At 63.7% G+C, this 109,284-nt stretch carries 118 protein-coding genes and 3 pseudogenes (2 of these 121 only partly in view); 62 read left to right on the top strand and 59 right to left on the bottom strand.

Going from position 1 to position 109,284, the window contains the following annotated elements; translation table 11 throughout:
* From RPS27_RS23130 to RPS27_RS23110, 5 genes and pseudogenes are all read right to left on the bottom strand, one after another.
* A protein-coding gene (locus tag RPS27_RS23130) for an acyl-CoA dehydrogenase family protein (protein ID WP_409517559.1) crosses the window boundary here: on the bottom strand, positions 1–173 show its start. Its footprint begins 1,033 nt before the window's first position; the window shows 173 of its 1,206 coding nt (coding positions 1–173); its start codon is at positions 171–173; its stop codon lies off the left edge, out of view.
* A gap of 141 nt (positions 174–314) precedes the next feature.
* Positions 315–1,580, bottom strand: a complete 1,266-nt coding sequence (locus tag RPS27_RS23125; RefSeq protein WP_313754500.1) for a CoA transferase — start codon at positions 1,578–1,580, stop codon at positions 315–317.
* A 244-nt stretch (positions 1,581–1,824) separates the two neighbouring features.
* A complete protein-coding gene (locus tag RPS27_RS23120) occupies positions 1,825–2,253 on the bottom strand; it encodes a GNAT family N-acetyltransferase (protein WP_313754499.1) in 429 nt (142 codons plus the stop codon).
* 64 nt (positions 2,254–2,317) lie between these two features.
* On the bottom strand, positions 2,318–2,617 hold the full coding sequence (locus RPS27_RS23115) for a hypothetical protein (RefSeq protein ID WP_259214771.1): 300 nt from the start codon (positions 2,615–2,617) through the stop codon (positions 2,318–2,320).
* Positions 2,614–2,808, bottom strand: a pseudogene (locus RPS27_RS23110) (hypothetical protein); the annotation flags it as partial. The pseudogene RPS27_RS23110 and the gene RPS27_RS23115, both read right to left, overlap by 4 nt.
* A gap of 362 nt (positions 2,809–3,170) precedes the next feature.
* On the opposite strand from RPS27_RS23110, the gene RPS27_RS23105 reads away from it, so the two are divergent.
* From RPS27_RS23105 to RPS27_RS23095, 3 genes are all read left to right on the top strand, one after another.
* Complete coding sequence (locus tag RPS27_RS23105; RefSeq protein ID WP_409517565.1) at positions 3,171–3,497, top strand: hypothetical protein; 327 nt, start codon at positions 3,171–3,173, stop codon at positions 3,495–3,497.
* A gap of 63 nt (positions 3,498–3,560) precedes the next feature.
* Positions 3,561–3,905 (top strand): response regulator, encoded by a 345-nt coding sequence (locus RPS27_RS23100; protein ID WP_313754497.1) that lies wholly within the window; start codon positions 3,561–3,563, stop codon positions 3,903–3,905.
* A gap of 225 nt (positions 3,906–4,130) precedes the next feature.
* Positions 4,131–5,672: an FAD-dependent monooxygenase gene (locus RPS27_RS23095; protein ID WP_313754496.1), complete on the top strand. Its 1,542-nt coding sequence runs from the start codon at positions 4,131–4,133 to the stop codon at positions 5,670–5,672.
* Positions 5,673–5,827: 155 nt separating this feature from the next.
* Here the strand turns inward: RPS27_RS23095 and RPS27_RS23090 are convergent, their stop codons facing one another.
* Positions 5,828–6,787, bottom strand: a complete 960-nt coding sequence (locus RPS27_RS23090) for an MBL fold metallo-hydrolase (protein ID WP_212067432.1) — start codon at positions 6,785–6,787, stop codon at positions 5,828–5,830.
* Between the two features lie 329 nt (positions 6,788–7,116).
* Between RPS27_RS23090 and RPS27_RS23085 the strand changes: the two genes are divergently transcribed.
* The 3 genes and pseudogenes from RPS27_RS23085 to RPS27_RS23075 form a co-directional block, all read left to right on the top strand.
* Positions 7,117–8,907 (top strand): adenylate/guanylate cyclase domain-containing protein, encoded by a 1,791-nt coding sequence (locus RPS27_RS23085; RefSeq protein ID WP_313754495.1) that lies wholly within the window; start codon positions 7,117–7,119, stop codon positions 8,905–8,907.
* 84 nt (positions 8,908–8,991) lie between these two features.
* A pseudogene (locus RPS27_RS23080) lies at positions 8,992–10,037 on the top strand (IS110 family transposase).
* An 804-nt stretch (positions 10,038–10,841) separates the two neighbouring features.
* Positions 10,842–11,306: pseudogene (locus RPS27_RS23075) on the top strand (hypothetical protein); the annotation flags it as partial.
* Positions 11,307–11,449: 143 nt separating this feature from the next.
* Here RPS27_RS23075 and RPS27_RS23070 read toward each other — a convergent pair.
* The 3 genes from RPS27_RS23070 to RPS27_RS23060 form a co-directional block, all read right to left on the bottom strand.
* Positions 11,450–13,096, bottom strand: a complete 1,647-nt coding sequence (locus RPS27_RS23070) for a hypothetical protein (RefSeq protein ID WP_313754494.1) — start codon at positions 13,094–13,096, stop codon at positions 11,450–11,452.
* A gap of 386 nt (positions 13,097–13,482) precedes the next feature.
* On the bottom strand, positions 13,483–14,103 hold the full coding sequence (locus RPS27_RS23065; RefSeq protein ID WP_313754493.1) for an imm11 family protein: 621 nt from the start codon (positions 14,101–14,103) through the stop codon (positions 13,483–13,485).
* A 61-nt stretch (positions 14,104–14,164) separates the two neighbouring features.
* The gene (locus RPS27_RS23060) at positions 14,165–14,884 is read right to left on the bottom strand and encodes a DUF4261 domain-containing protein (protein ID WP_313754492.1); all 720 of its coding nucleotides are present in this window, start codon (positions 14,882–14,884) and stop codon (positions 14,165–14,167) included.
* 496 nt (positions 14,885–15,380) lie between these two features.
* Between RPS27_RS23060 and RPS27_RS23055 the strand changes: the two genes are divergently transcribed.
* Positions 15,381–15,626: a hypothetical protein gene (locus tag RPS27_RS23055; RefSeq protein WP_194403488.1), complete on the top strand. Its 246-nt coding sequence runs from the start codon at positions 15,381–15,383 to the stop codon at positions 15,624–15,626.
* Positions 15,627–15,740: 114 nt separating this feature from the next.
* Here the strand turns inward: RPS27_RS23055 and RPS27_RS23050 are convergent, their stop codons facing one another.
* A complete protein-coding gene (locus RPS27_RS23050; RefSeq protein WP_211419919.1) occupies positions 15,741–15,989 on the bottom strand; it encodes a hypothetical protein in 249 nt (82 codons plus the stop codon).
* Positions 15,990–16,399: 410 nt separating this feature from the next.
* Here RPS27_RS23050 and RPS27_RS23045 point away from each other — a divergent pair, with 410 nt between their 5' ends.
* A complete protein-coding gene (locus RPS27_RS23045; protein WP_194403490.1) occupies positions 16,400–16,600 on the top strand; it encodes a hypothetical protein in 201 nt (66 codons plus the stop codon).
* The gene (locus tag RPS27_RS23040) at positions 16,597–16,824 is read left to right on the top strand and encodes a hypothetical protein (RefSeq protein ID WP_194403491.1); all 228 of its coding nucleotides are present in this window, start codon (positions 16,597–16,599) and stop codon (positions 16,822–16,824) included. Before RPS27_RS23045 ends, RPS27_RS23040 begins: the two co-directional genes overlap by 4 nt.
* Here the strand turns inward: RPS27_RS23040 and RPS27_RS23035 are convergent.
* A complete protein-coding gene (locus RPS27_RS23035) occupies positions 16,818–17,087 on the bottom strand; it encodes a DUF6894 family protein (RefSeq protein ID WP_194403492.1) in 270 nt (89 codons plus the stop codon). The two genes, RPS27_RS23040 and RPS27_RS23035, sit on opposite strands and share 7 nt — an antisense overlap.
* A 113-nt stretch (positions 17,088–17,200) precedes the next feature.
* Positions 17,201–17,449 (bottom strand): hypothetical protein, encoded by a 249-nt coding sequence (locus tag RPS27_RS23030; RefSeq protein WP_063202881.1) that lies wholly within the window; start codon positions 17,447–17,449, stop codon positions 17,201–17,203.
* Between the two features lie 357 nt (positions 17,450–17,806).
* Here RPS27_RS23030 and RPS27_RS23025 point away from each other — a divergent pair, with 357 nt between their 5' ends.
* Positions 17,807–18,577, top strand: a complete 771-nt coding sequence (locus tag RPS27_RS23025) for an EAL domain-containing protein (protein ID WP_211419920.1) — start codon at positions 17,807–17,809, stop codon at positions 18,575–18,577.
* Positions 18,578–18,779: 202 nt separating this feature from the next.
* On the opposite strand, the gene RPS27_RS23020 is transcribed toward RPS27_RS23025, so the two are convergent.
* The gene (locus RPS27_RS23020; RefSeq protein WP_211419921.1) at positions 18,780–19,007 is read right to left on the bottom strand and encodes a hypothetical protein; all 228 of its coding nucleotides are present in this window, start codon (positions 19,005–19,007) and stop codon (positions 18,780–18,782) included.
* A gap of 130 nt (positions 19,008–19,137) precedes the next feature.
* Between RPS27_RS23020 and RPS27_RS23015 the strand changes: the two genes are divergently transcribed.
* Positions 19,138–19,329: a hypothetical protein gene (locus RPS27_RS23015; RefSeq protein WP_211419922.1), complete on the top strand. Its 192-nt coding sequence runs from the start codon at positions 19,138–19,140 to the stop codon at positions 19,327–19,329.
* Positions 19,330–19,341: 12 nt separating this feature from the next.
* Here RPS27_RS23015 and RPS27_RS23010 read toward each other — a convergent pair whose 3' ends face one another.
* Positions 19,342–19,470 (bottom strand): hypothetical protein, encoded by a 129-nt coding sequence (locus RPS27_RS23010; RefSeq protein ID WP_283818379.1) that lies wholly within the window; start codon positions 19,468–19,470, stop codon positions 19,342–19,344.
* A gap of 324 nt (positions 19,471–19,794) precedes the next feature.
* Here RPS27_RS23010 and RPS27_RS23005 point away from each other — a divergent pair, with 324 nt between their 5' ends.
* The 3 genes from RPS27_RS23005 to RPS27_RS22995 all read left to right on the top strand — a co-directional run bounded on the left by RPS27_RS23005 (position 19,795) and on the right by RPS27_RS22995 (position 21,178).
* Positions 19,795–20,115 (top strand): hypothetical protein, encoded by a 321-nt coding sequence (locus RPS27_RS23005; protein ID WP_313754491.1) that lies wholly within the window; start codon positions 19,795–19,797, stop codon positions 20,113–20,115.
* 26 nt (positions 20,116–20,141) lie between these two features.
* Entirely contained in the window at positions 20,142–20,768 is a 627-nt protein-coding gene (locus tag RPS27_RS23000) for a hypothetical protein (protein ID WP_313754490.1), read from the top strand.
* A 224-nt stretch (positions 20,769–20,992) separates the two neighbouring features.
* On the top strand, positions 20,993–21,178 hold the full coding sequence (locus tag RPS27_RS22995) for a hypothetical protein (protein WP_211419924.1): 186 nt from the start codon (positions 20,993–20,995) through the stop codon (positions 21,176–21,178).
* A gap of 133 nt (positions 21,179–21,311) precedes the next feature.
* On the opposite strand, the gene RPS27_RS22990 is transcribed toward RPS27_RS22995, so the two are convergent.
* Positions 21,312–22,766: an HWE histidine kinase domain-containing protein gene (locus RPS27_RS22990; RefSeq protein ID WP_313754489.1), complete on the bottom strand. Its 1,455-nt coding sequence runs from the start codon at positions 22,764–22,766 to the stop codon at positions 21,312–21,314.
* 245 nt (positions 22,767–23,011) lie between these two features.
* On the opposite strand from RPS27_RS22990, the gene RPS27_RS22985 reads away from it, so the two are divergent.
* Both RPS27_RS22985 and RPS27_RS22980 read left to right on the top strand, forming a co-directional pair.
* The gene (locus tag RPS27_RS22985) at positions 23,012–24,298 is read left to right on the top strand and encodes a divalent metal cation transporter (protein ID WP_313754488.1); all 1,287 of its coding nucleotides are present in this window, start codon (positions 23,012–23,014) and stop codon (positions 24,296–24,298) included.
* A gap of 462 nt (positions 24,299–24,760) precedes the next feature.
* Positions 24,761–25,972, top strand: a complete 1,212-nt coding sequence (locus RPS27_RS22980; protein ID WP_313754487.1) for a mandelate racemase/muconate lactonizing enzyme family protein — start codon at positions 24,761–24,763, stop codon at positions 25,970–25,972.
* A gap of 28 nt (positions 25,973–26,000) precedes the next feature.
* Here RPS27_RS22980 and RPS27_RS22975 read toward each other — a convergent pair whose 3' ends face one another.
* Together RPS27_RS22975 and RPS27_RS22970 are read right to left on the bottom strand one after the other, a co-directional pair.
* Positions 26,001–26,285 (bottom strand): hypothetical protein, encoded by a 285-nt coding sequence (locus RPS27_RS22975; RefSeq protein WP_313754486.1) that lies wholly within the window; start codon positions 26,283–26,285, stop codon positions 26,001–26,003.
* A 140-nt stretch (positions 26,286–26,425) separates the two neighbouring features.
* Positions 26,426–29,767 (bottom strand): LuxR C-terminal-related transcriptional regulator, encoded by a 3,342-nt coding sequence (locus RPS27_RS22970; protein ID WP_313754485.1) that lies wholly within the window; start codon positions 29,765–29,767, stop codon positions 26,426–26,428.
* Positions 29,768–29,832: 65 nt separating this feature from the next.
* Here RPS27_RS22970 and RPS27_RS22965 point away from each other — a divergent pair, with 65 nt between their 5' ends.
* Positions 29,833–30,177 carry a nuclear transport factor 2 family protein gene (locus RPS27_RS22965; RefSeq protein WP_249157526.1) on the top strand — a complete coding sequence of 115 codons (345 nt, stop codon included), beginning with the start codon at positions 29,833–29,835 and terminating at the stop codon, positions 30,175–30,177.
* 39 nt (positions 30,178–30,216) lie between these two features.
* Here the strand turns inward: RPS27_RS22965 and RPS27_RS22960 are convergent, their stop codons facing one another.
* The 6 genes from RPS27_RS22960 to rocF form a co-directional block, all read right to left on the bottom strand.
* Positions 30,217–30,339 carry a hypothetical protein gene (locus tag RPS27_RS22960; protein WP_259217439.1) on the bottom strand — a complete coding sequence of 41 codons (123 nt, stop codon included), beginning with the start codon at positions 30,337–30,339 and terminating at the stop codon, positions 30,217–30,219.
* Positions 30,340–30,344: 5 nt separating this feature from the next.
* Positions 30,345–30,551, bottom strand: coding sequence for a hypothetical protein (locus tag RPS27_RS22955; RefSeq protein WP_313754484.1), 207 nt, complete (start codon positions 30,549–30,551; stop codon positions 30,345–30,347).
* Between the two features lie 180 nt (positions 30,552–30,731).
* On the bottom strand, positions 30,732–31,070 hold the full coding sequence (locus RPS27_RS22950) for a hypothetical protein (protein WP_313754483.1): 339 nt from the start codon (positions 31,068–31,070) through the stop codon (positions 30,732–30,734).
* A 255-nt stretch (positions 31,071–31,325) separates the two neighbouring features.
* Positions 31,326–31,643, bottom strand: coding sequence for a PilZ domain-containing protein (locus RPS27_RS22945; RefSeq protein WP_194403505.1), 318 nt, complete (start codon positions 31,641–31,643; stop codon positions 31,326–31,328).
* A 179-nt stretch (positions 31,644–31,822) separates the two neighbouring features.
* Positions 31,823–32,215, bottom strand: a complete 393-nt coding sequence (locus RPS27_RS22940) for a response regulator (protein ID WP_313754482.1) — start codon at positions 32,213–32,215, stop codon at positions 31,823–31,825.
* 429 nt (positions 32,216–32,644) lie between these two features.
* The gene (gene rocF, locus RPS27_RS22935; RefSeq protein ID WP_313754481.1) at positions 32,645–33,622 is read right to left on the bottom strand and encodes an arginase; all 978 of its coding nucleotides are present in this window, start codon (positions 33,620–33,622) and stop codon (positions 32,645–32,647) included.
* 252 nt (positions 33,623–33,874) lie between these two features.
* Here rocF and RPS27_RS22930 point away from each other — a divergent pair, with 252 nt between their 5' ends.
* Positions 33,875–34,135 (top strand): hypothetical protein, encoded by a 261-nt coding sequence (locus tag RPS27_RS22930; protein WP_194403508.1) that lies wholly within the window; start codon positions 33,875–33,877, stop codon positions 34,133–34,135.
* Between the two features lie 16 nt (positions 34,136–34,151).
* On the opposite strand, the gene RPS27_RS22925 is transcribed toward RPS27_RS22930, so the two are convergent.
* Positions 34,152–36,893, bottom strand: a complete 2,742-nt coding sequence (locus tag RPS27_RS22925; RefSeq protein ID WP_313754480.1) for an EAL domain-containing protein — start codon at positions 36,891–36,893, stop codon at positions 34,152–34,154.
* Positions 36,894–36,951: 58 nt separating this feature from the next.
* The gene (locus tag RPS27_RS22920) at positions 36,952–38,178 is read right to left on the bottom strand and encodes a FecR family protein (protein WP_313754479.1); all 1,227 of its coding nucleotides are present in this window, start codon (positions 38,176–38,178) and stop codon (positions 36,952–36,954) included.
* A gap of 130 nt (positions 38,179–38,308) precedes the next feature.
* Here RPS27_RS22920 and RPS27_RS22915 point away from each other — a divergent pair, with 130 nt between their 5' ends.
* From RPS27_RS22915 to RPS27_RS22905, 3 genes are all read left to right on the top strand, one after another.
* On the top strand, positions 38,309–40,105 hold the full coding sequence (locus RPS27_RS22915; protein ID WP_313754478.1) for a POTRA domain-containing protein: 1,797 nt from the start codon (positions 38,309–38,311) through the stop codon (positions 40,103–40,105).
* Between the two features lie 153 nt (positions 40,106–40,258).
* Positions 40,259–41,089 (top strand): alpha/beta fold hydrolase, encoded by an 831-nt coding sequence (locus RPS27_RS22910; RefSeq protein ID WP_313754477.1) that lies wholly within the window; start codon positions 40,259–40,261, stop codon positions 41,087–41,089.
* 290 nt (positions 41,090–41,379) lie between these two features.
* On the top strand, positions 41,380–41,697 hold the full coding sequence (locus RPS27_RS22905) for a c-type cytochrome (protein ID WP_194403522.1): 318 nt from the start codon (positions 41,380–41,382) through the stop codon (positions 41,695–41,697).
* 176 nt (positions 41,698–41,873) lie between these two features.
* Here RPS27_RS22905 and RPS27_RS22900 read toward each other — a convergent pair whose 3' ends face one another.
* Positions 41,874–42,215, bottom strand: a complete 342-nt coding sequence (locus RPS27_RS22900; protein ID WP_094972645.1) for a phasin — start codon at positions 42,213–42,215, stop codon at positions 41,874–41,876.
* Positions 42,216–42,356: 141 nt separating this feature from the next.
* Positions 42,357–42,542, bottom strand: coding sequence for a hypothetical protein (locus RPS27_RS22895; protein ID WP_194403523.1), 186 nt, complete (start codon positions 42,540–42,542; stop codon positions 42,357–42,359).
* A 634-nt stretch (positions 42,543–43,176) separates the two neighbouring features.
* Here RPS27_RS22895 and RPS27_RS22890 point away from each other — a divergent pair.
* Positions 43,177–43,533 (top strand): hypothetical protein, encoded by a 357-nt coding sequence (locus tag RPS27_RS22890; protein ID WP_259217428.1) that lies wholly within the window; start codon positions 43,177–43,179, stop codon positions 43,531–43,533.
* A gap of 46 nt (positions 43,534–43,579) precedes the next feature.
* Here the strand turns inward: RPS27_RS22890 and RPS27_RS22885 are convergent, their stop codons facing one another.
* Together RPS27_RS22885 and RPS27_RS22880 are read right to left on the bottom strand one after the other, a co-directional pair.
* On the bottom strand, positions 43,580–44,155 hold the full coding sequence (locus RPS27_RS22885; RefSeq protein WP_313754476.1) for a hypothetical protein: 576 nt from the start codon (positions 44,153–44,155) through the stop codon (positions 43,580–43,582).
* Positions 44,156–44,203: 48 nt separating this feature from the next.
* A complete protein-coding gene (locus RPS27_RS22880) occupies positions 44,204–44,734 on the bottom strand; it encodes a GcrA family cell cycle regulator (protein ID WP_313754475.1) in 531 nt (176 codons plus the stop codon).
* Between the two features lie 166 nt (positions 44,735–44,900).
* Between RPS27_RS22880 and RPS27_RS22875 the strand changes: the two genes are divergently transcribed.
* Entirely contained in the window at positions 44,901–45,509 is a 609-nt protein-coding gene (locus tag RPS27_RS22875) for a helix-turn-helix transcriptional regulator (RefSeq protein WP_028156659.1), read from the top strand.
* A gap of 99 nt (positions 45,510–45,608) precedes the next feature.
* Positions 45,609–45,884 carry a hypothetical protein gene (locus RPS27_RS22870; protein ID WP_194403528.1) on the top strand — a complete coding sequence of 92 codons (276 nt, stop codon included), beginning with the start codon at positions 45,609–45,611 and terminating at the stop codon, positions 45,882–45,884.
* A 38-nt stretch (positions 45,885–45,922) separates the two neighbouring features.
* Here RPS27_RS22870 and RPS27_RS22865 read toward each other — a convergent pair whose 3' ends face one another.
* Complete coding sequence (locus tag RPS27_RS22865; RefSeq protein WP_313754474.1) at positions 45,923–46,897, bottom strand: quinone oxidoreductase; 975 nt, start codon at positions 46,895–46,897, stop codon at positions 45,923–45,925.
* Between the two features lie 225 nt (positions 46,898–47,122).
* Between RPS27_RS22865 and RPS27_RS22860 the strand changes: the two genes are divergently transcribed.
* The 3 genes from RPS27_RS22860 (at position 47,123) to RPS27_RS22850 (ending at position 49,798) form a co-directional block, all read left to right on the top strand.
* Positions 47,123–47,323 (top strand): hypothetical protein, encoded by a 201-nt coding sequence (locus RPS27_RS22860; RefSeq protein WP_194403530.1) that lies wholly within the window; start codon positions 47,123–47,125, stop codon positions 47,321–47,323.
* A gap of 145 nt (positions 47,324–47,468) precedes the next feature.
* Entirely contained in the window at positions 47,469–48,416 is a 948-nt protein-coding gene (locus tag RPS27_RS22855) for an AAA family ATPase (protein ID WP_027562443.1), read from the top strand.
* Positions 48,417–48,421: 5 nt separating this feature from the next.
* Entirely contained in the window at positions 48,422–49,798 is a 1,377-nt protein-coding gene (locus RPS27_RS22850) for a vWA domain-containing protein (protein WP_259217425.1), read from the top strand.
* A gap of 19 nt (positions 49,799–49,817) precedes the next feature.
* Here RPS27_RS22850 and RPS27_RS22845 read toward each other — a convergent pair whose 3' ends face one another.
* Positions 49,818–50,000, bottom strand: a complete 183-nt coding sequence (locus RPS27_RS22845) for a hypothetical protein (RefSeq protein ID WP_194403532.1) — start codon at positions 49,998–50,000, stop codon at positions 49,818–49,820.
* A 348-nt stretch (positions 50,001–50,348) separates the two neighbouring features.
* Between RPS27_RS22845 and RPS27_RS22840 the strand changes: the two genes are divergently transcribed.
* The gene (locus RPS27_RS22840) at positions 50,349–50,570 is read left to right on the top strand and encodes a hypothetical protein (protein ID WP_313754473.1); all 222 of its coding nucleotides are present in this window, start codon (positions 50,349–50,351) and stop codon (positions 50,568–50,570) included.
* A gap of 53 nt (positions 50,571–50,623) precedes the next feature.
* Here RPS27_RS22840 and RPS27_RS22835 read toward each other — a convergent pair whose 3' ends face one another.
* A complete protein-coding gene (locus RPS27_RS22835) occupies positions 50,624–51,862 on the bottom strand; it encodes a hypothetical protein (RefSeq protein WP_313754472.1) in 1,239 nt (412 codons plus the stop codon).
* Between the two features lie 311 nt (positions 51,863–52,173).
* Between RPS27_RS22835 and RPS27_RS22830 the strand changes: the two genes are divergently transcribed.
* Positions 52,174–52,656, top strand: coding sequence for a nucleoside deaminase (locus tag RPS27_RS22830; RefSeq protein WP_313754471.1), 483 nt, complete (start codon positions 52,174–52,176; stop codon positions 52,654–52,656).
* A 156-nt stretch (positions 52,657–52,812) separates the two neighbouring features.
* Here RPS27_RS22830 and RPS27_RS22825 read toward each other — a convergent pair whose 3' ends face one another.
* Entirely contained in the window at positions 52,813–53,916 is a 1,104-nt protein-coding gene (locus tag RPS27_RS22825; RefSeq protein WP_313754470.1) for a hypothetical protein, read from the bottom strand.
* Between the two features lie 527 nt (positions 53,917–54,443).
* Between RPS27_RS22825 and RPS27_RS22820 the strand changes: the two genes are divergently transcribed.
* The 4 genes from RPS27_RS22820 (at position 54,444) to RPS27_RS22805 (ending at position 59,167) form a co-directional block, all read left to right on the top strand.
* On the top strand, positions 54,444–56,033 hold the full coding sequence (locus RPS27_RS22820; RefSeq protein WP_409517558.1) for an ABC transporter ATP-binding protein: 1,590 nt from the start codon (positions 54,444–54,446) through the stop codon (positions 56,031–56,033).
* Positions 56,017–57,108 (top strand): ABC transporter permease, encoded by a 1,092-nt coding sequence (locus tag RPS27_RS22815; RefSeq protein WP_313754468.1) that lies wholly within the window; start codon positions 56,017–56,019, stop codon positions 57,106–57,108. The genes RPS27_RS22820 and RPS27_RS22815 overlap by 17 nt, the downstream gene beginning before the upstream one ends.
* On the top strand, positions 57,095–58,012 hold the full coding sequence (locus tag RPS27_RS22810; protein ID WP_313754467.1) for an ABC transporter permease: 918 nt from the start codon (positions 57,095–57,097) through the stop codon (positions 58,010–58,012). Before RPS27_RS22815 ends, RPS27_RS22810 begins: the two co-directional genes overlap by 14 nt.
* Before the next feature lie 78 nt (positions 58,013–58,090).
* Entirely contained in the window at positions 58,091–59,167 is a 1,077-nt protein-coding gene (locus RPS27_RS22805; protein WP_212067739.1) for a BMP family ABC transporter substrate-binding protein, read from the top strand.
* 102 nt (positions 59,168–59,269) lie between these two features.
* Here RPS27_RS22805 and RPS27_RS22800 read toward each other — a convergent pair whose 3' ends face one another.
* A complete protein-coding gene (locus RPS27_RS22800) occupies positions 59,270–60,619 on the bottom strand; it encodes an 8-oxoguanine deaminase (RefSeq protein ID WP_313754466.1) in 1,350 nt (449 codons plus the stop codon).
* 165 nt (positions 60,620–60,784) lie between these two features.
* Between RPS27_RS22800 and RPS27_RS22795 the strand changes: the two genes are divergently transcribed.
* From RPS27_RS22795 to RPS27_RS22785, 3 genes are read left to right on the top strand one after another with little or no spacing between them, the layout of a single operon-like run.
* Positions 60,785–61,609: an FAD binding domain-containing protein gene (locus RPS27_RS22795; protein ID WP_313754575.1), complete on the top strand. Its 825-nt coding sequence runs from the start codon at positions 60,785–60,787 to the stop codon at positions 61,607–61,609.
* Positions 61,606–64,329 carry a molybdopterin cofactor-binding domain-containing protein gene (locus tag RPS27_RS22790; protein ID WP_313754465.1) on the top strand — a complete coding sequence of 908 codons (2,724 nt, stop codon included), beginning with the start codon at positions 61,606–61,608 and terminating at the stop codon, positions 64,327–64,329. Before RPS27_RS22795 ends, RPS27_RS22790 begins: the two co-directional genes overlap by 4 nt.
* A gap of 22 nt (positions 64,330–64,351) precedes the next feature.
* Positions 64,352–65,749: a nucleobase:cation symporter-2 family protein gene (locus tag RPS27_RS22785; RefSeq protein ID WP_313754464.1), complete on the top strand. Its 1,398-nt coding sequence runs from the start codon at positions 64,352–64,354 to the stop codon at positions 65,747–65,749.
* Here the strand turns inward: RPS27_RS22785 and uraD are convergent.
* From uraD to RPS27_RS22760, 5 genes are all read right to left on the bottom strand, one after another.
* Entirely contained in the window at positions 65,746–66,633 is an 888-nt protein-coding gene (uraD, locus tag RPS27_RS22780; protein ID WP_313754463.1) for a 2-oxo-4-hydroxy-4-carboxy-5-ureidoimidazoline decarboxylase, read from the bottom strand. The two genes, RPS27_RS22785 and uraD, sit on opposite strands and share 4 nt — an antisense overlap.
* Positions 66,634–66,635: 2 nt before the next feature.
* On the bottom strand, positions 66,636–67,571 hold the full coding sequence (puuE, locus tag RPS27_RS22775) for an allantoinase PuuE (protein ID WP_313754462.1): 936 nt from the start codon (positions 67,569–67,571) through the stop codon (positions 66,636–66,638).
* 1 nt (position 67,572) lies between these two features.
* The gene (locus RPS27_RS22770; RefSeq protein WP_313754461.1) at positions 67,573–67,986 is read right to left on the bottom strand and encodes a DUF3830 family protein; all 414 of its coding nucleotides are present in this window, start codon (positions 67,984–67,986) and stop codon (positions 67,573–67,575) included.
* 87 nt (positions 67,987–68,073) lie between these two features.
* Positions 68,074–68,349: a hypothetical protein gene (locus RPS27_RS22765; protein ID WP_285807421.1), complete on the bottom strand. Its 276-nt coding sequence runs from the start codon at positions 68,347–68,349 to the stop codon at positions 68,074–68,076.
* A gap of 1,265 nt (positions 68,350–69,614) precedes the next feature.
* The gene (locus RPS27_RS22760) at positions 69,615–70,022 is read right to left on the bottom strand and encodes a hypothetical protein (protein WP_194403545.1); all 408 of its coding nucleotides are present in this window, start codon (positions 70,020–70,022) and stop codon (positions 69,615–69,617) included.
* Positions 70,023–70,313: 291 nt separating this feature from the next.
* On the opposite strand from RPS27_RS22760, the gene RPS27_RS22755 reads away from it, so the two are divergent.
* On the top strand, positions 70,314–70,571 hold the full coding sequence (locus RPS27_RS22755) for a DUF2798 domain-containing protein (protein WP_313754460.1): 258 nt from the start codon (positions 70,314–70,316) through the stop codon (positions 70,569–70,571).
* 54 nt (positions 70,572–70,625) lie between these two features.
* On the opposite strand, the gene RPS27_RS22750 is transcribed toward RPS27_RS22755, so the two are convergent.
* The 3 genes from RPS27_RS22750 to RPS27_RS22740 form a co-directional block, all read right to left on the bottom strand.
* Positions 70,626–72,413, bottom strand: a complete 1,788-nt coding sequence (locus RPS27_RS22750) for a chloride channel protein (RefSeq protein WP_313754459.1) — start codon at positions 72,411–72,413, stop codon at positions 70,626–70,628.
* A gap of 12 nt (positions 72,414–72,425) precedes the next feature.
* Positions 72,426–73,079: an L-fuculose-phosphate aldolase gene (locus tag RPS27_RS22745; RefSeq protein WP_313754458.1), complete on the bottom strand. Its 654-nt coding sequence runs from the start codon at positions 73,077–73,079 to the stop codon at positions 72,426–72,428.
* A gap of 156 nt (positions 73,080–73,235) precedes the next feature.
* Positions 73,236–73,862 carry a MarC family protein gene (locus RPS27_RS22740; RefSeq protein ID WP_313754457.1) on the bottom strand — a complete coding sequence of 209 codons (627 nt, stop codon included), beginning with the start codon at positions 73,860–73,862 and terminating at the stop codon, positions 73,236–73,238.
* Between the two features lie 87 nt (positions 73,863–73,949).
* On the opposite strand from RPS27_RS22740, the gene RPS27_RS22735 reads away from it, so the two are divergent.
* From RPS27_RS22735 to RPS27_RS22715, 5 genes are all read left to right on the top strand, one after another.
* Positions 73,950–74,156: a hypothetical protein gene (locus RPS27_RS22735; protein ID WP_018320686.1), complete on the top strand. Its 207-nt coding sequence runs from the start codon at positions 73,950–73,952 to the stop codon at positions 74,154–74,156.
* A gap of 112 nt (positions 74,157–74,268) precedes the next feature.
* Positions 74,269–74,832, top strand: a complete 564-nt coding sequence (locus RPS27_RS22730; RefSeq protein WP_194403550.1) for a ferritin-like domain-containing protein — start codon at positions 74,269–74,271, stop codon at positions 74,830–74,832.
* Between the two features lie 178 nt (positions 74,833–75,010).
* Positions 75,011–75,394 carry an Hsp20/alpha crystallin family protein gene (locus tag RPS27_RS22725; RefSeq protein ID WP_135161854.1) on the top strand — a complete coding sequence of 128 codons (384 nt, stop codon included), beginning with the start codon at positions 75,011–75,013 and terminating at the stop codon, positions 75,392–75,394.
* A gap of 5 nt (positions 75,395–75,399) precedes the next feature.
* The gene (gene lon, locus RPS27_RS22720; RefSeq protein WP_409517564.1) at positions 75,400–77,781 is read left to right on the top strand and encodes an endopeptidase La; all 2,382 of its coding nucleotides are present in this window, start codon (positions 75,400–75,402) and stop codon (positions 77,779–77,781) included.
* 5 nt (positions 77,782–77,786) lie between these two features.
* A complete protein-coding gene (locus RPS27_RS22715) occupies positions 77,787–77,942 on the top strand; it encodes a hypothetical protein (RefSeq protein WP_194403553.1) in 156 nt (51 codons plus the stop codon).
* Between the two features lie 71 nt (positions 77,943–78,013).
* Here RPS27_RS22715 and RPS27_RS22710 read toward each other — a convergent pair whose 3' ends face one another.
* The 4 genes from RPS27_RS22710 to RPS27_RS22695 all read right to left on the bottom strand — a co-directional run bounded on the left by RPS27_RS22710 (position 78,014) and on the right by RPS27_RS22695 (position 82,640).
* The gene (locus tag RPS27_RS22710) at positions 78,014–78,316 is read right to left on the bottom strand and encodes an HU family DNA-binding protein (RefSeq protein ID WP_094891268.1); all 303 of its coding nucleotides are present in this window, start codon (positions 78,314–78,316) and stop codon (positions 78,014–78,016) included.
* A gap of 280 nt (positions 78,317–78,596) precedes the next feature.
* Complete coding sequence (locus RPS27_RS22705; protein ID WP_313754455.1) at positions 78,597–79,829, bottom strand: acetyl-CoA C-acetyltransferase; 1,233 nt, start codon at positions 79,827–79,829, stop codon at positions 78,597–78,599.
* A gap of 244 nt (positions 79,830–80,073) precedes the next feature.
* Positions 80,074–81,531 carry a GH1 family beta-glucosidase gene (locus RPS27_RS22700; RefSeq protein ID WP_313754454.1) on the bottom strand — a complete coding sequence of 486 codons (1,458 nt, stop codon included), beginning with the start codon at positions 81,529–81,531 and terminating at the stop codon, positions 80,074–80,076.
* A 155-nt stretch (positions 81,532–81,686) separates the two neighbouring features.
* A complete protein-coding gene (locus RPS27_RS22695) occupies positions 81,687–82,640 on the bottom strand; it encodes a LysR family transcriptional regulator (protein WP_313754453.1) in 954 nt (317 codons plus the stop codon).
* A gap of 77 nt (positions 82,641–82,717) precedes the next feature.
* On the opposite strand from RPS27_RS22695, the gene RPS27_RS22690 reads away from it, so the two are divergent.
* Positions 82,718–83,290 (top strand): DUF4440 domain-containing protein, encoded by a 573-nt coding sequence (locus tag RPS27_RS22690; RefSeq protein WP_313754452.1) that lies wholly within the window; start codon positions 82,718–82,720, stop codon positions 83,288–83,290.
* A 67-nt stretch (positions 83,291–83,357) separates the two neighbouring features.
* Here the strand turns inward: RPS27_RS22690 and RPS27_RS22685 are convergent, their stop codons facing one another.
* Complete coding sequence (locus RPS27_RS22685; RefSeq protein ID WP_313754451.1) at positions 83,358–83,768, bottom strand: hypothetical protein; 411 nt, start codon at positions 83,766–83,768, stop codon at positions 83,358–83,360.
* Between the two features lie 39 nt (positions 83,769–83,807).
* Here RPS27_RS22685 and RPS27_RS22680 point away from each other — a divergent pair, with 39 nt between their 5' ends.
* Complete coding sequence (locus RPS27_RS22680; protein ID WP_313754579.1) at positions 83,808–84,020, top strand: hypothetical protein; 213 nt, start codon at positions 83,808–83,810, stop codon at positions 84,018–84,020.
* A gap of 125 nt (positions 84,021–84,145) precedes the next feature.
* Here RPS27_RS22680 and RPS27_RS22675 read toward each other — a convergent pair whose 3' ends face one another.
* From RPS27_RS22675 to RPS27_RS22665, 3 genes are all read right to left on the bottom strand, one after another.
* Positions 84,146–84,532: a hypothetical protein gene (locus tag RPS27_RS22675; protein WP_313754450.1), complete on the bottom strand. Its 387-nt coding sequence runs from the start codon at positions 84,530–84,532 to the stop codon at positions 84,146–84,148.
* A 45-nt stretch (positions 84,533–84,577) separates the two neighbouring features.
* Positions 84,578–87,040 carry a TonB-dependent receptor gene (locus RPS27_RS22670; protein ID WP_212069184.1) on the bottom strand — a complete coding sequence of 821 codons (2,463 nt, stop codon included), beginning with the start codon at positions 87,038–87,040 and terminating at the stop codon, positions 84,578–84,580.
* Positions 87,041–87,203: 163 nt separating this feature from the next.
* The gene (locus tag RPS27_RS22665) at positions 87,204–88,562 is read right to left on the bottom strand and encodes a histidine kinase (protein WP_212069186.1); all 1,359 of its coding nucleotides are present in this window, start codon (positions 88,560–88,562) and stop codon (positions 87,204–87,206) included.
* A 216-nt stretch (positions 88,563–88,778) separates the two neighbouring features.
* On the opposite strand from RPS27_RS22665, the gene RPS27_RS22660 reads away from it, so the two are divergent.
* Positions 88,779–89,399: a response regulator transcription factor gene (locus tag RPS27_RS22660; RefSeq protein WP_018320706.1), complete on the top strand. Its 621-nt coding sequence runs from the start codon at positions 88,779–88,781 to the stop codon at positions 89,397–89,399.
* 68 nt (positions 89,400–89,467) lie between these two features.
* On the top strand, positions 89,468–90,313 hold the full coding sequence (gene fghA / locus RPS27_RS22655; RefSeq protein ID WP_313754449.1) for an S-formylglutathione hydrolase: 846 nt from the start codon (positions 89,468–89,470) through the stop codon (positions 90,311–90,313).
* Positions 90,314–90,503: 190 nt separating this feature from the next.
* On the opposite strand, the gene RPS27_RS22650 is transcribed toward fghA, so the two are convergent.
* Positions 90,504–91,007: a DUF3280 domain-containing protein gene (locus tag RPS27_RS22650; protein WP_249132492.1), complete on the bottom strand. Its 504-nt coding sequence runs from the start codon at positions 91,005–91,007 to the stop codon at positions 90,504–90,506.
* 129 nt (positions 91,008–91,136) lie between these two features.
* On the opposite strand from RPS27_RS22650, the gene RPS27_RS22645 reads away from it, so the two are divergent.
* The 6 genes from RPS27_RS22645 to RPS27_RS22620 all read left to right on the top strand — a co-directional run bounded on the left by RPS27_RS22645 (position 91,137) and on the right by RPS27_RS22620 (position 95,978).
* Positions 91,137–92,318: an ABC transporter substrate-binding protein gene (locus RPS27_RS22645; RefSeq protein WP_313754448.1), complete on the top strand. Its 1,182-nt coding sequence runs from the start codon at positions 91,137–91,139 to the stop codon at positions 92,316–92,318.
* 8 nt (positions 92,319–92,326) lie between these two features.
* Positions 92,327–93,295, top strand: a complete 969-nt coding sequence (locus tag RPS27_RS22640; protein WP_313754574.1) for a YVTN family beta-propeller repeat protein — start codon at positions 92,327–92,329, stop codon at positions 93,293–93,295.
* The gene (locus tag RPS27_RS22635) at positions 93,292–94,098 is read left to right on the top strand and encodes an ABC transporter ATP-binding protein (protein ID WP_313754447.1); all 807 of its coding nucleotides are present in this window, start codon (positions 93,292–93,294) and stop codon (positions 94,096–94,098) included. The genes RPS27_RS22640 and RPS27_RS22635 overlap by 4 nt, the downstream gene beginning before the upstream one ends.
* Positions 94,095–94,943, top strand: a complete 849-nt coding sequence (locus RPS27_RS22630; RefSeq protein ID WP_211416536.1) for an ABC transporter permease — start codon at positions 94,095–94,097, stop codon at positions 94,941–94,943. Before RPS27_RS22635 ends, RPS27_RS22630 begins: the two co-directional genes overlap by 4 nt.
* A complete protein-coding gene (locus RPS27_RS22625) occupies positions 94,940–95,548 on the top strand; it encodes a hypothetical protein (RefSeq protein ID WP_313754446.1) in 609 nt (202 codons plus the stop codon). Before RPS27_RS22630 ends, RPS27_RS22625 begins: the two co-directional genes overlap by 4 nt.
* 130 nt (positions 95,549–95,678) lie before the next feature.
* Positions 95,679–95,978, top strand: a complete 300-nt coding sequence (locus tag RPS27_RS22620) for a copper-binding protein (RefSeq protein ID WP_194403565.1) — start codon at positions 95,679–95,681, stop codon at positions 95,976–95,978.
* A gap of 213 nt (positions 95,979–96,191) precedes the next feature.
* On the opposite strand, the gene RPS27_RS22615 is transcribed toward RPS27_RS22620, so the two are convergent.
* Together RPS27_RS22615 and RPS27_RS22610 are read right to left on the bottom strand one after the other, a co-directional pair.
* The gene (locus tag RPS27_RS22615) at positions 96,192–96,749 is read right to left on the bottom strand and encodes a PQQ-dependent catabolism-associated CXXCW motif protein (protein ID WP_313754445.1); all 558 of its coding nucleotides are present in this window, start codon (positions 96,747–96,749) and stop codon (positions 96,192–96,194) included.
* Entirely contained in the window at positions 96,746–97,627 is an 882-nt protein-coding gene (locus RPS27_RS22610) for a substrate-binding domain-containing protein (RefSeq protein ID WP_313754444.1), read from the bottom strand. The genes RPS27_RS22615 and RPS27_RS22610 overlap by 4 nt, the downstream gene beginning before the upstream one ends.
* 141 nt (positions 97,628–97,768) lie before the next feature.
* On the opposite strand from RPS27_RS22610, the gene RPS27_RS22605 reads away from it, so the two are divergent.
* Positions 97,769–98,695: a quinoprotein relay system zinc metallohydrolase 2 gene (locus tag RPS27_RS22605; protein WP_313754443.1), complete on the top strand. Its 927-nt coding sequence runs from the start codon at positions 97,769–97,771 to the stop codon at positions 98,693–98,695.
* A 97-nt stretch (positions 98,696–98,792) separates the two neighbouring features.
* Entirely contained in the window at positions 98,793–99,611 is an 819-nt protein-coding gene (locus RPS27_RS22600; protein WP_313754442.1) for a quinoprotein dehydrogenase-associated SoxYZ-like carrier, read from the top strand.
* 164 nt (positions 99,612–99,775) lie between these two features.
* On the opposite strand, the gene RPS27_RS22595 is transcribed toward RPS27_RS22600, so the two are convergent.
* Entirely contained in the window at positions 99,776–100,135 is a 360-nt protein-coding gene (locus RPS27_RS22595; RefSeq protein WP_211416530.1) for a hypothetical protein, read from the bottom strand.
* Between the two features lie 87 nt (positions 100,136–100,222).
* Here RPS27_RS22595 and RPS27_RS22590 point away from each other — a divergent pair, with 87 nt between their 5' ends.
* From RPS27_RS22590 to RPS27_RS22575, 4 genes are read left to right on the top strand one after another with little or no spacing between them, the layout of a single operon-like run.
* Positions 100,223–101,218: an ABC transporter substrate-binding protein gene (locus RPS27_RS22590; protein ID WP_313754441.1), complete on the top strand. Its 996-nt coding sequence runs from the start codon at positions 100,223–100,225 to the stop codon at positions 101,216–101,218.
* Between the two features lies 1 nt (position 101,219).
* Positions 101,220–101,957 carry an ABC transporter permease gene (locus tag RPS27_RS22585; RefSeq protein WP_194403572.1) on the top strand — a complete coding sequence of 246 codons (738 nt, stop codon included), beginning with the start codon at positions 101,220–101,222 and terminating at the stop codon, positions 101,955–101,957.
* Positions 101,947–102,657, top strand: a complete 711-nt coding sequence (locus tag RPS27_RS22580) for an ABC transporter ATP-binding protein (RefSeq protein WP_313754440.1) — start codon at positions 101,947–101,949, stop codon at positions 102,655–102,657. Before RPS27_RS22585 ends, RPS27_RS22580 begins: the two co-directional genes overlap by 11 nt.
* Positions 102,658–102,702: 45 nt before the next feature.
* Complete coding sequence (locus tag RPS27_RS22575; RefSeq protein WP_313754439.1) at positions 102,703–103,056, top strand: hypothetical protein; 354 nt, start codon at positions 102,703–102,705, stop codon at positions 103,054–103,056.
* A gap of 7 nt (positions 103,057–103,063) precedes the next feature.
* Here RPS27_RS22575 and RPS27_RS22570 read toward each other — a convergent pair whose 3' ends face one another.
* From RPS27_RS22570 to RPS27_RS22550, 5 genes are all read right to left on the bottom strand, one after another.
* The gene (locus RPS27_RS22570; RefSeq protein ID WP_194403575.1) at positions 103,064–103,273 is read right to left on the bottom strand and encodes a hypothetical protein; all 210 of its coding nucleotides are present in this window, start codon (positions 103,271–103,273) and stop codon (positions 103,064–103,066) included.
* A gap of 148 nt (positions 103,274–103,421) precedes the next feature.
* Positions 103,422–104,327, bottom strand: coding sequence for a hypothetical protein (locus RPS27_RS22565; RefSeq protein ID WP_313754438.1), 906 nt, complete (start codon positions 104,325–104,327; stop codon positions 103,422–103,424).
* A gap of 24 nt (positions 104,328–104,351) precedes the next feature.
* Positions 104,352–104,432, bottom strand: coding sequence for a pyrroloquinoline quinone precursor peptide PqqA (gene pqqA / locus RPS27_RS22560; protein WP_313754573.1), 81 nt, complete (start codon positions 104,430–104,432; stop codon positions 104,352–104,354).
* Positions 104,433–104,658: 226 nt separating this feature from the next.
* Positions 104,659–104,997: a hypothetical protein gene (locus tag RPS27_RS22555; RefSeq protein ID WP_313754437.1), complete on the bottom strand. Its 339-nt coding sequence runs from the start codon at positions 104,995–104,997 to the stop codon at positions 104,659–104,661.
* Between the two features lie 140 nt (positions 104,998–105,137).
* Positions 105,138–105,530, bottom strand: a complete 393-nt coding sequence (locus RPS27_RS22550) for a calcium-binding protein (protein WP_313754436.1) — start codon at positions 105,528–105,530, stop codon at positions 105,138–105,140.
* A gap of 344 nt (positions 105,531–105,874) precedes the next feature.
* Between RPS27_RS22550 and RPS27_RS22545 the strand changes: the two genes are divergently transcribed.
* The 4 genes from RPS27_RS22545 to RPS27_RS22530 form a co-directional block, all read left to right on the top strand.
* Entirely contained in the window at positions 105,875–107,539 is a 1,665-nt protein-coding gene (locus tag RPS27_RS22545; RefSeq protein ID WP_194403579.1) for a methanol/ethanol family PQQ-dependent dehydrogenase, read from the top strand.
* An 11-nt stretch (positions 107,540–107,550) separates the two neighbouring features.
* Entirely contained in the window at positions 107,551–107,907 is a 357-nt protein-coding gene (locus tag RPS27_RS22540; protein WP_313754572.1) for a cytochrome c, read from the top strand.
* A complete protein-coding gene (locus RPS27_RS22535) occupies positions 107,904–108,836 on the top strand; it encodes a transporter substrate-binding domain-containing protein (protein ID WP_313754435.1) in 933 nt (310 codons plus the stop codon). The genes RPS27_RS22540 and RPS27_RS22535 overlap by 4 nt, the downstream gene beginning before the upstream one ends.
* 190 nt (positions 108,837–109,026) lie before the next feature.
* Positions 109,027–109,284 carry the start of a tripartite tricarboxylate transporter substrate binding protein gene (locus RPS27_RS22530; RefSeq protein WP_313754434.1) on the top strand. 732 nt of this gene lie beyond the right edge of the window, so 258 of the gene's 990 nt are visible here — the first part of the coding sequence; it begins with the start codon at positions 109,027–109,029; its stop codon lies off the right edge, out of view.

The following is a 109,284-nucleotide window of genomic DNA, read 5'->3' as shown; positions in this document are numbered from 1 at the left end:
AGCATTCGAAACAATCCGGCATCGTGGAGATCCCGTTCGGTCTCTGGCGGGAGGTGCCGCAGCTCCTCCGTCCGCGCAGCCCGCTCGCGTAGTCGCGGAACGAGAGCCCAAGCCTTCGCAATCATGTCCGCATGGGCGCGTTCGCCGGCTTCCGCCCCGGTGGGCTGACCCATGCTCGGCTTTCGACCAGGCGCCATTCGTGTCCCTCACTTTACGTATTTATGCGGCCACCCCTTCGTCAAATCAAGCCAATGCGGCCAGGCATCGGTCCGCAAGCCGCGGAGCTTCGTGCTATGGGGACTGACCGCGCGGGCCTAGCCCGTCGAAGGTTTGCTCGCGCCAAAGACTGCCTTCCGGGTGAATTCCGTGATCCGACGCTGGTCATAACCGAGAATATTACGCAAGACGTCCTCGGTATGCTCGCCCAGCAGCGGGGCCGCGACGGGATCGACTGCGCCGGTCAGGCTCATGGTGATCGGCGACTCGATGTTGGGCACCCATTCCGCCGTCGGATGCGCAATCCGGTTCAAGCGCTGGCGCTCGCGAGCCTCGGGGGCGTTGAACCCCTCTTCGACCGTCCGGAGATAGCCGACCGGAATATTGGCCTGCTTCATCTTCGCCATCCAGTTCTCGAGAGTATCGCTGGCAAAGACCTCCGCGATGGCCGCGCGCAACAGCTCCTTGTTCTCGGACCGGGCCTTGCGCGTTGCAAACTGCGGCTCGGAGATGAGATCTGGACGGTTGAACACCTCGACCACGAGCCGGCGATAGAGCCTGTCGTTGGCGCAAGCCATGTAGAGTGGCCCGTCAGAGGCTTCGTAAACGCCGACGGTCGGAGACCCACTCGGCGAATTGCCGAACCGGCCGGGGTTTTCGCCGTTGATGAGATAGGCCATACCGTAGAAGCCGGTCATCCCCATTGCGATGTCGAACAGAGCGACTTCGACATGTTGCCCGCGGCCGAGCCGGTCCCGCGCGAACAGCGCCAATAGGATGGCGTTACAGGCAGACATTCCCGTCGCCATGTCCACGATGGGCGGGCCGGTTCGAACCGCCGGGCCGTCGGCAAATCCGTTGAGCGACATGAAGCCGCTCTCCGCCTGCGTGATGGGATCGAATCCGGGGCGCGAGGCAAACGGTCCAGAGCGCCCGTAGGCGGAGATCGAGCAATAGACCAGCCTTGGATTGAGTGATGCGACGGCCTCATAGTCGAGCCCGAACTTCTTCATGACCCCGCTTGAGAAATTCTCCACGACCACGTCCGCCTTGCGGATCAGATCCAATGCGATCTCGCGGGCTTCCGGCACGGAAAGGTCGAGCGCTATGCCGCGCTTGTTGCGGTTCAGGCTGAGATAGGCGGCGCTCTCTCCGCCGATCTCGGCGTGCTCATAGGCGCGCGTGTCGTCGCCGCCGTCGGGATTCTCGATCTTGATGACATGCGCGCCAAAATCGGCGAGCGTCTGCGTGCAGGCCGGCCCGGCAACGACACGGGTGAAATCGATGACCAGAAGACCATCGAGCGCAGTCGGCCCTCCCGTCCCTCGCGAGGAACGTTCCGGCAATTGAGGCTTGGTGGGCATCGATGGCGCTCCTTACATCGGCTTATGGCCGCCGAATTTCCTGCAACAGCAAACTTAAAGCCCGGCGCCGCCGACTTCGCAAGTGTCTCGCTCCCTTCATCCGAAACGCAAAAAAACGGCCCGGCAGCGATCAAGCTGCCGGGCCGTTGGACATTTTCGGGCGTACGAAGGCTGCGCGCTGTCTCGCAGCCATTCGGGTTCGAGAGAGCCACGTTCCGCATGACGGGAAACCCGCTCCAATCGTTCAGCGCAGCCACTTTCGCCAATAAAGCGTATGCGACCACGCCCAGGGCGCCTCGGGCTCGTAAAGCCGATACCCTGCGTGGATGAAATTGTTGGCAGACACCGGATTGTCCGTCGTATCGGAGACGACACTGTCCCATCCGAGACGTCGCGCTCGCACTTCGATAGCCCGCATCAGCCTGAGTTGAAGTCCCCGCCCCCAGTGCCGCTGCAAGACTCCGACTCGGCAGAAATACCCGCTATTCCGCGCATGCGTGGACGGTACGACGCCAGCGAAGGCGACTGCATCATCATCGTGGTAGGCGATCCACCACGCCCCCGAGTCGAACTGCGGCACGACCGCCCCATCGAAGAATGTCAGCCGGTGCAAATCGCCGAGGGTTTCGGCAGTCTCGTCATCGTCCGCGTCGACGATCCGAATTCTGTACATGGGGATAGCCTATTGGCAGGGGCCATCGCGAGTGCGCGACCTGCGACTCCATGGCGATCAAGGCTCACTTGCCCAGCACGACCTTGACGCCGAGCCAGACAGCCCCCATCAAACCGGTGGCGATGACCGTGATCACAGCCTTGAAAGTATAGCTTTGCGCCTGTTCAACGCTCTTTCGCCAGCGCCGCAGGTGCTGAAAATCGGCTCTGAGTTCTTTCCGGTCATCGTCTTCGATACCGAAGGAGGCCAGGACTGATGCCACCGCTTTCAATACGATCGCGTCGACGCTCTCCTGCTGAACCCTTTGCTGCTCGGCCAGTGTCTGCGCGACAATCGCCCGAATCTCTTCGTCCAGAATCTTCACCGCTTGATGATCCTCGCAACATTCTCGAAGCCGCGCTTGGCGAAGTAGAAGGAGACGACCAGATTGGCCGTGATCGCCGCAAATCCCGCCAGCGCGTCCGTGGAGCCCAAACCGAGGACCTTGTCCCAGACCAGCAGCTTTGCGAAATACAGCGTCACGCAATAGCCCATCAGTTTGTCCGGCTCGTAAGCGCAAGCGAGATCAGATAGGCAGTCATCATCCCTCCATGCGCAGAAAATGCGCGGCAGATCGCGCCAGGCGAGGCGCGATCGTTTCGGGCGCGAACCCTATCTCCGTGTCTTCCGGAGACCGCAGCGGCGCGGGCCATCGGCCCCAGCGCCGCGGGCCGGCACGTTCGCGCGTGCACGGCCAGCAATGGTTCGGACGGCGGCGCGCCGATCGGCGCTCCATGAACGTGACGTCGAGTGCGTGGCCGGATGCGCGGCCACCGTCCGATTCTGAAATCGAGACGAAAAAACCCGCAGCGGATGATGTCCGCGCGGGTCAAACAAACTCGTCTCGATGATGTCATCATGCCGGTGTTTTGCCCGACGTGTCAAACGAACTTACCGGCGCGGCCAAAGTTAGCCGTCAGGAGGATCAGCCGATGACATCCAAGGCGACATCACAGCAAACCTCGCGCAACATGGCAGGTGCCGGCCCGCGCAGCGATGGCAAGCCGCGCAGCGATAAGAAGCCGCGCAGCGATAACAGGCCGCGCAGCGATAACAAGCCGCGCCTCGACGAGGCGCGCGATCTGCAGGAGGCGATCATCGAAGACGCCGGTGAGCCTGCGGACAGCGGCCGCGACCTCGTGCACGGCGACGGCGGCACCATCGAGCTTCCCACCAAGCCCGGCGATTTGTCGAAGGACGACTAGGCCATCAGGAACTTCCCCTGCGACAGACGCGTTGTTCCCCCGTCAGAAGGAACGCCTTGTGCGATGACCCACACCGTCCTGGTTGTAGACGACGATCCCGCCGTGCTCGACGTGGTCGTCGACATGCTGGAAGAGCTCGGCTGCGAGGTGATCAGCGCCCCCAGCGGCGCGGACGCGCTCGACCGTCTCAGGCAAAACCAGAAAATCTCCATTCTCATTACCGACATCAACATGCCCGGCATGGACGGTCATGAGCTGGCCGAGCTCGCGCGGCGGCGCAAGCCGGAGTTGAAGATCCTGCAGCTCTCAGGCCGCGAGCCGCGGCGCGGCGGCCTGCCGATGATCAGAAAACCGTTCTCGTTCGAGGAACTCGCCGACGTCATGCAGCGAACCACCGGCATCTGCTGAAGCTCGGCCGGCAAAACAAAACCCGCCGCGGATCGCTCCGCGCGGGCTGAACCAAACTCTTCGATGATGCCAATATGCCGGTGTTTTGCCCGACGTGTCAACGAAGGCATCGCGGAAGAGAAAGCCCCTCCTCCCAACTCAATATGTGGTGCGCAACGGGCTTGCTTCAAGCCCCCGTCCCTGCCGTAGAACCCGCGACCCAACACCAGGTCGAGGGGTCACGACATGCCTTCACATCTTCCCATCTCCCGTTCGCGCGGCGGCACGCAACCGAGCCGCATCGGGAACCCGGCAACGCTCGAGCACGAAATCGTCATCGCGGGCGGCGGCCCGACCGGGCTGATGCTGGCCGCCGAGCTCGCGCTTGCCGGTGTCGATGTCGCCATCGTCGAGCGGCGCCCCGATCAGGCGATCGTCGAGACGCGCGCCGGCGGCTTGCACGCCCGCACCATCGAGATCCTCGATCAGCGCGGCATCGCGGACCGCTTCCTGCGCGAAGGCGAGATCCTCCAGCTCGCCGGCTTTGCCTGGACCCGGCTCGACATCGGCGATCTCCCGACGCGGCACCCTTACGGGCTCAAGCTGCGGCAGGCCCGCATCGAGCGCATCCTGGCCGATTGGGCCGAAGAGCTCGCCGTCCGCTTCTATCGTGAGCGCGAGGTCACGGGCTTCGCGGAAGATGAGGCCGGAATCGACGTGACGCTGTCCGGCGGCGCGCGCTTGCGCGCAAAATATCTGGTCGGCTGCGACGGCGGCCGCAGCCTGGTGCGCAAGGCGGCCGGCATCGACTTCCCCGGCTTCGATCCGACGCTCAGCAACCTCATGGCCGAGGTCGAGATGCGGCAGCCACCGGCGTTCGGCCTGCGTCACGACGCGCTCGGCTTTCACGGCCTCAGCACGGCCGAGAGCGGCCGCGTGCTGGTCGTCGTCACCGAAGCGACGCTCGATCGCACCGGCCAGCCCAGCTTGCGCGATCTCAGCGAGGCGCTCATTGCCGTCTACGGCACCGACTTCGGTGTGCACAATGCGGCGTGGATCTCGCGCTTCACCGACGCGGCGCGGCAGGCCGCGTGCTATCGCAAGGGCCGCGTGCTGCTCGCCGGCGATGCCGCGCATATCCATCACTCCGTCGGCGGACAGGGCCTCAACCTCGGTGTGCAGGACGCCGTCAATCTCGGCTGGAAGCTGGCGCAGATGGTCAAGGGCGTCGCGCACGCCGGCCTGCTCGACAGCTACCATGCCGAGCGCCATCCGGTGGCCGCGCGCGTGCTGAAGAACACCATGGCGCAGATCACCCTGCTCCGCCGCGGCGACGACGGCCGCAAGGCCGCGCGCGAGGCGATCGGTGAGCTGCTCGCCATGGACGAGCCGCGCCGGCGCTTTGGCGCGATGATGAGCGGGCTCGACATCGCCTACGATCTCGGCGAAGGCCACAAGCTGCTCGGCCGGCGCATGCCCGATCTCGATCTCGTGGTCGAAGGACGCAAGCGAAGACTGTTCACGCTGCTGCACGGCGCGCGCGGCGTGCTGCTCAATTTCGGCAAGTGCGGCGGCGTCGACGCGGCGCCGTGGCGGGATCGCGTCGATGTCGTCGATGCGACTTACGACGGGATGTGGGAGCTTCCGGTTATCGGGCAGGTGGCAGCGCCTGGCGCCGTGCTGGTGCGGCCCGACGGGCACGTGGCCTGGGTGGGAGACGAGAGCCAACACGGGCTCGAGGAGGCGTTAACGAGCTGGTTCGGGCCAGCGGCGGCTTCGGCCGCTTAATCCTGAATGAAGCGAAAGCCTGGCGGAAGCCTGGGTCAAAAGCTGACCTTCATAACCTGAGCGAGAAGGTCAGCTTAGGGCCAAATCCAGACTCGTGTGGCTCAGCAAAATTGGTCCGGGCTACCGATCAAGTCCGCCGATGGATTCAACCTGGATTAAGGCTTGGCGGGTCTTCGGACCTCAACCTTCTCACCCACCTCGATTACCATGAGATCTTCACCGAGTTCCAATGGACCTGAGTAAGTCTTCCGCGTCGGTGGAATCACATCTTGCTCGGTTGCATTTGGCATCACGAGGTGTGAATAGACCGCGAGTTTCGGCTTTGTCCGCCCGAATACCTCGCCCGCCTGTTCTGGAGTCGTGTGATGGGCGATTATGCTCGCGGTTCGTTCTGGCGGGACTCCGATCCGCTGAAATGTTTCGAGCGAAGCAACTTCATGAATCAACAGGTCAACATTTTGGGCATGTCGGATGAGGTTCTCAGACAGACGGGTGTCTCCGGAGAGGACAACCGAGCGACCGGAATAATCGATGCGATAGCCAAACGCCGGCTTCACGGGCGTGTGGTCTACCTCGAAGGCGGTGATCTTTACGCCATTATTTTCATAGACAAGTCCCTCGCTGATGTCCTTGGCGAGAATGACCACTCCGTCTGGCGCCGCTCGGTCGTCGTATAGTCGAATCCGGATGTCATATTCGAACGCCTGCTCGAGAAACGACATCATGCGCACCGTCCCCCTTGGTCCCCACACCTCCAATGGCCGATCCCGCCCAGGCCGTCCAAAAAGCCAGCCGGTCAGCCACAGATCTGGAAAGCCAACCACGTGATCCGAGTGCAAGTGGGTAAGAAACACGCCGTTGATATCATGCCAAAACACGTTGACCTGAGTGAGCCGCTGAAGAGCACCGCGGCCGGCGTCGAAAATGAACTTCTGCCCACCCGCTTCGACGAGGATGCTCGGGCCGAACCGGTTCATAACAGGTGGAGGGCATCCTGTGCCTAAGAGCGTAACTTTGATCTCTTGCGCTTGGGCGGACACAGGGACAATAGCGAGCAAGCTTGCGAAAAGTGTGATGCAGGAAAGGCAGAAAGCCGACCTCTTGGAAGTCGCCATGACTGACTCCACGAACCGCTGAATAAAAACGGCATTCGCGCCAGGCAAATTTCGCATTTCAACCAGTAGTGTTGCAAACGATCGGGCGCGCGTCAATCATCGCGCCGCGAGGTCGGCTTCGGGTCAAAAGCCGCTGTCGGCGAACGCCGCCGCGCAGGTCAGCTACAGGCCATTCGTCACATCGGTGCGCCTCTTCGAAAGCCGAAGCACACAATCCGTCAGCACGGCTGACGTTCCAACTATGCGGCATCAGCTTCTCGGTGGCGATCGCGTGTTTGGCACCGCCGTGTCATTCGTCGTACAACTTCGCTTGGTTGGAGTTTCGGGTCATGGTGCAAGAGCGGCTAGTCCGGGTCGAGCGCAGGTTGTCGGCGATATTGGCCGCCGACGTCGCTGGCTATTCGCGGCTGATGCACAACGACGAAGAGGCTACGCATACCAAACTGACCGCATTCCTCACCGAAGCCGTCAACCCGGCAATCGCCGAGCACGGCGGCCGCATCGTGAAGAACACCGGCGACGGTTTCTTGGCGGAATTTCCAAGTGCGGTCGAGGCGGTTCGAGCCGCTCTGCAGTTCCAGACCCGCATCAATGACCTTACAATCGCTGATGCCGAAGACAGGCGCATTGCTTTTCGCGTGGGCGTCAATATCGGTGACGTAATCGTCGAGGCCCACGATATCTTTGGCGACGGCGTTAATATCGCTGCACGACTTGAGGGCGTTGCTGCGCCGGGTGGTATTTGCATCTCCTCGTCTGTTTACGATCATGTACGAGGAAAGGTTGCGATCGCGTTCGCCGATCTGGGTGAGCAGAGTCTCAAAAACATCGCACTCCCAGTTCGAGCCTATGCTCTGGTCCGGGAAGGATCGGGTCCGACGACAAAGGCGGAGCGCGCAAAGCTGGGCTTGCTTTCGCCGCCTCGTCTTTCCATGGTAGTGCTGCCCTTCGCCAACCTCAGCGGTGATCCACAGCAAGACTACTTTGTCGATGGTGTAACTGAGAGCTTGACCATTGACCTGTCGCGCATCAACGGTTCGTTCGTCATCGCCCGCAATAGCGCCTTTTCGTACAGGGGAAAGCCCATAGACGTCCGGCAGGTCGGGCATGAGTTGAACGTTCGCTACGTACTCGAAGGCTCCGTGCAGCGTGGCGGCAACCGGCTTCGGATCAATGTGCAACTGATCGATGCCGAAAGTGGTAAACATCTTTGGGCCGAGCGCTTCGAGAAGCCCATTGCCGATCTTTTCGATATGCAGGACGAGATCGTATCGAGGCTCGCCAACGCGTTAGACGCCCAGCTCATTGTAGCTGAGGCACGACGAGCGGAACATTCGCCGAATCACGATGCGACTGATCTGTATTTCCAGGGCATGGCCTCGATATTTAAGGGCCTAGTCCCCGAGCACCTGACCGAAGGGCGCAACTTTTTCAAACGTGCCTTGGCAATCGATCCCCGATGTATCGGAGCGCTGGTCGGCATGGCGATGGTCGATTTGACAATGGCCGGCGGCCTGTTAGCTGACGACCGGGCCGGGCTCTTTTCGGCAGCCGAGACAAACGCAATCAAAGCACTTTCACTAGCTCCCCACAACGCGATGGCCCACTTGGTCTTGGGTGACGTCTATATTTTTACAAACCGTGCGTCTCAAGGGATCGCTGAATGCGAGCAGGCCCTGGCGCTTAATCGAAATTTGGCCGACGCTCACAGCTATATTGGTTTTGCGAAATATTGTATGGGTCGCGCTGCTGAAACCGAAGGCCATATCCGTGAGGCTCTCCGCCTCTCGCCTCGAGATGTCTTTCACCATCGGTGGCTGCATGCCGTCGGCCAGGCCAAAATACATCTCGGCGCGGATGCCGAAGCCGTCGGTTGGCTGCGACGGAGCATCGAGGCCGACCGCAATTATCCGCTCGCCTACTTTACACTCGCTGCGGCTTTGGGCTTGCTCGGCGCTCTGGACGAGGCGCGAAAGACCGCGAGGGCGGGACTTGCACTCAATCCCGACTTCACTATCCGCCGCTTACGCGCCGCCCAAGCAAGCGACAATCAGAGCTACCTGACCGGTCGTGATCGAATCTGTACAGGAATGCGCTTAGCCGAAGTGCCGGAGGGCTAATGTCCGCTAATGGGATGGACCGGCTGCTTCCCCCGCGGGGATAGTCTGCAAAGACTACCCTGCAGCCATCCGGAGAAGCAGCCCATGACCACCACACTTTTGGCCTCGATCGGCATCGACATCGGCAAGGAAGTCTTTCACGTCGTCGGTTTCGGCACTGACGGCAAGATCGCTTTCCGCCGGAAGATCAAGAGACTGGCACTCCTGGAGACCTTCAAACGACTGCCTCCCAGCATCGTCGGCATGGAGGCTTGTCTCAGCGCGCACTTTGTCAGCCGCGCCCTGCGCCAACTTGGCCATCAGCCAAGGATCATCCCTGCGATCTATGTGAAGCCGTTCGTGAAGGGACAGAAGAACGACTACAACGACGCCGAAGCTATTGCAGAGGCCGCCCTACGGCCGAACCTGCGCGTCGTGCGCGAGAAGACACAGGACCAGCTCGACCTCCAGGCTCTGCATCGGGTTCGCTCCCGCCTGGTCTCGCGGCGAACGGCGACCATCAACCAGATCCGTGCCTTTCTGATCGAGCAAGGCATTGCGGTCAGGACTGGGGCGACGGCTCTGCGGAACTCGCTCCTGGCGATCTTGGAGAACCGGCAGGACGAGATATCGCCGCGAATGCGCGATCTAATCGTAGGTCTCTATGAAGACTGGATACATCTCGATGAGCGGATGAGACCCTCGCCGGCGAGATCGACCAGATCGGCGAGAAGGAGGCCAACTGCCAGCGCCTCATGAGCGTCCCCGGCATCGGTCCGCTGATCTCGACCGCCGTCGTGGCGGCCATCGGCACCGGTGAGGCATTCGAGCGCGGACGAGACTTTGGTGCCTGGCTTGGCCTCGTGCCGCGACAGTACAGCACGGGTGGCCGATCTATTCTGGGACGTATCTCCAAGCGCGGGAGTAAGTATCTCAGGACCCTGTTCATCCAGGCTGCAAACGTCATCCTGATGCGCCCACACAATTGGGATCGCTTCAGCTTCGGAGCATGGCTGCAGAACGCAGCTCCACGGCTGCACCGCAACAAGCTGGCAACGGCCCTGGCCAACAAGCTGGCGCGGATAGCATGGAGCATCTTGCGCAACGAAAAGACCTTCGATGCACCCCATTACGAAGCGATCGCAACCTAAATCCTATCCTGAGTTCGCGACAGAGAAAATGCATGGAACGGATCAATGAACGCATCCAGAGTCTGGTGACCCAAATGGTTGCTTGCCAACCTGTCCGCTAATAAGACCAACGATGCGTGCGTATTCCCATCAAGGCCACGGCCCGCGAGCCGATCAAACAGGCCGGATACATATCAGCGACTTCCGAAACCCACGCACGATCTCTATTGCGAAACGCAGCCGGTCCATACATTTGGGTCAAAAGCGGAAATCGCCAGGCCCTCAGAAGATGTCCGTTCTGCCCCTCATCAACCGACATCGACCAAAAAGAGCCCGCGGCTTTCCGGGGGCTCTTGGCTTCAAGTGCTTGATACGCGTGTCAATACTCGAATATTGCGTCGCTCGCCGGCTTCCGATGGGGCTGCTCCGGGTCGCGAGCCCATGGCGCAGCTGGGTTTTCCGGCTTGTGCGCAAGCGCCTTCGCGATCCATTGTGGCCATTTGGCGTCCGGCTTTGGCTCGGCACGCGCTTGAAGTAGCTCTTGAACGATATCGCTCATGCCTGTTCCTGCGATTGCAGCCAGACATCTTCCGGAGAGACGTTGAAGTCGTTGGTCGCGCCGACGCTTCCGAGAACGCTGAGCGGCACCCGCCGCACGGATTCTTCAATAGTGGCGTCGATTACCGGATCATTCACGGGGTCACCGGGATGGACGATGACGCGCTCGATCCGGTGAAGGAATTCAAGCGGCGTGCCGTCTTCGCTTGCGATGCACTACAGCGACTTGCCCCAGCCGCGATCGAGAAGCGAATTCGCCGCGCAGACGCGCGCATGCGCCGGGGCGACGACGGCCGCAAGGCCGCGCGCGAGGCGATCACCGAGCTGCTCGCCATGGACGAGCCGCGCCGGCGTTTTGGCGCGATGATGAGCGGGCTCGACATCGCCTACGATCTCGGCGAAGGCCACAAGCTGCTCGGCCGGCGCATGCCCGATCTCGATCTGACGGTCGACGGCGGCAAGCGAAGACTGTTCACGCTGCTGCACGGCGCGCGCGGCGTGCTGCTCAATTTCGGCCAGCGCGGCGGCATCGACGCGGCGCCGTGGCGGGATCGCGTCGATGTCGTCGATGCGACTTGCGACGGGATGTGGGAGCTTCCAGTTATCGGGCAGGTGGCAGCGCCTGGCGCCGTGCTGGTGCGGCCCGACGGGCACGTGGCCTGGGTGGGAGACGAGAGCCAACACGGGCTCGAGGAGGCGTTGATGCGATGGTTTGGACCGGCGGTGGCGTAGCGCGCACCCGTGTCGGCCGCTCCAAGAAAGCCCACGGCATTCCGCGGGCCTGATCCGACCTCTTGTGATGATGGCATTCTGCCGATGTTTTGCCCGACGAGTCAAACGGAACGATCTTGAACAGGATACATTGAAATCAGCCTTCACCCCGGGGGAAGCATCGGCCGTATCCAATGCGTGAACCATTCCTCTGCGTCCCTGCGCGGATCGCCTGGACCATCCACTCCGAAGATCGGCGGCGCAATAAGGTAGCTCGGCTCGTCGGCGAACATGCCCATCGGCTTGCTCGATGGCGGTTGCTTGCTGCCAGCGGTTGGCACGGTCCAGCTGCCGAACCGTTCGTTGAATTCTGGGGAAGGCAGATACGGCACCGGCGCACTTCCGGATGTGAAGACGCTGCCTGCGTTGGACTCGTTGACCCGGGCGAGGCGTCGAACATTTTCGGGCGCAAGGGATGCGGCTACAGAAGTGTCTGGCGCCTCGCCCACGTTTGCTGGCTCGGTAGGCACAGTGCCTAGCGGCGTATCGATCCAGTTTCCGAAGCGATTGAAAAGGGGGCGGGCTCGTTCAGCTTCCAGGCCAAGAATCCTGTTCTCGCGTTGGGGGGATCCGGACCGTTCTTCAATAAAATCGCTCCAGCCATCGAGAAAGGGATGAACCGGAGTACCAACGGCGAACGGGTTGTAGGGAGCTTCTCCGTTGGACAAGACGCTGTCCTCGGTGACCTTGTTGCCGCCAGAGGTAGTTGCAGAGAAAGCGGGTTTGGTGAGGGCCGCAGCAGTCAGACCTGTGAGCAAGCCGGCGCCAAGGCTTTGTGCTCCAGGTAGCATCAAGAGACCAGCACCAAGCACACCTGCTCCCATCAGCAGCGCAGAGCCAGGATCCGGAGGCGCTTGTGGTCCCAGCACCTGCGATCCATCAGAGAGATGGGTGAGCGGCTGACCTGTCTCTGAATGGAATTGCAAGACCTGCGACTCCGCCGGCATCGCCACGCTGGGAGGCAATCGCGTCAAACGATGCCAATCCGAAGGGGGAACTGGAAACCCTGGCAATCCATACGTGAGAAGCGGATTGCTACGCGTGAACCCTTCCGGCTCATTCAGTCCATCAAGCCGAGGCGGAATAAAGCCCGGCAAACGGGTATCGACGAGGGGGGGAACGAGACCTGGAAGATCAGGGGCGGGTCCGACCGCCGCGAAGTGCTGCGAAATCGGTGAACTGGATTTATATCTCTTCAAGATTTCTATCTTGTCCGCAAGACTGAGGTTGCCGTCCGGCAAGAGGATGGGAGCACGTAAGGCGCCTTCCCATTGACTAGCGGAATGAAGTTGATCGACGGTGTCCCGCATCTGCTGAATGCTGTCTTTATTGTCCTTGGCATATGTTCTCCAGCTCGCGTACCAGTCTTCAACACGCTTGTTTGCTTCCTCCTGTGTCATTCCCGAAGGAGTATTGGTAAGCAGATGCCCCCTCGCCAGCGCGTGCTTGGCGGCCGTGAGAAAGCCACTCATCTCGGCATCCAGTTGATCAAGAGCAGCAGTATCGCCGTTCTGAGCAGCACCAAAGGATGGATGCTCCTGGAGTTCACCAAGAAATTTGCAGAATATCTTCCTATAGCTCCCGAGATGGCCGCCCGTATGAGGGCTTGATCCCAGCTCTTCGGCTGCTTTTTGATTTGATGGCAGATGCATCAAGTTCTTGATGCCGTTGAGTTGGAAACGATCACCCAAGACCTTGAGGGTAAAATGGCCAGCCAGTTCCTGCAGCAAGATGTGATGGACTTGTAACATACGACCCTCTGGCGTTGCGCCAAGGCATGGGCTTGCAGCGCGCCGAAACGTTCGGGTGCCCGCATGCAAGGAAAGATTAAACTATGAGGTTTTGCAGCCTGCCTGCGTGTACTGACGGGAATGCAGCAGTCTGCGACAAACAGCGACGCCGTGATTCACGGCGGCCCCGCTTCATGCAATTTCCCGAAGTGAGGCTCTGCGACGAAGCGGCGAAAACGCTAGCTGTTGTGCAAAAGAGCCAATAAAAAAGCTCGCGATCTTTCGCGAGCTCGACTTCTCTAGATCGTATTACTCTGCCGGTGTTTTGCCCGACGTGTCAACGAGCAACGACCATAGCAAGATTTCTCCGCGAATGATTCTAAGATCGGCGACCGAAGCGCACGGCGTCAATACTTCGTCGTATCGGTGAATCCAATGCCCCTGACGCCCGCCTCCTTGCACGCATCCTTCAGCACTTGGTCGCATACGACCATGGGATAGAAGAGAAGCCTGAAGATATGAGCCTCCCCGACACTATCCTCTTTGAAAATGAGGCTGCTTCTTCTTCTTAGATTGTAAACCTTGCGACCAGGCGTCGGATACTCGATCTCAAGAACCGACTTTTCTTCATCGACGGCATCGAGAACCCTGATGACATCACAAAGCCAGTAGGTCGGCGCCGCACGGCCATCCTGGTACCGGGTCTCGCATCTGACGAAACGAACTCCTTCTGAATCCAATGTCTCGAGAAGGCTCTTCATCCGGTCGGAAACAAGCCGATAGTCGTGAAACAGCTCCCAGTCCGCGGGAGCACGGCCGAGAGACCTGTCAATGACAAGCCGCGGAGTTTCAGGGAAAGGCACGAAGCCCCGCTCCCGCGGCGGAATGAGCACCTGGCGTTCGCCTGTGAGAGCTGCGAGATTTTCCATCTCCCACCCCGGCGCCGTGTGGAACCCGCCAATGCCGGCGACATAGAACTTTCGATCCTTTGCCTTGACCCGGCGCTTCTTTGGTGGAGAACCAACCATCAACCTTCTCTCGTCTACGAAAGTCTGTCGTACTCCGGCGCAGTGTGCCGATGCTGCCCATCTACACCGAAGCATCGGTACAGTAAAACACCGGCAGCCCGCCAAACGCATCGGAATTCGTGCAACGAACCTGGATGCGCTCGCTCGCACTTGCCCCGATCGTGTCGCCATCCTTCACCACGCTGCCATGCTCGATGAGATACGCGGACAGCCCGGCGACCTTGTCGAACAACGCCGAAAGCGTGAGCTTGGCCGTCACGAACTCGATCTCACGATCGACGAAGGCGGACAGGCCCATCGTGACCGCGCCGATCTTCGCTCCTGACCGGAATGGAAGAATGTCGAGCCACAGTCTGAAGGGATAGTCGGGATAAGGTGCGAATGCATCGCGGGAGGTTTCGAGCCAGAGTTCGGCGGGCCGCGCGACCCGGCCGGCCCATACCACGCCGCAAGCTTCCGGCATCGCCGCAATCAACGCGCCGATGACCGCCGTCGTGCCGCGCGCGGCAACCAGCGGCTGCTCACCTTTCCCGAGCATCGATACGATCAGATGGCCGCGATGCCGGGCCGCCACCGCCTTGCTCTCCGGCCAGGTCGTGGCCGCGCGCGCCCACAGGCCCTGGTCGTGCGGAATGGGTGCCGGCATCGACATGACCGCGACAAGCGCGTTGCCGCAGCGAATGAGCGGAGAGTTTGCCTGAGCCTGCGCAGCTCCGTCTCCCAAAGTCTCGGTCGTCAATTCCGGATGTCGGGCGCGAAGGACCTTGGTGACCGCAGACATGTCCGGTGTCGCCGGATCGTCCAACAAGATGAAAGAAAGAAGCGAGCTACTCATTCAACTGCCCCGCAAAAAATCATCTGGATTGCAACCGATACTTCGGCGCTTCGCCCAGAGGTTGAAAGTACATGACTTAGAACGAAAAGGGAACATTGTCAATCGATGTTCGCTCTGAAGACTTTTGCCGCCGGGACCGAAGTACGCGGGGCACCCCCCGGCGCGGGCATCGCCTTCCGACCGTCGAACGGCTTCCTCTCTTGTCGTGCCTGCGAGAAACGTATCGGATGAAGGCAGCTTCAACAGCGCGCGCGCTTCGCGCTCGAACTTGCGCATGTATTTCCATGCTCATTCACGAGCCGACGTTCTCACGCGTGGAGAAAGTGATCGCTGGCGGCTTCAAGATGGAACGTCGTTTCAGCGGATGTGATGGGCAGCACATATTTCAGACGTGCGGCACGCCATTGTCTCTGTGCGATTACCCAGGCACAAGGAATATGCCATGACCGTCTCCCGCGCTGCTCTTTTCGCCATCGTCGGAATCAGTTCGTTCGTTGCCTCCATCCAGATGTCTCACGCTGGCGGCCTCGGACTCGATTGGCTCTCGAACAAACCTTACGTGGAGTGCCTCAAGCAAGCACGGATGCTCGCTGATGTGAGCAGCGTCATGAAAGGACCGGCCTACCGGGAGGCGAGCTATGAGCGAGGCCGTCACCAGTGCAACCGACAATACTACGGTCACGAATAGGCTAGCAGCTGCCAGTACGGGATCTGCCAGCGGCTCGCGCGTTCCTTGAAAACATCATCGAAGTCGTGCCGCTCGTTGCGGCATGACTTCGGTCTCCATCGACGAAGATTGGCGTCAGGGTTGGCGGGTCGCTCCCGGTGCTCCCGGTATCTGGCCGCCGAACTTGGACGAGCCCGTGCCACTCACGCTGGTGGGGCCGGCGGCCGTGCCGTTCGGATCACTGCGGGCGGCCGAGCGTCCGGGTCCGGGCATCATGTTCATCGACTTGGACCAGCCGTGATGATGATGCCGCTTTGGCGTGTGGGCCGAGGCATAGGATGAGGCGGCTAATAAAATCGCTAGACCGAGTGCAGCTGCTTTCATGAACGTATCCTCCTCCGAGGAGAACTTTACCTTCCCGCGCGTGTTCCTTTTCGCACCAGCTTGCTCTCAACTTTCTTCCGGCTGCTGCCAACCTTCTCAAGAAGCTTATCGGATGCCGGCTCCGTCGACAGCTCCCGCTTCGCGCTCGAGCCGGCGCATGTATTTCCGTGTGCGCATGGCCCGGAAGGCAACGGAGGATACACCGGCATCCGCCCGCACTCAAATTGAGTAAGTCGCTCAACAGGCTCAGCCTGCGCCTCGAAATTTAATTTGCGCACGTATCAAAAGATACAGACTCTCCGCCGCGGCAGGACTAGGCTTGATCCATCACCGCAAGGCCCGTGGCACGAGACCGGTGATGAGAACGCCAATCGCGCTCCCGCCCTTCTGTTTCGCGAGGAGAGTACGCCATGCTGAAACGGCGTCGTTTCAAACAAATCAAGACACTCAACGAACGACTGGCCGACGAGGCCATCCGCTGCCGCGAAGAGGCGCGCGCGCTGTCGCCGGGACGCCGCCGCGAGATGCTGCTGCGCCGGGCGCGGCAGGACGAGGCCGCCATGCAGATCGACGCCTGGCTGCGCTCGCCCGGCCTGAGGGCGCCGACATGAGCCAGCAATATCGCGCCTACCTCGTCGGCGAGAACGGCGTCTTCCGCTCGGCGGAAGCCTTCGAGGCCGCGTCCGACGAGACCGCCCTCGCCTTCGCGCGGCAGTTCACGCGGCACGGCAAGGTCGAGGTCTGGCAGCTCGGGCGCAAGATCGCGGTGCTCGAGTCCGGGCAATCCTGGCCGTTGCCGCCGCAGCCATCGCGGCCGACGCTGACGCGTCAATGATCGCCGGATGGCGTTCGTGCGTTGAACGTCTCGATCGCGAAGCTGAATGTCACCTGCATGACGGGCCCGCCGGCGTCGCGAACGTCGATCGCCATCCTCCGCCGTCCGCCGGTCGCCGGTGCGGAAATGATGGCGTCGCGCGCCATGTCGCCGACCGACTTGGCGGCCTCGGCCTGGACCGCGCGCATGTTGGACAGCTCCAGGCCCTCTTCGTCGAGCGCGGCTCCGTGCTCGTCGGTCAAGTCGAAGTAATATCGCGCCATGTGCGTATTCCTTTGTCCCTAAGAGGTCCGGGAGGGGACAAAGGTTGCAAGCCAACCGAAAAACTATTGGAGCCAAGGGGTTCCGGGAACTGATGCGCCTCCCGGCGCAGCTCTTACTCTTCCGCGAGCTTGCACGCGATATAGGCGTCCACCGTCTCGGCGAACGAGCGCTGCACGCCGACCGCGACATCATGCTGGTCGAGCGCGTCGCGCTGGAGCACGCGCAAGCCGCGGCCGCGACAGCTCACGGGCGCCGTGTTCAGATATTGATCGATGGCGCCCTTGGCGAGCGGGATGGCCTTGGGATCGCCCCTGGCGATCAGGAGCCTGAGCAGGCTCTGGCATTCGGCCAAACCTGGCATGGATCTAGGCCTCTCACCCTTGCCGCGATTTCGGCTTCGGCCGCTTCACGGGCTGGGTGTGGGTGCCGAACAGCGCCAGCAAGAACGCGACTTCTTCCTTCGAACCGATCTGGATCATGATTGTCTCTCCTGTTCGCTCCGTTGGTCGGGCCGCGGGCGCGCGCAGTTCAGGACAATCGGGTTTCAGCCCTGTTTCAGGCGTGTTTCGTCGCGGGCTGACGGCGTGGCCGGCCTGCTTGTGTCCACAATTGAACATGGGAAACGCCCTTGACGCCGCCCTCGTCGCGCTTCGCTATTCCTTAACGCCCGCGCCATAAATTCCCACGCAGGTGATGGGCCTGCGGGGAGTTTTGAGAGATGGCCGTGAAGTGCGCCGGATGTGCCGACGGGACGGAGCTGCCGTTCGAATTCAAGATGGCGTTCCAGCCGATCGTCGACGTCAGCGAGAACAGGATCTGGGGCTATGAGGCGCTGGTGCGCGGCCCGAACGGCGAGAGCGCGCACAGCGTGCTCAGCCAGCTCACCGACAACCAGCTCTACCGCTTCGACCAGGCCGCCCGCGTCATGGCGATCGAAACCGCCGGCCGGCTGTTCGCCGATCCGCGCACGCGGCTCTCGATCAACTTCATGCCGAACGCCGTGTACGAGCCGCGCGCCTGCATCCAGAAATCGCTGGAAGCCGCGCGCCGCGCGAATTTTCCGGCTTCCAATCTGATGTTCGAGTTCACCGAGAACGAGCGGATGAGCGATCCGGCGCATGTCGAGAACATCGTGCGCGCCTACAAGGCGCTCGGCTTCTGGACCGCGCTGGACGATTTCGGCGCCGGCTATGCCGGCCTCGGCCTGCTCGCCCGGCTGCAGCCGAACCTGATCAAGATCGACATGGAGCTGCTCCGCGACATCCATCTCAGCCGGCCCAAGCAGGTCATCGTCGCAGGCCTCGCGCAGATCGCGCGCGAGCTCGACATCACGGTCCTGGCCGAGGGCGTCGAGAACGAGGCCGAGCTCACCATCCTGCGTGCCGCCGGCATCGCGCTGTTTCAAGGCTATCATTTCGCGAGGCCCGGCTTCATGGCGCTGCCGCCGGTGCGCGGCTTCGAGCGAATCGACGTGTCGCTCGCGGGGTGAGCTGGATCCGGCTTTTCCGGATTGTCCCGGTCGGCGATATGAGACGTCAAAAGCCCGCGCGGATCGCTCTACGCGGGCTTTTGCTTGCTGCTTGCGCAGCAGGTTTCGTCTCAGTGCATGTGGCCGATCAGATAGACGCCGCCGCCCAGAACGATGACGGCCGGCACGGCCCAAAGCAGAAGCACGGGCATCGCTCGTCTCCTTAGTTCGAGGTGCAGACCTTGACGGTCTTCATGCCGGCCTCGGCTTCAGACCTGGTCTTGTACACGGTATCGCCGCTGACGACCGTGGTCTCAGTGGTGGTCGGCTTCGACTCCGTGATCGTGCACTTCTTGGTCTTGGCGTCCTGCACCACGTAGAACGCCTGCGCGAACGCGGGCGCGGCAAACGACGTCAGCACGGCAGCGGCAATGATGGTCTTGATGTTCATAATGTCCTCCTCCAGCAGCCCGGTCGTCCGGATCTGTCTCCTTCAAACTTCAAATATTGCCACTTGTTCCCGATTATCGTTCGAACCAACGGCCGGGGCTCGCGTTGAAGCGGCGACCCTGGAGGCTGCGATGCTGGATCTGAGACTTGCGACGACCGCGCTGGCGATGCTGATGGCCCTGATGACCGTGGCGCTGGCCGAGCCCGCCAAGGACCAGATGCGGCCCGCGGCTCAAGCCGCCGAGGCGCGTCCGATCCGCGTCATCCTTCCCGCCCCCTGGGAGCCCGCCACGACGCAAGCCGAGGCAACACCTGCGAAGTAAGTCCAACGCAGCTCATGTGCCGCGCTTCGCGGTGATGGTGCGCAGCGCGATGCCGTGCTGCCAGGCCCGCACCCGCACGGCCGCTTCGCTCCGGTTCAGCGCAAGGGCGATCTCGTCGGGCCGCCTTCCCGCTTCAGCCATGGCTTTCAACCGCTCATGCTCTTCCGCTGTCCACCTCTTCAACAATGGATAGCGTGATTGCATGGTTGGAGCTGCCTCGCGTGTCATGACAGCGAAGACAATCGGACGCCAAAGGCGAAGTTCCTACGCGGTGCGCGGCTGACGGCCTGCCGGCCGAAGGCCGAGCGCGCAAACGGGATATCGCGGCAATCGTTCCTCGCGTCCTCAATCGGGCGCGCGCGATCGCAGCAAGATCATGCTGCGGCACTCGGCAAGCTTTGATCGCAGCAACCAATTCGAATCTCATGTGTTGTCGCCGGCACATTCACCACCGGAGAACAAAAAATGAGACGTCTTACCTTACTAGCCGCAACCCTGCTGATGCTCGGAGCCGTGCCCGCAGGCGCGCAATCCCAACCCGCGCAAAGCGGCCCCGGCAACAACGCCGTCAACAGCTCGGACCAGAACAACTCGAACAAGCCGGTCGAGGGCCGCAACAGCTTCACCGAGGGACAGGCGAAGTCGCGGATCGAGGGCGCCGGATATTCCAACGTCTCTGGACTGCATAAGGACGACCAGGGCGTCTGGCGCGGCAAGGCCGACAAGGCCGGCAGCAAGACCGACGTCAGCCTGGACTTCCAGGGCAACGTGAACCCCGCCAAGTAAGGCCGACCAAGCAAGGAACAACGCACATGACAACCACCATTTCCCGCCTTTACGACTCTTATGCCGACGCCGAGCGCGCCGTGACCCGGCTCGAGGGAGCCGGCGTGCCGCACTCCGACATCAGCATCGTCGCCAACAATTCCGACAATTGGTACGGCTCACGCTCCGGCAAGGTCGATCGTGACCGCGACGGCGTGGACGATCGCGCCGAAGGCGCCGGCACGGGTGCCGGCATCGGCGCCGGCCTCGGCGGCGCGGCAGGCCTGCTCGCCGGCCTCGGCCTGCTCGCCATTCCCGGCCTCGGTCCGGTCGTGGCGGCAGGATGGCTCGCCGCGACCGCAGCCGGCGCAGCGGCCGGTGCGGCAACGGGTGGCATCGTCGGCGCCCTGACGGAGGCCGGCGTCTCCAAGGAAGACGCATCGCGCTATGCCGAGGGCGTTCGCCGCGGCGGCACGCTGGTGTCCGCGCGCGTGCCCGACCAGGACCGCGCCCGCCTCGATGCCCTGCTCCACGAGCGGTCCGTGAACTTGCAGGACCGCAGCGCGGCCTGGCAGAAGTCCGGCTGGACCGACTTCGACGCGGCGAGCCCGCCGCTCTCTCCGGAGGACGTCGGCCGCGAGCGCGAGCTCTACGGCACGGGCGTGCGGCGATAAGCTCCGTCCAATCCTACGACGACAAAGGCCCCGCGGTGCGGGGCCTTTTTTCTTCGCGTGAGCACGATCCCTTGCCGCGATCGGGAAAAACAGGCATTTGCCAGCAAATTTAACAAAATCCGGCGCATCGGATTTGGCGGAATGAAAGCTGTTAGCGCCATGCTGGAGTAGGTCGCTGCTCTCCTTGCACGGACCCGACCGGGAGAGCTTTGGAGAGATCGCCCATGTACTTCGTCGCCGCTGCATTGCTGGTGCTGTCGGGACTGTTCTATTCAGCGAGCCATCACGAGCTCGGACAATTCGGCTCCGACGTTTGCAGATATGGCAGCGCCTTCTGCGACAATCCCGTGCTGCTCTTCACCGGTGCCGCGCTGGCCGCCGCCTGGGGAATGTTCGTCAGCATCAAGTAGGCGAACTCGCGCGCGTATCCGGCGCAACAGCGGCGGGGGAGCCGTCGCGGCCTCTGGCGATCATCGACTTATAGCATTGTGTCGCCCGACGGTCAACCGGTTTTCGACCAATCCGAAAATGAATTCGGATTTTTCACACGGGGTCGCCGGCCTCCCCTTGCGGCGGACCGGATCCTTCGCCGCTCGTCGCGAGGGCAGCCGAGATCAGGCAGCGAACGCCGGCGGGCTCGAACTCCAGGCGGAAGCGTCCGGCGAGATCCCGGCTCGCCAGCGCGATGAGGCGGCTGCCGAATCCCCGGCGGCTCGGCGGACCCACGGGCGGGCCGCCGCTCTCACGCCAGCTCAGATCGACCTGGCCGTCCCGCGCGTCCCAGCTGATATCGACCCGGCCTTCGGGACGGGACAGCGCGCCGTATTTCGCGGCGTTGGTCGCAAGCTCGTGCAACGCCAGCGAGAGCGCCAGGGCCTGGGCCGGCAAAACCACCAGCGAGGGACCATCGCGGACGATCTGCCCCGACGGGAACGGCGCGACGGCGCGGGCCACGAGATCGGTGAGATCGGCGCCCGACCAGGCGCGCGCGGTCAGCAGATCATGGGCGCCCGACAGCGCGAGCAAACGCGCATTGACGATGCTGCGCGCCGCCTCGACGTCGCCCGCACTGCGCAGCGTCTGATTGACGATCGACTGCACCGTGGCCAGCGTGTTCTTGACACGGTGATTGAGCTCGTTGGTGAGCAGCCGTTGCAGCTCTTCGGCCTGCTTCAGCTCATTGAGATCGCGGCTCGCGCCGGCGATCGCAACCGGCTTGCGCGCGCCGCCCTCGCCTTCGAACTCGACCAGGCCCCAGGCACTCAACCAGCGCCAGCTGCCGTCGCGCTGCTTCACCCGGTACTCGACGTCGTAGCGGCCGTCGCCCGCGGGATCGAGCGCCTTGGCGACGCGCGCCCACATCAGCTCCATGTCGTCAGGATGGAATTTGGCCTCGACGCCGTCCTTGTCGTGCAGAAACCGCGCCTCGGTCAGCCCGTAGAGCGCCTGGGCATTGGCATCATAGATGCAGATGTTGTCCGCCAGCGTGTAGCGCCACGTTCCCATTCTGGAGGCGATCATGGCGAGGTCGAAAGTGCGTTGCTGCCGCTCGAGCGCAAGCCTCATGTCGTGCTCGTGGGTGACGTCCAGGAAACAATTGATGCCGCCGACGATCTCGCCGTCCTCGTCGCGCAGAGGCGCGACGTTGACGCGCGCCACCCACCGCCTGCCATCGGGATTGAGAACGACCGCCTCGACGCCTTCGAAGCTTTGGCCGGTCCGCACGGCGTGCGCCATCGGCGTCTCCTCGGGCGGGACGAAATCGCCGTCCAGGGTCTCGACGCGGAATGAACCGCAAAACTTCTGCGCGACATCGCCGAGCTTGGGCGCCCGGCCCCAAAGCTGGACGGCGCGGTGATTGACGCGAACGATCCGTCCCTCGACGTCGCAGGCATAGACGCCGATCGGGAGCGCATCGAGGATCGCCTGGTCCAGTGTCAGGAACGAAGCGAACAGCGTCGGTGTCGGTGCCGGGAGCTGAAAGTTCAGGAGGGACATAAGGCAAGGTAACGGGAAACCGCACAGGCGGCAACGCGATCGCGCGCCGCTTTATTTCGATTGGAGCGCGGAACCTTCGCACGCTTGCGGCGTTGCGCGCACCCTCCAAGCCCTGAGCGTGACGTCACCACGTCTTGGATGAGCGGTTAGCTTTATCAGAAGTCACCCCCTACCGCACGCGCTTGGAACCATCGTTCCGTCCCTTGCATTTGCTGAAGGTGCCCCCGATCGAGGTCTCCCCTTCCATGAGCGACGACGCCCTCACCCCGACGAAATCCGCGCCGACGCTGCTGCAACGGCTGGGTCCGGGCCTGATCACGGGAGCCGCCGACGACGATCCGTCGGGCATCGCAACCTATTCGCAGGCCGGCGCGCAATTCGGCTACGGGCTCTTGTGGACCGTGTTTCTCACCACGCCGTTCATGATCGCGATCCAGCTCGTCAGCGCGCAGATCGGCCGCGTCACCGGCAAGGGGCTAGCCGCCAACGTCATGAAGGTCGCGCCGCGCTGGGCGGTGCTGGGCCTCGTCGCCATGCTGGTTGTCGCCAACACGTTCAACATCGCTGCCGACATCGCCGCGATGGCCGAGGCGCTCTCGCTCGTCATCGGCGGGCTCAACCACGAGCACGCGCTGATCTTCGCGGCGGGCTCGACCATTTTGCAGGTCTTCCTGCCCTACCGCCGCTATTCGCCGGTGCTGAAATTCCTCACCTTGGCGCTGTTCGCCTATGTCGCGACCGCCTTTACCGTGAAGATCCCCTGGAGCACGGCGCTGCTCGCCGCGGTGTGGCCCAAGGCCAATGTCAGTGCCGATTATCTGATGATGGTCGTGGCCATGCTCGGCACCACCATCAGCCCGTATCTGTTCTTCTGGCAAGCCTCGCAAGAGGTGGAGGAGATGAACCAGGGCAAGCGCGACAAGCCGCTCCGCGAGCTCAAGCGCGGCGGCACGCACGAGCTGGACCGCATCAAGACCGACACCTTCTCGGGCATGCTGCTGTCCAACGGCATCGCTTTCTTCATCATCCTGACCACGGCCTCCGTGCTGCATGCGAACGGCATCACCAAGATCAATTCGGCGACCGAGGCGGCCGAAGCGCTGCGGCCGCTCGCCGGCGATTTTACTTTCGCGCTGTTTGCGACCGGCATCATCGGCACCGGGCTGCTCGCGATCCCGGTGCTGGCGGGCTCGGCGGCTTATGGCGTCGCGGAGATCTTCGGCTGGCGGGCCACACTAGAGGCCAAGCCCGATGAGGCGGCCGGCTTCTACACCATCATCGCAGCGGCAACCATCATCGGCTTCGGCCTCGGCTTCACCGGAATAGATTCCATCCATATGCTGGTGTGGAGCGCGGTGCTCAACGGCATCGTCGCCGTCCCCATCATGGCGATGATGATGCTGATCGTCTCGAACCGTGCCATCATGGGCCGCTTCCGCGGCCGGACCTGGCTGATTTGGCTCGGCTGGGGCGGCACCGCGCTGATGGCGCTGGCCGTCCTCGCTATGTTCGGCTCGTCGCTGCTAGGCTAGACCGGCGACAGCGCCGCCGAGATCTGCGAGGCGATGATGAGGGCCGCGAACACGGCCGGCACGCTCATGAGCCGCAAGAACTGATCGATCGAAAGCATCGCTGTCCCCCCAAGACGAGAAACGTCCTCGCCCACCGCGCTAATGCTCCCCTTGCGCGACGTGCTGATCGGCCGTCAGAAGCTGATCGGAAATGGCAGCCCCACTCATGGTGAGCAGCGCCAGGATTGTGATCACGGCCAGAAATTTCATGGCCGGACCGTCGCTCCCGATTGTGGCCAAAAACCGCGGGACTGGTCATGCTTTCCTCACCGGAAACTACGGGGTTTGAGGCAAAAATGGGTGCTTTCGGCGGCCCTCGCCGGGCTTCCCGGCAACGCGCCCTTAGCCTAACATTTGTGGCTGGGGCCGGGCTTGCGAGCGGGCCAACAACAAGAACAATGCCCGCAGGGGCCGGGGAGGGACATGACAAAATCAAAAGCAACGAACCTCGAAATCCTCGCCTGCGATGCCGGCTGGAGAAACTATCATTTCGTCAAGCTGACGACCGAGGACGGCATCGTCGGCTGGAGCGAGTTCGACGAAGGCTTTGGCTCGCCCGGTGTCGGCGCGGCCATTCAGCGTCTCTCTGCCCGCGTCATCGGACAGAACGTCTTCCAGCACGAGCGCATCTATACCGAATTGTTCGCGGCAACCCGCCCCGCAGCCGGCGGCGTGGTGGCGCAAGCGTTGGGGGCGATCGAGAATGCGCTGCTCGATGCCAAGGCGAAGTGTCTCGGCGTGCCCTGTTACGAGCTGCTCGGCGGCAAGCTTCGCGACCGTATCAGAGTCTACTGGTCGCATTGCGCCACATGGCGGATCAATCATCCGTCCTGGTACAAGCCGCCGATCGAAAACCTCGACGGCGTCAAGGCGATGGGGCGCGAGGTGCGCGAGAAGAAGTTCACCGCGCTCAAGACCAACATCTTTTCCTACGACGACGGCAAGCCGACCGGCTGGCGTCCCGGCTTCGGCTCACCCTTCGCCCCCGAGATCAACGTCGACCGCAAGATCCTGCGCGACCTGCACATGCATCTGGAAGCGATCCGCGACGGCGCGGGCCCCGACGTCGACATCCTCTTGGATTGCAACTTCAACGCCAAGACCGAAGGATACCTGAAGATCCTGCGCACCATTGCCGACATCGACATGTTCTGGGTCGAGATCGACAGCTTCAATCCGCAAGCCCTCGGCTATATCCGCAGGCAGAGCCCGCATCCGATCTCATCCTGCGAGACGCTGCTGTCCTTGCGTGAATTCCTGCCCTATTTCCACGCCCAGGCCATGGACGTCGCGATCATCGACACGCCCTGGAACGGGGTCTGGCAGTCGATGAAGATCGCGGCCGCCGCGGAAGCCTTCGAGGTCAACGTCGCCCCGCACAATTTCTACGGCCATCTCTGCTCGATGACGAACGCGCATTTCTGCGCCGCCGTGCCGAACCTGCGCATCATGGAGATCGACATCGATCGTCTCGCCTGGGACCGCGAGCTCTTCACCCATGAGCCGGAGATCGAGAACGGCTATTTCGTGGTGCCTGATAGGCCCGGCTGGGGCACCGAACCGAACGAGGACGCCTTGCGCGCTCATCCGCCGAAGACGAGCGGCGGGCTTTTGAATTACGGTCGCAAGAGCTGACAAGAGCTGAGGAGACGCGCCGACGGGATTACGGCGTCACGGGATTGACGACCGGGGAGGTCTTGGGCCCCGGCCGTGCCGGCTCGATGGGCGATTTCGGAGTGGTCGGGAGCACCTTGGCGCCCGCGGCCCGCGCTGCATCGCCCGTGGTCGCATACATCGCAACATGGGCCGGCTGGGTCTTGGCGCGATTCCAGGGACCGTGGTCGACAATCAGCATGGCCGCAATCGTCACGCCTGCCACGATCAGCGCGATCACACCGGGATGGCGGAGGGCGGTGGACATGGAGTAGGCGAAACGACCGTTTGTCATCACGAAATCCGCTGTTGTCCTATCGCGGGTTAATTCAAAGGTGCCCCTCCGGGTTCCAGCCCCCATCAGGCAGGTTCCCACCTGATTGCGCGAATGCGGTCCGTCGTCGCGCGTCCGCCCGGCAATGAAGAGGGCCCGCTTCAGATCAGCCAGTCATGGGACGCAGGTCCAACGCCGTGATGCGGACCATTCACGCCGTGATTGGCAGCGTGCTCGTCCAGCGCGACGGGGACGATTTCGGCGATCATCTGAGGCGCGTCTTTCTCGCCGGGCGTCGCATGGGTCGCACCAGGTTCTTTCAGTTCGATGGCCGGGGCGAGCGCGGAAGCAGCTGCCCCGCTATCGAAGCGAAACACCAGCTCATGACCCGCGCCGCTGCTCGCGAATCCAGATTTTTCCGGCTGGGCTTCAGGTGCAGGAGATTGCGGAGGCTGGTGCGGATTTCCTCCTGCGGCGTTATCGCCGCTTGCAAGACTTGGTTCGACAATGCCGGGCGCTGCGTTTGGTGAGCCCGGAGGCAAATCGTGCTCCGGCTTGCCGTGCTCGGTGGCAGGCGGTCCTGCCGTCTTCCCTGGCGGTGACGCAGGGTCGGACACCTCGGATGAATGCTCATCGGCATGAGTGGCGCCGCTGCCCGGCTTGGACTTGGCGTCGGTCATCTCCGCGGCTGCCTTCGCGGACCCTGACTCTACGGCGTGCAGTGAGGGGCCGTGGTCGGTGTTACCAGGAGCTGGGTCGCTGTCGCCTGCTTCCGCTCCTTTGGCTGAAGCCGAGTGAACAGGATGGCTGTGTTCGGCCCCGCCGGACTCTGCCGTCTTTGTCCCTGGCGGCCCGTCCGCAGCCTGCGAATGGTGTTCATTGTCATGGCCGGCGTCGCCATCCGGCTCGGGCTTAGTTTCTGCCATCTCGGTGGCTGCCGCCTTCGCGGGGCCCGGCTTCACAGCGTGCTGCTCGTGGCCGTGCTCCGTGCTGCCACCAATTGCGACGCCCTCGCCTGCTTCTGCTCCTTTGCTCGAAGCCGAGTGGCCCGAATTGCTTTGCTCGGCACCGCCGGACTCCGCCGTCTTCGCTGCATTTGGCGAACTCGCCGCAGCCTGCGAATGCTGCTCGTTGTCGTTTCCGACGCCGCTGCTGGAATGCGACTCGGCTTCGGCCATCTCGGCAGCGTTTGCCTGCCCCTGGTCGGAAGCATGATCAGAGTTGCCATGGCCGGTGCTGTCGGCCGTCGTGAGGCCCGGTGGGACGATCTCGTTCTGCGGAGCACCGGTGTTCGCGTTCGCAGGCATGCTCTTCGAGGAGAGATTTTCGACTGGCGTCGTCCCACCATGATCGGACGGGTTTGATGATCCGTAGGCCGACCCGCCGGACGCACCGGCGCTCTCTTCCGTCCTGTCCGCCGTGTCGCGCGTGACGGCGCTGGACTTTGCCGGCGTCCCGGAGTTCGTCCGAAAGTGCGCGAATTGGAAGCTCAAGCCGTCATCGGCCGAAGCGCTCCAAACGCCGGCGGTCCCCGGCGAACTCTCGCTCGCGCGGCCGCTGCTCGCACTCACATCAGTCTCATCGATTGCGGCCACCGATATCAGCGCGTGTTCGAGCTGCTCCAGGGTGACCGCGACAGCTGCGCCATCCGAGTTGTGAACGGCATCCGCATGCGCGACAGATACAATTCCCTGCAGATGGACTTCCAGCAGGCCGCGATCCCCGACATCGAGCACCCGATCGGTCGGATTCACATAGACGATCGTTTGATTGGTTGCGGGATCGTAGATCCAGGCAAGGGTATGTGGCGGGATCGATTTGACCGCGGCCGTCAGATGCAGACAAGCGAGCGCCCCGAAAGCTGCAAGATTGATCCTGTTCGGCCCTGACGCGGGATCCAGGACGGGATCGGAAGAGCCGGATTTGGAATCGATCGCGCTGCGATGAACGACGTTCTCGACATTGCCACCCGTCAATTGGTCGAGGCCATCTCCGCGGGCACCGGAAACGGGACCAGGATCCAGCGCGCCGTCAATTTTCGGACCGCTGTGGCTCGCGGCGTCCGGGCCACCCTGCCCGCGAACGTCTTGTTGCGGGACGTCATTGCTTCCGGTCGCAAAGCCGGCAGCCTGGCCGAAATCGAGCGGAAGGATATCCAAAGCCGAGTTCGCTGCGTGCAAGTTCGCTGCGTGATTGGCGTCGACATGCGTGATCGCGGCGAGCTTGGTCGTCGCAGTCTCGCCGATGCCGGCCAGCAAGCTGTCGATCGAAGCCGGATCCAGCTCACGCGCCTGCGCGCCGTGCTGAGAATCGCTCAGTTCGTAGATCAATGCCGCGGCGAGAGCCGCGAAGGTGCCATAGCCTGCGGGCATCGACGCCGGATGGAAGGCAGACCGCGGAAGATGATCTTCTGAGTCGGGATCACTGCCGGTTGGCGTGCCGTTCGCTCCCCCTGGCAAAAGCGCAGCAAGGCCTGGCGTGCCCGATCCGACAGAACCGCCCTCTTTCCACACCTTCGAGCCCAGGAGTTGTTCAACGGCGCGCAGTGCTTCCATTGCCGCCGTCGGCGTCGCGGCTTGGCTTGCCTTGGCCAGCAAGTCCTTTTCGGTGAGTGCAGGCGCCTCCCCGGATTTCGAGATGACGAGATGCGCAAGGATGGCTTTTTTCCAGACCTCATGGCCGGCGTGTTCGTCGCTCTGACCGTGGCCCTCGTCATGCGCAAAATCGTCGTTCGCTTCGGACGCCTTGAGCTCGTCCAAAATTGCGAACGCCAGAAAGGCCAGAGCGAGCGCGGCGAAACCGGAAGTGCGCTGCAACCATGAGATGGTCGCAAGCACCGTTCGGTTGGTGATCTCCAGCTTCTGGAAGATGTTGTGCAAATGGACTTTGACCGTTCCCTGGGAAACGTCGAGCCGGCGCGCGATCTCCTTGTTCGACATCCCTTCCGAGACCAGCCGGACGATCTGACGTTCCCGGGGCGTCAATAGCTCCAGCATCTTCTCGATTCTGCCGGGGCCATCAGCCTCCTGGCCGGTGGGCGCGAGATCAGCCTGCTCGAGCGACAATCCGCTCTTGGCCATCAGCCGCAGCGACCGCAGCATGGCGCCGGGAGCGGCATATTTCGAAATTGCGCTGCAGGCGCCGGCGGCAATCGCTGCGGTCAGATCTTGATTGTCGGATTCGGTAAAGAACACCAGGCGGGTGGAAAACTTCTCGGCTTTGGCGATCGCGAGGATGTCGGCTGCTGTCAGGTCCGACAGGGTATCGGCAATCAGGGCCACGTCGGGCGACAAGCTCCTGATGGCTTCCAGGCAGCTTGCCCCGTCGCCGATCGACGCGACGACATCGAAATCCTTCTGTGTCCCGAGGACCGACTTCAGTCCCTGCAGAACGATCGGTTGCCTATCGACGAGCACAAGCCGGATCGGCTTAGAGATCCCTTGCCTTGCGGACGCGTCCAACATCGACTTTGCCTCGGCCCGGTCCTCTATGTCCTTCGGCATATGGCCGTGGCCGGGTCGGATAATAAAATAAGTCCAATCGATTTAGTTCCCAAGACAAATTTTGGATGGCAGCGGTGACCCCTTACTCCTTTGACCCCATGGCCGTTGCGGTGGACTGGCTAGACGCCTATCGCGCCGGCGATGTCGATGCGATCCTGGACCTTCATGCCGACGATGCCGTGGTGCATTGCGGCTGCAGCGGCGTCCAGACGGTTACCGGCCGCGCAGCCCTTCGTGCCTATTGGACCGATCATCTCCGAAAATATCCGGCGGGCACGCTGGACGACCTCAATCCGTCCGACGATAGAACCGTGATCTCCTACGCCACCAGTGCGGGTGTCATGAGCGCGGCCTTGGCGTTTGACCCCTCCGGCAGGATCAAGGTCGTGGACTGTCGTCCCTTGCCCTAGCGTGGGGCGCAATCGGACCGGCAATCTGTGCTGCGTCCACTAATTCTCGAAGACGACGCGCAAGGCGCTCACGATCACCGCCGCGATGAGGCAGGAGATCGCGAGCAGCGTCCAGATCGGCCTTGTGCTTCCACCGGCCAGGCGCGCGACGAGCAGTTTCATGCTCGTCAACATTCCTCGCCCGGAAGCCGGTTGAGGTAGGCTATGCCAAGGCTGGCGAGTTCTCCGGCATCGCTCTCGTACTCTTCCTTTCTCCTGAGCAAATGGCGTTCCAGCAGGCATCGTCGGTTGTCGAACAAATCGACATCGGGATGCCGTGCCCGGTACATCGTCCAGGCGGTCTCGGCAGCGTTCTTCAAGACGGCGTCGTCCACGGTGCTTGCTCTCCAGGGCAACTGATCCATCGCTGCCAACTCAAGGCGTCCCGGAAGTTTCCAGTTTTTCCCGGTTGTCTTTAGTCGAACGGATCGACATCACCACAGGTCAGCGCTTCGCATCCCGGATGCAGCCGCGCTCCATGAGCGCGGCCTTGTTCGATGAAGCGCGGCGTTTCGCTAAGGTCGCGGTGCCGGCTGCGATGGCGCGGCAGGTTGCTGCGACGGCGCGGCGGTCGGCTTGGGCGGCTCCGTCGGCGCAACGGAATCTCCCCCGCCATGCGGCACACAGGTGCCGACGTTGCTCAGCAATCTCTTCGCCTCGAGGTCGCGGGCCTTCTTGTAGTCGCTACGCCGGTCTATTCTCGCTGCGGCCAAACGATCCCAGGCATCGAACGCATCAGAGTAATGCTGTCGCATCTGCGCTTCGGCCGACAGGCAATCGGCGAACTTGTCGAAGACGAGATCGGTATTGACCGGCGCGACGCCGCCCACCAGGACCACAAGCATCCATTTCATGGTGTCCGCCTATATCGCGCCTGCGTTCCGGAACGATGACGCGTCGGCAAGGTCCGGCCGCGTCGCCGCCCGGTCTCGGGAAAAAGAGGCCCCAGCTCGCTGGAATGTGGGGGCATCGGAGCTGGGGCCATTCGGGGTCGCCCTTGGGGAAGGGCACCGGGAAAACTTGGCAATTGCAGGAAGGTTCCAGTCCGATTTCGAGCGCGAGAACTCACTGCTCCATCTAAGGCACACAGAGGGGCGAGAACACTTATCTCACGCCACCAGGGTTTCGCCGCGTCGTGCTCGCTTTGCTGCCCGTCCTCTATTGATGAATTGGACGCCGACAAACTCGCCGTTCACCCAGGAGAGTTCGCAGTGTCGATAGGCGAGCCCGGTTGCTGACAGCACCAGGAAGAATTCTTTTTGACCGATGTCCGTAATCGAGCCGTCGATCACGAGCTTCGCGCTGGTTTCAGATACGTCGTGGATCTTGCAGGGACGTTGCCACGTGCCGTCGATGGCCATGAGGCGAGCCTCTATGGGGCGCTCGAAGGTAACGCGCTTCCCGTCCTGTTCTTGTGCTTCACTCATGAACGACCTGTAGACCGCAGGAGCAAACCAGAAGCTAAGCGCAGGACCTTGACGGTTGGTGAAAGGTCCAAGCTGATGCTGCAAATCAGAAGTTGCTGTGCAGCGCACACTGCACCTTCAAGCTGACGGAAGGGGTTCGACCGTGGGTTGGTCCGCCAGAAACACCTCTCCTCGGCGCATTACTCTTGGGGCGGAGGCATCTGGTTGAGCAGGTTCGATATGGCCGTAACAACCTGCGCTGGCGCAAAGGGCTTGTTCAGGAGAATGCTGTTCGGCACGCCATGAGAGGGCCACTCGTTGGCTGCAGCGCCTGTCATGTAGACCACGGGCATCTCCGGATTGAGCTCTCGGGAGGTCTTTGCGACGTCCCAGCCCGTCAGCTTGCCCTTCAAATGGATGTCGGTCAGCAGCGCTCGGTATTTTGCAGGGTCCTCTTTGAGGAGCGTGATTGCTTCCTCACCTGAGGCGACAACCGCGGCCTCAAATCCACCTTCCTGAAGGGCACCGGCAACCAGGTCCTGGATCAGGAGATCGTCCTCGACCACCAGAGTAAGCAATGAAGCGTTCTGCACTTTCCCCACTCCGGCTGCATTACGGCAGCGAGTGCTAAGTTCACAAGTGGACAAAAGTTCCGCTGGAAGAAGATGCGGCGTCGTGCCCTGTCATTGGCGTGGAGGGGGATCAAACCGATCAATCTTACGGTCGCTGTGCCACAGCTCCACACTGTGACCATCAACAAGTTGCTGGGCACGATGACGCGCAGTCTCCTCGTCTTCGCAAACCAGGTCGATACGGCCGGTCACGTGGCCCTCTTCATCGATGATGTAAGCTCTGAATTCCAACATCCGCCGGAACGGCCCTGCCACTTTTTCCCGACGCATTGTAGGGCGGTTCAAAGTTGCGAGTCCAGTCTCCCGGTCTGACAGGCATTGCCGAGGGAACCAAACGCTGCTCATTCAGTCCGACGGCCTTGCGTTCTCCTAACGCTGCCACCCACCGCTTCACTCGCCCGGCGCGATCGCGTTGCTCGGCGTCGTTCGGTCGACGATCTGCTGGCCGAACAGGCTGCCGATCAGCTCGACGGCCGTGCGCGCCGTCCGGCCGCGCTCATCCAGGAAGGGATTGAGCTCGACGATGTCGACCGACCCGACCACGCCGGAATCGTGCAGCAGCTCCATGATCAGGTGGGCCTCGCGATAGGTCGCGCCACCCGGCACCGTGGTGCCGACGCCCGGCGCGACGCATGGATCGAGGAAGTCGACGTCGAAGCTGACATGCAGCACGCCATTGCTCGCCTTGACCCGTTCGATGACGCGCCGGATCAACACGGCGACGCCGAACTCGTCGATCTGGCGCATGTCGACCACCCTGATCCGGCGCGCGCGCATCAGCTCCTTTTCGAGCTTGTCGATCGAACGTGCGCCGAACAGATCGAGCCTGTCCGGCTGGATCGAGGCGCGCGGATCGTCACCGAGCAGGCCGTCGAGGCCGGGTTCGCCGCACAGGAACGCGGCCGACATGCCGTGCATGTTCGCGGTGATCGTCGTCTCCGGCGTGTTGTAATCGGCATGGGCATCGAGCCAGAGCACGAACAGCTCCCGTCCATGCTCCTGCCAATGACGCGCCATGGCGTTGACCGATCCCATGGACAGCGTGTGATCGCCGCCGAGAAAGATCGGTAGCGCGCCCGTCTTCGCGATCTCATGGCCCTTGCGACTGAGGGCGCGTGTCCAGCGCTGGATCTCGCGGTAGTGATTGGCTCTTTCCGGAGGCCTGTCGGCGAGGTCCCGGATCTCGCCTGCAGAAACATCGCCGTAATCGACGACCTCGAAATCCAGGCTTTCGAGCAGTGTCGCAAGGCCTGCGGTCCGCAGCGCCGCGGGGCCCATCAAGGTGCCACGCTGCGATGCCCCCATGTCGATGGGGGCGCCCAGCAAAGCGATGCGCCTGGCTCGATCCGTCATGGTCCGATCGGTCACGGCGGCCTCCTCAAGTCACAAGATGAAGCGAGCCTAACAGAGATTCGCACCCGTCGTTTCACGGGGGCGCTTCGCTTCGGGGAGGAACAAAAGCCCCCGCGCTGCATTGCTCATCCAAGGCCGGCACCCGCCGTTACATGACGGCGCCTGTCGCGGATAGCCAAAGGTCGCCAGACCCGCTGTTCAAAACAAGCGCTCGCGCGGATAGCCAAAGGTGCCGGCCTCCGCCATCAAGGTTTGGAGGTCGCGTAGGTGAGCACGGAGATACCGCAGTCCACGTCCCAACCCGGCATGGCCGAGCGCGCCATCGATACGGCGGCGGATGTCTCTCGCACGATCGGTGAAGTCGCGGGAGGCCTGCATGCGACCGTCGATCGCCTCACCTCCACGATCGAGGAATCGCGCAAGCCGGGCGGAGCGCTTGCGACGGTCGCAGCGGTCACGCGCGAGGCGCCGCTCGCCAGCCTGTTCGTCGCATTCTTGTTTGGTGTCGCAGTCGCGCGGCGGCGATAGGAGCCAGCGACGTTACTCAGGCCGCGCTGACAGCCTCGAGCTCAGCGGCCAGGAACTGCTTCTCGAGTTCTGAGGCAGGCATCGGGCGTCCGAAGAAATAGCCCTGCCCTTCCTCACATCCCATGCTGACCAGGAAGTCGGCGGTTGCCCGGTCTTCGATGCCTTCAGCCACGACCGTGAGGCCGAGCTGCTTGCTGAGGCCGATGGTCGAGCCGACGATCGCGGCATCGTCGGAATTGGCGAGCAGGCCGAACACGAACGACCGGTCGATCTTGAGGCCGTCGAGCGGAAACTTCTTCAGATAGCTCAGGCTCGCATAACCGGTGCCGAAATCGTCGAACAGGACGCGGACACCCAGTTGCTGGATCCGCTTGAACATGTCGAGCACGCGGCTTTCGTCATTGAGCAGAATGTCTTCGGTGACCTCGATCTCGAGCAATGACGGCGTCAGCCCCGTGGCCTCGAGCAATGCCTGAACCGAATGGGCGAGATCGCCGGACTGAAGCTGCGAGGGCGAGAGGTTGATCGCGACACGCACGCCGTTACCCGACAGCTCCCAGTCACGCGCCTGACGGCACGCGGTCACCATCACCCAGTTCGCGATCCGCTCCGAGAGTGCCGAGGTGTTGACCACCGGCATGAACTCTCCAGGAGAGACATAGCCGCGCACCGGATGCCGCCAACGGATGAGCGCTTCGGCGCCGACAAGGCTGCCGTCGATCAGGCGAACCTGGGGCTGGTAGAACAGCTCGAACTCACCGCGATCCGCGGCAAGCGCCAGCTCGCTCTCCAGCGTCAGCCGGTTCTCCAGCTCCTGCCTGATCGCAGCCTCGAACAGCACATGGCCGCCCCGCCGCGTCGCCTTGGCACGGCTCAGCGCGAGATGGCCGTTGCTCAGGAGATCGTCGGCCTTGTGTCCGCCTTCAGGATAGACGGCAACTCCGATGCTGATCCTGACGCGGTGCTGCCGCGTGCCCGTCGCAAGCGGCGTTTCGAACGCGTGCGCGATCCGCTCGGCGAACGCCGCGATCGGCTCACCAGCCTCCGCGCAATCGAGCGCGATGGCGAATTCGTCGCCGCCGAGCCGGGCAACGACCGCCTTGCCATCGACTTCGATCCGGAGGCGCTCGGCCACGGCCCGCAACACGCGGTCACCGGCCGAATGCCCAAGCATGTCGTTGATCCGCTGGAAGCCGTCGAGCCCGATCACGAGCAAGGCAACCTCATGAGGCTCTCGCTCCGCATCCGCAATCATGCCGGCCAGTCCGGCATGCAGCGTGTTGCGGTTGGCAAGACCGGTCAGCGCGTCATATTCGGCGAGATATTTGACGCGTTCGGCCTCGCGCTTGCGGACCGAAATATCGCGCAGGATCGCGCCGTATTGAAAGCCGTCCGTTCCCTGCCAGCCCGAGAAGCTGGCCTCGACGGGGAAGGTTTCGCCATTCTTGCGCCGGCCCTCGAACTCGACGACGACCGCTCCGCCTGGAACGAGCAGCGCCTGGCGCGCGGCGTCGTGCATGGAGGGTCCCGTGTTGCCGTCCGCCGGCACGGCGCACAGCGTTTCGAACGGGCGGCCGATTATCTCGGCCGGCGTGAAACCAAAGATCGCGCTCGCGCCGGGATTCCAGACCGTGATCCGGTGATCCTCGTCGGTGCAGACGAGACCGTCGCCGAGCGACATCGCGATGCGGTGAAAGCGGCTCTCGGCGATGCGGCCCAGCAGACCGCGGAAATCGATTTCGTCCAGCGCAATTGCAGTCAGGTAGGCGACGATCGCGATGTGGAACAGCGATGTGTCGATGACGAGGGGCCATCTCGCCTGGACGAGAACCGCGGCCGATCCCATGGCTGCTCCGGAAGCGACGAGCGCTGCAACGCGAATTCCCGGCCCGAAGCGGCGCCACGAATACATCATCAGCAGGGAGATCAATCCCAGCGCGATTATCATCCCGATATCGGACGTCCAGCGCAGCATCCGGCCCTGCAGGATCGATTCCGCGGCCAGCGCCTGGAGCACCGGCCCCGAGACGATCTTGCCGTTGGGAACGCTGAAGCGGTCACCGAGCTCGAGCGCGGTGGCGCCGACGATGACCTTCTTGCCTTTCAGCTTATCGAGAGCCACGGGATCGCCGCGCAGCACGTCGACGTAAGAGATGGTTGGAATGGAGGCTGCACGGATGCTGAAATCGATCAGGAAGGGCGGCCGCCGGTTGGCATCTTGCCCGGCCAGCACGACGGCCATCGAGGGCATCAGGGTATCGCCGATCTTCTCGCCGACCGGATAGCGGCGCACCAGTCCGTCGGATTCGACTGCGACGTTCACCATCGCGGGCCAGGACTGGTTGCTGAACGGCTTCAGGGGGCGATTGACGTGGGCCGGGCCACCGTTCGGCGTCGGCTGCTTGAAGGACGGCAGGATGGTCGAGCCGCCGACATCGCGAAGCGCCCTAACGAAAGCCTCGTCGGACGCCGGGTCCGATGGCGAACTGAAGTCGACATCGAAGGCGATGTCGCTCGCGCCCGCAGCTTCAAGCCGGCGCAGCAGGTCTGCGTGAAGCCGGCGCGGCCAGGGCCACACGCCGATCTGATCGATGGAGGGTGCGTCGATGGCGACCACCACGACCTTGCCGCTGGCCTCACGTGATTGCCAGGCGAACCGTAGATCGGTCAGCGCGTTGCGAAGCGCACCATGCCATCCCGTGGACAGCACGATCGCAAGCGCGATCATGACGAGAATGTGCGGCCGATAGCGTTTCACCCGATCCACCCCACGCCCCGCTTCTGCAGGTGCGCCCCTCATCCCCTAGTAAATGTCCTCAATGTCGGCCGTGGGCGACGCCATGGCCATTGCTGCCGTTGCCGCCGCCATTGCCGTTGCCATTGCCGTTGTTGCCCCTGCCGTTGCCGGTGGCGCCATTGTTGCCATTGCCGTTGTTGCCGCCATTGCCATTCCCGCTGTTGCCATTGCCGGAATTGCCGTTGCCGCCGGCATTGCCGTTATTGGCCGCAGCTGCGGCGACCGCAGCGCCCGGGTTCGACGCGCCGTTGCTGACAGAAGCTGCCGGATTGCCGGTCGTCACCGTCGTTAGGGCGCCGCTGTAGGACGCGCTCGTACTGGCCTTACTGTCGTTCCAGACCGTCTCGGTCCCGGCGTTGGCGTTCGCCCGGCGCAGCTGACCGGGAGCATCGACGCCATGGGCGAGCCCGCGCGTCACCTTGTGGACGTTCAGCTTGACCTCGCCGAGCGAGCTCGAAATGCGCACGACGCCGGCCTTGGCACCGTGATGCCCTGCCGCCTGATGCGTCTGCTTCGAAGCAGCGGCTGGCTTGGTCCCCTTGTCGATCGGACCGAGCGCATGGATTGCACGGCCGTTCGCGGCATTGCGCGGCGCCGTCAGGCCTGATTTCGGCACGGGAATGCGCTCGATCGAAGGAGCGCGCGGCTTGCCGTGCTCGATCGGGTTGAACGCCCCTGCACCGCTGAGGCTGATCCCGGCCGTGCCGTGCTCGGAGACGGTGGCCGCTTGCCCCTTCATGACCTGGGCAATCTGCCCCGTCCTGAAGTCGGCGACCTCGACCTGACCGCGGAGCACGCCGACCTTGGTGCTGCCGGCACCCACGGTGACGCTGAACTTCGTTCCCTTGACCACGGCGGCGAGATAGGGCGTCTCGACCTCGAAATGCTTGACGTTGCGCTTCTCGACTTCGAGCAGGATCTGCCCCGCCTGCTGGATGATCGTGGTCGAAAGCCCCTCCTTCTTCTCGGCCGGCAAGCCGACCACCGAGTTGGGAGAGATCAGGATCGTTTCCTCGCCGCGGACGAGCAGCACCCGGCCATTGCGGCCGGTGCGGATGGTATTGCCAGGCTTGAGCGTCTCGTCCTGGTTCAGCGAGACCTGTTGCGCGCCGTCGGCAGCGACCCACACCTCTCCGGTGGCCTTGCTGATCGACCAGACGCCATCCTCCGCAGCGAACGCGCCGGAAGCCGTTCCAAGCGCTAGCGCCGCCACGAAGGCACACCGCATTCCAACTCTGCCGAGCATGACGACCCTCAGTCCGCGTTACAGCCAAGCCTGAGGGGTATCCGAAATCACTCAAGATAGAATTAGCGGGAAGCGACCAGCGAAGCGGCCGGATTAACCAATCATTGACCATAAAAAACTATGAAAAATCATGCGCCTAATGATCCCTTACCGTCGCAGGGCAATTTCTCCGTCGAACTACGGGGAAAGCTTCGCTGGGTGCATTGGAAAGCGGCATCTGGCCACCGCGCTGACCCTGTTGGTGCCCATCCTCGCCGGAATTTCGCCGGCGTTGGCACAACAGGCGAACCAGCCGGGCTTCGATCCGCGCCAGCCCGAGAAATACTTTGAAAACCAAACCGAACGGGAAACGCTGAACCGCCCGCCGGTCAGCCTGCCGACGGTTGGCCAGACCAACACCGGCGGCGATACCAAGCCGCAATTCGTCCTGCGTGGCGTGCACGTCGGCGGTGCCCACGCCGTCTCCCACGATCGCATTGCCGCAGTCTATCAACCCTATCTCGGCAAGAATGTCTCGCAGGCGGATCTCGCCGGGATCGCCGGCGCGATCAGCGATCTCTACCGCGCCGACGGCTTCCATCTGAGCCGGGCGATCGTGCCGCCGCAGGACATTGCCGACGGCCGGGTCCGGATCCAGGTGATCGAAGGTTCCATCGTGCAGGTCGAGCTGAAAGGCGACGGCGCCGACCAGTTCGGCGTCAGGCCGATGCTCGGGCCGGTTCTCGCCGAGCAGCCGTCGCGCCTCCCGACACTCGAGCGCCAGCTCTTCCTCATCAATGGCAGGCCGGGCGTCCGGATCGCCGACAGCGCGCTGGAAGAGATCGGCAGCGGGTCCGGCCGCTTCCGTCTCACCGTCTATTTGAAGACCTGGCACGTCTTCTCCTCGTTCGGCCTGGACAATCTCGGATCGTCCTCTGTGGGCCCGTGGCAGACCTACGCCACTGGCGCGTTCAACTCCTACCTCACGCCCGGAGACACGCTGGCCGTCAACCTGTCGACGATTGCCAACGATCCTCGCGAGCTCGGCTTTGCGCGGCTGTCCTATGACGCACCCGTCGGCGTCGACGGCATACGCCTCGGCGCTTCCGCTCTGTACAGCGCGGTCCGACCGGGCGATGCCCGTCGCCTCGACAGCGACATCACGACGACCGAGGCCTTCGAGCTGCGGGCCAGCATCGTTCCGCTGCAATCACAATCCTCTACGCTCACGCTGACTGCGGCGACGACCTTCAGCAATGTGTCCGAGCACGACCTTTATGGCTCCTGGTACAACGACCACATCAGGACCGCGAGCCTGACTGCCGACTACAGGCTGCAGGATCACTTCGGCGGCACCAATTTCGCGACGCTGACCTACCGTCAGGGCCTCGACGTCTTCGGTGCCTCGCATTTCGGCGACGATCTGCTGTCGCGCGACGGCGCCTCCTCGAACTTCTCGGTGCTGAACCTCTGGTTCACGCGCTACCAGACACTCAACGACGCCTGGTCGCTCAAGCTGGCGGCGGCGAGCCAGACAGCGTCGCGGCCGCTGTTCACCTCGCAGCAATTCTATCTCGGCGGCGCGGCCTTCGGCCGGGGTTATGGTGCAGCCGAGATCAGCGGCGACAACGGCCTTGCCGGCTCGCTCGAACTGCGCTTCGACCAGAAGCTCAATTTCCGCTACTGGACCGGCTATCAGCTCTATGCCTTTGGCGACGCCGGCGCCGTCTGGAACGACGGCTACCGTTTGAGCGACGGCCTGTCGCTGACATCGGCCGGAGCCGGTGTACGCTTCTTCCTGCCAGACGATCTCCTGGCCGATCTCGGCGTGGCCGTGCCGTTGAGCTATCGGGCGCCGGACAACGAGCGCCGCAGCGCCCGGTTCCTGTTCACACTGTCGAGCGCATTCCGGCTCTGCCCCGAACGCGGCAGGTCGGGCTGTCTCTAGCCGGCCGGTCGTTTGCGCACGTCGCCCCGGCAAACGGCTAGTGCAGCCTTGCTCACAGAGTTGCCTAAATTTAATCCCGTAACCTGATCACGGTCGCTCGATCCGGGAGTTCCCAATGACCATGTTCAGCGGAACGTGATTTGAGACCAAGCCATGAAGAAGGTGTTTGCAATCCTGGCGTTTCTCTGCGTCCTCGGCGTCGGGGAATATCTCCTCGTCAGCCGGTTCGCGATCCGCCATGAGACGTTGGCGCTGTTCGACGCCTCGCGGCAGCGGCCGATTTCGGTCGACCTGGCGGTACGGCGCGATTACGAGACCAAGGCCAATCTCGGCCTCTGGAAACTCCCGCTCGCCGTCATCAGTAACGGCAATACCGTCAAGGCAACCGAATATTCCTTCCTCGCCAATGTGCTTGCCGCGCGCGGCTATCTGGTCGCCAGCATTCAGCAGGACCTGCCGAGCGACCCGCCGCTGACGACCCATGTCGGTCAGCAATATGTCGGCCGGCGCGACGTCTATATCCGCTGCGAGGCCAACATTCTCTTCGTGCTGGATAAGCTGAAGAAGCAGCAGGAGAACATTGATTACGACCACATCACCCTCGTCGGCCACTCCAACGGCGGCGATGTCTCCATGTATGTCGCCCATCAGCACCCGGAGCTGGTGTCGAAAGTGATCACGCTCGACAATCTCAGGGTGCCTTTCGTGGTCAGTGACGGCATGAAGATCCTGTCGTTCCGGTCGAAGGACCCGCATTTCGTGACCGATCCAGGCGTGCTGCCGACGCCGGAGGAGGCCAAGGCGCGCGGCATCGACATCGTCCACACCGGCGCGCAGCACACGGAAATGAGCGATCGCGGCCCGAACTCGGTCAAGGAGAAGATCCAGGAGACGCTCGATCGCTTCCTGCGCGACAGCGCCAGCAGCGCGCTCGCGCCGGCCGATACGAAAAGCCCGATGATCATGAATCCGGGCGACTATTAGCCGGGAACGCTTTGCGGCAGATCAAGGCGGCTCCGAGGCGACGGGATAGAAGAACCCTATGGCCTCGGAGAGACACGTGTCGCATTCTATCGAAAGTCTTGAGACGAAAGGCCTCGATGCAAGAAGCCTAGGCCTGCCCGCGGCGAGAATGCCGGCATTCGTACGGCATCTCTATCGCTCGGTCCGCAAGCTGCTCCGGTCGATCATCGCCCGCATTGATCTCTCACAGTTTCCCGGATCGTGCTGCGGATAGGCACGGCGGACGCCAACGAATGCATGAAGGTTACCCTATGCACCAGCATTTGAGACGAATCTGCCTGCTGCTTGCCGTAACCTCCAGCGTCGGCACATCGTCTGCGCTCGCAGCCGATGCCAATCACGGTGCCGACCTCGCCAAGCGCTGGTGCGCAAGCTGCCATGTCGTCGCGAACGGCCAAACCCAGGCGAGCGCCGACGTCCCCTCCTTTGTCTCTGTCGCGCGCAAGGCAGACTTCAGCCCGGAGAGGCTTGCCTTCTTCCTGCTCGATCCGCACCCGAAGATGCCGAATTTCCCCTTGAGCCGCACCGAGGCGGGCGACATCGCGGCCTACATCGCATCGCTGCGCTAGCACGACATCGGCCGCACATAAAAATCCCTGCCGGAGGACCGACAGGGACCATAGAAGGGACGCCGGACGGCGAACAAGGCCATCCGGCAGTCCGCATGGACCTGCCCCAGCATCGCAAATGCGGATCGCGGCCACGCAAGTTCGATTTGCGGGTACGCCGCGGACAGGCGCGAGAATCAGGACTTGCCCTTGCCCGGTTGCATGAGACTGCCGGTCATCTGGCGCATGTGATCTCCAGCACTGGTGAACTGGCTGCGCAGGAAATCGGACTGGATTCGCATCGCCTCCTGAAGGTCGGTGGCATGAACCAGCTTGCGCGCATGCTCAAACGCCGACTTCATGTTCTGCTCGGTGAAAACCAGGGCCTGCTTCGACACCTCCGTCCCCGCGCCTGGAACGGACGACATCGACTTGGTGGCCGCTTCGAAAAACATGCCGAATGCTTTTTCCGCCTGGTCAATCGTCTTCTCGGCCAGGTCGCGCAGTTCGGCCGGAACTTCGAGCTTCGGTTCGATCATGGTCGCACTCCTCCCGCTTTCCCTACTGAATACCACACTTGCTGGACCGCCTTCCAGCGGTCAGCCGCGGGGAAAACCTCGCCGGCGGTCCGGCTACGGCGGGAGGCGAAGAGACAGCATCAGGCCGGCGCGCGGCCGGGCTCAGGACAAGGGGTGTTCGGGAAGGGCTTCTTCGGTGGCGAGGTCTTCGACCAGCTTGATGACCTCGAAACGCTGTCGCGGCGCGAGCTTCAGGAACGCGCGGAGCAGGCGCAGACTTTCGACCGTGCCGCTTGTGGGCGCGCCGAGCTTGAGCTGCAATTCAGCCGCGAAACCGAGGTTCTTCATCTCGCACCTATGACAAGCATCGGCTTTTGCAATCCGCCAAGAACCGAACGCCGCCGCCGCAACAGGACCTATGGCGACGAACTCTCGGCCGGGTGGCCCCGGCCGGCTGGCACGCTGAACAACATGTCCAACAACCGGCTCAACCATCTGGTTGCAACTATGCCAAGGAACAACCCGTCCGGCAAGTCCAACAATGGATGTAGTGATGCTTCGTCTGCATCGCACCACGGCAATTCCGGATAACAGGAATATCGACCGCCGTCACCCACCTGCGTCAACAAGCTGCATCAATCACGCATACTGCCCGGACCGCTGTCAATTGGCACAACGTTTCTGCTTGTTTCCGACATGAACGGACATTGGCTGCGCATGACTTCTTCTGGAGCATACACGCATTTGTTGAGTCCGGCCCCGGCGGTTGTAACAGCGACGAAATCAAGATCGATCTCGCAAGCTGATCTCCAGCGTCCCGATCTGTGCGCGGTCGTCGCTCGTCGGCCCGGATATGTGTCCGCCCATGAACCATTGTCCATGAGCGGGCGACCAAGCCGTTGCGACACGGCCACGCAGACACCGGGCGCCATGGCTGAAGACTCTTCGATTCGGGCGCGCGTCAGCACCAAAGGACGACGGCATGCTTTCTCGCTGCGATCTCATCAAGGGCGCCGCGGTCGCGCTTTTCACCCTCTCAATACAAGGCGCATGGGCCCAGGAGACCAAGATGAACCTGTTCAAGATCATCACCATCAAGGACGAAATCGTCGTCGGATTATCGGCGGAGGAGCTTAAGGGGCTCGGCGGCAATGATGCGAGCGCGGTTGCGCACGCGCTGGCGCAGAAGGGCGATCTCACGGTCTGGCAATACAACGTGCATCGCGGCCCGAACGGCGAATTGCAGCAGGCGCCGACCGCCAAGATCGGGCTTCTGGCCAACGCCTCGCTGCGCGTCGAACCGTACACGACGCCTTACCAGATCGTGCCGCATCCATAAGCAGCCGACTGGCACGCCGGCAGCCGAGGCCGCCGGCGTGACGTCTTCAACTGCGCCGCTGCGCCCGTTGTGCCCCCGTTTCCGTCGCAAAGCCGTAGATCAGCGCCAGCCGGTCCAGACATTCGCGAAAACGCCGCGCAAAATAATCGTTCCAGCGCTGGGTTCGGACGGCGCGACGCGCGCCGATCTGGTCCATGGTCAGGCCCAGCACCAGCACGTCATGCACCAGCGCGGCGCCGTCCGTGCCGAGTTCGCGCTCGATCCGGTTCAACCGCAGCACCGCCTGGCGCTGGCTGTCGGTGACAGGCTCGCGCGTACGCGCGCCATCGACATATTCCCTCGTCGGATCCACCGCCTGAGGCCCCCGCTCCGCCCGCTCCCAATCGTTCTGGAAGGCTCGCCCACCGCGGTATTGCGCTTCGTCGATCTGATGATGTGCGTGCAGCCGCCCCAAGGGATCGCCACGGATCGACCGGATGGCCAAGATCTTCTCGCCGGAATCGAGCGCCAGCGGATTGTCGACCTCGACCTCCGCCACTTCGGCGTTGAACGGGACATCGCGGGATCGCCGGTCGTAGATCTGCGCCAATGTGTAGGACTTGTTGCGTCGGGCACGAGCCACTCGGATACTCCTTTGCGAAATTGACGACTGAACTGGGTGGCACGAAGGTCAGGCCGCAGAGACCAGCCTCAGCACGACGGGACCGGGGGCACGGGCGGACGCGGCACCAGAGCGGCGCGTCAGGCGCGCATGCGGCGCGCAATAGCTGGAGCCCGGCCGGCAGGGATGACCGCAAAAGGCGATCTCCTCCCCGTCCTTGTCGCCGCCATAGGGATAGCGGCAGTCGACGGGCTCGAGTTCGACCAGCTGGATCAGGCGCGGCTGAACGCCGACGCAGCGCAACTTGATAGGCGCCGCCGGCTTCATTGCGGACTTCGGCGGCAAATTCAGGTTCGGCAACACCGCGCGGCGCGGCGAAACCGGAGCCTCACCCGGCAAATACGGCGCGACCGAAGGACTAGAAATCCATTCTGGTACGACGAGCCCCAGCCGCTTGGCGCGGCCGATCACCGCATTGCGTGTGTAAGCCGTTCCAAACCTTGCGTTAATCTGTCTGCCGATCTCCGCATAAGACATGCCCATGCGAAAATAGTCGCGAAGCGCGTCGGAATGCTCCGACGGCCAATGGCCCGGTTCCATATTGCTGTCCTGTGATCAGCCTCCTCTCATCGAACGACCAGGAGGCGAAACACACATTCCGGTATTCCGAAGACCAAGTCAAGCAATAATTCTGATATTCATAATTGCATCAATTCCGAATTTCGGATTACAAGAGGCAGGACGGTGCGCAATCGAGGGAATCATCATGTTGGACGTTGCAATGATCGAGCGGGGCCTGGAGAAGACGGGCAAGAGCAAGGGCGGCCTGGCGGCGGCCATGGGCGTGCGGCCCGGCGCGGTCTCGGAGATCCTCGGCGGCGAACGTCTGGTGAAGGCTTCGGAGATCATTCCGATCATGGAATATCTCGAACTCAATCTCGCGCCGATCATGGGCCGGGTCGGTGCCGGCGCCGTGATCGAGCCGGATTACGAGCAGGTTCCGCCGGAAGGGCTTGGCGACATAGCGCTGCCCTTCCCGATCATGGAAGAGACCGTCGCATTCGAGATCGTCGGCGATTCGATGCTGCCCAAATACGAGAGCGGTGACGTGATCGTGGTCTACAAGGACCAGCGTCATCCGCTGTCGAGCTTCTACGGCGAGGAGGCCGTGGTCCGCCTCAAGACCGGCGAGCGTTATTTGAAGACCATCGAGCGGGGGAAAAGTCCGTCAGTCGTCAATCTCACCAGCTTCAATGCCAAGCCGATCGTCGGCGTCAAGCTGGAGTGGGTGGGGGAGATCTGCCTGTCGATGCCCAAAGGGCAGCTCGAGCGGCTCCGCGCCAAGTCGGCACGCCCCCGCAAGAAGAGCAAGTGACGTCGATTTCCGTTATTCGGAAATTCCTGTTGACTTGATTCCGATTTTCGGAAATACTCTGCCGCGATCCCGGTGCTGGGACGTGGCAGGGCCGTTTTCATGCAGTATTTCGTCGTGATGATCGACTACGGACGACGCGGCCGCGAGGCCGTCGTCGATCCCGAGATCACCAGACGGGAGGTCGTCTCCCGCATCGCCTCGGGTGAATACCAGAACGTCTCGTTCATCCACGAGATCGCGGAAAATATCGTCGAAGACGTCACCGAGGCCATCCTGAGCGAGGCCGCCCTGCCCCAGATCCCGCCCGAAGATATCGACCTGCAGGCAACCCGCCTCGATCACATACGGGACCTGCGCAAGCACGAACGGACGTGACGCAGGGCGCGATCGCCTGCGCCACGTCCGGCCGGACATTACACCGTCAGCACGGTCGATCCCGTGGTCTTGCGCGCGGCGAGATCGGCATGCGCCTTGGCGGCGTCCTTCAGCGGATAGGTCTGGTGCACCTCGATCTTGACCGCACCGGACTTGACGACGTCGAACAGCTCGCCTGCCATCGCAACGAGGTTTTCACGCTTGGCGGCGTAGGTGAACAGCGTCGGGCGGGTGACGTAGAGCGAGCCCTTCTGAGCCAGCAGGCCGAGATTGAGCGGCTCGACCGCGCCGGAGGACTGACCGAACAGCGCGGCGACGCCGAGCGGCGCGAGGCAATCCAGCGATTTCAGGAACGTGTCCTTGCCGACGGAATCATAGACCACCGGGACCTTTTTGCCGCCCGTGATCTCGTCGACCCGCTTCACGAAATCCTCGCGGGTATAGATGATGACGTGATCGCAGCCATGCGCCTTGGCAAGCTTGGCCTTCTCGTCGTTGCTGACGGTGCCGATCACGGTCGCGCCGAGGTGCTTGGCCCACTGGCTCAGGATCAGGCCGACGCCGCCGGCTGCCGCATGCAGCAGGATGGTGTCACCGGCCTTCACCCGATAGGTCTGCCGGATCAGATATTGCGTGGTGAGCCCTTTGAGCATCATCGCCGCAGCGGTCTTGTCGTCGACGCCATCAGGCAGCTTCAGCAAACGGTCCGCAGGGATCAGCCGCGCCTCGGAATAGGCCCCGAGCGGCGAGGCGCCGTAGGCGACGCGATCGCCGGGCTTCAGATCGGTGACACCGGGTCCGACCTCCTCGACGATTCCGGCCGCCTCGCTGCCGAGCCCGCTCGGCAGTTGCGCCGGGTACAGGCCCGATCGGTTGTAGATGTCGACGAAGTTGAGGCCGACCGCGGTGTGGCGGATGCGCGCCTCGCCCGGCCCCGGCTTGTCGACGCTGACCTCCTCCCAGACCAAGACTTCCGGACCGCCGGTCTTGTGAAAACGAATGGCATGCGTCATGGGCGTTGCTCCCTTATCGTTGGGTGAGGATCCGAAAAAACCGGATTGGCCGCAGAAATAGGCATTCGGTCCGCCTGTTACAGTACAGTGACGTAACAAGAATGTCACAGCGAGCGACAAACCTCGGCCGTTCCAGCTCCGTTCGAAAGAGTTGATGACGCGCCTGAGGCGACTGGCAGTAGCTTCTGCGCGGGGTTTGGTGGTCGCCTGCGAAGGAAAGCCGAGATGCCAGCTTATGTACAGCATCATCAGGACGTCGAAATCGCGCCCGTGAATTGTCCCACCTGCATGGGTTTCCTGCCGATGTATGTGCGCGAGGTCGAGCCGCATTGGAGCCTTGCCAAGATCGACTTTGTCTATGAATGCGCCGATTGCGGCGCCGAGGTCAGACAGACCATCCGCAAGCCGGAAGTGCTGCGGCACTGATCGCGAGCGGCGAACCGCTCAACTATTTGCGTTCAGCGGAAAAAACGCCGCTCATGCGGGTCTGATGTCTCCCAAACGAGGCTTGTTCTTTGCCGGGAACGCAGGCAGAACAAGCCCCAAGCAAGACCTTTGGGAGCGCCCTTTCGTGGCTGATCAGAAGGCCTCGACCTCGATCGAGGCAGTGGAGAGCGGCCTCGCCGCGCAGGGCTATATCGCGAGCCGGCAGATCGCGACCGCCGTCTATTTGTCGCAGCAGATCGAGAAGCCGATCCTAGTCGAGGGCCCCGCGGGCGTCGGCAAGACCGAGCTCGCCAAGGCGATCGCCGCCTGGCGCGGCATGAAGATGATCCGCCTGCAATGCTACGAAGGCCTCGACGAGGCCAAGGCGCTGTACGAGTGGAAATACGCCAAGCAGCTTCTCTACACGCAGATCCTCAAGGACAAGCTCGGCGAAGTCCTAGGCGGTGCGCAGACGCTGCATGCCGCGCTCGACCAGCTCCACGATTTTGGCGACGTGTTCTTCTCCAAGGAATTCGTCGAGCCGCGTCCCCTGCTCCAGGCGCTGGAGCAGCCGGGCGGCTGCGTGCTCCTGATCGACGAGATCGACAAGTCTGACGCGGAATTCGAATCGCTGCTGCTGGAGATCCTGTCCGACTTCCAGGTCACGATCCCCGAGCTCGGCACCGTCTCGGCCATCACGCCGCCGACCGTCATCCTCACCTCCAACAGCGAGCGCGATCTCGGTGACGCCCTGAAGCGGCGCTGCCTGCATCTGCATATCGGCTTCCCCGAGCAACGGCTCGAGGAGCGCATCGTCGAAAGCCGCGTGCCCGGCATCTCGCAGGCCCTGCGCCGGCAGATGGTCGGCTTCATCCACGAGATCCGCTCGCTGGATCTGAAGAAGCTGCCTTCTGTCAGCGAGACCATCGACTGGGCGCGCGTCCTGGTGCTGCTGCAGGCCACGGAACTCGACACCGATATCGTCAAGGACACCCTCAACGTGCTCCTGAAATACGAAGCCGACATCGAGGCCGCATCGCCGCAGGTGACGACCTTCATTGCCAAGGCGGCACGGTCCAACGTCTTCGGTTGACGCCGATGCGCGAGAACCTCCATCGTTTCTTTCGGGCGGCGCGGGGCGTCGGCGTCCACGTTTCGCCTGCCGAAAGCATCGATGCGATGCGCGCAGTCGCGCAAGTCGGCATCTCCGACCGTGCCGTGCTGCGCGACGCTCTGCTTCTGACGCTCGCCAAATCGCAGGACGAGAAGCTCGCGCTCGGCGACTGTTTTGACCTCTTCTTCAGCCAGCCTGAGCCGCGGCAGGATCAGCCCGAGACGCCCGACGACGGCGCGTCGCAGGACGCAGATCAGTCGCCCTCCTCCAGCTCGGCCAGCGAGCCGGGCGAAGGTCAATCTCCCGAGGATTTGGGTCCGCTTGCGCAGATGCTGCTGTCGCAGGACCGCAATGCGATCGCGGCCGCCATTGCCAGCGCCTCCGGTACGGCCTCCCTGTCCGACATCCGCTACTCCACTCAGCGCGGCATCTTCTCCAGCCGCATCCTCGACGCCATGGGCCTGCAGCGCCTGCGCGACGATCTCGACGAGCTGACCGCGACCAATCCGGCGCTGGCCGAGCGACTGCGTACCGCCCTCGACGCCCTGCGCGAGGCGGTGCGCGATACGGTCTCGCAGGGGCTTGCGCTCTATGCCCGCGAGGAGGCCGAAAACCTCCGCAACGAGATCCTGCGCAACGCGCCGCTTGCCCGCATCGAGCGGCGCCAGATCGCCGAGATGCGCGCCCTCATCCGCCAGATCGCGCGCCGCCTGCGCGAGCGCTATTCCAAGCCGCGCAAGCGCCAGCGCCGCGGCCATCTCGATGTCCGCCGCACGTTGCGCCGTAACGCAGCGTGGGGCGGCGTGCCCTTCCTCACGGCGTGGAAGCGCAAGCACCGCGACCGCCCGAAGATCGTAGCGCTCTGCGACGTCTCCGGCTCGGTCGCGCAAGTGTCCGATTTCTTCCTGCTTCTGATCCACTCCTTGCACGAAGTGGTGGATGACGTCCGCTCCTTCGCCTTCTCCTCGCATCTGATCGAGGTCAGCGACATCCTGGAGGCGAAAGCGCCGGAAGAGGCGATGGCCGAGATCATGTCCAAAGTCGGCTTCGGCTCGTCGGACTACGGCTCGTCGCTGGTCGATTTCGAGAAGGATTTCATGAGCGCGCTGACGCCGCGGACGACGGTGATCGTGCTCGGCGACGCCCGCAGCAACAATCTCGATCCGCGCGCCGACATCCTGCGCCGCATCTCAGAGCGCTCGAAGCGGCTGGTCTGGCTCAATCCCGAAGGACGGCTTGCCTGGGGCTTCGGCGATTCCGAGATGCCACGCTATGCGACCTTCTGTACCGTCGTGCGCCAGTGCGCCACCGCGCAACAGCTCGAGCGCGCCGTGTCGGATATCGTGGCAACCTATCAGTAGGTCTCGCTCGCGACCAATCTCAGTTTCGCACAAGCTCCGCCTGGCCGACGTTGCACTCCCGGAAGTGATAAGCAATCTCGTCGAGCGCGCGCTGCTCCCATTCCTCGGCTTGCGCGAGCCAGAACAGCCGGCGATCAAGATCGAATGCCGCACGCTCCCGGCACAGGGTTTCCTGACTGCGAATTTCAACGAGCCTGTTCATGCACTCCACTCCTGCCGCGTGAAGTCATTCGCCGCGAATCAAAATAGCAGAATCCCGGATCGCCCGCTTCATGATTTCTGGGCATGTCGCGACACATAATGGGACAGCGATACTTCCCGTGCACTGCGATAGCTCGCAGCGCAACATCAACTGCGGATCATCAATTAGTGATCGAACCACGGGACGATATTCGCGATCAGACAATCTACTTCTCGTGTCGCAACGAAGTGCGGCAATTCGTGAAGAGACGTTCTAAACAGCCCACCGAATTCCCGACTCATTGTCGTCGCATGGTCTTCATGCAGCGCCGCTAACAGAGGCGCGAACGGCACGATTTCTTGAGGCAACATGAGCGACGATCTCGATTTCGAACTTGCACCGGACCAGTGGGAAGCGCTGCGTACACTTCGTAACCCGCTGTCGAACCGTCGCCTCTCGAAGTCCTATCTCGTCGAAGGCCTCGTCGAGCTCGGCCTCGTCGCCATCAACGACGGCGTACCTGCGATAACGCCGGCGGGCCGCAAGGTGCTCGTGCGCGGATCGTGCCGGTTGCTGGATCTCGTGGCGTGAGCCGTTCGCGCTGATCCTCAGCGACCTTCCCTGCCGGCATATCGCCGCGCAGGTCAGTCGCTCCACCGCAGGAGCGGCGATCCATACGCCCTCCTCCAGACCGACAGGAAACGCGGAAACCAGGAGTGAGCCACCGCGCCCTTATAGGCCCAGGTGCGATATTTCAGACCCTGCTCGGAGATCAGCTCCTGATATCCGCCGTGCAGCTCGGTCGCGGTCCGAATGTCCTTCAATATTCCCTGAGCGCACGAACGATAGGTGTCGCTCCCCGAAAACTCATCATAGTCCAACATGCGATCCGCAAATTCGACGTTGAACGTCGGCCAGGAAGAACGTCCCTGGTAAGCAGGCGCCGCAATCTTGTGGATCATCTTGTTCCGCGGATTATCGGCAGACACCAGGAAGTGGAACGTGCTGGGGATGCGAAAGCGCGGCTCGGCGATGATCAGATCCGCCGTGGCCGCGAACAGCTTACGCTCGCTCGCATCGTTCAGATCCCAAAAGCCGCGATGCACGCTGACAAAATCCAGCGCGACCGAAGACGCCGGCGAACTCGCCGGACCGTCCAGGGAATGCCTGATGTATCCGTCTCTGCCGAACAGACGGAGCAGGTCCTTCTTGTACTGCGCGAGATCGCACCCGAGCAGCCTCTTCAGCTCGTTCTCGTCGACGATGCCGAGCTGCACGCTCCACACGAAGGTCGTGTGGACGCAGGCATTGGTCACGAAGCGCCGGCGCTCGGCGCGGGTATCCGTTGCGGCGGAGCGAGGGCGATGGGCATCACACAGCAAAGAGGAGGTGCCGTCACGGCCGAACGGCTCGAGCCCGCTTGCGAGCTTGAGGATCGCGCGCTTGAGGTCAACGCCATATTCGGCCAGCAGCAGGCGGCCGGCATGCGCACATTGCGACATCGCCAAATAGGACGAGGTCCTCTGATCGGCCGAGATCATCTGCTGCAGGCCGGCCAGAATGCCGAGCAGCGTATCCGACGGACGCGAGAAGTAATTCACACCGAGGTATCGACCGCGTCCGGCCGGGACGATGGTCGTCGTGACGACGTCGGCGCGAACCGCCTCCAGCAACAAACGGATGCTCCTGTCGAGCAGCCGGGCTCGCCGCACGGCATCCTGCGCATCCATGATGGTTTCGGGGTCGAGGACGTCAGGATAGAACCAGGCGAAGTCGCGGGGATAGTAAGCGGATGCATGTGGTGCGCCCGTGACGAGGAAGGCCTCGGTGACCGAAAATGCGCTGTCCATCGAGTGCCGGTACAGGTCCTCGATGGCCGACAACGAATGACGCGATCTTCTCAGGAATCGATCCCCCAGAAAATTGACCGCCTGGAGGGCATTGGCGACAAATGTCGCAGCCGTGCCTTGGTAAAATCGATTTCTACGTTCTGAGGGCAACGAGATATCGCTATTCCTATGCGGCCGGGGTCACTCCGATGGTGCGGGCCACCATCCAGAGCATGGCTGATTCGTATTTCGCCCAGATGACCGCCGGCCTCCGGTTCCACGTTGAATGGTGTATGAAGCACGACCAGCGACGCCGCTTTTGCCGTGATCGGCGGACGCGAAGCGACACTCACCGAGGAGGTTCGATGGCCGGTGTATCCGAACGTGACGAACACTTTCTGCGCTTGTCCTTCGCTATCGCCCGTCGCTCGCTCACCCATGGTAATCATCCCTTCGGCTGTATCGTCGTCGCGGGCGGCAAGGTGCTGATCGAGGCCGAGAACGGCTACATGCCGGATCACGACGGCACCGCGCATGCCGAACGTCTCGCGGCCACCCAGGCCTGCCGCACGCTCAGCCGCGAGGTGCTGGCGACAGCGACGCTCTATTCCTCGGCGGAGCCCTGCGCGATGTGCGCCGGCGCGATCTACTGGGCCGGCATCGGCCGCGTCGTCTATGGCCTCAGCGAGCATCGCCTGCGCGGCGTCACCGGCAACCATCCGGAGAATCCGACCCTCGATCTGCCGTGTCGCGAGGTCTTTGCCAGCGGCCAGCGGCCGACCGAGGTCGTAGGCCCGGCGCTCGAGGACGAAGCCGAAGCGCTGCACGACGGCGTGTGGACGAAGTAGGCACGAGCTCAGATCTGTCGGGTGGGTTAGCAAAGCGACTGCGCGAAGCGCAGTCCGCTGGGGTAACCCACCACGCTTCCGCGTCCGCCGAACGAAGTAGGGTGGATTACGCCTGCGGCTAATCCACCCTACTTTCTTTCCGGAAACCTCAACCGATCAGAACTTCACGGAGATCCCGGAATAGAGCGAGGACTCGGTGCAGGACCCCGTGCTCACGGTCCGGCCACCGACGGCCGTGGTACAGCCGACGGCAAGATTGTGATCGAGACCAAACTTGTTCTGCCAGTAGCGGTAAGCCACCCAGACGTCCACGAAGTGGGAGTACTTGTCGCCCCAGGCCGCCTTCGAGGCATCGAAGGTCAAGCGGATCGGCTCCGAATTCAGCTCGACTGCCGTGTTGTAAACGCCGTTCGCCGGGCTGTAGGGAAGCGGTTCGGTGTCGGTGCCTTTCTTGCCGTACCAGCCGGCGCGTCCGCTGATCGAGAAATATTGCATGTTCGGCGGCAGGAAGCCGAGATCCATGTAGTAGTTGATCTCGACGGCCCAGGTCGGCTTGAACGAGGTGTTGCCGTCCGCGATACAGGTCACGCCGGGGACGCCTGGACCGAACAATCCGCACTGGCTGAACGCGTTGTGATTGGCGAACTCCCAATACACCAGCGGCGCGACGTTGAAGTAACCCTTGTAGGGCAGATCAAACGCAAACTGCAGACCGCCGACGACGTCGCGCTTGGCGGCGCCGAAATACCTGTTCTCGGTGTTGGCATCCATGCCGACCTCGAACGAGATATTGTGCAGCGGTCCCGCGGTGAAGGCTTTCGTGTTGAACAGCTCATTCCAGCCGAATGTCGAGCGGAACAGGCCGTAGATCTCGGTCGCACCGGCGCACGATGCCGGCGCGCCGAAGATCGTGCCCGCATTGGTGCAGGGCCCGGCCGGGTCATTGTGATCGGACTTGTACATCGAGATGGTGAAGAAGTTCGTGCCGTACGCCCAGGCGTCAAAATGGGTGAACGAGTAGACCTGCTTGGTGGTCTTGCTGTCGATCGACCCATCGGGCCGGAACGACCACGCACCGGGCTGCGAGGCGTTGAAGATGTAGGAGAAGGTGACGCGGTTATCGATCACCAGGAAGAACGGAAGGTCCTGCGCTTTCTTGGCAGCCTTGACCGGCAGATCCGCCGCCTGAGCCAAGCCACCGGTGGCCAGCGTAGCAAGTGACAGCGCCGTTGCTGCCACTGCCGTGAAACGAAACGACATCCTGAATACCCCCAAGTTTGGACACGTCAACAAACGCCCTTGGGTGCGAGACTTGCGCCGATCTCCCCGAGTGAGAAGCCTCAACTTTTTCCAAGGCATGCCGCTTGTTTCGGCAAGCGGCGGCGCTCCATCCTGGAAATCAAAAGGCTTTTCACGGCATCCCGCCGAGGCGCGCGGCCGGGCGAAGCCGGCTATTGTCGGACATTCCCGTTTGATTTCGCTCCTCTTTCATGTCGGGCGAATGTTGCGGTGCGCGATGGTCAGGGAGCCGACGCTACGTCGATCCGCAGGGCATGAGCGTGATGGCGCAATCTTGCTCACTGCGACGTCAAGTCTGCCTAACCGGTTCCGATTTGGCTTGAACCGTCACAAATCTGCAACAGCGCGCGCGTGAGCCGCGCCCGCGGGGCGATGACAAGGCGTACGAGCACCGCCACCCGATCCCTGCCAAAGCGTTGAGCAAGGGATGACGCATTTTCACACCTTACGCCGGCGTTCAAACTGGCCCAGTATCGAGACACTTCACCATGCAAGCGCATCAGCGAATGTTGGATTCGACACCTGACGGCCTGAATTCCGGCGAGTCCCCGCTGCTGCGGACGATCGGGCTCACCAAACGGTATGGCGATTTCCTTGCCAATGATTCCATCGACATCGATATCTGGCCCGGCGAAATCCACGCGCTCCTCGGTGAAAATGGGGCAGGCAAGTCGACGCTGGTCAAAGCGATCTACGGGCTGATCCAGCCGAGTGCCGGAGAGATTCGCTGGCAAGGCCAACGTATCGTGCTGTCCGGCCCCTCGGAAGCACGCGACCGCGGCATCGGCATGGTGTTTCAGCACTTCTCGCTGTTCGACAATCTTACGGTCGCCGAGAACGTCGCGATCGGCCTCGACGGACAAGAATCCTTCGGGGGCATGTCGGCGCGGCTGGAGCAGGTGTCGAAAACCTATGGTCTGCCGCTCGATCCCAAGCGCGAGGTCTGGCAATTGTCGGTCGGCGAGCGCCAGCGAATCGAGATCGTCCGCGCGCTGATGCAGGACCCGAAATTCCTGATCCTGGACGAACCCACCGCAGTCCTGACGCCGCAGGAATCCGATCAGCTTTTCATCGTGCTGGAACGCCTCAGATCCGAAGGCCGCGCCATCCTCTACATCAGCCACAAGCTCGAGGAGGTGAAGCGGCTCTGCGATACCGCAACGATCCTGCGCGGCGGCAGGAAGGTCGAGACCTGCGATCCCCGGCGCGAGACCGCAGCTTCGCTCGCCCGCATGATGGTCGGCGGCGAGATCAAGGAAGTGAAGGCTCGCGCCGGCCGACAGACGACGGTGCCGCGCCTGGTGGTCAACGATCTCTCGCTGGCGCCAACCGAGGCGCATGGTGTGCGTCTCGGGCACATCTCGTTCGAACTGAAGGGCGGCGAGATCCTCGGCATCGCCGGCGTCGCCGGCAACGGCCAGGACGAATTGTTCGCCGCACTGTCCGGTGAGCGGCGGTCGAAGGATCCGGGCACCGTGGTGATCGAAGGCATTGCCGCCGGCCATCTCTCCATCACGGAGCGGCGCAAGCTGGGTGCGGCATTCGTCCCGGAAGAGCGGCTCGGCCATGGCACGGCGCCCCGCATGAAGCTCTCGGAGAACGCGCTGCTGACCGGTCACGCCGCAAGCGGCATGGTCCGTCGCGGCTTCATCAACGCGGCCGCCGCGCTGAGGATCGTCGACCGTACGACCGAAACCTTCGACGTACGCAAGGCCAAGCGCGACCCCGAAGCAGCGTCCCTCTCCGGCGGCAATTTGCAAAAGTTCATCGTGGGACGCGAGATCCTGCGCAACCCTGCGGTGCTGGTCGTGAGCCAGCCGACCTGGGGCGTCGATGCCGGCGCCGCTGCCGTCATTCGCCAGGCGCTGCTCGATCTCGCAAGCGCGGGCGCCGCCGTGCTCGTGACCAGCCAGGATCTGGACGAGCTCGGCGAGATCGCCGACCGTATCGCCGTGATGTTTCACGGCAGGTTATCGGCGCCGCTCGCCGCCAGCGAGGCGACGCGCGAAAAGCTCGGCCTTCTCATGGGCGGCAGCAGCCTGGAGCCGAAGGAGGCCGCGCATGCAGTTGGTGCTTGAGAAGCGCGCCGAGCGCTCCGGCACGATCGCGCTGGTCTCGCCGCTGATCGCGGTCGGCCTCACGATCGTGACCATGGTCATCCTGTTCGCGATCCTCGGCAAGAATCCGCTGCTCGCCTTGCACGCCTATTTCATCGCGCCCCTCATCGACGGCTACTCGCTCCAGGAGATCGCGGTGAAGGCGACGCCGCTGGTGATGATCGCGATCGGGCTGTCGCTCTGCTATCTCGCCAATGCCTGGAACATCGGAGCCGAAGGCCAATTCCTGATCGGTGCGGTCGCCGGAAGCTGGATCGCGGTGAGGACGCAAGGCACCGACGCCGGCGCCTGGGTGTTGCCGGCGATGCTCGTGCTTGCAGCTGCCGCGGGCGCGCTCTATGCGCTGATCCCGGCCATCTGCAAGGTAACGTTCGGTGCCAGCGAGATCCTGACCAGCCTGATGCTGGTCTATGTCGCCGACCTCTTTCTCGACTATCTCGTGCGCGGACCCTGGCGCGATCCGCACGGCTTCAATTTCCCGACCACGGCCGAGTTCGACCCGGTGGCGACCGTCCCGCTGCTGATCGAGGGTGGCCGGCTGCATCTCGGCTCCATCATCGCGCTTCTCGTCGTGACGGCAGCCGCAATCCTGCTCGGACGAACCATCAAGGGCTTTGAGATCCGTGTCGTCGGCGCAGCCCCCCGCGCGGCGCGGTTCGGCGGCTTCAAGGCCGATCGGCTGATCATCCTGACTTTCGCGGTATCAGGCGCGCTCGCGGGCCTCGCCGGCATCATCGAGGTTGCAGGTCCCGTCGGCCATCTCCAGCCCGGCATCTCCCCGGGCTACGGCTTTACGGCGATCATCGTTGCCTTCCTCGGCCGTCTGAATCCGCTTGGTATATTGATTGCAGGCCTTTTCCTTGCGTTGACCTTTATCGGCGGCGAGCAGGCGCAGATCACGATGAAGATCCCATTGGACGTCACCAAGGTATTTCAAGGCATTCTGCTGTTCTACGTGCTCGCCTGCGATTCCCTGATCCTCTATCGCTTCAAACTGGTCTTGCCGAACCGTCAGGTGGCCCGTGGAACTCGTTGAAGCCATCGTCCTGGCCGTGCTCGCCGCGTCGACGCCACTCCTGGTCGCCGCGACTGGAGAGCTCGTGACCGAGCGCGCGGGCGTGCTCAATCTCGGCGTCGAGGGCATGATGATCGTCGGCGCGGCCTGCGGCTTTGCCGGCGCCTGGCTCACGGGATCCATCTTCATTGGCGCGCTGTTTGGCATCGTCGCGGGCACGATGATGTCGCTGATCTTCGCATTGATGGCGCTCGGGCTCGCCGTCAACCAGGTTGCGACGGGTCTCGCGCTGACCATCCTCGGTGTCGGGCTGTCCGGACTGATCGGCGCCGGCTTTGTCGGCGAGCGCATCACGCCGGCAGCTCATCTCTCCATTCCGGGCCTCACCGATATCCCGCTGGTCGGCCGCGTGCTGTTCGGCGAGGACGCCTTCGTCTATGTCTCCATTGCACTCGTCGTCGGCGTCTGGTGGTTCCTGTACCGCACGCGCGCTGGACTGATCCTGCGCGCCTGCGGCGACAATCACGTCTCCGCGCATGCACTCGGTTATCCCGTGCTGCGCATCCGCACCTTCGCCGTGATGTTCGGCGGCGCCTGCGCCGGCCTTGCCGGCGCCTATCTGCCGCTCGCCTATACACCGTTCTTCATCCCGGGCATGACCGCGGGCCGCGGCTGGATCGCGCTGGCGCTGGTGGTGTTCTCGTCCTGGCGGCCGGGCCGGCTCGTGGTCGGCGCCTATCTGTTCGGCGCCGTGACGATCCTCCAGTTGCATGCGCAGGGCTGGGGCGTCGGCATTCCCTCGCAATTCATGTCCGCGCTGCCTTATCTCGCGACCATCATCGTTCTGGTTCTGCTCTCCCGCGCGCGCAGCGGCGGCTCGACGGCACCGGCCGCGCTCGGGACAGTGTTCGTTCCTGACCGCTGAATTTCATTTTCGCGACGGGCGCGATGGGGCGCGCTCGCTTGCGGATCGTGGCTTACCCCTGATGTTTGGAGATCGATGATGAGGAAATCATGTCTTGCGCTGGCCGCTACGCTCCTGCTCGCCGGGAGCATCGGTGCAGCCTCCGCCGCCGACAAGCTGAAGGTCGGCTTCATCTATCTGGGCCCGATCGGAGATTTGGGGTGGACCTATCAGCACGATCTCGCGCGCCAGGCTCTGGTGAAGGAATTGGGCGACAAGATCGAGACCACCTATCTCGAGAACGTGCCCGAAGGTCCCGACGCCGAGCGCTCCATCGAGCAGTTGGTCCGCGCGGGCAACAAGCTGATCTTCACGACGTCGTTCGGCTACATGGATCCGACGCTGAAGGTCGCCAAGAAATATCCGAACGTGCATTTCGAGCACGCCACCGGTTACAAGCGTAACCCGAACATGTCGACCTATTCGGCCAGATGGTATCAGGGCCGCTACATCCAGGGCCTGATCGCGGCCAAGATGTCGAAGTCGGGCGTGCTTGGCTATATCGGCTCGTTCCCGATTCCGGAGGTCGTCTCCGGCATCAACGCGACGATACTGGCGGCGCAGACCATCAACCCGAACATCAAGGTCAAGATCATCTGGGCCAACACCTGGTTCGATCCCGGCAAGGAGGCCGACGCCGCAAAGGCATTGATCGACCAGGGCGCCGACATCATCATGCAGCACACGGATTCGCCCGCCGCCATGCAGATTGCCAGCGAACGCGGCAAGCTCGCCTTCGGTCAGGACTCCGAGATGATCAAGTTCGGGCCGAAGACCCAGCTCACCTCGATCCTCGACACCTGGGGCCCCTACTACATCGAGCGCGTCAAGGCCGAGCTTGCCGGCACCTGGAAGTCCGAGGACAGCTGGGGCGGCCTCGACAGCCACATGTTCGCGATGGCGCCCTACACCAACATGCCTGACGACGTGAAAAAAATGGCGGAGGATGCCCAGGCCGCGATCACCGCGGGCAAATTGCATCCATTCAAGTGCCCGATCATTGGGCAGGACGGCAAGCCGGTGGAGTGCAAGGGCGGCGATCACCTCGACGACGGCCAGATCCTCGGCATGAATTTCTACGTCAAGGGCATCGACGACAAGCTGCCGGGCAAGTAGCACGCTTCTTGCTTGGACTAAGACACCTGCTCCTCCCGGAGGAGGTTCGGAGGGGGTGGCCAGAAGCACCCGGCACTTGTGGTCGCCCCCTCTTTCAATTCCCTATCCTGCCTGCATGGCCCGCGCCGCGGAACTGTGGCGACGGATGAGATCGGGGACATCGAGGCCCGGAATCGCGCCGTCGATCACGGCCCATTGTCCGGCGACCATCACCCGATCAGCCCGATGGGCTCCGCACAGCACCAGCGCGGCCAGGGGATCGCCATGGCCGGAGAAGCGCAATTCGTCGAGCTTGAACAGCGCGAGATCGGCGGCCTTGCCGACGGCGATCTCACCGAGCTCGGGTCGGCCGACGCAGGCCGCCGAGCCCTTGGTCGCCCAGCGCAGCGCATCCTTGTGGCTGACTTTCGTTACGCCATAGCGGGCCCGTTGCAGCAGGAACGCCGCCCGCACCTCCTGCATCAGGTTCGATCCGTCGTTCGAGGCCGAGCCGTCCACGCCGATCCCGATCCCGACGCCTGCCTCCTCCATCTCGCAGACCGGACAGCAGCCTGACGCCAGCAGCTGGTTGCTGCACGCGCAATGGCTGATGGTCGTCTTCGCCTTGCCGAGCCGCTTCATCTCGTCCGCGTTGAAGTGGATGCCATGGGCGAGCCAGGTTCGCGCGTTGAGCCAGCCGCATTGTTCGAGATAGTCGAGCGGACGGCAGCCATACATCTGCTGGCAGAATTTGTTCTCGTCCTCGGTTTCGGCGAGATGGGTATGCAGGCGTACGTCGAGCTTGCCCGCGAGATCGGCGGTGGCGCGCATCAAGGACGTCGTCACCGAAAACGGCGAGCACGGCGCCAGCGCGATCTGCACCATCGCATCCGGACCGCGCTGGTGGTGTTTTGCGACCACGCGCGCGCTGTCGGCAAGGATCGTATCCTGGTCCTGCACCACGCTGTCGGGCGGCAGGCCGCCGTCGCGCTGCGACAGGTTCATCGAGCCGCGCGTCAGCAGGACGCGCACGCCGAGCCGCTTTGCCACAGCCACCTCGATGTCGACGGCATCTTCGAGTCCTGCCGGGAAGACGTAGTGGTGATCGGTCGTGGTGGTGCAGCCCGACAGCAGCAGCTCCGACATCGCCACCGTGGCGCCGAGCTCGAGCGACTCCGGCGTCAACCGTGCCCACACCGGATAGAGCGCCTGGAGCCAGGGGAACAGCTCGCGGTCCATCGCCGCCGGCAGCGCCCGCGTCAGGGTCTGGTAGAAATGATGATGGGTGTTGATCAGGCCCGGCAGCACGACGTGTTCGCTTGCATCGAACACCCCGACATCGGCGGTCGCGGGTGTGCCGCCGGCCGGCACGAGCTCGACGATCCGGCCGCCCGTCACCACAATCCCACGCTCGGCACCGTCGGCGAGGATGGCCAGGGGATCCCTGATCCAGATCGGCCTTGCATCGCTCATGATCGCGCTTCTCCTCACATTCGCTGACGACGGGACCGCGAGGCGGAGGCGGGTCCAATCACGGTCTTGCTGCGACTTGGCATTACGACTTCTTCTTGCGACTTGGCTCCGGTCTTGCAAGACTTTCCGTTGGACGATTCACCCGACGCAAGCGTGGGCGCAGCCATGGATTTGAATACCATCACAGCGGTCGCCCATCCGCAAACGCGCGCACAGCTGCCGGTTTGGACGGCAGGGGATGCTTGGCTCGCGGGCGGCACCTGGCTGTTCTCTGAACCGCAAACCCACCTGACACGGCTGATCGACCTCACCGATCTGAAATGGCCGGCGCTGACGGTCACCGACAGCCATCTCAGCATCGCCGCGACCTGCACCGTCGCGCAGCTCGATGGTTTCGCCTGCCCGCCCGACTGGCTCGCAGCGCCGCTGATCGGCCAGTGCTGCCGGGCCTTTCTTGCCTCGTTCAAGATCTGGAAGACGGCGACGGTCGGCGGCAATCTCTGCATGTCGTTGCCGGCAGGGCCGATGATCTCGCTCACCGCGGCACTCGACGGCGTCTGCACCATCTGGAAGGCCGGTGGCGGCGAGCAGAAGATTCCGGTCGTCGACTTCGTCACCGGCAACCAGCGCAACCGCCTGACGCCGGGGGACTTGCTTCGACAGATCGATATTCCGCTTGCCGCGTTGAAACGCCGCACGGCCTTTCGGCAGATCTCGCTTGCACCGGTCGGTCGCTCGGCGGCGCTCCTGATCGGCAACCTCGATACCGATGGCACACTGCTGCTGACAATCACCGCATCGACGGTGCGGCCGATCCAGCTGTCCTTTCGCAGCGCCCCGGACGCGACTGAGCTGCATGATGCGATTTCACGGCAGATCACTGATGATCTGTACCACACCGACATCCACGGACAGCCGCTCTGGCGCAAGCACATGACAGTGCGGCTTGCCGAGGAGATCCGCTGCGAGCTCTTGGGAGTAACACCGTGAGCTTCGAGATCAACGGCAAGACATTTGCGCAGGCGCCGCGCGCCGGCCAATGCCTGCGCACGTTCCTGCGCGAGCTCGGCCATTTCGGCGTGAAAAAGGGCTGCGATGCCGGTGACTGCGGCGCCTGCACCGTGCTGCTCGACGGCGAGCCGGTGCACAGCTGCCTGATCCCGGCATTCCGCGCCGAGGGACGCCCCGTAACCACGATCGAAGGCCTTGGCGGCGACCACGGCCCGCATCCCATGCAGCAGGCCTTCCTCGATGCGCAGGGCTTTCAATGCGGCTTCTGCACCGCCGGCATGATCCTGACCTGCGCCTCGCTGAACCAGGCCCAGCGCACCGATCTCGGCGCGGCACTGAAGGGCAATATCTGCCGCTGCACCGGCTACCGCGCGATCGAGGATGCATTGCTTGGCAGGATCAATGTCGAGGCGAGCGTCGAGCCCGGCGCCGCCTTCGGCCGCAGCCTGCCGGCCCCGGCAGGCCCCGACATCGTCCGTGGTGCGGCGCGCTACACGTTCGACACAGCGATCGACGGCCTGCTCCACGTCAAGCTGGTGCGGTCGCCTCATGCTCACGCCAGGATCGTCGCGATCGACAAATCGGAGGCACTGAAGGTTCCGGGCGTGCACGCGGTACTCACGCACGACGACGCGCCCCCGGTGCTGATCTCGACCGCGCGGCACGAGATGGATTGGATGGACCCCGAGGACACCCGCATCCTCGACGACGTCGTCCGCTTCATCGGGCAGCGCGTTGCTGCAATCGTTGCCGAGACCGAAGCCGCGGCGGAGGAGGCCTGCCGGCGGCTGAAGGTCGACTACGAGATTCTGCCGGCGCTGATCGACCCCGAGCAGGCGATGGCGGCGGGCGCGCCGATCATTCACCCTGACCGCACCACCGCGAACCGCATCGCCGATCCCCAGCGTAACCTTGCGGCAGAGATTCATGGCGAGTTCGGCGATGTCGCCTCTGCGCTCGCCACGTCGGCCGTTACCTATGAGGCAACGTTCCACAGTCATCGCGTGCAGCATGCAGCGCTGGAAACCCATGGCGGGCTCGCGTGGCTGGACGACGCAGGCGTGCTTAATGTCCGCACCTCGACGCAGGTGCCGTTCCTGACCCGCCGCGCGCTGTCGGACATCTTCCAGCTTCCCATGGACAAGGTCCGCGTGTTCTGCGAGCGCGTCGGCGGTGGCTTTGGCGGCAAGCAGGAGATGTTCGTCGAGGATATTCTGGCGCTCGCCGCGCTGAAAACCGGACGGCCCGTGAAGCTGGAGTTCACTCGCGAGGAGCAGTTCATCGCGACCTCGACGCGGCACCCGATGCGGGTCCACATCAAGGCCGGCGCCGATGCCGACGGCAAGCTCACCGCGCTGCAGCTCGATTTGCTCTCCAACACCGGCGCTTACGGCAATCACGCCGGGCCCGTGATGTTCCACGCCCTGGCAGAGTCCATCGCCGTCTACAATTGTCCGAACAAGCGGGTCGATGGTTTTGCGGTCTACACCAATACGGTGCCGGCGGGAGCGTTTCGCGGCTATGGCCTGCCGCAGTCGCAGATCGCGATCGAGGCTGCGATCGACGAGCTGGCGAAACAGCTCGGCATCAGCCCCTACGAGATGCGCCGACGCAACATCGTCAGGCCCGGCGACCCCATGGTGTCGCCGCCGCCGTCCGAGTTTCACGACGTCGTCTACGGCTCCTACGGGCTCGATCAGTGCCTCGATCTCGTCGAGCGCGCCATGCAAGCCGATAGCGCGCAGCCCGACCTATCGCCGGAATGGCTGATCGGCAACGGTATCGCGCTGACCATGATCGACTCCGCGCCGCCGGCCGGCCATCTCGCCGACGCCTCGATCGCGCTCAACGACAACGGCGGCTTCGACCTCACAGTCGGCACCGCCGAGTTCGGCAATGGCACCAGCACGGTGCATCGGCAGATCGCGGCGACCACGCTTGCGACCACCGTCGACAAAATCGGCCTGCGCCAGTCCGACACCGCCCATGGCGGCCACGACACCGGCGCCTATGGCAGCGCGGGCACTTTCGTCGCCGGCAAGGCGACGCATGCGGCCTCCATGCAGCTCGCGACCGAGCTGAAAGCGGCCGCCGCCGGCGCCTGGCTGTGCGACGTCGGGACCTGTGTGCTCGAGGACAATGCCGTCGTCAGCGGCGTGAGGCGCATGTCCTTTGCGGAGCTGGCGGAGCTCGGCCGCGAGCGCGGACACATGTTCGCGGGCAACGGCAATTCCGGCGGCACGCCGCGCTCGGTCGGCTTCAACGTGCAGGGTTTTCGCATCGCCGTGAACCGGGGCACCGGCGAGCTAAGGATTCTCAGGAGCGTGCACGCCGCCGACGCGGGGGTCGTCGCCAATCCCATGCAGTGCCGCGGCCAGGTCGAAGGCGGCGTCGCCCAAGCGCTCGGCGCCGCACTCTACGAGGAGATGGTGATCGACGCGAACGGCCGCGTCATCAACGCGAAATTCCGCGACTACCATTTGCCCTCTTTCGCCGACGTGCCGCGCACCGAGGTGTTCTTCGCCGTGACATCCGACACCGTCGGTCCCTTGGGGGCGAAGTCGATGAGCGAGAGTCCGTACAATCCGGTCGCCGCCGCGCTCGGCAACGCCATTGCCGATGCCACCGGCATCCGCTTCACCGCGCCGCCGTTCAAGCCGGACCGGCTGTTTCCGGCGCTGCTCGACAAGTTTGGTTAGGAATGTTTCGGGATATTCATCCATGACCAGCGAAGTCCATCCCGTCGACGAGGTCCTGCCGATCCCACGCCTCCTGGCGCTCGGGCTCCAGCACGTGCTGGTGATGTATGCCGGCGCGATCGCGGTGCCGTTGATCGTCGGACGCGCCTTGAAGCTGCCGCCGGAGGATGTCGCCTTCCTGATCAGCGCCGATTTGTTCGCCTGCGGGCTCGCGACGCTGGTGCAATGCATCGGCTTCCCCGGCGTCGGCATTCGCCTGCCCGTGATGATGGGCGTGACATTCGCTTCGGTCGGTCCGATGCTGTCGATGGCGGCAGCGCCCGACATCGGCCTGCTCGGCATCTACGGCTCCGTCATCGCCGCAGGCCTGTTCGGCATCATCGTCGCACCGTTCGTCAGCCGGCTGCTGCCGCTGTTTCCTCCTGTCGTCACCGGCAGCATCATCCTGATCATCGGCATTTCCCTGATGCGCGTCGGCATCAACTGGGCCGGTGGCGGCCTGCCGACGCTGACCAGGACGGTCGACGGCATCGCCGGCAGCTTTCCCAATCCGGCCTATGGACAGTTGCAGGGCCTCGGCATCTCGCTGTTCGTTCTGCTGTTCATTCTCGGCCTGATCAAATGGGGGTCCGGCTTCCTCGCCAATGTCTCGGTGCTGCTCGGCATCATCGCCGGCACCGTGCTCGCGAGCATTCTGGGCGTGATGCATTTCGACAAGGTCACCGCCGCCCCATGGGGCGCGCTCATCGTCCCGTTCCGCTTCGGCATGCCGCAATTCCATCTGGTGCCCGTTATCACCATGTGCGTCGTCATGATCGTGGTGATGATCGAATCGCTGGGGATGTTCCTCGCGCTCGGCGACATCACCGGCAAGGCCGTCGGCCGCGAGGCGCTGAGCCGGGGCCTGCGTGCCGACGGCGTCGGCACGCTGCTCGGCGGCATCTTCAACACGTTCCCCTACACCTCGTTCTCGCAGAATGTCGGCCTCGTCTCGGTCACCGCCGTGCGCTCGCGCTGGGTGACCATCACCGGCGGCGGCATCATGCTGGTGCTCGGGCTGCTGCCGAAGCTTGCCGCACTGGTCGAGGCGGTGCCGCTGGTCGTGCTCGGCGGCGCGGGCCTCGTGATGTTCGGCATGGTGGCGGCCACAGGCGCGCGCATCCTCACCTCGGTCGATTTCCGCAACAACCGCTACAATCTCTTCATCGTCGCGATCTCGATCGGCTTCGGCCTGATCCCGCTCGCCGCCCCCGGCTTGTTCCGGAATTTGCCGCACGATCTCCAGCCGCTGCTGGAGTCCGGCATCCTGCTCTGCGCGATCGTCTCGGTGTTGCTGAATGCCTTCTTCAACGGCCTGAGCGGCGGCGCGGCCGCGGAGACGGACGCCGCGGCGGTCGCCTCATCCGCGCAGCATGTTTAGCTGCCGCGATAGGTCGAATAGCTCCACGGCGTCACCAATAGCGGCACGTGATAGTGGCCTTCCGGCTCGCTGATTGCGAAGCGCAGCGGGATTTCGTCGAGGAAAGGCGGATCGGTGAGCTGCACGTTGCGCTCGGCGTAATATCCGGCAATGCTGAATCTGAGCTCGTAGCGGCCGATCGGCAACGGGCGGCCGCCGATCAGCGGTCGATCGGTGCGGCCATCCGCATTGGTGACCGCGCGCGCGATGACGCGGCTTTCACCCAGCGTTGCGAGCTCCACGAGTTCGACCGGAATGCCAGCCGCAGGCCTGCCGATATGATTGTCCAGCACATGCGTCGACAACCGGCCATGCACCTTCAGCTTGTCATCGGCAGTGACGAGCTGATCGAGTCGCAGTGCCGAGATGCGGCCGATCTCCTCGATCGCACGGCGCGTCTCGGTCTTGACGATGTTGCGAAGCCTGATCTCGAAATCACGCAGCACAGAATCCTTGGTGTGCCGGCGCACGCAGACGATATAGGGGAAGCCGAACTTGTCGCGGTAGGCGTTGTTGACGCGCTCGAACGCGGCATATTCGGCATCCGACAGCCGGTCGAGGCCGGCGCTGTTCTGCTCGTCGGTCGATTCCGCCGTGAGCCCTGCCGCGCGCTGGGTCTTGCTGGCGAGATCGGGATGCGCGCGGATCAGCGCCAGTTGTACGTCGGGCTGGGCGCTTTGGATCGCCCCCATCAGTGCCGTGTGCAACTGATTGATGCCGGCGAATGGCCGCCTGTCGGCGAGCTGCTCGGCGATCCACGGCGAATATTCCACGACGTTGGCAAGCGCGGCGACAAAGTCGGCCTTGGCAGCGGCATTGAGATCGGACAGAGAGATTTGCGACATGATCAGCCGATCTCAAATGCGTCGGCGGCAAGATGCGCGTGCCTGGCGTGCCAGTGCTGCGCGATCTGTAATCGCGTCGGTACCCAGACACGCTCGTGCTTGCCGATATAGTCGAGGAAGCGGATCAGGCCCGCAGCGCGGCCGGGCCGGCCGGCGAGGCGGCAGTGCAGGCCGACCGACATCATCTTCGGCGCGGTCTGCCCCTCGGCATAGAGCACGTCGAAGGCATCCTTGAGGTAGGTAAAAAACTGCTCACCTTCGGCAAAGCCCTGCGGATTGATGAACCGCATGTCGTTGGCGTCAAGCGTATAGGGAATGACGAGCTGCTTGCCGTTCGCGCCCTTGATCCAGTAGGGCAGATCGTCGGCGTAGGAGTCGCAGAGATAAAGGAAACCGCCCTCCTCCATCAACAGGCGGTTGGTGTTGATCGAGGAACGTCCGGTGTACCAGCCGAGCGGTCGCGTGCCGGTGGCTTCGGTATGGACGCGGATCGCCTCCGCGATCTCGGCGCGCTCCTGCGCCTCGGTCATGTCCTTGTGCTCGATCCATTTCAGGCTGTGGCTGGCGATGTCCCAACCCGCCTCGTTCATCGCAGCAACGATCTCGGGGTTGCGCTTCAGCGCAGTGGCGACGCCGAACACCGTGGTCGGCCAGTTGCGCTCGCCGAACATCCGCCACAGCCGCCAGAAGCCGGCGCGCGAGCCGTATTCGAACATCGATTCGATATTGGCGTGGCGCTGGCCGGGCCACGGCTGGGCGCCGAGCACGTCGGACAGGAAGGCTTCCGAGGCGCGGTCGCCATGCAGGATGTTGTTCTCGCCGCCCTCCTCGAAATTGACGACGAACTGCACCGCGATGCGGGCATCACCGGGCCATTCCGGATGCGGCGGGTTGCGGCCGTAGCCGCGGAGATCGCGCGGGTAATTGGTATCGGTCAAGTCAGACTTCCTCGAAGCGGATCGGCAGGGCGCCCTTCCACAGCACGCTCTTGCCCAGTGTTGCGAGATTCTCAAGGCCAGAGGTCAGCGTGATGAAATGGTTGCCGGCGAGCTGCCCCATCTTGCTCGCGAAACGCACGCCGCCATAGGCCAGCAGGATCTCGGTCTCGCTGATGCCGCCGGGATAGAGAATGATATGGCCGGGCGCGGGATAGCTGGTGGGATTCTCGTAGCTGACGCCGAAATCGAGATCGCCGAGCGGCATCCACACGGCTTCGCCGCTCCAGCGCACGTGAATGATGTGGCTTTCGAACGGCAGCGACTTGCGAAAGGCGGCGACCGTCTTGGGTGCCAGCTGCTCCTCGAAGCGGGCGTCGAAGCTGAATTCGCCGGCGCGGATAACGAGTTTGCTCATCGCGTCTCTCTGGATCGGGCCGGGTGGCCCCGGGAAACGCTCAAGCAAGAGCACTCCCGCCCGCTTCGCGCAAGTGGCGCGGTCGCATCACCTGCGGTCGTAGGACCAGCCGAAAATGCCGCTCCGCCTGACCTCCGGCTCGGCCGCTGCCTGCGCCGGCGCCTCCTTCAGTTCCGCTTCCGGCGACGGTGCGGGCGGTGTCGGCAGGGTCTCGCATTTCATCGAATACACCAGCTTGCCATCCGCGGTCCGCCCGATCGGGGCACAGGGATCGGGATGCGCCGCATTGGTCTTCGGCGTCATCTTGACTTGCGCCGCCACCGGCGAGGCCAGCAGCAGCAGGACCAGCAGATATCTCGACATCGTTGTCGCCTGGAAGCTTAATTGATGCCATTGAACCGGATTGCGGCCGGCAAGTCCATCGGCGCTAGTGGGCATGATTGCCGAATATTTGACCGGCGTGTGCCGGCGGGCTTCGCATCGGATGACCGGGGCGGAACGAAAGAACAGGAGGCAGCAGGTCATCGCGTGTCCCGGCTCTGCAGCGCATCGCAAGGGCGCTGCGCTGCGTCCGGGGCACGCGAAAGGAGTGTGAGGCACTCTCTCCACGTCATTGCGAGAAGCTCGCGACAAAATTGCCGAGCAATTTTGCGCTGATGCGACGAAGCTTCTAGAATCTCTCCACGGATGGATTTCCGGATGCTTCGCTCCGCTCGCGATGACGGAGGATGAGGCGACGGCATCGCTTTCCCCGCCCTACGAAATCCCAGTGCGTGGCACGCAGTTCAGATCGCAGACATACTTTCGCAGCCTCGCGGCTGATTTCGCCCGAGCTTTGCTTCGTCGCTCCACCCTCAAATCCAAGAGGGCACAGGGAAGGCCGGGTGCTGACATCGCACCCGCGGTCCGCTGCGCGAATTGCACGCGCACGCAGAAAACCGCACAGCAGCATACAGGTGGTGCCGATCACTCGGCCTTCCCTGCGCGATGGTCGGACGGCTTATGCCGCGCTCTCCCGGGAGCCGAACTTTCCTTTGGCCTCCCTCGCCGTTCGAATTGGATGATGCCGTCCACCCGGTTGGGCTCGCGCGCATCTTCGATCCGGCTTGACCGTAGCAACGACGGCCAGGACCACACGGTTTTGCCGTACGCACGGCCCGTCCTTTCGCCGCAGTATTCCCAGCCCTGTCGACAAAGCTGAAAACTTACTGGCGAGACGAAGCCTAGCAGCGCCGCTCGTCTGCACGCGGCCGCGGGCTCACAGGGACTACCCGCCCTGCCCGCACCTCTCATGCCGACGCTGCCGCGTCCACCGCAAGCCCGGCTCGCGATCAAGACGACCTCGAGATCGCCCCTCTTGGATAAGCCGGGATGGGCGACACATACGCCAAAACCGAATTTCGGTAAAGTGGAATATTTTTAGCGAGACGGATTGACCGAGGGCAACACAGGCCAGGCTTCCCCGCTCCGTCATCCTTCGAGGCCCGCCGGAGAGGCGAGCACATCCAGCGACAGCGGCTCTGCCGTCACGCGGGGGTGACGGCGATGGAGTCGCTCATTGTCTCTACGGATTGCGCCGGGCGGCACTTCGCGCCGACCCGTTGGCTTCATCCGGACGAAACGACCGCCTAATATGGCTGGTAGCCGTAGCCCGGGTCGTAATACAGACCGCCACCGCCGCCGTAATAGCCTGGGCCGCCGTAGTAACGGCGCGGGCCGTAATAGCGGTTCTCGTAATACTCCTGACGCCGGCTCTCGGCGATGGCGCCACCGATCACCCCCGCAGCAAGGCCCATGAAGGCGAGACCGGCGGCGTTCGGCCCGCGTCGATAATAATGGTGACGCCGGGCTGCGCTGAAATCGGTGACGTCGGAGGAAGCTTGGGCTGCCGCTGCAGCCTTTGCGGACACCGCCGGGGCCGACCCCTGGGACGCCGCGGCCGAGGGCGACGCAGAGGCTGCGAGCAGCGCCACACCTGCGAGCGCGGCCAGGACCGTGTTGCGGCCGGCTGCGGATCTCTTCGGTCCATCACTCATCTTGATCTTCCTCTGTTCTGGCTCAAAAAATAGATAAGCAAACGGTGTGTAACGCGCAAACCACTGAAATGGTTTCCTGATCGCGGCAATCCGCCACGCTTCGAACGATTGTAAATCGAACGGCCACATCCCAGCTTGCGCCCTCCAACCTGAGCGGATAATGAACAGCCGCGCCGTTTTTCGGTCGCCGTAAGCGTTTCACGTGAACCAACGCATCAACCGACGCCGTCGGGATCGATGCTATTTTATGGGTTCAACGTGACTGACGCGTCCTTTTCCAAGAGAAATCAGATGATTGTGGTTCGCAAACTGCCTGCGCGCTATGCGCCGGTCGTGATGCCATTCGTGCTGTCCATCCTCATGACGGCCGTGGTGTCGGTCATTTCGACACTTCGGAGCCTGGGAGCAACGCCGGCGTTCCTCGCGACCTGGCCGGGCGCCTGGGCGCTATCCTGGCTGGTCGCCTTTCCGACGCTGCTCGTGGTGCTGCCGATGGTCCGGCGGATCGTGACGCTCCTTGTCGCGTCCCCGTCTCACCCGGGGCGATAATGGCGTGGACGGCGGCGCATGGAGCCGCCGTCCCGCACCCAAGGCTCCGTGATCCTACGACAGCGCGCCCAGCACGCCGCGCGTCGCCTTGTCGATCTCCTCGACATAGCGGCGGCGGGCGAAGTTTTCGGTGAGGAAGCCGACCACCTTGCGGCTGTCGGTGGAATCGACCACCGCCAGCATCTCGGCTTCGGCCTCGTCGAACACCGCCATCGCCGACTTCACGTTCATTTCCGGGATCAGCACGATGTCGATCAGACGGGCGAGCTCGATCACCTGGATCTCGTCAGCGATGGTGTCGAGGTCGTTGGAGAACAGATCGGGCAGCAAGACGAGCCCGACATATTCGTCGGCGTTGTTAACGATAACCACGCCCGGCCGCGAGCCCAGCACGAATTCGCGGCGGACGGCGGCGATCGTGGTGGTCGAGGGCACCTTGCCGACATCGGAGCGCATCAAGCGCTCCACGGTGAGATTGCGCAGCCAGCCGACGTCATTGGCGCTGCGGATGGTCTCGCCACGCAGATGCAGACGCCAGGTCGAGAAGGAATGGCCGAACATGAAGCGGACGCAGATCGAGGTGACGATGCAGCCGGCCAGCACCACGGCGGTGACGTCGACGTTCCGGGTCATCTCGAGCACCAGGAACGACATGGTGAGCGGGCCGCCGACGATGGCGACGCCGAGTGTCGCCATGCCCGTCAGCATCGCGACCAGCGGATCGATCGCAAAGTTCGGACTGATCAGGAGCAGCACCGCGGCGAAGAACTTGCCGATCAGGCTGCCGACGAACAGCGATGCGAAAAACAGACCGCCGCGGAAGCCCGAGGCGAGCGAGATCAGGCAGGCCGTCACCTTCAAGGCGATGATCAGCGCGATCATGCCGATCGCCATCTCGTGAAAGAGATCGAGCACCATGGCGCCGTGGCCGGCCGCCAGCACCTGCGGCGTGACGATCGCGAATCCGCCGACGATGAGACCGCCGGTCACCGGTCGCAACCAGACCGGCATCCATTTGAACAGCCGCTCGAACATCGGCGAGGAGCGCATCACGGCGATGCCGACGCCGCTGGTGACCAGCGCGAGCCCGATCAGGGCCAGGTATTGCTCGACGCCGACGGCGCTGACCTTTGGGATTTCCAGCGAGTACGGCGCGCCGCCGAGCCATTGCGCGGTCAGCGCGCCGGCGAGCGAGGCGGCCAGGATCGGCGCGGCGCTGCCGACCGAATAGACGCCGACGATCAGCTCGCAGGCATAGAAGGCCCCGGTGATCGGCGCGCCGAACGCCGCCGCGATCGCCGCGGCAGCCCCGCAACCGACCATCAGGCGTAGATCGTTGCGGCGCAGATTGAAGAACTTGCCCAACAGCGAGGCGATCCCCGAGCCGATCTGGGTATAGCCCGCCTCGAGGCCGACCGATGCGCCGCAGCCGTTGGAGATCAGCGTCTGGCTCGACACCACCACGCTGTCGCGCATCGACAGATTGCCGCCGCGCAGCGCATTCGCCTCGATCGGGTCGACCGCGCTCGAGATCTTCATGCGCCGCCGCGACCATTCCATGATGCCGAGCGCCAGCCCGCCGAGCGCAGGCGCGATCAGCGCCGCCCACGGACTCACATAGGCATTGGAGGAGAGGCGCACGTCGATGGGGATGCCGTAGATCACCACATGCGCGATCTGCGCGATCTCGGCCATCAGCGTCACGATCGCCCCGGCCAGCGTGCCGATCACCAGCGCCAGCGGGATCAGGTAGAACTCGTTGCTGCGCAAGAGGGCGCGCAGCCGAACCATGGTCCGGTTCGTTCCCTTGCGATCGACGAGATGCCTGAGCCGCACGAACACTTTCTGCCTGCCCTACCCTTCCGACAGGCCGTAGCCGGCCATGCGCTGGCGGACCCGCTCGATCTCCTCGCTGGGGAGCAACGGCGGTTGCCCGACCTGGAGACAGCCGTGATATTGCCGCGCCAGCGTCTCGACCTCGACGGCGAGCCACATCGCCTTGTCCAATGTCTTGCCGATCGCGATCATGCCGTGATGGTCGAGCAGGCAGGCCAGCCGGCCCTCCAGCGCCCGCACCGCATGTTCGGACAATTCCGCGGTTCCGAACGTCGCATAGGGCGCGCAGCGGATGCTGTCGCCGCCGGCCGCCGCGATCATGTAGTGCACCGGCGGAATCTCCATGCCCATGATCGCCAGGATGGTGCAATAGGTCGGATGGGCGTGCACCACGGCGTTGACGTCGGGCCGCGACTTCAGGATGCCGCGGTGAAACCGCCATTCGCTCGACGGCTTCTGATCGGGCGCATGCGCGCCGTCCATGGTCATGAAGACGATCTGCTCGGGCGTCATGGCCTCATAGGGCACGCTGGTCGGCGTGACCAAGAGCCCGTCCACATGCCGGACGGAGATATTGCCGGAGGTGCCCTGGTTGATGCCGAGCGCATTCATGCGCCGGCAAGCGTCGATGATGGCCTGTCTCTTGGCGACCTCGTCCGTTGTCATCGACATCCCGATTCCTGACGATGGGCTTGTTAGACCGGAAGTACGTCAAAGCAACATGGCAGTGCAAGCGAAAGCGGCCCGGATCGGGTGTCGCCGCGGCGCCCTTCCGGCAAAATCACGAAATGGGCGGCAAAATCAACGGATTCACCTGACGTCGCAGCCCTATGACAGGCCGGCCCGGACGGCCGCAATCCCGTTGATCACGAACTGCACGGAATAGGCCGCGAGCAGCATGCCGAGAACGCGCGAGAGCACGGCATTTCCGGTGCGTCCGAGGGTCTTCGCGATCAGGTGGGCCGAGACAAAGCACAGCATGCAAAGCAGGCAGACCGACAGGACGACGGCGATGATGATCGCGAGCCTTGCCCCATAATCGGCGCTACCGGAAAGAAGCAGCGTTGTCGCGATCGCCCCGGGGCCGGCCATCATGGGGATGGCCAGGGGAAACACTGCGACATCGGAGGCGTGCTCCGCGGTTGCCTTGTCGGCCTCGCGGGCCTCGCGATGCGGTCGATCGCCGAAGATCATCTGGTAGGACACGCCGAACAGCAGTAGCCCGCCGGCGATCTGGAAGGCGGGGATGCCGATCCCGAGCTGGCGCAGCAGCCAGTTTCCGACCAGCGCGATCATCACCAGGATCGAGGCCGCGATCAGCGGCGCGCGCAACGCGATCGTGCGTTTGGCCGTGTCGGGCATGCTCCCGGTGGCCGCGATGAAGGCCGGCGCGAGGCCAACCGGATCGACAACCAGCAGCAGCGTCACGAAGGCGGACAGGGCGAAGTCGAGCATGGTCGGCGTGGTCCTTGGACGCAGGAACGATGGCAGCCGGGCTGACTTAGCCCAGCAAAGCCGCTTTGCAAATCACCGGAGACGACAATGAGCGACAGTGGAATCGGAATGCTCCTCGGCCAGCTCTCGGCCAACCTGCTCTGGCTCTGGTTCATCGGCGCGTTCGTGCTCGGCGGGGTCCTCGTCTATGGCGTGATGAAGGCCGGCCACCTCAGGCGCAGCGAGCGCGCGCAGCTCGATCGCAACACCGAGGCACGACAGCGCCAGGAAGATCCCTACAAGCGTCCGACCTGAGTGAGCGCCGCGTGCAATTTAGCCGTTTGGAACTTTCGTTCATGAAGCGGCTTTGATCGCCTGAGGATTGAGGAGGGCGAGGCCTTCCCGTGTCACCTCATGAGGAGGATGTATGGCTAAAGCAAAGAAGCGCACGACGAAGAAGACCGCGGCGCGCCGACCGCGTCAGGCGCCCAAGATGCTCAGCGACCTGTTTCTGGAGACGCTGAAGGACATCTATTTCGCGGAGAACAAGATCATCAAGACCTTGCCGAAGATGGCCAAGGCCGCGCAATCGAAGGAGCTGGCTGCCGCCTTCAACAAGCACCTGCGGGAGACCCAGGGCCAGGTCAAGCGGCTGGACCAGATCTTCAAGATGCTGGGCAAGCCGGCGCGCGGCAAGCCCTGCGAGGCCATCAACGGCATCACCGACGAGGGCGCCGAGATCATGAAGGACTTCAAGGGCGCCCCGGCGCTCGATGCGGGGCTGCTCGCGGCCGCCCAGGCGGTCGAGCACTACGAGATCTCGCGCTATGGCACCTTGCGCACCTGGGCCGAGGAGCTCGGCATGCCGGACGCGGCAAGGCTGCTTCAGGCGACGCTGGACGAGGAAGAGGCGACCGATCACACGCTGACGGAGCTCGCCACGTCCGTGATCAACCTCGAAGCGGAAGAAGAGTATCGCGCGGCGGCCTGACGCGCGCCGCTGCCGATGACGAAACGCCGCGGCCTGTGCCGCGGCGTTTGCTCGTTGGGCCAGGGCCGCGGCGTTTGTTTTTCAATCGCACGACAGCGCATGGCACGTCAGCGCCGCCGCACTGGATTTCCCGGGAACCGGCCCCATATGCAGGCTTTCCCACCCCCTGAGCCCCAACATGCAACCAAAAAATCCCCTCGACTGGATGCTGTCCGAAGCCCTGGACTCGCTGACCCGCGCCGACCGGCTGCGCCAGCAGTTCGGCCGCCAGGAAGCCTGCTGGGAGCCGCCGATCGACGTGCTCGAGACCGAGCACGAGCTTCTGATCCTGGTCGCGCTTCCCGGCGTCAATCCGGACAATGTCGAGACGGTCATCCATGACGGCGTGCTCGTCATCTCCGGCCAGCGCACCCTGCCCCCGGAGCTCCGCAACGCCCGCATCCACCGGCTCGAACTGCCGCAGGGGCGCTTCGAGCGCCGCATTGCATTGCCCCTCGGCCGCTACGCCATCAGCCGCTTCGTGATGGACGGCTGCGTCGCGCTGCGCCTTGCCAAATCCTGAGGTCGATCATGGCCGAACAGATGAACAACGAACAGACTGATAACGACGTGAAGATCCCCGACGACGCGCTGATCATCGTCCCCGTACGCGAGATGGTGCTGTTCCCCGGCGCCATCGCACCGATCACGATCGGCCGTGCGAAGTCCATCGCCGCCGCGCAGCAGGCGTTGCGCGAGCAGCGGCCGATCGGCATCGTCCTGCAACGCAGCCCCGAGACCGAGGCGCCCGGAGCCGACGATCTCTACCGGGTCGCGACCATCGCCAACATCGTGCGCTACATCACCGCGCCCGACGGCACCCACCACATCGTCTGCCAGGGCGTGCAGCGCGCGCGCCTGCTCGACTTCCTGCCGGGGACGCCGTTCCCGGTCGCGCGCTTCCAGCAGATCCCCGAGCCGACCACGACCTCGCCGGAGATCGAGGCGCGGGCCCTGAACCTGCAGCGCCAGGCCATCGAGGCCATCGAGCTGCTGCCGCAGGCGCCGCCCGAGCTGGCCGCGATGTTCCAGGGCACCAGTGCGCCCGGCGCGCTGGCGGACCTCGCGACCTCGTTCATGGACATCAAGCCGCAGGACAAGCAGGAGGTCCTGGAAACCATCGACCTCGCTTTGCGCGTCGAGAAGGTGTCCAAGCACCTGGCCGAGCGGCTGGAGGTGCTGCGCATCAGTAACGAGATCGGCCAGAAGACCAAGGCATCCTTCGACGAGCGGCAGCGCGAGGCGATCCTGCGCGAGCAGATGGCGACCATTCAGCGGCAACTGGGCGAAGGCGACGGCAAGGCGGCCGAGGTCGCCGAGCTGACGTCTGCCATCGCCAAGGCCAACATGCCGCCCGAGGCTGACGCGCACGCCAGGAAGGAGCTGCGCCGCTACGAGCGCATGCCGGAGGCCGCCGGCGAGGCCGGCATGGTCCGCACCTATCTCGACTGGCTGATCGAGCTGCCCTGGGCGCTGCCCGCGGAGAAGCCGATCGACATCAAGGCGGCGCGCGCCATCCTGGATGCCGACCATTTCGGCCTGGAGAAGATCAAGAGCCGGATCATCGAATATCTGGCGGTGCGCAAGCTGGCCCCGCAGGGCAAGGCCCCGATCCTGTGCTTCGTCGGCCCGCCCGGCGTCGGCAAGACCTCGCTCGGCCAATCCATCGCACGCGCGATGGATCGCCCCTTCGTGCGCGTCAGCCTCGGCGGCGTGCATGACGAGGCCGAGATCCGCGGCCACCGGCGCACCTATATCGGTGCGCTGCCCGGCAACATCATCCAGGGCATCAAGAAGGCAGGCAGTCGCAACTGCGTCATGATGCTGGACGAGATCGACAAGATGGGCCGTGGCGTGCAGGGCGATCCCTCGGCCGCCATGCTGGAGGTGCTCGACCCCGAGCAGAACGGGACGTTCCGGGACAATTACCTGGGCGTGCCCTTCGACTTGTCGCGCGTGGTGTTCATCGCGACCGCCAACATGCTGGACCAGATCCCGGGTCCGCTGCTGGACCGCATGGAGCTGATCAGCCTCGCCGGTTACACCGAGGACGAGAAGCTGGAGATCGCGCGGCGCTATCTGGTGCGGCGGCAGCTGGAGGCCAACGGCCTTTCGGCCGAGCAGGCCGAGATCGAGCCGGAGGCGCTGAAGCTGGTGGTCAAGGGCTACACCCGCGAGGCCGGCGTGCGTAACCTCGAGCGCGAGATCGGCAAGCTGTTCCGGCATGCCGCGGTGCAGGTCGCCGAGGGCACGGCCGCGAAGGTCGTGATCACTGTGAAAGACATCGGCACGGTGCTCGGCCAGCCGCGCTTCGAAGGCGAGATCGCGCAGCGCACCAGCATTCCGGGCGTGGCCACCGGCCTTGCCTGGACGCCTGTTGGCGGCGACATCCTGTTCATCGAGGCGTCAAAGGTGCCCGGCAAGGGCGGCATGATCCTGACCGGCCAGCTCGGCGACGTCATGCGCGAAAGCGTGCAGGCGGCGATGACGCTGGTGAAGAGCAAAGCCTCGCAGCTCGGCATCGATCCGCAGGCGTTCGAGAAGAGCGACATCCACGTTCACGTTCCCGCGGGCGCGACCCCGAAGGACGGACCGAGCGCGGGGGTTGCGATGTTCACGGCGCTGACGTCCCTGCTCACCAATCGCACGGTGCGCAGCGACACCGCCATGACCGGCGAGATCTCGCTGCGCGGCCTGGTGCTGCCGGTCGGCGGCATCAAGGAGAAGGTGGTCGCAGCCGCGGCCGCCGGCCTGAAGCGGGTGATGCTGCCGGCGCGCAACAAGCGGGACTACGACGACATCCCGAAGAGCGCGCGGGACAACCTCGAATTCATCTGGCTGGAGCGCGTCGACGAAGCCATCGCGGCCGCGCTCGAGCCGGTCGAGGCAAAGGTCGAGGCGGCGGAGTGAATGCGATGAAGAAACTGCTCGAAGACGCGAAGCGATCTCGGAAAACGCAGCGGCTGCGCCAGCTGCTCGATCGTGCCGTTGACCGGGTGCGCGATGCGCTTGCAGGACCCGAACCGCGGCTTCAGCCGGTTCCGGTCCGGGTGAAGCGCCGCAAGGGTTGAGCCCTCCGTCTCAAGTCCTCGCGGCTGCCCCAACCAAAAGGCCCCCTCTAGCCAAGGGGGCCTTTGCGTCGTTAGCCAACGGCGTCCTTGGCCGCCTTGACCGGGCGGGCGCGGACGATCTTGCGAGCCGGCTTGGCCTTGAACATCATCTCTTCGCCCGTGAACGGGTTGGTGCCCTTGCGTGCCTTGGTCGCGGGCTTCTTGATGACGACGAACTTGGCGAAGCCCGGCACCAGGAACAGGCCGTTCTTCTTGAGCTCCTTGTGACCGACGTCGGTCAGCGTCTCCATGACGCTCTTGACGTCGCGCTTGGAAAGCTCGGTAGCGGTCGCAATCTTTTCGATCAGTTGCGATTTGGACATCTGGGTTGCCATCGTGTCTCCTCTGATTCGTGACGGCTGCATATTAGACCAACCGGCGAAGGCCTATAGCCTTCTGCACAGTTTTGTCGCGGTTTTACGGGCTTTTTTGGCCCTCTATGGCAAAAAACCCTGCATTTTAGCTGCTTCCAGAGCGGGAGAAGCCTCAGGCAGCGGATTTTGCCTTGTTTCAAAGGCCCGCACGACATCTTGCTAGAACTGATTCGCCACTTTCGACAAGCGACGACCGGCCTCTTTGTCAAAGGAGGCGCGTGTTTCACCCTAGAAAATAAGGCTAGACGCGCTCGATGATGATGGCGGGCGCCATGCCGCCGGCGGCGCACATGGTGACGAGACCGCGTTTGAGGTCGCGCCGTTCGAGCTCGTCGAGCACGGTGCCGATCAGGATCGAGCCGGTGGCACCGATGGGATGGCCGAGCGCGATCGAGCCGCCATTGACGTTGACCTTGGCGCGATCGAGCTTGAGGTCGCGGATGTATTTTTCCGCCACCACCGCGAACGCCTCGTTGATCTCGAACAGGTCGATGTCGTCGATGGAGAGGCCCGCCTTTGCCAGCACCTTGCGCGTCGCCGGCACCGGCGCGTTCAGCATCAGGGTCGGCGAGTCTCCCATGTTCGCCATCGCGACGACGCGGGCGCGGGCTTTGAGGCCATGCGCTTTGGCGTAAGCGGGTGAAGCCAGGAGGATGGCGGCGGCGCCGTCGACGACGCCGGAGGAATTGCCGGCGTGGTGCACGAAGTCGATGTTCAGCTCCGGGTATTTCTGCAGGATCAGGCCGCGATAGGTCGTGCCCTTGTCGTCGAGCACGTAGTCGGCGACCGCGGGGAATGCCGGCTTCAGGCTGCTCAACCCCTCCATCGTGGTCTGCGGCCGCGGATATTCCTCATGGTCGAGCGCGAGGCTGCCGTCCTCCCGGTGAACGGGCACGAGGCTCTTCTTGAAATACCCGTTCGCCATCGCATGCGCGGCGCGCTTCTGGCTCTCTAGCCCGAGCGCGTCGACGTCCCCTCGGGTAATGCCTTCCAGCGTCGCGATGGCGTCCGCGCAGACGCCCTGATGCGACTGCGGATGCTTAGCCCGCAGACGCAGATTGCCGTTGTCCATCATCATCGGGCCTGAGCCGCGGCGTCCTTCCATCGACATCATCTCGCAGCCGCCCGCGATGACGAGGTCTTCCGCGCCTGCCATGATCGAGGATGCCGCCATGTTGACGCTGGTGATGCCGCTTCCGCAAAAACGGTCCAGCGTCACGGCGCTGGCGCGCACGTCGTAGCCGGCATCGAGCGCCGACATCCGGCCGAGATCGCCGCCTTGCGTCGCGACCTGCGCGCTGCAGCCCCAGACGATGTCGTCGACGTCGGCCGTGTTGATGCCGGTGCGCTCCGCGAGCGCGCGCAGCACGGTTGCGCCGAGCTGCTGCGGATGGATGCCCGAAAGCGCTCCCTTGCCGGCCTTGCCGACGCCGCGCGGGGTGCGGCAGGCATCGATGATGAGTGCATCGGTCATGGGCGTTGTCCTCTTTGTTTTGAGCGTTGAGGACGGTTCTGAATAAGCGGAAGAAGAGAGTCAATGCGTGGGCGCCACGTCCTCTCCCGCCCCTCACCCGGATTTTCCGCCGCACGAAAGCCTCCGCCGACATCATGGCCGGCTTGTCCCGGCCCTCCACGTCTTGCTACGCGGCGCCAAGAACGTGGATGCCCGGGACAGCCCGGGCATGACGACCTCTGGTGATTTTACGCGGGAGAAGACATCACGCCCCCGCCGCGTTCTTCGCGATCACGTTGCGATAGAAGCTGGCGCTGAGTTTTGGCGTGCGGACCTGGGTGTCGAAATTGACATGGTACAGCCCGAAACGCTTGTTCAACCCGTAGACCCACTCGAAATTGTCCATCAGGCTCCAGAGGAAATAGCCGCGCACCGGCACGCCTTCGGCCGTGGCGCGCTGCAGCTGGGCGAGATAGTTGCGCAGGTACATGATGCGGTCGGTGTCGTAGATCTTGCCGTCCGGCGTGACGACGTCGTCGCCGGAGGCGCCGTTCTCGCTGATATAGATCGCATCCGTCTTCCAGATCTTTGCCGCCAGCTTCGGCACCCAATAGAGCGTCTCCGGCCCGACGCGCAGCCAGTCCGAATTCATGTGCGGGAACGAGTTCGGGATGGGCAGCGGCATGAAGCCCGCGCCCTGGTCCGAGGCCACCACGTAGTTCTGGGGCGCGTAGATGTTGAGGCCGAGGAAATCGACCGGCGAGGAGATGATCTTGAGTTCCGCGTCGGTGAATTTCGGCGCGTTGGCGCCGGCGAATTTCAGGAAAGCGTCGGTGTAGCGGCCCGTCATGATGACGTTGAGATAGCCGGCGTTCATCTCGCGCAGCGCGATCTCGGCGGCACGAACGTTCTCCGGCGTGTCGATCGCGGGCGCGCAGGCATCGATATTCTCGGCCGGCCCGACCCTGGTGCCGCGCCGGCCGTGGGCGCGCACGGCCTGCACCGCGAGCCCGTGCGCCAGCGCGCTGTTGTGCCTGATCTGGTTGACCTCGGCTTGCGGCAGCCTCAAGCCCGGCGCGTCGATGCCGATGCCGTAGCCGAAATAGACGAAGCGCCCGCTCTCGTTCAACGTGAAGACGTTCTTGACGCGATCGGTCAGATGCTCGGCGACATAAGCCGCGTAGTCACCGAAGATCTTGCAGGTTTCCGTCGAGCGCCAGCCGCCGAAGCGATCCTGAAGCGATTGCGGCAGGTCCCAATGATAGAGCGTCAGCCACGGCTCGATGCCGTTCTTCAGGAGCTCGTCGACAAGCCTATTGTAGAAGTCGAGCCCCTTCGGGTTGGGCTTGCCGTCGCCATCCGGGAACAGCCGCGGCCAAGCCACCGAGAAGCGGTAGGCCTTGCAGCCCAGCGCCTTGATCAGCGCGATGTCCTCCTTGTAGCGGTGATAATGCTCATTGGCGCGGTCACCAGTGGTGCCGTCCTCGATCTTGCCGGGGATGCGCACGAACTTGTCCCAGATCGAGGCCCCTCGCCCGTCCTCGTCGACCGCGCCCTCGACCTGATAGGACGAGGTCGCCGTACCCCAGACGAAGCCTGCCGGAAAGCCCGCGCGCGGCGGCGCTGCCGGCTTGGCATCGACGGCCTCGAGAGGATTTGCAATCCCGGCTGCGGACAACCCCGCCAGCTTGGCAAACTGGCGGCGCGAGACCGTATCCGTCATCAATGATGCTCCTCTTCTCTCTTTCGGGCCGGCACAATGGACATTTCCAGGCCATTTGAGAAGCGGTGTCGGGCACTCAGAGCGGTACAAGGTGCGGCAGGCAAAATGTCGCGCCCATTCCGGGATGAACGCCTCTCGAATTCGGTGTGACGATTCTAGCGTCGGCTTGTTCCGATTGACCCGACCACAACCTGCATCAGCCACGCGATGCCGGCGTCTCTCATCGCCGCCTTGGTGGCGATGGCCCGGATCGTATCCGCCTTGCGGGCGAAAGGCAGTTCAACGAACACCAGGCCGAAGCGGCCGGCATACTGCTCGATCAGTCGGCGTGGCAATGCCGCGATCAGATCGGATTCCGAAAGCTGGGCCAGCGCCATCATGAAATTCGGAACGGTCAGGGCGATGCGGCGTTCGAGGCCGCGCTTGGCCAACATCTCATCGACGAAGCCGCGTGGCTCACCACTGAGAGAGACCAGCATGTGCTGCGATTGCGCGAATGCAGCATGGCTGGGCGCTCTTGCCAAGGGATGTCCCTTGCGCATGGCCAGCACGAAGTCTTCCTCGTAAAGCCTCCGCGCCTCGAAACGAGGTGATACCGCCGGCAGCGGCAGCATCGCGATGTCGAGCTCGCGTCTTTCGAGCATGTCGAGATTCTCCTGCCAAGGCTCTCCGATCGCGCCGCCGCGCGGCGCCGGCATCAGGTGGATCAGCCCGATGTCAATGTGAGGCGCCGTAGTGGCAATCGATCGCAGGAGCGGACCGATTGCCGAGACCAGTACGGCATCGGGAGCGCCAATCGTGAACCGGCGACTGCTTGTCTTCGGGTCGAACGGTGCGGCCGAGCCGATCAATCGTTCGATGCGTGCGATGATCTCGGCTACGGGCTCCCCAAGCTCCAGGGCCCGCGCCGTCGGAACCACCCCCTTAGGTGTCCGCAGAAACAGCGGGTCATTCAGCAGAAGCCGGAGCCGGCCAAGCGCATGGCTTACAGCCGACGGCGTCAGGCTCAGCCGAGCGGCTGCCCGGCCGACATGACGTTCTTCCAGGACCACGCGGAAGAGCACGAGGAGATTCAGATCAATCCTGGATAGATCAATTTGATTCAGCATGTTGCTGAAATCATATCGCTGGATTCATCGAGCTCAAGACTTCATGGATGGGCACCCGTTGGACCAGGAGCTGCGAAATGACCAAGAAGGCGTCCATACAGACCCGATCGGCATCCAGGCAGCAAAAGTTGTCGCGGCGCGCGATGATGGCCGCTGCGGCTGCAGTGCCTCTGGTTCAGCTTTCGGCCGACGCGGCCGCCGGGCCCGAGGTAACAGCGAACCTCATCGAACGCGCGCGCCGGAAGAATGCCGCCTTCATGCGTGGCGACATGGATGGCTGGCTGGAGCTTGTCCGCATCGCACCGGATTTCACGTTGATGCAGCCCTTTGGCGGGCCTGCCAGTCACGGATTTGACGCCAGCCCCAAACGCTTGGCTGACCTATCGCGGTACTTCAGGGAGGGCGAAACCGACCTCGAGGTGGTGCAAACGCTTGCGTCGGACGCGCTTGTCGTTCTTGTCATGGTGGAACATCAGCGCGCCGAAGTCGGCGGATTGGCCGCTCAAGACTGGTCGCTCCGCGTCACTGAAGTCTACCGCAAGGACGGCATGGATTGGCAGCTCGTGCACCGCCATGCGGATCCGCTGGTCCGCAGCGTCACCCTGCAGCAAGCGGCGCTACTCGCCCGGGGCGGGTTGGAGAAAGAATAGTGTCCCTTCTCGCTGGTTCTTCCGGTCAGCCGTTTCAGAATGCCCCCAGCAGCCCGCCAGAGGTTTCTCAGCGCGAGCGCTTGGGCAACTTCGGCAGCTTGTCGGGATTGAACGCCGGGCGCTGCTCGGCTCGTTGTTCACCGGCCGGCGGCTGCTGTTCGGTGAGAATGAGCGTTCCCTGGAGAATCATTCCGGGCACTTGTTGTGCCGTCGCGGTGTAGGTCGCGATCTTGCCGGGGCAGTTTCCCTCGATGTCCAACGTGAGCTCGTCGTCTATGCCGAACACCGTTGCACGGCCGTCGGTATGGCGCTTCGTCGACACGGTGGCGGTGAAGCGATCTCCGTCGACGTGACACGAGCCATGATAGGTCATCAGGCTGTCGCGGCCCCAGATCTGTCCATCCGCGACATGGACGATCCCGGTACCCTGGTCGAGCGGCGTCTTGTACCACGCCGCGTATGTCCCGTCCTTCAGCATGGGAGCAGTCTCCCCTGGCAACCCTCCACGATAATCCGCATGATTAGCGCTAAGAAAGCGTTAATCGCGCGGCCCGTGCCAATCCGGCCTGTCCTTGCGCAGCTCGGCTTCAAGCTCCTCGACGATGCCGTGAAGCAGACACGCCGCAAGCGGATCCGTAACCTCCCGCTCCAACCGCCGGTAACGCGCGATCCGGCATTCCTGCTCTCTCAATTGGCGCTCTATCATGACATCGGCCCTCCGACAAACTGACGCGGAGACCGCCGAGCGGTTTCGTTAAACTTTTCGGATCATTTGACATGGTTTCTGATTGGTGAAGACGACGACGTCCCGCTCTTTGCCGGTGCCGGGACCAGATCGTCCAAAGGACCGCGCCTCTAAGATGACAGACGAAGCCAGACGTCCTTGCTTGCCAGCGTGCCATTCGGCGTGGCGATCTCCATGTCCACGACGTGCAGGGAGCCGGGCTCGTCGCCATAGATGTACTTGAGGTGCCACATCAGACCGAGGTCCGGCGAAACGACGAAATCGTCCAATCCGTCGGTAATGTCTCGAACGGCATCGCGGTGGCTCGGGGACGCGGAAAACATCGCATCGATCAAATCGGCGAGAGTCATACCCTCGACGAGCATGAGTCGCGCGATCTCATCGCCATAGACGCGCCGAAGCGCTGCAACGATCGAAGCGACGGCATCCGGATTCTTCAACGACACGGCAAAGCAGGCCTCCGAAACCATCATGCCGGAGGCGGAATATTCTGCCAAGCTCAGCGAGCGCTATCGCGGACACCAGGGGCGCGGCACCCGTACCTAGAACGTCACCCGCATCCCCGCGTAGAACGCCCGCGGCCGGGCCGGGCTCAGCGAGCGCGGGTCGGTGAATTCGGCGCCGCCATTGGTGAAGTTGGGCAAGGCCTCCCGGTCGAAGAACTGTCCATAGGTCGCATAGCGTTTGTCGAAGACGTTGTCGACGCGGCCGTAGAGCTGGATGTTTTTCGCCACCTGGTAGGAGGTGTGGAGATTGAACACGGTATAGGACGGCAGCTTGGCATATTGGTTGGACTCGTCGCCGACCAGATATTGGCTGGAGACGAACAGCGCGTTGCCGCCGACCTTCCAGACGTCGGTCACGGCGTAGTCGACGCCGACCTTGACCCGGTGGCGGGGGATGGCGGGAAGTTGGTTGCCGGGAACGACATGGATGTTGTCGTTACCGTCGGCAAACGGGCTTTCCGAGCCGAGCTCGAGCGGGTCAAGATAGCGCGCGTCGACGAAGGCGTAGCTCGCCTGGAACTGCAGCGTCGGCGATTTGATGTTGACTTCGGCCTCGAGGCCCTGCCGGCGGGTCCGGCCGACGTTTGAGAAATAGCCGAAGCCGGTTCGGCCGACGACGGGTACCGCCACGATGTCGTCGTAATTCGTCGCGCGGAAGCCGCCGATCTTCCAGCCGAGGGTGCCGATGTTCAACTCCTTGGTGCCGCGCAGGCCGGCTTCCACGGTCTTGGACACCACCTGCTTGAGCGGCGGGTCGGAGACCAGAAACGCCGCGATCAGGCAGGGGCGGGCTGGATCGGAGCAGCCGAGCTCGAGCGGCGTGGGCACGCGGTTGGCCTCGGAGTAACCGGCATAGGCGGTCAACTCCGGCGTGATCTTGTAGGTGCCGCCGATCACCGGATTGAAGCGCGTGAAGGTGTGATCGCCGTTGAGATCGGCTCCGAGCTGATCCTCCAGCGAAATCCGCGCAATGTTGAAACGGCCGCCGCCGGTGATGGCGAAGGCATTCGTAACGTTGAAGGTGTCCATCGCATAGAGGCCGTTATATTGATTGACGGTCCGCAGCGAGACGGGGCCGGCAACTGTCGTCGGCTGGCCGGTCGGCCCGAGGAAGAGGCCGCTCCCGTTGACGACGTAGTTTTCCCCGATCGACCCGATCTCGGCGGTGGCGTTGTACCGCGTGACGCCTGCGTCATAGCTCGCGCCCATCACGAAGCGGTTGTCATGCCCGAACAGTTGATCGGTGTTGGTAGCCTGCCCTGACACGCCGAAACTGGTCGAACGTATCGTGCTGCGGTCGATCTCGCCGAGGATCGTTCCCGGCGCAAAGGGATTGGCAAGCTGAACGCCGCCCGCGCCATTCGCGGGCGTGGCGTCATCGCCGAAGCAGAGCAATGCCGGATCGGCGCACTCCTGCGCGTCAGTCGGATTACCGTCGACCAGCTTCTGCTCGTATCTGCGCACATGCGCAGCGCCTTCGAGGGTCCAGGTCGGCGTCGCATCGGCCTTGCCGGTCAGATTGAGATAGCCGACGCGGTTGGATGTGGTCTGCGGGGTGGTGTAGGTCGCGCCCCAGTATTTGTCGAGCAGCTCGGCCGGGACGGTGGCGCTGGCGCCGAAATCGTTCTTGGCGACGCCCATATTGGCGTGGAATTCGCTGTCGCCGGCCTTGTAGCCGACATCGCCGTAGAAGCGCCGCACGGTCGATTGCGAGAAATTGCGGAAGCCGTTGTCACGCAGGCCTTCGAGCGCGGCGTAGACGCCGTAGTTCTTGTCGACCTGCTTGCCCCATTGCGCCGAGCCCTGGATGCGCCCGAACGAGCCGCCCATCACGTCGATCTCGGCGCCCTGGTAAGTGAAGCCGTCCTTCATTTGCAGATTGATGGCGCCGCCTAGCGCGTTGAGGCCGAAGGCTGGATTGTTGGTCACCAGCGTCACCGATCTGATCGCGGCGGTCGGGATCAGGTCCCAATTGACGGCATCCGAGAAGGCCTCGTTGATGCGCACGCCGTTCTGATACACCGCCAGGCCCTGCGGCGTGCCCGTCACGGGCGAGGCGACGAAGCCGCGAAACTCGACATCCGGCTGGAACGGATTGCCGGTGACCTCAGTGATGTTGACGCCGGCGATGTTGTCGCGCAGGGCGTCGGTGATGTTCAGCGAACCGGTGCGCTTGATCTGGCTCGGATCGACGGCGTTGATCGCCGACGGGACCTTGTCGACATCGAGACCCCTGCCCGTACCCGGCGCGGTCGGGTAGACGTAGATGCGTGTGCGAGGGCTCGCGGACTGCGCGGCCCCGATGCGCGCGACCGGCCTGGTCGGCGCCGTGCGCCTTGCCACCGATGGCGGCGGCGCCGCCACTTCGACCGGCGGCAAGTTCTGGACGTTGGTCTCCTCGTCCGGCGCGGCCCCGGCGGGGCCCGCAAACACCAGCCCGGACACCAGACCGGTCGACACCATCAACACATGACGCTTGAACCGAAGAACCTTGCCCATCCCCGCCTTCCCATCCGTGACCACCGGCTGTTTTGCTCTTCGCCGATTGGTCGGGACGAGTGTATTCGGCCGCAACGGGTGCGCCAGCCACAAAAGGTCGGGCAATATCCGCACCCGTTTTCCCGACGAAATCGGGAATTATTCCCGACCGCCTCGGGCGCCACTAGGCGGCCGCAGTCGGAACCAGCGCCTCTACCGTCAAGCCGCCGGCGCCGGAGACGACGTTAAGCGTGCCGCCGAGCGCCAGAATCCGCTCGCGCATGCCGACGAGGCCGAAGCCGAGCTTCTGGCCCGGCTCCATGCCGCGGCCATTGTCGCTGACCCGTACCCGGGCGCAGACGCGGCCATCGTTCGCCATCTGCTCCGCCGGCTCGATGACGACATTGACCGAGGTCGCGCCGGCGTGGCGGAACACGTTGGTGAGCGCCTCCTGCACGATGCGGTAGATGGTGAGGTCGGCGGTCTCACCCGTCGCGCCCAGCGCGGGTGAGATCACGGTCTCGATCGCGACATCGGGATGCGATTCCCGCCACAGCCGCGAAAGCGATTCCAGCGCCTGCCGCAGGCCCAGTTCAGCGAGACCGACGGGCCGGAGCCGCTCCAGCACGCGGCGATTGAATTGCTGCAGCGCGTTGATCTGCTCCAGCATGGCGCTGCCGTGTTTTCGCACGGCTTCGGTGCTCGGAACGCGTCCATCCGCCTGCTTCGCGAGCGCGCTGGCATGCGCGCGCAGCGAGAACAGATACGGCCCGAACTCGTCGTGGAGCTCGCGCGCGATCTCCTTGCGCTCGATGTCCTGGAGCGACACTGCGCGCTCGGCGAGCCGCCGCTTGTCCTCGACCGCCTCATGAAGCGTTGCGGCCAGGTGGTTGAGCTTGGTGCAGATCGCGGCGAGCTCCGGCGCGCCGCCCGGCGTGACACGGGCCTCGTAATGTCCGCCTTCGAGCTTCCCCATCGCCTCCGCCAACGACCGCAGCGGCGCCAGGGCCCGGCCGACCACGGTCATCATCAGGAAAAACAGCGCCAGCGCGATCGCGGAGCCGACCTCGAGCTGGGTGACGATGGCGTCCCAGATCTCGGCGATCTCGTCGTCGGGATGCGCGGTGATCAGGAGCGAGCCCGGCTTGCCATGGATCGAGACGGGCACGCTGACCGCGGTCTGCTCGGGATGAACCAGGCTGACGAACCAGGCCGGCGGCCCGCGCGTGTCGTCATCGGCGTCTGTCCGCGGCGTCGTCAGTGGACGACCTCCTTCGTCCCGGAGCGCGATGCTGACATGGCGCAGACGACTGAGATCGCGTGCGATCTGGTTCAGCCTGGCATCCGGATCGGGCGCTTCGTTGAGATCGGCGACGATCATCTCGATGAACTCGCGCGCCAGGCGGATCACGCTCTGGTCCTCGGCCTGCACGCGGGGACCTGCTTCCGCGACCTGCCGGCCGATATTGACGGCGAGCCCCAGCGCCAGCAGCAGCGCCAGCAACAGGTTGATGCGCCCGCGCAAGGATAGATTTTGCCACATTGGTGTCGCCCGTGCCTCGCGAAGCTCTGCCCGCCCCTGTCCGATGACGTTGACAGAGGCGAAGCGGCGGATATCTAATCGGAAGCGTACAGCAATCCCGCCCGGGTTGCATGAGGCGACCTCGGACACATCGCTCACGCGCCCGTCCCATGTCGGTATCATGCGGCGCAGAATGGGCAAATCTTGTCACGAGGAACGCTGTCGCGGGGAACGCCTATGCGCATTCTGATCGTCGATGATCATCCCATCGTCGCCTCCGGCTGCCGTGCCGTGCTGGCCGACGAGGGCGAGATCGAGATTCTGGAGGCCGCCGACGCCGAAGACGGAGAGTGCGTCTTCATCGTCGAGCGCCCGGACCTCTGCATCATCGACATTAATTTGCCGACCGTCTCCGGATTCGAGCTCGCGCGCCGCATCCTCGAGCGCGCGCCCGAGGCCCGCATCATCATGTTCAGCATGAACGATGACCCGGCCTTTGCCGCGCGGGCGATCGAATGCGGCGCGAAGGGCTACGTCTCCAAGACCGGCGATCCCGACGACCTCGTCGAGGCGATCCGCGCCGTCGGAGGCGGCGGCACGTACTTGCCGAGCGCGATCGCGCGCAGCATCGCCTTTGCAGGGCCGACGCTGGCGCAGAGCCCGCTGTCGAAGCTGAACGCGCGCGAGATGGAGATCCTGCGGCTGCTCAGCGCGGGAAAAAGCCTGTCGGAGATCGCCTGGCTGGTGCAATCGTCGTACAAGACGGTCGCCAACACGTCGTCCATCATGCGCCAGAAGCTCGGAGTGAAGACCTCGGTCGAGCTGGTGCGGCTGGCGATCGACAGCGGTGTCGCCTGACGACGCCACAAATTTCGGTCATACAAGCGTTGCAATGTTGATGTGGTGAGATGCCACGGAGTGAAGGCATGACGATTCAGACTGTCTCGATCAACAAATCCTACGGCGGTGTGCAGGGTGTGTATCGCCATGCCAGCCAGGCGACCGGAACCGACATGGTGTTCTCGGTCTATGTTCCGCCGCACGCCGAGGGCGCGAAGCTGCCCGTGGTCTGGTATCTCTCCGGCCTCACCTGCACCCATGCCAACGTCACCGAGAAGGGCGAATTCCGCAAAGCCTGCGCCGAGCTCGGCCTGATCTTCGTCGCTCCCGACACCTCACCGCGCGGCACCGACGTGCCGGGCGATGCCAACAACGCCTATGATTTCGGCCTCGGGGCCGGCTTCTATGTCGATGCGACGCAAGAGCCGTTCGCGCGCAATTACCGGATGTGGAGCTATGTCACGGACGAACTGCCCAAGCTGGTCGCGGGAAATTTTCCCGTCGACGCCAAGCGGCAATCGATCATGGGCCATTCGATGGGCGGTCACGGCGCGCTGACGGTGGCGCTGCGCAACCCGCATCGCTATCGCGCCGCGAGCGCGTTCGCGCCGATCGTGGCGCCCTCGCTGGTGCCCTGGGGCATCAAGGCGCTGACCGGCTATCTCGGACCAAACAAGGACGCATGGCGCAGCCACGACACGGTGGCGCTGATCGAGGACGGCGCGAAGTTTTCCAGCTTCCTGGTCGACGTCGGCGAGGCCGACAATTTCCTGAAGGAACAGCTGAGGCCCGAACTGCTCGAAGCCGCCTGCACCAAGGCGGGCATCCCGCTGACGCTGCGGCGTCAGGCGGGCTATGACCACAGCTATTACTTCATCTCGACCTTCATGGGCGATCACCTGCACTGGCATGCGGAGAAGCTGAAGGGCTGAGTGGCCCTTGCTGCCCTTCCCTTCTCCCCTTGTGGGCGAAGGTGGCGCGAAGCGCCGGATGAGGGGTATCTATCCGCAATTCAGTAAGAGTTGGACTCGCGGAGAGAACCCCTCACCCGGCTTCGCTTCGCGAATCCACCCTCTCCCACAAGGGGCGAGGGCGCACCGCCATCGCGGCGAGTAATTCCCCCTACTCCCGCTTGCCGTAATTCGGCGCCAGCAGCCTGTTGCGGATCAGATAGCTCATCGTGCGCGTCCAGGCTTCATCGGTGTTGCCGCGCATGTCGGCGCTCGCCGCTGTGATCATGGCGCCGGTCTTCACGTCGCGCAGATAGATGTTGAGGTTGATGATCAGGTTCGAGACCTTCTGCACCATGCCAGTGATCTCGAGGTCTGCCCCGAGCTGCCCGGCGAGCTTGAGATCGCAGCCGCCGCAGGCCTGTAAATTGGCGTGACGGGCCGCGTCCCTGACCGGCGCGATGTCCAGCACCTGGAACCTGCCGGACTCCGTCAATTCCTTACGCAGCTGCTCGCTGATGCGCAGGAGCCGCGCCTCTTCCGGCCTGGAGCCATAGAACTCCCCAGGCAGGCTGGTGTCGATCAGCTCGAAATCGAACACGGCCAGCTTCGGCGGATCGGCGCGCGCGACCGCAGGCGTCAACAGCAAAGCGGCGATCACCATCGATGCTCGCATGATCGTGATTCCAGTCCTCGTGCGCGCGGGGACGAAATGCGGGGTTGCATGCCCTGACAAATTGGTCATGCTTGAAGCAGAGACAATTCTCTACCGGCGGTCAAGCGGGAGAGAATACCTGGAGGAAACATGATCCGATGGTTGGCCGGTCTGATCGCCTTTGGCCTTGCTGCGACGAGCGCGCTCGCGGCGGAGCCTGCCCTGATCGGCGTCGGCTATCTCGGTGTCGCCGGCACCCGATCGACGCTATCCCTGGTCGAACTTCCTGCGGAGAATGACGGCGTCGCCGGCGCGCGCCTTGCGATCGAGGACAACAACACCACGGGCAAGTTTCTCAACCAGCGCTTCGCGCTGGAGGAGCGCCGCATCAAGGAGGGCGAGGACCCGGTACAGGCCGCAACCGCGCTTGCCGAGAAGAACAGCTTCATCATCACCGACCTGCCGGCCAATGCGCTCCTGAAAGTCTCGGATGCCCTGCGCGACCGTGGCACGCTTCTGTTCAATGCGGGGGCGATCGACGAGCGGCTGCGCGAAGCCGATTGCCGTGCCAACGTCATCCACACCGCACCGACGCGCGCGATGCTGGCCGATGCGCTCGGGCAGTATCTGGTGTGGAAGAAGTGGTCGCGCTGGCTGCTGGTGGTCGGCTCGCACGACGAGGACAAGCTGTTCGCGGACGCGCTCCGGCGCACCGCCACACGCTTTGGCGCCAAGATCGTGCAGGAGAAGACTTTCGAAGACAAAGGCGGCGCCCGCCGTACCGACAGCGGCGTGACGCTGATCCAGCGCCAGATGCCGGTGTTCACGCAAGGCGCGCCGGCCTATGACGTCCTGGTCGCGGCCGACGAGAGCGAGGTGTTCGGCGCCTACCTGCCCTATCGCACCTGGGATCCGCGGCCTGTCGCCGGCTCGGCCGGCCTCGTGCCGCGCAGCTGGGACGCATCGCAGGACCAGTGGGGCGCGATCCAGATGCAGAACCGCTTCGTCAAGCTCAACTCGCGGCGCATGACGGCCCTCGACATGCAGGCCTGGACCGCGGTGCGCATGATCGGGGAAGCCACCTCGCGCACCAACTCGGGCGACGTCAAGAAGGTCTCGGACTTCATCAAGGGCCCGGACTTCTCGGTCGCGGCTTTCAAGGGCACGCGGCTCACCTTGCGCGACTGGAACCTGCAGCTGCGCCAGCCGATCCTCTTGGTCGACGGCCGCATGGTGGTGTCGGTCTCGCCGCAGGAGGGATTTCTGCATCAGGTCTCCGAGCTCGATACGCTCGGCTATGATCGTCCGGAGAGCAAATGCAAGCTGAAGTGAGGACGCGAATGCTGCGCATGGGGCGTGTTGGGCTTCTCGCCGGACTGGCGTTCGCGGCAGCGCCCGCGCACGCCTTCATCGCCTATGTCTCGAATGAGAAGAGCAACACCGTCTCGGTGATCGACACCGACAGCTGGACGGTGACCAAGACCATCAAGGTCGGGCAGCGCCCGCGCGGCATCGATTTCACGCGCGACGGCAAGTTCGTGATGGTCGCGGTCGGCGACGACGACACCATCCAGGTGATCGATGCCAAGACGCAGAGCGTGGTGGACAGCCTGCCCTCAGGCCCCGATCCGGAATTGTTCGCCCAGGATGCCGCCGGCAAGATCCTCTATGTCGCCAACGAGAACGACAATACGGTGACGGTGATCGACCTCGAGAAGCGCTCCCGGCTCGGCGACATCCAGGTCGGCGTCGAGCCCGAAGGCATGACCATCAGCCCGGACGGCAAGACGCTGATCAATACGTCGGAAACGACCAATATGGCGCATTTCATCGACACCGCCTCGCGCCAGATCGTCGCCAACGTGCTGGTCGACGCCCGGCCGCGCTTTGCCGAGTTCAAGCACGACGCTTCCGAAGTGTGGGTGTCGTCCGAGATCGGCGGCACCGTCTCGATCATCGATCCCGGAAAGCACGCGGTGATCGGCAAGGTCACCTTCGAGATCCCGGGCTTGCGGAAAGAAGCGATCCAGCCGGTCGGCATCGGCATGACCAAGGACGACAAGACCGCCTTCGTCGCGCTCGGCCCCGCCAACCGCATCGCCGTGGTCGATGTCGCCTCGCGCAAGGTGACGAAATATCTGCTGGTGGGACAGCGGGTCTGGCACATGGCGTTCACCCCAGACGAAAAATATCTGCTGACCACCAACGGCGTCTCGAACGACGTCTCCGTCATCGACGTCGCCGCGCAAAAGGTGATCAAGACCATTCAGGTGGGCGAGCTGCCCTGGGGCATCACGATCGCGCCATGACCAGCCCAGCTCCTATTCCCGACCCAGGCGAGGTGCCGGGCCCCGATCCGGCCGCGGCGCCGGCGCTCTCGATCGACGGCGTCAGCCATGCCTATGGGCCGCGCCGGGCGTTGATCGACGTCTCCTTCAATGTGCAGCCGGCGAGCTTTACCGCCCTGCTCGGCCTCAACGGCGCCGGCAAGAGCACGCTGTTCTCGCTGATCACGCGCCTGTTCGGCATCCAGTCCGGCCGTGTCGGCATTTTCGGCCATGACATCAGCAAGAGCCCGGGCGAGGCGCTACGATTGTTGGGGGTCGTGTTCCAGCCGCGCACGCTCGATCTCGACCTGTCGCTGACGCAGAACCTGCTCTATCACGCCGCGCTCCACGGCATCAGCCGCAGCGAGGCCGCCGCGCGCAGCGCCGACCTGCTCGGCCGCATCGGGCTTTCCGACCGCGCCGGCAGCAAGGTGCGCGACCTCTCGGGCGGACAGATGCGGCGGCTGGAGATCGCCCGCGCACTGCTGCACCGGCCCCGGCTGCTGTTGCTCGACGAGCCGACGGTCGGCCTCGACGTCAAGGCGCGCGCCGACATCATCAGCCAGGTCCGCCAGCTCGTGACCGAGCAAGGCATCGGCGTGCTCTGGGCGACGCATCTGTTCGACGAGATCATGCCAAGCGACGACCTCGTGGTGCTGCACCAGGGCAAGGTGCTGGCGCAGGGACCGATGAGCCGCGTCATCACCGCAACAGGCGCGCAGGACGTCAACACCGCCTTCATGCGCCTGACCGGCGCGCAAACCATGCCGGGAGGCGGCGCATGAGCAGCATCACGACGCGCGAGGTCCCGCGCGGCTTCTCATTTGCCGAGTACATGACGTGTCTCACCGGCATCGTCTGGCGCGAGGGATTGCGCTTCCTGCATCAGCGCGAGCGGTTCGTCTCGGCGCTGGTGCGGCCGCTGGTGTGGCTGTTCATCTTCGCTGCCGGCTTCCGCCAGGTGCTCGGCATCTCCATCATCCCGCCCTACGAGACCTACATCCTCTACGAGGTCTATATCGCGCCCGGGCTGATGGCGATGATCCAGCTCTTCAACGGCATGCAATCGTCGCTGTCGATGGTCTATGACCGCGAGATGGGCAACATGCGCACGCTGCTTGTGAGCCCGCTGCCGCGCGGCTTCCTGCTGTTCTGCAAGCTGCTGGCGGGCACCGCAGTATCGTTGCTCCAGGTCTATGCCTTCCTGCTGATCGCCTGGTTCTGGGACATCACCCCGCCGTCCTCGGGCTATCTCACCGTGCTGCCGGCGCTGATCCTGTCCGGGCTGATGCTGGGCTCGCTTGGCATGCTGATCTCTTCCGGCATCAAGCAGCTGGAGAATTTCGCCGGGGTGATGAACTTCGTCATCTTCCCGATGTTCTTCGCTTCCTCCGCGCTCTACCCGCTCTGGCGGGTGCAGGAGGGCAGTCCCTATCTGTACTATCTCTGCGAGGTCAATCCGTTCACCCATGCGGTCGAGCTGATCCGTTTTGCACTCTACGGGCAGATCAACTGGATCTCGCTGGCGGTGGTAGCAAGCTGCACAATCGTCTTCATGATCGGCGCGATTTGGGCCTATGATCCCTCGCGCGGGCTGGCGCGACGGGGGCCTGCAGGAGGCGAAGGATGAAGGTTCTGGCGATGGCTGTCCTGGTGCTCGCGCTGTCGGGTACGGCGGTGCGCGCGGCCGATCCGCGCTATCCCAACTGGCCCTGCACGCAGGCCAAGGTGCCGGAGATCTCGCTCGCCGCCGTCTGGGCCGGTCCTGCGCTCGACGATGCCGAGACCAAATGGAAGAACGACACGAAAATCACCGCGCTGGTCGCCAAACTGTCGGCGCGCAAGACGCCGATCGACGAGGCTGAGAAATCGGTGAAGGACTTTCTGGCCGCCTCCTCCGCCGACAAGGCCAGCAACGCAAAGCTTCTGTTCGCCGGCCTGTTCGATACGCTCAACGCCCAGCGTTCGCAGGTCATGAACGGGCTCGAACGCGTCAGCCGCAAGCAGCGCGAGGCCGCCGAGAAGATCCGCGAGGAGGCCATCCAGCTCCAGGCGCTGCAGGGCGCCACGCCGCGTGACGAAGCCAAGGTCGAGGCGCTCGGCAATGAGCTGATCTGGAAGACCCGCATTTTCGAAGACCGTAACAAGGTGGTGCGGTTCGTCTGCGAGGTTCCCACCACGATCGACCAGCGCCTGTTCGCCCTCGGCCGCGTGATTCAGCAGGAAATGGAGTAGCGTCGGCCTTGCCGAGGGCTCCCGCCGGGTTCCTGGAGCGGCCTGGTTAACCTTTGCCCTGCTATCTGCCGGAACCAAATCGATCTAGGATGGCTTGTCGAAGTGAACTCCAAGACGTCGGGAGGCCTCGATGGGAACCACGCGATTCATCTATGCGGGCGCTGCGGCCCTCAGCATGCTCGCAACCAGCGCTTTTGCTGACGACATGACCGGCATGGTCATGCGGATTGACCGACTCAACGGCACGATCTCGATCCAGCAGACCCAGAAGGGCACGGTCGGCGCCAGCACCGGAAGTGCCGGCGCGCTGCAAGAATACAAGACCAAGGACGCCGCGATGCTGGACGCCGTTCATGCCGGCGACAGGGTGAACTATTCTGCCACCGACAATAACGGCACCGGCACGCTGACGAAGTTGCAGAAGCAGTAAGTATTGGGCGTCCGCCTCGCCGCTTTTGTCCCGCCAGAATGCGTCTCTCTCCTTGTGCCCCGGTCGCGGTGCAGCGCCCTTCAGCGTTGCACCGCAGAGCCGGGCCCATGTCGCAGACGAGCTCGCGGCGTCTGGGTCCCGGCAATGCGCCGCAACGCTCACGCGTTACGGCTTGTCCGGGACACGAATGCGTAGCGCGGCCAATCAAGTCATTCACTGCTCCGGCCGCGGCGCCGGCTGCGCCTCTTCCGTCGGCAGCTTGGCGCGCTCCCAGCCGTCGGTGCCGTCGGGGTACCAGGCGATGTTGGAATAGCCATAGGCTAGCGCCCGCTTGGCGGCGTTCCAGGACATCCAGCAATCGGCAAGGCAATAGATCACGATCAGCGCGGCCTTGTCGCCGCCCGAAACACGCGCGAGCCCGCGCTGGAGATAATCATCCATGGCCGGCGGCAAGGAGCCGTAACCGGTGTCAGGCAGCCAGATGCTGCCCGGAATGTTCCTGCGCGGCGCATCGCGCCACACCGTGCCTTCCGGAAGGTTCTTCGGCTTCGGCGGCCTCGGCAGCACGTCGATGAACGCACCACTCTTCGCGCGCCAGATCGTCTCGGCTTCCGCCGTGGTGAGCACGCGCGCGCCGGCCAGCGTCGCCGGCACCGGCGCGCGGTAATTGTCGGCGCGATAACCCTCGGGCTCGAACGGCTCCTGCTGCTGCGCGAACGACGGCGCCGCCAACGCGGCGACGACGAGCGCAGTGGCAAGAAGCCGTCTCATGGCGACTTCTTGGCCGTATCCGCATTGAGCGGCCGATCGCTCTCGTCGAGCAGCGGGACGCCGAAGTCGATCAGGATCTTGTTGATCTCGCCCTGGTTCTCCTGGATCAGCTTGTTGAGCTGCCGCTTCCAGTTCTGGTCGGCGGGACGCACGCCCATGCCGATGCGATAGACCAGCTTCGGCCCCGTGGTTTCCTTCACCAGCGGCGTGACATGAAGCGAGCCGACCTTCTTCGCGTAGTAGCCGGCCATCGGTCCCCACAGCACGCCGGCGTCGATCTTGCCGGCGGCGAGGTCGTCGATCATGGCCTGCGCCGAATTGTCGTAGCGCGTGTCGATCATCAGCGGATAGGGCTTTGCATTGCTCATCAGCCCGGCAATGGCCATGTTGGTCGCGGGCGGCGTTCCGGCGACGATGCCGACATGCTTGCCCTTCAACTTCGGATCTTCGAGCGTGTCGACGTCCTCGAGCCCGCTGCCGGCCTTGGCGACCAGTGCATAGGTCGTGCGGTAATACGGATTGGTGCCCTGCACGACGTCATCGCCCTGCGGAAAACCCATGATGACGTCGCATCGATGCGCGCCCAGCGTCATCCGCACGAAGCCGGTGGCCTGCGGGAAGAAGACATAGTCGAGCTTCTTCTTGAGCTTGTCGGCAAAGAATTCGGCGAGCTTGTTCTCGAATCCCTCGCCCTTTTCGTTCGAGAACGGCAGATTGCGCGGATCGGCACAGACGCGCAGTACGTTCGGGTCGACCAGTTCGAACGAGAGGTCGCCGCTGTCATTGGTCTGCGCCACGGCGACATCGCCGAGCGCGCAGGACGCAACCAGGACCCACATTGAAAATAACCAGCGACGATGTCGTCCGGCCTCCGTCATCCTGCTTCCTCCTCGTTTTGTTTGAATGCTATCCATGCAACGCATGACGCACCATGTCTTGCAGGAATTGTCGCGCCAAACTTTGTTGGCTTCGTTTTGCTGCAATGCAATGCGGCCAATCCTTTGAACTGAGGCGGAAAAGTGTCTCGCATCACTCGAGTGATCGTAGCCTTGTCCCTGCTGGGGATCGCAACGCTAGCACGGGCCGCGACGGCCGAATTGCCTGTGAGCGAAGTCGCAACCGGAATCTTCGTACACTCCGGAGCCATTGCCCTGATGACCCGCGAGAACGAGGGCGACATCGCCAATCTCGGCTTCATCGTGGGCGACGATGCCGTGGCCGTCATCGACACCGGCGGCAGCTTGCGTGAAGGCGAGGCCCTGCTGGCCGCCGTGCGGGCCCGCACGCCCAAGCCGATCCGCTATGTCATCAACACCCATGGCCACCCCGACCATGTCTTCGGCAACGCGGCCTTTGTGGCCGGAGACACTGTTTTCGTCGGCCACAGCAAGCTGCCCCAGGCGCTCGCGACGCGCGGGCCCTATTATCTCGACAATTTTCGCCGGATCATGGGCAGTGAGTTGATCGATCCCGTGAAGATCATTGCTCCGACCCTCCTGGTTTCGGACACGATGACGCTTGATCTCGGATCGCGTCGCCTGTCCCTGCGCGCCTGGCGGACCGGGCACAGCGACAGCGACGTGAGCGTATACGACGAGACGACCAAGACCTTGTTCGCGGGCGACCTCGTTTTTCTGCGCCACATTCCGGTCATGGACGGCAGCATCCGCGGCTGGCTCGACACATTGAAGGAATTGCAGACCATTCCGGCGCAACGCGTCGTTCCCGGTCACGGACCCGTGAGCGACTGGCCTGCCGCGCTGACCGATGAACGGCGTTACCTGTCAACGCTGCTGTCCGACGTGCGCGTGCTGAACAAGAACGGCGAGCCGATCCGGGCCGCCGCCGACAAGGCAGCTGCCGAGGAACGGCCGCGCTGGGAGCTGTTCGGCGATTACAACGCCCGGAACGCAACTGCAGCATTCTCGGAAATTGAATGGGAGTAGCGGGCGCGCTAACATGTGCGGGAGATCAGCTTCGCTGACTCCGAGATCAGCTTCGCTGACTCCGAGATCAGCTTCGCTGACTCAGAGGACCACGACCATGACCCGATGGACACGCCGCCTGCCCCTGATCGCCGCACTGCTCGGCATCGCCTTCGCCGTGCCCGCGCAGGCTGAAGAGGCCTACGATCCCTGGCCGGGTCTGGTGCAGGACATCTTCAACAGCCGGCCCATGAATGATGGCAGTGCGGTGATCGGCATCGAGATGCCGTATCGCGCCGAGGACGCGGCGATCGTGCCGGTGACCTTGCGCAGCAAGCTGTCGCCCGCAGACAGCCGCCGGATCCGTTCGATCACGCTCGTGATCGACCGTAACCCCGCGCCAATGGCCGCGAAGTTCGAGCTCGGGCCCGATGCCAATGTCACCGAGATCTCGACGCGCGTGCGCGTCAACAATTACACCGACGTCCACGCGGTGGCCGAGCTCAGCGATGGGCAGCTCTATGTCTCGAAGGTTTATGTGAAGGCCTCGGGCGGCTGCTCGGCGCCGGCAGGCAAGAACGCCGAGGAGGCGCAAAACCGGCTAGGCCAGATGCGCTACCGGCAGTTCGCGCGCGAGGAGGTGCCGGCGAGCCGCATCCGCGAAGCGCAGATCATGATCGGCCATCCCAACAATTCCGGCCTGCAGATGGACCAGGTCACGCAGCTCTATATTCCAGCCTTCTTCGTCAACCAGCTGAAGCTGACGCAGGACGGCAGCCCCGTGCTGTCGATGGAAGGCGGCATCTCGATCTCGGAAGATCCCAATCTGCGCTTCACCTACGTCTCCAACGGCGCCAAGCGTTTCCGCGCGGAAGCCAAGGACACGGAGGGACACGTCTTCCGCAACGAGTGGGATGTGGAGAAGCCGGGGACTTAGGTCGTGACGCTTGCGCTGATTCCCTCTCCCCTTGTGGGAGAGGGTGGATCGCCGCGCAGCGGCGAGACGGGTGAGGGGTATCTCTCCACACATGAGCTCGCGGAGAGATACCCCTCATCCGGCGCTTCGCGCCATCTTCTCCCACAAGGGGAGAAGGAAGATCTTCAAAAACACCTCACCTCGGCTTCCGCCTGCGCGCGCCGCAAATCATTCACCGCCGTGTTCGCCTGCTCCGAGGTGCGGAACTGGACGCCGAGATTGCCGCGCACCTGCGACATGCTGAGCGCGGTCTCCGCGGTAACATAGCGCTCATAGGGGACGATCGAGGCCACCACGTCGATCGAGCAGGAGCATTGCTCGATCGACTGCCGGCTCTCGCCATTGGCCTTCATGCAGCCATAGACGTACTCCGCGCGCGCCGCCGTCGGATAATCGTTGGCTTCCTCGGCTCGCGCGACGCACACGCTCGCCGCCAGCACCGTCAATACGGCGACAATCGGTCGTAGCTGTCCGGCCAGTTTCATGCGCATCCTCCCGCGGGTTGCGAGCAAAGCTATGCTATGCGTATTGTCCTGAAAAGCACTCTGTCAGAGGAAACGGCTCACAAGGCGATGAGAGCACTTGGTGTGATATGGGCACTTGGTCGAACATTGGCGCTCGCGACGCTGATGCTGACGCTGGCCGCACCCGGCCGCGCCGCGGAGACAATCCGCCTCGCGGTGCAGAAAACCGGAACATTCTCCTGGGAGCTGGCCGCGATCCGCGCGAGCGGGCTCGACAAGGAGGCGGACCTCGCGCTGGAGGTCACCGAGCTCGCGAGCACCGAGGCCGGCAAGATCGCGATGCGCGCGGGCAGTGCCGACATCATCCTGTCGGACTGGCTGTGGGTGTCGCGCGAACGGACGCTCGGCGCCAAGCTCACCTTCTATCCCTACTCCAGTGCGCTCGGCGCCGTGATGGTGCCGGCATCGTCGCCGATCAAGACGCTTGCCGACTTGAAGGGCCGCAAGCTCGCCGTCGCGGGCGGAGCGATCGACAAGAGCTGGCTGCTGCTTCAGGCGCGCATGAAGCAGGACGGCATCGACCTGAAGTCGGAGGCGACCATCGCCTATGGCGCCCCGCCTTTGATCGCCGCCAAGGCACTCGACGGCGAGATGGAGGCGAGCCTGAATTTCTGGAATTTCTGTGCCCAGCTCGAAGCCAAGGGTTTCAGGCGCCTCGCCGGCATCGAAGAGATCCTGCCGAAGCTGGGCGCCAAGGGCGCCGTCTCCGCGGTCGGTTACGTCTTCGACGAAAGCTGGGCGGCAAGCCACAAGGACGCCGTGGCCCGCTTCATCGCCATGACCCGCAAGGCCAAGCAATTGCTGGTCACCTCGGATGCGGCCTGGGACAAGATCGCCCCGCTCACCGGCACCAGCGATGTCACCTTGCTCAAGACCTATCGCGAGCGCTATCGCGACGGTATTCCGCGCCGGAGCATCGCTGAAGAGGAACAGGACGCGCGCGTGCTGTATCGCGTGCTGGCCGAGACCGGTGGTCGCGACCTCGTCGGCCCCGCCGCCGAGCTCGATCCCGGCACGTTCTATCACGCCGTGCCTGGAGACTGAGGTGCTGCGTCTTCTCTCGTTCGCTCTCTTCCTCGTGACCTGGTGGATTGCCGCGCTGTTCGTCGGAGGCGCGAAGTTGCCCTCCCCGCCGGCCGTGCTCGAGGTGATGATCGCGGAAGCATCGACCGGCGCGCTGTTCCTGCATCTCGGCGCCACGCTGGCGCGCGTCACGCTCGCCTTCGTGCTGGCGATGTCGCTCGGCAGCGCCATCGGCTACCTCATGGGACGAGTCAGGCTCGCCGACCGGCTCGGCGATCCCTGGCTGATCCTGCTGCTCAATTTGCCCGCGCTGGTCGTGATCGTGCTGGCCTATATCTGGGCCGGCCTCACCGAGGCCGCCGCGATCGCGGCGATCGCCATCAACAAGCTGCCGACCGCGGTCGTCACCTTGCGCGAGGGCACCCGCGCGCTCGACCGCTCGCTCGACGAGATGGCGAGCGTGTTCGCGATGCCGCGCTGGCGCGCGTTCCGGCATGTCGTGCTGCCGCAGCTTGCGCCCTATATCGCGGCCGCCGCCCGCTCCGGACTTTCGCTGGTGTGGAAGATCGTGCTGGTCGCCGAACTGCTCGGACGTCCGAACGGCGTCGGTTTCGAGATCGGCGTCGCCTTCCAGCTGTTCGACACGCCGCGGCTGCTCGCCTATTCGCTGACATTCGCCGCGGTCGTGCTCGTGATCGAAACCTTGCTGGTGCAGCCGTTCGAAGCCCGCGCAACACGGTGGCGGCCCCGTGCGGCTTGAAGTCGACATCACAGGCAAGACATTCAGGAGTGCCGCGGGCGGGAGCCACGAGGTGCTCGCGCCGCTCAAATTCGCGCTTTGCCCCGGCGAGGTCGGCGTGCTGATCGGCCCCTCCGGCTGCGGCAAGAGCACGATGCTGCGCATCATCCTCGGTCTCGACGGCGAGTTCACCGGCCATGTCGCCCGTCCGCCGCAGGCGCGGATCGGCATGGTGTTCCAGGAGCCGCGGCTGTTGCCGTGGCGTTCGGTCGAGCAGAATGTGCGGCTGGCTGCTCCTGATGTGACCGAGGAGAAGCTGTCGGAGCTGTTCAGGTTTCTGGAGCTGGACGCGCATCGCAGCCACTTTCCCGGCGAGTTGTCGCTCGGTCTTGCCCGGCGCGTTGCGCTCGCCCGCGCTTTCGCCGTCGAACCCGATCTGCTGGTGCTCGACGAGCCCCTCGCCTCGCTCGACGACGCGCTCGCCGGCCGCCTGCGCGATGAGATCGCGACGCTGGTGGCCAGCCGCCCGATGATGACGCTGCTCGTCACCCACAGTCTCGACGATGCGATCCGGCTCGGCGACCGCCTGTTCTTTTTGTCGCCGCGGCCTGCGCGTATCGTGCAGGAAGTGCCGATCGCCATTCCGCGCGCGATGCGCAGCGAAGCCGATCTGATGAGGATCAGGGCCGAGCTGGCGGCCTTGCCGCTTGATGCGAAATGAACACTCGTGGTCAACTGGATCAATTCGTCGAAGGAGGGCTCACCAATGCGGCGCAGGCTGATTGCGATCGGCATCCTCTTGGTCGCGGTGCCGGGCGTGGCACTGGCGCAGGCCAAGGGCAAGGGCATCAGGCTCTGGAACCTGACGACGGAGACGATCTCCGGCTTTCAGCTTTCACCCGCCGGCAAGACCGACTGGGGCCCGAACCAGTGCTTGAACGACAAGGATAAGGAGGTCGACCACGACGAGCGGCTGCGCATCAGCGGCGTCGAGCCCGGCCGCTACGACGCCAAGGTCGGCTATCCCAACGGGCGGCAATGCGTGGTCCGCGACATCGAGATCAGGGCGGACGCGGTGTTCTCGATTGCCGACAAGGATCTGAAGGACTGCACCAAGTAGCGACGGCCTAGGCCTTGTCGTTCGGGTGCGGATATTCGCAGCGCCAGCGCACGGCCTGCCACTTCGGATGCTCACCAACCCATTGCGCGATATAGGGCGGCGCGGCCATCGCGCATTGCCGCGGCGACCCACCATAGTTGAACATCAGATGCTGCTCCTCGCAGGTCGCAGGCGAGAGGACCGCACACACGGTTACCACCAGGTCAATCGGGTTCATGCCGGAATCCTCTGGCAGGGGACGATGGAGATTTAGCACGAAAAGATACGCTCGACGGAGGGGGAAGTTTCAACTTGCCAGGGGAATGGGCAGGAACTGCAGGCGGAACGCTCGGATCCCGCGCCCCTTTTGTGGGTGGGGGAAGGACCTAAAAGTTCACCCCGAACACCATCCGGGCCTGGTGGCGCTCGAAATTGACGAGGTCGAGATTGCCGCCCGATCCGGCCGGGCGGCCCCAGGCCTGCATGCTCCAGCTCAAGGTCAGCCGTGAGCGCTCGGACAGCTGGACATAGGCGGTCGGGCCGACGAACAGGGCCTGGCCCGAGAGCTCGCCGAGTCCGATGCCTTCATATTGCCGGAAGTAGCGCAGCTCCCCGCCGAGCAGCACGTTGGGCCGCACGCGCACCAGGCCGGCCAACGCCGCTCCGATCGTCGAACTCTTCTCGGATGTGCCCGCCACCTCGAAGCGCGCCCATTCCGGCTGATAGATCAAATTGAGGGCGCCGATGGCGAAGTTCGGAATGAGCTCGCGGTCGAAGGCCAGCGTGAACTCGGTGCCGTACATCCGCCCTTTTGCGCCGCTGGTCTCGTCGATGCGGTCGCCATGAAGTTCGGCGGCGACGGTGAGGCCGAACGGCGCGCGCTCGCGGTCGAGCAGGCGATAACGCAGGTCGAGCGAAGCTCCCTGGAAGTTGAATTGGCGGCGGTCGTCGATATCGGGGACGCCGGTGATGTCGTGCAGGCTGGCGGTGGCTCCGACCTCGATGCGGAAGTTCGGCATCGGCACGATCTCGATCTCGACCTCTTTCTCCAGCGCGCGATAGGTCCCTGCGCCCTTGCCGAAGCGGCCCGTGGTCTGGGTCTGGAATTCGCGCTCGCCCGGATTGCCGACATCGGTGCCGATCATGAAGCCGAAGATGTGCTCGGTATCGAAACCCTCTTCGGCGCCGGCGCATGCGGGCAGAAGCGCGACCGTGCAGGCAGCAATGGTCCAGAAGCTGTTGGCTCTCGCGCGCATTCCCGACACTACCACGGCTTCGACGGCGTTTGCCATCGAAGCCGCGGCAGGTCGTCAGTCTTACTTGCGCGAAGCGCAGGCGTACATGTTGATTTCCATGCCGACCGGCACTTCCACGATCTTCGGAGGTTTCCAAGCCATTCGGGGTCTCCCCAAGTATTGAGCGCGACATCGCGCGGCGCAAAACCTAGGGCTGCGTCAGATGCAGTTCAAGCCTCGATTCGTCTGGCGAGCGCGTCTGTGTCGATTCTTCGCGGCTGCATTTCTCTCTCGGGCAAAGCCAGTTCTCTCTTGGTCAAACACGACCTGCGAGACGCTGCTTGTGCGACGCACCGCGCGTCGAATCGACACCAGCGCCACCGCGCCGTCAGCAACCCTTGTCGGCCATTGCTGTGCCGTTCGGCTTGGCACCTTCGGCTCGCTGAGCGGCCGTCGGCTGGCTCTGCATCTGTCGCTGCGCATCCTCGGACGACGCCGGCGTTTCGCCGCTCGCACGATTCATCGTGCTGGTCGGCGGATGCTGGCTGGAGTCGCCGGCTGAACCGGACGCGTGCGATTGCGCCGAGCCCACGGTGACCGGACCAGAACCGGCATCCTTGTCAGTGCTGGCGCTGCCCGTGTTGCACGGGCCGGCGATGGCAACGCCGGCGCTCAAGGTCAGGATCGCGCAGGCGGCAAAAACGGAACGTTTCGTGTTCATCTGCATCTCCTCTTCTCCCGCCGCGTTGCCCCGGCGCCGGGCAGGACATCGCGAAGAGAACAGGCCGAGCTGCCCGATGTTCCGAGTGTCGGAGCGGAAATGCTCGCAAAAAGCCACCCTCGTCACGTCTGTTCCGATTGCACCGCTCACCGCAACAATCGCAACAGCGCGCGTCCGGCGCGCGAGTTCAGCTCCTTCGCATCCAGCGTTCCGTCCTTGTCGGGATTGGCCGCATTGAAACGCTGCTCGACCACGGACAGATATTCGTCGAGCGTCAGCGTGCCGTCGCGGTCGGGATCGGCGGCTGCGAGTTCTTTCGCCGAAAGACGTCCGCGCAATTCGCGCGCATCGAGCGTGCCGTCATGATCCGGATCGAGCTTTGCGAACAATGCCGCTCCCGCCTTCTTCACCTCGGCAAGATCGAGCGTGCCGTCATTGTCGGTATCGAACAATTTGACCGCATTGCCGGAGGCCGGCCACGCCGGGCCGGACAACAATGCAATCGTGAGCGCAAGTGCAACTGAGCGAGGCGAAATCATCAAGACCTCCCAGACGAAGAGCCCTGGTTCGGGCGGGATAGAAACGACATAAGTCCACAAGAGGTCGCCGGTTCAAGTCCGAAATTGCAACTTGCGCGCGCGACAACCGGGGGAACCAGATCCTCGCCCCTCGACGATCCACGTCCGGAGCTGCCTCGCGGCGCGGAATTTTTTCAGCGTCTCCGCACAATTTGTGCGCGGCCGCGTCAGGTTTCCCTAAGGTGACCATCGCCGGCGTTCAACGATATCGGCACGACACGTGTGACTTTCGTATTGACGCGTTTTGGTTTCCGACGGAGTGTTGCTCCCGCAGCGTCAAAAGGCGCGCATATTGGGAGGAACGGATGAAACGCTTTGCGATGGCCGCGAGCCTCGTCATGCTTGCATCGACTTGTGCAAGCGCACAGACCACCGAGCAGCTGGTCAAGGGCGCGACTGATACATCGAACGTTCTCAATTACGGGATGGGCTACAATCTGCAGCGCTTCTCGACCCTGAACCAGATCAACAAGGACAGCGTCAAGAACCTTGTCCCGGTCTGGAATTACTCCTTCAACGACGATCGCAGCGAGGAATCGCAGCCGCTGGTGTACCAGGGCGTGATCTACGTGACCTCGCACAATGCGACCATGGCGGTCGACGCCAAGACCGGCAAGCAGATCTGGAAAACCAAGGTCGAATATCCCGCCGAGACGCCGCGCATCGTCTGCTGCGGCATCATCAACCGCGGCGCGGCGCTGTATGACGGCAAGGTTTTCCGCACCACGCTCGATGCCAACGTGATCGCGCTCGACGCCAAGAACGGCAAGGAGCTGTGGCGGCAGAAGGCGGCCGACATCAAGGAAGGCTATTCGATGACGGTGGCTCCGCTGGTTGCCGACGGCGTCGTCATCACCGGCATTTCCGGCGCCGAGTTCGGCACACGCGGCTTCATCGACGGCTGGGATCCGGCAACGGGCAAGCATCTCTGGCGTACCCATTCGATCCCCTCGCCGGACGAGCCCGGCGGCGACACCTGGAAGGGCGACACCTGGAAGCTCGGCGGTGGCTCGACCTGGATCACGGGGTCTTACGACCCCGAGCTGAACACGGTGTATTGGGGCATCGGCAATCCCGGACCGTTCAATTCGGCGGTGCGTCCCGGCGACAATCTCTACACCTGCTCCGTGCTGGCGATGGATCCCAAGACCGGCAAGATCAAGTGGCACTACCAGTTCTCGCCGAACAATCCGTTCGACTATGACAGCGTGGCCGAGATGGTCCTCGCCGACATGAACGTCGAGGGCAAGCCGACCAAGGTGCTGATGGATGCCAACCGCAACGGCTTCTTCTACGTGCTCGACCGTACCAACGGCAAATTGCTCGCGGCCAACCCTTACGTGAAGGTGAACTGGGCGACCGGCGTCGACATGAAGACCGGCAAGCCGATCGAGACCGACGTTGCCAAGGATGCGCGCGAGGGCAAGAAGGTGACCGTCTATCCGTCCATCCTCGGCGGCAAGAACTGGGAGCCGATGTCGTTCAATCCGCAGACCGGATTGGCCTACGCCAACACGCTCAACTTCGGCGGCAAGTACAAGGCCGAGCCCGTCACCTTCAAGCAGGGTGAATGGTATCTCGGCATGGACCTGACCGATCCCTGGCAGTTCGACGACGGCCCGCGCGGTCATCTCAAGGCGATCGATCCCATGACCGGCAAGTCGAAATGGGAAGCGCCGAGCGACATTCCGCGCTTCTCGGGCGTGCTGTCGACGGCCGGCGGCGTCGTGTTCTCGGGCCAGCTGACCGGCGAGTTCGAGGCCTTCGACGCCGACACCGGCAAGAAGCTCTGGCAATTCCAGACCGGGTCCGGCATCGAGGGCCAGCCGGTGACCTGGCAGCAGGATGGCGTGCAATATGTCGCGGTGACATCAGGCTATGGCGGCGTCTACTCGCTGTTCTCCGGCGACGAGCGACTTGCCAAGGTGCCGCCCGGCGGCTCGCTGTGGGTCTTCGCGGTCAAGCAGTAATCCGCGGCATGATGCTGAGAAAAATGTCACACGAGACGGCGGCGGTCTTCGCCGCCGCCTTGGTGCTGACGGTCGCGCTTGCGGCGACCGTTCGCGCCTCCGACGAGCCGACCGGCAATCCCATGCAGGCGCAGATCGACCACGGCAAGTCGACCTATGCCGAGAAATGCTCGCACTGCCACGGCCCGAACCTGATGAACTCCGGCACCATCACGCCGGACCTGCGCGTCTTCCCCGACGACAAGACACGCTTCGTCACCACGGTGAAGAACGGCAAGAACAACAGGATGCCGCCCTGGGGCGACATTCTCAGCGACGACCAGATCGGCGACCTCTGGGCCTTCATCTCCAGCCGGAGGAAGCCATGAGGGGCTGGCGGGCTGCGTGGAGCGTCGCGGCGCTTCTTTCGGCGATGGCATCATCGGTCGCGCTCGCGGCCGACGATCCCCTGAGGATCTGCCTCGACGAGGACCGGCCGCCGCTCTCGGCGCACCACCGCGGCAAGCCGGACGCCGGCTTCGACGTGCTGCTGGCGCAGGCGGTGGCGGAGCGGCTCGGACGAACGCTGACGATCCAGTGGTTCGAGAGCAAGCTGGACGAGGATTCGAGCCCCCAGCTCGAGGCCAACGCATTGCTCTCGGACGGGCGCTGCTCGCTCGTCGGCGGCTACGCGCTGACGCAGGATTCGCTCGTCGTCCCCGGGATGAAGACGGCGCGCCTGCCCGACTTCGCCGGGGCCACACGCGACGATCGTCGGCGCCGCGTCGCGCTCGGCGTGCTCGCGCCGAGTCTGCCTTACGTTTATTCGCCGATGACGGTGGTGCTAGGGTCGAAGGCAAGCGGCCGCAAGATCGGCGACATCGGCGATCTCGCCGGGCTTCGCCTGGTCATCGAAAGCGGCTCGCTCGGCGATGCCATCCTGATGACCTTCGACAAGGGGCGGCTGATCGACAGCATCACCCATCTCGTCCCCGGCCGCGACGATCTGCTCGGCACGCTCCAGCGCGGCGACCATGACGCGACGCTGATCGACCTCGCGCGCTTCGACGCCCATCGCGCCGCGCACCCCGATACGGCGCTCACGGCGTCCGGCTATTATTATCCGATCGGCGCCAATCGCGGCTATGTCGGGCTTGCCGGCGATGGCGCGCTGATCGAGGCCGTCAACAAGGCGCTGAGCGCCCTCGCGGCCGAAGGCAGGATCGCCGAATTCGGCAGGCAGGCCGGCCTCACCTATCTGCCGCCGCGCGAGCCCGCCATTCTGGGCGACGTCTGGACCAAGATCATCCAGCGGTAGGCTCTCGTATCCCGGACGCAGTGCGGCACGCCGTGCCGCGCGGCTGAAGGAACGCTGCGCCGCGTCCGGTGCACGAACTCTGCTCCCGCATCCCAGACCGACGCCGTAGCGAATGCGCCAATCTGTCTCGCCTGACGCCGATGGCAGCGCCAGCCTGGTGCAGTACCCTGCGGGGAACCGGGAGAGAATCATGTCCAAGAAAATCGATCGCCGCCACTTCATCGCCGCCGGAGCCGGCGCCTTCGCGATGCCCTTCGTCTCGCGCAGCGCCTCGGCACAAGGTATTTGGCCGTCGCGGCAGATTCGCATGATTTGCAGCTATCCCGCCGGCGGGCAAACCGACCTGCTCGCACGCGCCTACGGCGAATTCATCTCCAAGCAGGTCGGCAAGACCGTGGTCGTCGAGAACAAGCCCGGCGCGTCCGGCGCGATCGGCACGGCGGAGGTC

The organism is Bradyrhizobium sp. WYCCWR 12699, assembly GCF_032144035.1.
Lineage (GTDB): Bacteria > Pseudomonadota > Alphaproteobacteria > Rhizobiales > Xanthobacteraceae > Bradyrhizobium.
The sequence above is the reverse complement of the archived record's forward strand: the minus strand, read 5'-3'. Positions and strand labels throughout refer to the sequence as shown.

Coding starts and splice junctions, on each gene's coding strand:
- RPS27_RS23125 (WP_313754500.1), bottom strand. CDS start 1,580: ATGCCCACCAAGCCTCAATTGCCGGAACGTTCCTCGCGAGGGACGGGA.
- RPS27_RS23120 (WP_313754499.1), bottom strand. CDS start 2,253: ATGTACAGAATTCGGATCGTCGACGCGGACGATGACGAGACTGCCGAA.
- RPS27_RS23100 (WP_313754497.1), top strand. CDS start 3,561: ATGACCCACACCGTCCTGGTTGTAGACGACGATCCCGCCGTGCTCGAC.
- RPS27_RS23095 (WP_313754496.1), top strand. CDS start 4,131: ATGCCTTCACATCTTCCCATCTCCCGTTCGCGCGGCGGCACGCAACCG.
- RPS27_RS23090 (WP_212067432.1), bottom strand. CDS start 6,787: ATGGCGACTTCCAAGAGGTCGGCTTTCTGCCTTTCCTGCATCACACTT.
- RPS27_RS23085 (WP_313754495.1), top strand. CDS start 7,117: ATGGTGCAAGAGCGGCTAGTCCGGGTCGAGCGCAGGTTGTCGGCGATA.
- RPS27_RS23070 (WP_313754494.1), bottom strand. CDS start 13,096: ATGTTACAAGTCCATCACATCTTGCTGCAGGAACTGGCTGGCCATTTT.
- RPS27_RS23065 (WP_313754493.1), bottom strand. CDS start 14,103: ATGGTTGGTTCTCCACCAAAGAAGCGCCGGGTCAAGGCAAAGGATCGA.
- RPS27_RS23060 (WP_313754492.1), bottom strand. CDS start 14,884: ATGTCTGCGGTCACCAAGGTCCTTCGCGCCCGACATCCGGAATTGACG.
- RPS27_RS23055 (WP_194403488.1), top strand. CDS start 15,381: ATGACCGTCTCCCGCGCTGCTCTTTTCGCCATCGTCGGAATCAGTTCG.
- RPS27_RS23050 (WP_211419919.1), bottom strand. CDS start 15,989: ATGAAAGCAGCTGCACTCGGTCTAGCGATTTTATTAGCCGCCTCATCC.
- RPS27_RS23045 (WP_194403490.1), top strand. CDS start 16,400: ATGCTGAAACGGCGTCGTTTCAAACAAATCAAGACACTCAACGAACGA.
- RPS27_RS23040 (WP_194403491.1), top strand. CDS start 16,597: ATGAGCCAGCAATATCGCGCCTACCTCGTCGGCGAGAACGGCGTCTTC.
- RPS27_RS23035 (WP_194403492.1), bottom strand. CDS start 17,087: ATGGCGCGATATTACTTCGACTTGACCGACGAGCACGGAGCCGCGCTC.
- RPS27_RS23030 (WP_063202881.1), bottom strand. CDS start 17,449: ATGCCAGGTTTGGCCGAATGCCAGAGCCTGCTCAGGCTCCTGATCGCC.
- RPS27_RS23025 (WP_211419920.1), top strand. CDS start 17,807: ATGGCCGTGAAGTGCGCCGGATGTGCCGACGGGACGGAGCTGCCGTTC.
- RPS27_RS23020 (WP_211419921.1), bottom strand. CDS start 19,007: ATGAACATCAAGACCATCATTGCCGCTGCCGTGCTGACGTCGTTTGCC.
- RPS27_RS23015 (WP_211419922.1), top strand. CDS start 19,138: ATGCTGGATCTGAGACTTGCGACGACCGCGCTGGCGATGCTGATGGCC.
- RPS27_RS23010 (WP_283818379.1), bottom strand. CDS start 19,470: ATGGCTGAAGCGGGAAGGCGGCCCGACGAGATCGCCCTTGCGCTGAAC.
- RPS27_RS23005 (WP_313754491.1), top strand. CDS start 19,795: ATGAGACGTCTTACCTTACTAGCCGCAACCCTGCTGATGCTCGGAGCC.
- RPS27_RS23000 (WP_313754490.1), top strand. CDS start 20,142: ATGACAACCACCATTTCCCGCCTTTACGACTCTTATGCCGACGCCGAG.
- RPS27_RS22995 (WP_211419924.1), top strand. CDS start 20,993: ATGTACTTCGTCGCCGCTGCATTGCTGGTGCTGTCGGGACTGTTCTAT.
- RPS27_RS22990 (WP_313754489.1), bottom strand. CDS start 22,766: ATGTCCCTCCTGAACTTTCAGCTCCCGGCACCGACACCGACGCTGTTC.
- RPS27_RS22985 (WP_313754488.1), top strand. CDS start 23,012: ATGAGCGACGACGCCCTCACCCCGACGAAATCCGCGCCGACGCTGCTG.
- RPS27_RS22980 (WP_313754487.1), top strand. CDS start 24,761: ATGACAAAATCAAAAGCAACGAACCTCGAAATCCTCGCCTGCGATGCC.
- RPS27_RS22975 (WP_313754486.1), bottom strand. CDS start 26,285: ATGACAAACGGTCGTTTCGCCTACTCCATGTCCACCGCCCTCCGCCAT.
- RPS27_RS22970 (WP_313754485.1), bottom strand. CDS start 29,767: ATGCCGAAGGACATAGAGGACCGGGCCGAGGCAAAGTCGATGTTGGAC.
- RPS27_RS22965 (WP_249157526.1), top strand. CDS start 29,833: ATGGCAGCGGTGACCCCTTACTCCTTTGACCCCATGGCCGTTGCGGTG.
- RPS27_RS22960 (WP_259217439.1), bottom strand. CDS start 30,339: ATGAAACTGCTCGTCGCGCGCCTGGCCGGTGGAAGCACAAGGCCGATC.
- RPS27_RS22950 (WP_313754483.1), bottom strand. CDS start 31,070: ATGAAATGGATGCTTGTGGTCCTGGTGGGCGGCGTCGCGCCGGTCAAT.
- RPS27_RS22945 (WP_194403505.1), bottom strand. CDS start 31,643: ATGAGTGAAGCACAAGAACAGGACGGGAAGCGCGTTACCTTCGAGCGC.
- RPS27_RS22920 (WP_313754479.1), bottom strand. CDS start 38,178: ATGCTCGGCAGAGTTGGAATGCGGTGTGCCTTCGTGGCGGCGCTAGCG.
- RPS27_RS22915 (WP_313754478.1), top strand. CDS start 38,309: ATGCGCCTAATGATCCCTTACCGTCGCAGGGCAATTTCTCCGTCGAAC.
- RPS27_RS22910 (WP_313754477.1), top strand. CDS start 40,259: ATGAAGAAGGTGTTTGCAATCCTGGCGTTTCTCTGCGTCCTCGGCGTC.
- RPS27_RS22905 (WP_194403522.1), top strand. CDS start 41,380: ATGCACCAGCATTTGAGACGAATCTGCCTGCTGCTTGCCGTAACCTCC.
- RPS27_RS22900 (WP_094972645.1), bottom strand. CDS start 42,215: ATGATCGAACCGAAGCTCGAAGTTCCGGCCGAACTGCGCGACCTGGCC.
- RPS27_RS22895 (WP_194403523.1), bottom strand. CDS start 42,542: ATGAAGAACCTCGGTTTCGCGGCTGAATTGCAGCTCAAGCTCGGCGCG.
- RPS27_RS22890 (WP_259217428.1), top strand. CDS start 43,177: ATGCTTTCTCGCTGCGATCTCATCAAGGGCGCCGCGGTCGCGCTTTTC.
- RPS27_RS22880 (WP_313754475.1), bottom strand. CDS start 44,734: ATGGAACCGGGCCATTGGCCGTCGGAGCATTCCGACGCGCTTCGCGAC.
- RPS27_RS22875 (WP_028156659.1), top strand. CDS start 44,901: ATGTTGGACGTTGCAATGATCGAGCGGGGCCTGGAGAAGACGGGCAAG.
- RPS27_RS22870 (WP_194403528.1), top strand. CDS start 45,609: ATGCAGTATTTCGTCGTGATGATCGACTACGGACGACGCGGCCGCGAG.
- RPS27_RS22865 (WP_313754474.1), bottom strand. CDS start 46,897: ATGACGCATGCCATTCGTTTTCACAAGACCGGCGGTCCGGAAGTCTTG.
- RPS27_RS22860 (WP_194403530.1), top strand. CDS start 47,123: ATGCCAGCTTATGTACAGCATCATCAGGACGTCGAAATCGCGCCCGTG.
- RPS27_RS22850 (WP_259217425.1), top strand. CDS start 48,422: ATGCGCGAGAACCTCCATCGTTTCTTTCGGGCGGCGCGGGGCGTCGGC.
- RPS27_RS22845 (WP_194403532.1), bottom strand. CDS start 50,000: ATGAACAGGCTCGTTGAAATTCGCAGTCAGGAAACCCTGTGCCGGGAG.
- RPS27_RS22840 (WP_313754473.1), top strand. CDS start 50,349: ATGAGCGACGATCTCGATTTCGAACTTGCACCGGACCAGTGGGAAGCG.
- RPS27_RS22830 (WP_313754471.1), top strand. CDS start 52,174: ATGGCCGGTGTATCCGAACGTGACGAACACTTTCTGCGCTTGTCCTTC.
- RPS27_RS22825 (WP_313754470.1), bottom strand. CDS start 53,916: ATGTCGTTTCGTTTCACGGCAGTGGCAGCAACGGCGCTGTCACTTGCT.
- RPS27_RS22820 (WP_409517558.1), top strand. CDS start 54,444: ATGCAAGCGCATCAGCGAATGTTGGATTCGACACCTGACGGCCTGAAT.
- RPS27_RS22815 (WP_313754468.1), top strand. CDS start 56,017: ATGCAGTTGGTGCTTGAGAAGCGCGCCGAGCGCTCCGGCACGATCGCG.
- RPS27_RS22805 (WP_212067739.1), top strand. CDS start 58,091: ATGAGGAAATCATGTCTTGCGCTGGCCGCTACGCTCCTGCTCGCCGGG.
- RPS27_RS22800 (WP_313754466.1), bottom strand. CDS start 60,619: ATGAGCGATGCAAGGCCGATCTGGATCAGGGATCCCCTGGCCATCCTC.
- RPS27_RS22795 (WP_313754575.1), top strand. CDS start 60,785: ATGGATTTGAATACCATCACAGCGGTCGCCCATCCGCAAACGCGCGCA.
- RPS27_RS22785 (WP_313754464.1), top strand. CDS start 64,352: ATGACCAGCGAAGTCCATCCCGTCGACGAGGTCCTGCCGATCCCACGC.
- uraD (WP_313754463.1), bottom strand. CDS start 66,633: ATGTCGCAAATCTCTCTGTCCGATCTCAATGCCGCTGCCAAGGCCGAC.
- RPS27_RS22770 (WP_313754461.1), bottom strand. CDS start 67,986: ATGAGCAAACTCGTTATCCGCGCCGGCGAATTCAGCTTCGACGCCCGC.
- RPS27_RS22765 (WP_285807421.1), bottom strand. CDS start 68,349: ATGTCGAGATATCTGCTGGTCCTGCTGCTGCTGGCCTCGCCGGTGGCG.
- RPS27_RS22760 (WP_194403545.1), bottom strand. CDS start 70,022: ATGAGTGATGGACCGAAGAGATCCGCAGCCGGCCGCAACACGGTCCTG.
- RPS27_RS22755 (WP_313754460.1), top strand. CDS start 70,314: ATGATTGTGGTTCGCAAACTGCCTGCGCGCTATGCGCCGGTCGTGATG.
- RPS27_RS22745 (WP_313754458.1), bottom strand. CDS start 73,079: ATGTCGATGACAACGGACGAGGTCGCCAAGAGACAGGCCATCATCGAC.
- RPS27_RS22740 (WP_313754457.1), bottom strand. CDS start 73,862: ATGCTCGACTTCGCCCTGTCCGCCTTCGTGACGCTGCTGCTGGTTGTC.
- RPS27_RS22735 (WP_018320686.1), top strand. CDS start 73,950: ATGAGCGACAGTGGAATCGGAATGCTCCTCGGCCAGCTCTCGGCCAAC.
- RPS27_RS22730 (WP_194403550.1), top strand. CDS start 74,269: ATGGCTAAAGCAAAGAAGCGCACGACGAAGAAGACCGCGGCGCGCCGA.
- RPS27_RS22725 (WP_135161854.1), top strand. CDS start 75,011: ATGCAACCAAAAAATCCCCTCGACTGGATGCTGTCCGAAGCCCTGGAC.
- RPS27_RS22715 (WP_194403553.1), top strand. CDS start 77,787: ATGAAGAAACTGCTCGAAGACGCGAAGCGATCTCGGAAAACGCAGCGG.
- RPS27_RS22710 (WP_094891268.1), bottom strand. CDS start 78,316: ATGGCAACCCAGATGTCCAAATCGCAACTGATCGAAAAGATTGCGACC.
- RPS27_RS22705 (WP_313754455.1), bottom strand. CDS start 79,829: ATGACCGATGCACTCATCATCGATGCCTGCCGCACCCCGCGCGGCGTC.
- RPS27_RS22700 (WP_313754454.1), bottom strand. CDS start 81,531: ATGACGGATACGGTCTCGCGCCGCCAGTTTGCCAAGCTGGCGGGGTTG.
- RPS27_RS22695 (WP_313754453.1), bottom strand. CDS start 82,640: ATGCTGAATCAAATTGATCTATCCAGGATTGATCTGAATCTCCTCGTG.
- RPS27_RS22690 (WP_313754452.1), top strand. CDS start 82,718: ATGACCAAGAAGGCGTCCATACAGACCCGATCGGCATCCAGGCAGCAA.
- RPS27_RS22685 (WP_313754451.1), bottom strand. CDS start 83,768: ATGCTGAAGGACGGGACATACGCGGCGTGGTACAAGACGCCGCTCGAC.
- RPS27_RS22680 (WP_313754579.1), top strand. CDS start 83,808: ATGATTAGCGCTAAGAAAGCGTTAATCGCGCGGCCCGTGCCAATCCGG.
- RPS27_RS22670 (WP_212069184.1), bottom strand. CDS start 87,040: ATGGGCAAGGTTCTTCGGTTCAAGCGTCATGTGTTGATGGTGTCGACC.
- RPS27_RS22665 (WP_212069186.1), bottom strand. CDS start 88,562: ATGTGGCAAAATCTATCCTTGCGCGGGCGCATCAACCTGTTGCTGGCG.
- RPS27_RS22660 (WP_018320706.1), top strand. CDS start 88,779: ATGCGCATTCTGATCGTCGATGATCATCCCATCGTCGCCTCCGGCTGC.
- fghA (WP_313754449.1), top strand. CDS start 89,468: ATGACGATTCAGACTGTCTCGATCAACAAATCCTACGGCGGTGTGCAG.
- RPS27_RS22650 (WP_249132492.1), bottom strand. CDS start 91,007: ATGCGAGCATCGATGGTGATCGCCGCTTTGCTGTTGACGCCTGCGGTC.
- RPS27_RS22645 (WP_313754448.1), top strand. CDS start 91,137: ATGATCCGATGGTTGGCCGGTCTGATCGCCTTTGGCCTTGCTGCGACG.
- RPS27_RS22640 (WP_313754574.1), top strand. CDS start 92,327: ATGCTGCGCATGGGGCGTGTTGGGCTTCTCGCCGGACTGGCGTTCGCG.
- RPS27_RS22635 (WP_313754447.1), top strand. CDS start 93,292: ATGACCAGCCCAGCTCCTATTCCCGACCCAGGCGAGGTGCCGGGCCCC.
- RPS27_RS22630 (WP_211416536.1), top strand. CDS start 94,095: ATGAGCAGCATCACGACGCGCGAGGTCCCGCGCGGCTTCTCATTTGCC.
- RPS27_RS22625 (WP_313754446.1), top strand. CDS start 94,940: ATGAAGGTTCTGGCGATGGCTGTCCTGGTGCTCGCGCTGTCGGGTACG.
- RPS27_RS22620 (WP_194403565.1), top strand. CDS start 95,679: ATGGGAACCACGCGATTCATCTATGCGGGCGCTGCGGCCCTCAGCATG.
- RPS27_RS22615 (WP_313754445.1), bottom strand. CDS start 96,749: ATGAGACGGCTTCTTGCCACTGCGCTCGTCGTCGCCGCGTTGGCGGCG.
- RPS27_RS22610 (WP_313754444.1), bottom strand. CDS start 97,627: ATGACGGAGGCCGGACGACATCGTCGCTGGTTATTTTCAATGTGGGTC.
- RPS27_RS22600 (WP_313754442.1), top strand. CDS start 98,793: ATGACCCGATGGACACGCCGCCTGCCCCTGATCGCCGCACTGCTCGGC.
- RPS27_RS22595 (WP_211416530.1), bottom strand. CDS start 100,135: ATGAAACTGGCCGGACAGCTACGACCGATTGTCGCCGTATTGACGGTG.
- RPS27_RS22590 (WP_313754441.1), top strand. CDS start 100,223: ATGAGAGCACTTGGTGTGATATGGGCACTTGGTCGAACATTGGCGCTC.
- RPS27_RS22575 (WP_313754439.1), top strand. CDS start 102,703: ATGCGGCGCAGGCTGATTGCGATCGGCATCCTCTTGGTCGCGGTGCCG.
- RPS27_RS22570 (WP_194403575.1), bottom strand. CDS start 103,273: ATGAACCCGATTGACCTGGTGGTAACCGTGTGTGCGGTCCTCTCGCCT.
- RPS27_RS22565 (WP_313754438.1), bottom strand. CDS start 104,327: ATGGCAAACGCCGTCGAAGCCGTGGTAGTGTCGGGAATGCGCGCGAGA.
- pqqA (WP_313754573.1), bottom strand. CDS start 104,432: ATGGCTTGGAAACCTCCGAAGATCGTGGAAGTGCCGGTCGGCATGGAA.
- RPS27_RS22555 (WP_313754437.1), bottom strand. CDS start 104,997: ATGCAGATGAACACGAAACGTTCCGTTTTTGCCGCCTGCGCGATCCTG.
- RPS27_RS22550 (WP_313754436.1), bottom strand. CDS start 105,530: ATGATTTCGCCTCGCTCAGTTGCACTTGCGCTCACGATTGCATTGTTG.
- RPS27_RS22545 (WP_194403579.1), top strand. CDS start 105,875: ATGAAACGCTTTGCGATGGCCGCGAGCCTCGTCATGCTTGCATCGACT.
- RPS27_RS22540 (WP_313754572.1), top strand. CDS start 107,551: ATGCTGAGAAAAATGTCACACGAGACGGCGGCGGTCTTCGCCGCCGCC.
- RPS27_RS22535 (WP_313754435.1), top strand. CDS start 107,904: ATGAGGGGCTGGCGGGCTGCGTGGAGCGTCGCGGCGCTTCTTTCGGCG.